This window comes from Pseudarthrobacter sp. NamB4 (genome assembly GCF_005796185.1).
Classification (GTDB): Bacteria; Actinomycetota; Actinomycetes; order Actinomycetales; family Micrococcaceae; genus Arthrobacter.
The window spans coordinates 113,944-200,647 of record NZ_VAHM01000007.1 but is presented as its reverse complement, the minus strand read 5'-3'; the positions used below and the strand labels follow the sequence as shown (position 1 = coordinate 200,647).

Sequence of the window (86,704 nt, the reverse complement as noted above, 5' to 3'; positions counted from 1 at the left end):
CCTAGGTCAGCGGCCGACGACGTCGAGCGCCACGAGGTGCGCGCCCTCACCCTCGGCGAAGATCGCCAGGGCCGTGCTCGCCTCTGCCGGAAACACGAGGTCCGTGATGGTGGTGAGCCCGCCCTGGGCGAGGACCTCGACGGAGCATCGGTCGAGGTAGATCTGCAGGCGCAGGCGTGCATCCGTCAGCGGCACTGCCACAGTTTCTAAGGAGGGGAAGCTTCCGTGGAAACCCGCGTGGCCCGATTCCCGACGGTCCAGCCGCAGGATTCCCTCTGAGACGTCGTAGCTAAGGAGCGTGCATTCGCCTTCCCCTGCCCGAAGCACCAGCCCAAGGCTTTTTGCCGCACCAGGCTCGAATTCAACGTCGATGCGTGCAACGGCTGCCGCCGTCGGGAGTTCCACAATCCCCGATGCCAATGGCTGCCGCCCGAGGCTGAAGATAGGCGAGCCAGCTGGCGAAAACGGGTCGATGGCCTGCTGCCGAAGCACCACCTTGCCGTCCACCCGGGTCAGCGAGACCCCCCGGGGCAGGGACATCGCGCTCCGCCAGTCTCCGGTCGGCGTCTCGCGGGCGTAGTCCCAGTTGTTCATCCAGCCGATCATGATCCGACGCCCATCCGGAATGTTGCTGAACGACACCGCCGCGTAGTAGTCCCGGCCCCAGTCCAGCCAGCCGTACTCGCGCATCCGGCTGCCGTCCTGTTGGTGGCCCTCGGTCACGGTCGAGTCGGGCCGGAACGTCACGCCGTCGAACGCTCCAAGGAAGTACTGCCCTGCTGAGCCGCCGGCGATGCCGCCCGGGTTGATGTTCACGATCAGGACCCACCGGGTGTCCTCAGGTTTGCCGTCCACCGGCAGCTCGAACAAGTCCGGGCATTCCCAGACCCCGCCTGTGGCGTTGGCTGGCCCGAAGGTGCTCAGGTACTCCCACGCTTTAAGGTCAGCGGACTTATAGAGCACCACCTGGCGTTCCACCGCCTCGACGGCGACCATCACCCAGTAACTGGCCGCGCCGCCGTTGTACCAAAAAACCTTGGGGTCCCGGAACTCCGCCGACGCGCGGTCCAGGACGGGGTTGCCGTGGTACTTCGCCCAGGTCCTGCCCTCATCAAGGCTGTAGGCGAGCGACTGCGCCTGCCGGCCCGCCAGCGGCGAAACCTCGGTGTAGGCACTGGTGTAGACGGCAACCAGCGGGGGATTCCCAGCGGTGCCGAGGCCGCTGGTGTTGTGCTCATCGAACACCGCCGAACCGGAGAAGATGGCCTCCTGCTCATCGCACGGGATGGCCACCGGCTGCTCCTCCCACTGGAGCAGGTCAGGCGAAGTGGCATGGCCCCAGGACATGTTGCCCCAGTCCGGGCCGAAGGGGTTGTGCTGGTAGAAGAGGTGGTAGGTGCCGTTCAGGTACACCAGCCCGTTGGGATCGTTGAGCCAGTTGCGTTCCGCGGTGTAGTGGAAGGCGGGCCGGAACTGTTCCGTGGCCGAAACGGCTGTGGCGCGCTCCGCCGTCGTCAGTGAATTCATGGTTAGCCCTTCACGCCGCTGGAGGCGATGCTGTTGACGAAGGAACGCTGGAAGGCGATGAAGAGCACCACCACCGGAACAGTGATCAGGGAAGCGTATGCCATCACCTCGCCCCAGGAAACGTTCAGCTGGAAGAAGTACTGGATGCCGATCATCACGGGGCGCAGTTCCTCGGACTGGACCACCATCAGCGGCCACAGGTAGGAGTTCCAGGCCGGCAGGAAGGTCAGGATCGCCACCGTGGCGGTGGCGGGGCCGGCCAGCGGCATCACCACCTGCCGGTAGATTTTGAACCAGCCGGCGCCGTCAATGCGTGCGGCCTCGTCCAGTTCCTTGGGGATGGACTCGAAGTACTGGTGGAACAGGTAGATGGAGAAGGCGTTGGCGATGAACGGGATGATCTGCACCTGGTAGGTGTCCAGCCAGCCCTTGGAGAACTCAAGGCTGAAGCCGTTCAGCTCGAAGTAGGGGAGCTGGTTCACCCACCAGACCAGCGGCAGGGCCAGGGTCTGGAAGGGCACAATCAGCGTGGCCAGGATGGCGGTGAACACAATCTTTTTGCCCCGGACCTGCATTCGGGACAGGGCGAAAGCGCAGAGGCTGTTGACGAATATTCCCAGGATGACGGTGACGGCGGAGACGCCCACCGAGTTGAGCAGGAAGCGTGCCGCCGGGACGCGGTCAAAGACGGCGCCGTAGTTGTCGAAGGAGATGTTCCCCACCGGCAGGAACGCAGCCAGTGAGGACATGTCGCCGAAGATCTGCTGGTCCGGCTTCAGCGAGGACACCAGCATGAAGACGATGGGGAACGCGGCGACGACGGCGAAGAGGACGCGCACCAGCATGGTGCCGGCGTTTTTCAGGAGCAGTTGGTTTTTCATGTCAGTCTTTCTCCCGGGTGAGGTAGCGCTGCACCGCGGAGACGATCAGGACGAGGACGAAGAACACCAGCGAGATTGCAGAGGCGTAGGAGGTTTCCTGCTGCCGGTACCCGGACTGGACTGCCTCGTAAATGATGGTGGTGGTGGAATCCATGGGTCCGCCCTGGGTCATCACGCTGATCTGGTCGAAGAGGCCCAACGCCTGGATGGTGATGGTGACGAGAACCAGGCTCCGGGTGTGGAAGAGGCCCGGCCAGGTGACGTAGCGGAACTGCTGCCAGCGGCTGGTGCCGTCCAGTTGCGCCGCCTCGTAGAGCTCCCCGGAGATGCCCTGCAGCCCTGCCAGCCAGATGATCATGTGGAAGCCGGCGGCCTGCCAGATGGACAGGATGATGATGGCCGGCATCGCGGTGTTGGGATCTCCCAGCCAGTCCGGCCCGTCGATCAGGCCGAAGCTGACGGCGGAGAGGATCTCGTTGACCAGGCCGTCCTTGCGGTACATGAACAGCCACAGCAGCGAGACCACCACCATGGACGTGACCACCGGCAGGAAGTACACGGTGCGGAAGAAGTTCACGCCGCGGAATTTCTTGTTGATCAGCAGCGCCATCACCAGGGCCAGGCCCGACTGCACCGGGACGATGACCACGGTGAAGTAGGCGACGTTGAGCAGGGCGCGGTAGAACGTGGGGTCCGTGAAGAGGCGGGCGAAGTTGTCCACGCCCACGAATTCCACGGGCCGCGGCGAGATGAGGCGTGCGTTGGTGAATGCCAGGCCAAAGCCCAGGATGGCCGGAATGAAGATGAAGGCCAGCAGCAGCACCGCTGCCGGGGCGATCATGCCCCAGCCGGTGAGCTGGTCGCGGCGGAAGCCTGGCCGTCGTCGGGCGTTGCCTCTAATGTTCGACGGCGGGATGGCGGCTTCCGCGGCGGCGGGAACACGCGGGCGGGTGGGAAGATGTGCAGTTGCCATGGGAGTCTCCGTAGGTCGGGCTGCAGCAGGCCGCCGCGCAGTGGGGCGCGGCAGCCCGCCGTCGGCTCCGGCTAGTTCTTGTAGCCGCCGTTGGACTTGATGTTGGCATCGATGGCCTTCACGGCGCTGTCCAGCGTGGACTTCGGGTCGGCCCCGTTCAGGATGTCCTGCACAGCCTTTCCGTATTCCGTGGCGATGAAGGGGTAGGCGGGCGTCTCCGGGCGCATCACCGCGTACTCCCGGGAGAAGTCCATGAAGATCCGGTTGGCGCCGCCCTCGGCGAAGGACGGGGTCTGGGCAGCAGCTTCTTCACTGGCGGGTATGGCGCCGGTGGCCTTGGCCACCGCGGCGATGTTCTCCGGTTTGAGGGAGTAGGAGAGGTAGTCCATCGCGGCCTCGGTGTTGCTGCAGCCGCTGGTCACACCCCACTGCCAGGAGGCGCCGCCGATCTTGGGACCCTCGCCCAGGTCAACCGGGGGCATGACCACCAGGTCATCCCCGAGCGCGGCCTGGGCTTTGTCGGCGGCCCATGAACCGGTGTAGACGATGGCGCTCTTGTTGTTCAGGAAGTCCTGGGTGGAGTCTTTGCCGCTCTTCCTGGCCATAAAGCCCTGGTCCGCCAGGTCCCGGAACCAGTTGGCCCACTCCACTGCCTCGTCACCATTCAAGGCACCCTCGGCGCTCTGGAAACCGTCCCGGTTAACCAGGTCGCCTCCGAAGGACTGCAGGAAGGGAGAGTAGGCGTAGGGAAGCCATTCGCCGGTGCCGGCGGTGCCCAGGTCCAGCGGGTGTTCCCACTTGCCCAGGGCCTTGAGCTTGGTGAGGGCATCCTGGAACTCTTCTTTGGTCCAGGGCTGCTCCATGGTGGCAACCCGTACGCCGGCAGCCTCAAGGTCGGAGGCGCGGGCCATCATGGCCAGGGCAACGTCGTAGTAACCGACGGCGTAGGGCTGACCATCCCATTCAGCCACGGTGCTGGGGAGGTGCTTGGAGAGGTCCGTGTCCAGTTCAAGGGGTGCCAGATACCCGGCCCAGGCCCAGTTGGGTACGTTCGGTCCGTCGATGTCCACAATGCAGGGGAGGTTCCCGGCTGCTGCGGCGGACACTACCGAATCGTTGTACGAGTCCTGCGGGAAGGCCTGGACCTTGATCTTCACCTTGTCCTGGCTGCCGTTGTAGGAGTCCACGATCTTCTGGACTGCGGCCAGTTCGTCCGGGTTGCCCGCGTTATGCGTCCAGAGCGCGATTTCGCCTGAACCTTCGTTGGAGGATGCGCTGCCCTTGCCGCAGGCGGCGAGGGTGGAAGTGAGGGCGACCGCGGCTATGCTGGTCGCCAGGACCTTGGTGAGCTTCTTGTTCATGGGTCGGTCTTTCTGCTTTAGACAGGGTGGGGGATTGACGGGGTCCTGCTGGGAACGTGGCCGCTGCAACGGCTGCGTTCCCGTTTTTTTGGGGGTTATCTCGAGTGGCGGCGCCTGGTCAGGGCGGTCCTGCCGGTCCGGGCGGGCCGGTCAGTTCTTTGGTGGAGCGACAGAGAACCGTTCAACGAGCGGGCAGGGGATCTTTTCGTGCAGCCGGGGTTCGTCGGGGTTCTCCAGTTCATTGAGGAGTTTCAGCACCGCCCAGCGGCCCATTTCGTAGTGGGGGAGTGCCATTGTGGAGAGTCCCGGCCACAGGGCGTCCGCGATGAGTTCGAGGTTGTCCACCCCCACGATTGATACATCGTCCGGGATTGCCAGGCCAAGGTGGCCGGCCGCCTGGTAGGCGCCCATGGCCATCTGGTCATTGAAGCAGAACAGCGCGGTGGGCAGGTCCGTTCCGGACAGCAGCTGCAGTGCCGCTTCACGCCCCCCCGCCGTGCTCGGATGTGCGGCCACCAGGCGGCCGGCCGGCAGTTGCAGGCCATGGCGGAGCAAGGTTTCGCGAAAACCTGCCAGGCGCCCGTGGGCCGCGGGAATATCGTCCTCGTTGTTGATCATGGCGATGCTGCGGTGCCCTGCAGCCACCAGCAGTTCGGCAGCAGCCTCGCCCGCGCCGAATTCGTCCGGCACCACGGAGGACAACGCGGGGTTGTCCGTGGTGGCATCCAACACGATGGCGGGCACTGCGCCGAGTTCGTCGGGTACGGACACCAGCTGGTTGAACATGCGGGCGTAGATGATGCCGTCCACCTGGTGCTGCTGCAGCGCCCGGATTTCCTGCCGCTCGAGTTCGTTGTCCAGGCCGGAGTTGACCACCATCAGCAGGTGCCCGTGCTCCGAGGCTGCATCCTGCGCACCTTGGATCATGGCACCGGCAAAAGGCGTTGTGGTGATTTCGTCACTGACCAGTCCGAGGATTTGGGAGCGCTGGTTCCGCAGTCCGCGGGCCAGCCTGTTGGGCGCGTAACCGAGTTCTCCGGCTATGGCTTTGATGTGCTGCACAGTTTGGGCGTTGACCCGGGAAGTGTGCGCTTCGCTCAGGGCATGCGACACCGTGGTCACAGAGACGCCGGCGGCTTTTGCCACGTCCCGAATGTTCACCTTGGTCGCCATCGACTCTTCCTTTGCAAAACGTTTTGTATGTTGCTTGCATCACTATATGCAAAACGTTTTGCGTTGGTCAAGGGGCAGTCCTGATCAGTCGCTTTTCCGGCCGCGGTCGCCCGCCGTCGCTACCGCCGTCGGACAACTGCTGCGTGGGAGCTGATCAGAAAACAGCGACCGGACACCCTCAGGGCCTGTCCTGGCCGAAAATACAGGGGCCAGGCAAAGGAACACCTGGCTCACCAGCAGGTATCCGACTGCCAGGCAAAGGGCCAGCAGGCTGAAGGTCTTCCGCATGTCAGCGGCATACTGGTGTATGACCGCGACCAATGCGACGAAGAGCGGCACCAGGACCATCGCTGGAAACAGCCAAGTGTAGTCAACCGGCCACTGGTCAGAATTCAGTTGTTCGGTGAACGGGTAAGGGACCCTTGTCCGGGAGGGCTGTCAGGGCAAGGAAAAAGGTGAGCACAGTTGTCAAGGCGATGGCAGCGGCCATCCGGAATCCCAACCGGCCAGCGGCTGAGGCCGCCTTCCGTCTTGTGCGCATACCGGGTACCTGCTCTTCCGTCCTGCACAGGTACCCGCCTTTGCGTCCCCGGGGAAAAGGGCCCAAGGTCCTGCAGGGGAATGCGCCCGTTTCAGGTGTTTGATTCCCGGCGTGAGTAGGAGGAGCCCGATGCCGTCCGTTCAAGCAGTCCGAAATCCACCAGGTAGCGGCGGAGCAGTACCACATCATCCGTATAGCTGATGAGCCGCTCGTTGACCTGCCTTTCTGTCAAGCGTTCGCCCGGCTCCACAGCCTCCTTTGCGATCCAGGCAAGGAGCTCCCGGCGTTCACTTTTGTTGGCCGGGTACCTTTCAATCCGGCCCAGCCGCAAGAAGCGCTCAACGCCAGTTTGTGCCTGCCGTGGTTGCTGGGAGAGCAGATCGCGAAAAATCGATGCGGAGGCCTGCAAGCCACCTGAGGCATTCCGTTCAACCAGCCCGGCATCAAGGAGTGCAGTAACGGCCCGCTGCCATCGTCGGTCTTTCAAGTCAGGCTGCGAAGGGAGGTCTGTGGTGCCCAGGACAATCTGTGCGTAAGCCTGCCGTGCGTCGTCGTTGGCGAGTGCTGCCATGACGCGCCGCCAATGGGGTCCGCTTTGCCCACTTCTTCCGGCCACAGTCTGCTCCTCAATCCGTTTCTGCCTCCCGGCGCCGGTCCCTGTGCTTGAGAATCCTAGTCTTGATCCGCGGCGGCGGAACCCAGCAAGAGGGGCAAACTGGGGTCTGGATCAGGACAGCCACGCGGTCTAGATTGGTTCTTGGCTTATGCAAAGGGCCCACTCATCACTCATCCAGGAGGGGACCATGGGCCCCAACCCGAAACAACCCATTACCGATGACAGCATCCAGGTCCGCCAAGTCAATCATTACCAGTTCAGCTGGGTGGCCGGAGAAGCCGGACAGCCTGGCACCTGGACGCTCCAGCTGGTCCTTGACCAGGGGGCGTGGGAAGAAGTGCTTACGCTGGACGCCGAGGATGCCGAGGTTCTCCAAAACCTCCTGAACCGTTCGGCAACCGTCTACTATGATGTGCGGCGGCGGACCCTGATGTTCGGGACAACACCAGCAGGGCAGTAAGCAGCTATCCGGGAGTTCCTGTCATGGCCCTTCCAGGATGCGCCGGGCGTTTTCCTGTGCCTCCAAGGCTTGCTCGGAAACCACCTCGCCCGGCAGGTGGCCTGCGGCGGAGATAATGGTCCGGAGTTCGGGGACGCTGCGCGGAGCAGCGACGCCCAGATGCACCATGGCGTGGCAATTGGGGCAGAGCGGAACCAAGTCCGTAACGGGGTCCAGTTCGTATCCGCTGCCAAGCATGGACGCCGGCACCGTGTGGTGGACCTGAATGAATCCCTCGCCGATTTCGCCGTAGGAAGCCTCAAAGGAGAAGCCGCAGGCCGCGCATGCCGTGCCGTGGAATGCCACACAGACCCGGCGCGCGTCAGGGTCCCGCTCGTACCTGTTGACCTCAATGCTGCTGACCGAATCCGGCGGATGGGTTCCGGGAACAAGTTCGGCGGGATCGATGGCAGGAGGGCCCTGCTCCCGCCACAGCCGGCGAAGCGCCCGCTCCGCCGACGGCGGGACGGACAGGACGGGAACGTGCAGTGCACTGTCCCAAGGGATGCCGGGTACTGCTGCAGATAAGGCGTCCGAAGGTATCTGCTCACCAAGCGGCAACAACGCGTCGAAGACGATGCCGACGTGCAGCCCCGAACCCTCATCACGTTGGAGCTGTCCCGCTGCAAGCGGCTCAGAGACCGTCACGCCGTGGCCGATCAGTCCGCTGGCTGCGCCGCTGCTGCCCTGGAACAGCAGCCAGGCCTCCGTTCCCGGCGGAACGCTGGTCCCGCCTTCGCTTACTTCCCAACGGTCAAGGAACCGGCCGGCCGTCAGGACCTGTTCGACGACGGCGCGGTAGTTCCAGCGGTTCCACCGCTCCGCATTCCATCCCAGCATCACTGCAGCCACTGCTTACCTCCTGCGTGTTCCGGGACGGGCGCGGAACAGTCAGTTGCGCACGTGTGGCTTTGCGGCGGGCGTCCAGTGCGCCACGCAGCCTAGATGGGTTCCTTGGCCAGTGCCTTGGTCTTGGCCGGCGTCTCGCGGCCGAGCCGCTCGTCAAGCGTGACGCGAAGCCTGGCGGCCGCCACCTGAACACGGTGCTCGGCAGGGGTAACCTTCTTTTTGGCCGGCTTGGCGGCGGTGGTCCGCGGAGTATGGACAAACCGGTGCTCAGGCGACGCTGCGCTCATTGTCCAACCTCCCTGGTGTTGTCTTCATCCGTCGTTCCATTCTCGCCTATGATGCCATCCGCGTCCACGAACGGAACCTCGTGGTCGGCGTCCACGTCCTGTCCGGCGTCGTCCCCGTTCTCGTCACCGGCCACGCTCTTCCATGCGATGTCGAACAACTCAAGCTCCTCATCGCGCGCGAGCTCGCTGCGGGCCAGCACCTCCAACGTGGCAAGTCCCAGGGCCTTCGTTCCTTCATCCGCGTCCAGCGCGCGGTCCAGCGCCCACTGCGTGCGCCGCCACCATTCGGCCCGGCTGTCCGCTTCGGTCTTCTGCCTCAGGGCCTGGGCGTCCGCTTCCCGCTTCTGGTCGAGTGCCGTCTTGTCCGCCGACGTACGCTGCTTGAGCGTACGCCAATTGATGTAAAAGGCCAGCAGGGCAGCGATCAATACCGCCAGGGGACCAAGCCCTGCAAGGATCACCCACCAGTCCGCCGGCCCCGAATGGACGACGACGTCAAGCGTGCTGGGGGGTGGGGCAGGGGCGGTCACCCGACCAGCATAGGTCCCGGGATGGCTGCCGGCAGGCCTGACACCCCGCTCGCCCGGGCCTCTACCGGCTGATCGCGAACTTCTCCGCCGGCAGTTTCTTCCACGTCGCCGGTGAGAGGTGCTGCCATACAGGGATCCGTGTAGCGCAGGCCAGTCAGGCGAAAGTCAGTGCCCTGCTACAGCCTGGTATCGTCAAACTGCTCCTCGGAATCCAGGCTGCTGTTGCCGTGGCGGGAAATGAGGACCGGGCCGCGCGCGTGGTGGAGGACCGCGTGCGCCGTCGAACCGATTGTCTCCCTGAAGAACCCATGGCCCTTGCTTCCCACCACCAGCATCCGTGCCTCCACTGAGGCCTTGAGGATGGCATGGGGGACTGAGGTGTCGGTAAGGACCCTGCCGTCCACAGGAACGCCCGGCGCGAGGGAACGGGCGCGGCGAACTGCGGCGCTGATGACTTCCTCGGCCGCGATCCGGGCGGCTACTGATTCCTGCCGATCGGGCTGACGGTAGCCGGGAGGTGTGTGGCGGACATGGATCACCCTGAGGTTGGCCTGCAAGGTTGCTGCCATTGCACAGGCATCGGCGAGCGCGTTACGGGAGCCGGAGACATCGATGGCGACGACGACAGGCCCGCCGGGGTGGACATCGGACCTGATGACGGCAACGGGACAGTCCGCTGTTGCTGCCAGCTCCAGGCTGACAGCCCCCACGAGCAGCCCCAGGAACCCGCCCAAGCCGCGGCTTCCGACCACCAGCATCTCCTCGCCGGAAGAAATTCGGGCAAGGTGCGGGGCCGGCAGCCCATGCAGGAGTGTCCCTTCAACGTCCACCTCCGGTGCGCACGTCCTCGCGCAGTTGACCCCCTCTTCGAGGATTGCCTCGGCCGAGCGCTCCAGTCCGCTGTCAGCAACACCCGGAACCGGCCCCAGCTTCCTGGTCAGCAGCGGCCAAATGGAAACGTGCACCACGTGGAGCCGCAGACTCCGGAGCCGCGCTTGTTGTGCCGCCCAGCGGATGGCGGCTGCGGCCTCTTCGGAACCGTCATAACCGGCCACGATCGATCGTGGTTCATGCATAGGTTCCAGCACTCCTTGGGGAGATTTTTGGCCTGTGGGTGCTTTTTCCTGCGCTCCATCCTGATTGGTGCTCTGCTTGCATCACTGCTGATACAAGCAGAGCACTACAAGCCCAGGGGAAGCAATAACTGCGCACAACGGCAGGACCGAGGCCACCTCAACGAGGAAATCCTGCGGTTCGCCCGGACGGGCAAAAACCAGGACGCGGCAAAGGACCTACTGCGGGACGCACAAACAGCTGCCTTGGGGGCAGCCGCCTGGTTCACGGTGCGGACTATGGGGGACCGGAAAAGCCCTAGGCGGCACCCCGGGCGCCTGTTGTGCGGGAAAGGAACGGCCTGACCTGGGAACCCCGCCACGGTGCCTTTGCCAGGACTAGGTTTGGAGCAGGAGCGGCGTCGCGGATCAAACCGGTGCCGGCACATTCGCGGACATCCTTAATGGCAGCAGCAGCGTGGTGCTTGTCCGGGTACTGTCCGGACACCGCCAGGACGCTTCCGTCCGGCGCCATCAGCCTGAACCTGATCCGCGAATCCTCGTCGACAAACAGTTCGAACGTTCCCGCCATAAGTCCTGCTCTCCCTTGAGTTCCTTGGCTCCACCCTTTTGTGGAGCACCTGGGGCACCGTCATCCGGTGCAGCAGCCCGGACGCAGTACCCAGCCGTCATGCATCCGCAAGCCTCAAACCACTTTTCCAGAGCACGTGGGTCCTTATTAGGGGCCAAAGTCCCGTTATAGGCATCCAATCGGTGCAGCCGGTTTAGGCCCGGGGCCCTTGGGCTATGGAACAGGCCCTGGCACTTGTCCTGATCGCCCAGGGAGGCGGCATCGCTGCTTCCGCCGCGGTGGGGCCGCTGGGATTCGGGCTGATGCAGTACCGCACGTCCGAAACGACGGTCAACCAGTTGCTCGGCAGCGATGCCGCGGCGCTCTTCGTCGTCTTCCCTGCCACGGTCCTCGCCGCTGCCTGACTTTCCGTGGCCATCCGGCGGGACCCCTTTTGGGCAGCGGCATCGGGGTTTATGCCATCTACATTGGCATCCATGGCAGTGGTGATGTACGTCAGGGCGGACCCAGATGCGTCGTTGGCACTGATGGCCGGGTTCCTGGCTTTCGCCCTGCTGTTTGCCGGGCTTGCCGTGCTGATCTACCGCCCGTACTTCCCTGGGCCGGCGGGGGGCAGCAGTGCAGTACAGGCTTCGGCAGGGCATGCGGAGCAATGACCTAGGTCTCTAGTGGCATCTTCATCCGCTTCTGGCATGACCGGCATGGACGAAACGCTTCAGATTGACCTCGAGGATGCTACCTCCAGGTCCTGGTGGGCCCGTATCCTCTACACCTTGGGTTTCAGTACGTGCGGCGGGTGCGGCATCTCCTGCAATTCGGTGTCCCCCTTCCAAGTCGTATCGGCTGAGTCCTCCGGACGGCGGCCGGGCAGACCGCCGTCGTCGTGGAAGCACGGTCTCGCCGGGAAGAAGCTTCCGGCGGGGAAGAGCCTGGGCTTGCCGGACCGGCCGCAGCACAGCCGCGGCAGCAGGGTCTGTCAGCACGGCCCAAGCGCCACTGATCAGCCCCTGGTGATCGGAATCTTCGATGACGTCTCGGCCTGCCCCTTGTCCGGAAGGGGAGCCCGGACTTCCAGGACGCCGTCCTTGTACGAAGCGGTGACGTCACCCTGCTGGACGCCGCTGGGCAGCGGAAGCCGGCGGATAAAGGAGCCGTAGCGGAATTCGGACCTGTAGCTGTCCTTGTCCTTTTGTTCCTTCTTTTCCTGCCGCTCACCCTTGATGGTCAGGACACCATCGGCAACGGTCACATCAACATCCTTTTCAGGGTCGATCCCGGGCAGCTCCGCCCGTACTACCAGCGTGTTGCCGTCGACCATCTCCTCCACCCGGATGGCGGAAGGCCCTGTTTCCCCCTCAAACAGTCTTTCGATCAGGTCCATGGGGGAGCGGCGGGTGTCAAACCATTTCATCAGGTCAGTCATTCTTGCCTCCTGCTCATACTGATCCGGGCCGTCGTGTTACCCGACACTTCCACGTTGCGCTTCACGGATGGAAGGTTCCAGAGTCCAAGGTCCCAGCCTGGTTTCGAATTCCCTACTCACGGACCTGCAGGACTGCGGAACCGGTGATCCGGTTCGCAGCAAGGTCAGCCAGGGCTGTGTCCGCCGCGTCGAAGGGGTATGAGATGGTGGCGGGGGACAGCGGAATCTCTGCCGCCAGGGCAAAGAATTCCTGCCCGTCAGCCCGGGTATTGGCTGTGACGCTGCATACCTGGCGCTCGAAGAACAGATGCGCCTGGTAGTTCAGGGAAGGGATGTCGGTGAGGTGGATGCCGGCGATCGCGAGTGTCCCGCCGCGGTCCAATGCGCGGAGTGCCACCGGCACCAGGTCACCCACGGGCGCAAAGAGAATGGCCGAATCGAGCGGCACCGGCGGGTGCTTGTACGCGTCTCCTACGTATTCCGCCCCCAGATCCTGGGCGAGCTCCCGGCCTGCCGCGGAACGGGTCATGACGAAGACGGACGCGCCCTGGTGCATGGCCAGCTGGGCTGTCAAGTGGGCTGAACTCCCAAAGCCGTAGATGCCCAGCCGCCCTCCCGCCGGGACGCTGGCCCGTTTCAGGGCGCGGTATCCGATAAGGCCCGAACATAGCAGCGGAGCCGCCTGTTCGTCGCTGAAAATGTCCGGAATTGGGTAGGCAAAGTCTTCCGGTACTGTGAGCTGCTGGGCGTAGCCGCCGTCCTTGTCCCATCCCGTGAAGACAGGTGAGGAGCACAGGTTCTCGTCTCCCCGGCGGCAGTAGGCGCACATGCCGCAGACGCCGCCCAGCCAGGCGACGCCGACCCTGTCGCCCTTGGTGAAGCGGGAGCTGCCCGGTCCGCTGCCAACTACAACCCCCACCGCCTCATGTCCGGGGATGACCGCAGAGTGACGCGGTTGGAGGTCCCCCTCGGCAAGATGAAGGTCCGTCCGGCAAATGCCACAGACGCTCACGTCCACCAGGACTTCTTTGGCCAGGGGCTTTGGGCTGTCACGAAAGCCTTTGACCAGCGGACGGGTAGACATGGGCCCGGGGTGGCCCACCCACCATGCGAGCAATGCTTCCTCCGTTTCCCAGCGTTCAACATCGTGTCGCTACCGGCCCTGCCCGTCACTTTTCATGCCGTAATTTCTTCAGCCGGGTGATCACTGTGGGGCACGGCGGCTGGGTCAGCACGCCGTGCGCCGTGGAACCCAAAAGCAGCCTGCTGAAACGCCCCCTGCCCCGGCTGCCCACCACGAGCATCCTGGCCCCGGCAGCTGCCCGGACCAGGGCATCGGCCGGTTCCATGACAGTTTCCAGAACCGCGTGCACCACCAGCCCGGGGTAATCCTGGCGGAGTCCGGCAACAGTTTCCGACAGGACGACCTGCTCCTCTTCCATCACGTGTTCTGCGAAGCGGCTGGATGGAAGCCCGGCCCTGATCCACCTGTTGGGGCCGGTGAAGGCGTAAAGGACGGTCAGCTCCTCGCCCAATGCATCAGCCTCGGAAGCAGCGAAGGCAACGGCCTGCGTCGATTCCTCCGACCCGTCGACGCCGACCACAATGCCGTGCCCGTCCTCCTGTGCCGGTCCAACCACTGCCACCGGCGATTCGGCCGTCGCAGCGGCCTGGAGGGCCCGGTCGGTCAGGGCGCCGCGGTTATGCCCACTGCTGCCCAGCACCAGCATGGAAGCGTTCCTGGAATACTCGCCGAGGGATGCCCCGACGCTGCCCTCCAGCAGTGCCGCTGTAACCTGCAAATCCGGTTCAGCGCCGCGGACGCGTTCTGCCGCTTCTTCCAGCATGTCCTGCCCGGATTTCCGAAGGACGTCAATATAGGGAAGTGCCTCCAACGCTTCGCCTGCCATCCAGCGGTCATCGAGGACATGCAGGATAACCAGCGGCAGCTTGAGCCGCCGGGCACGGGCGGCTGCCCACTGCAGGGCGGCCTGGGAAGGAGAGGAATCGGTAATGGCGACGGCGATAGGCTTGCTTGCGTCCATTGGGGGCCTTCTTTTGGTCTCTTGTTTTCAGGGCCGGCTGGCGGGCTGCTGAGGGGACCACCAGTGGCTTGGGGGAGCGATGACGAATCTTCGCCCGGTAACCTCCTCGGGTGCTACCCGGACGGGGGCATTCTTGGGCCTGCCTGCAAGGGGGACAAGCCTGCCTCGGCCGCGTCCTCGAAATCTTCCTCATCGCTGACAGCGGCAGCATGGCCCTTCACCACAATGCTCCACGCTATGGTGCCGTACTGGTTCAGCCCGTCCGCTTCCAGGGAAACTGCCTTACGCTCGGCCACGGCATCCAGCTTGGTCCTCGCGCCGGTACGAATCAGCAGGGTGCCGTTGCTTGGGACGTAGTTGACGGGAAAGATTTCCACCCATTCCCCGTGCATGAAAGCCAGCCGGCCGACGGACCTTGACCGCAGGTACCTCCAGCAGTCATGTACGCCCAGGCTTTCCGCTTCCGGTTCAGCTGCAGCTGTTTCCATGGCCGTAGCTTAGGCGTGGGAATTCCGGCCGGGTAGGGAAGAAGGTCCCGCGGCGCACTGCCCTGTGGCCGCGGTCCGTGCCCGTAACGGACGTTTCAGCCCTTGACTTGGTCTCTTACACTGGTCCCAAAACAACACTTCGTGCTCAGGCGAAGGTGACGTTGCCGGGGAAAGCAACCTCCCCAGACCAGCGCAGCGCTGCTGAGGGCCCGCAATGGCGGGGGCCGCATCAACAGGAAGCCGGACCTGAGCACTGAGCCCTGGCCCTCTCCCATGAAAGGAAGGGCGGAGGATTTCCTCAGGGACTTTGTTTCCCGTGCAGACGAGCTGCTGCAGACGCAGGAACGGATGAACGGACTGCTGTCAGCGGTCGTGGCCCTGGCGGGGGGGGGGATCTGAGCCTGGAAGCCTACTGGACCGCCTGGTGGGGTCAGCCTGTGAACTGGTCGGTGCGGAAGCATCAGGTCCATCGGCGACCTGCCCACCGGACATGGTGTCCTGGGACATCTGATCCGCGAGCCGCAGCCTCTGCGTCTCCGTGACCTCGGCCAGCATCCCGTGGCCGCAGGTTTTCCCCACAACCATCCGCCCATGAACAACTTCCTCGGGGTGCCGGTGCGCGTCCGGGACGAAGTGTTTGGCAACCTTTACCTGACGGAAATGACGGCGGACCTCGTTGCCGAAACGGCGCTGCCCGTCTCAGGTGTGCAGGGGTGCAGTGCTGCTGCTCGCCCGTCCGCAGGGCTTGGCGTCCTACAGTCAGGCCGAGGTGGAGTCCAGCTCACTCTTCGGAAACAGGATCGGGCTGGCCCTGGACTTGGCCCGCGTTAGCCCCGCGAGCAGAACCCCCTGTTCACCGACCGGGAACGCGTCGCGCGCGATTTGCACGATCTGGTCATCCAGCGGTTCTTCGCCTCCGGCCTGAGCATCCAGAGCCTGCGCCGGTACACCGTGGATCCTGTGGCGAACGAACGGATGGCTGCGGTGACCCTGGAACTGGACGACACCAGCAGGAAACTGCGTGACACCAGCTACTCGCTCCGCACAGGGGTAAGAACGCGAACCCCTGACCAGCCGCATCATGCAGGTGGTAGGGGACACCTCCCGGAACCACCAAACCGGCCCCAAAGTGGCCCTCAACGGTCCAGTAGATTCAGTGGGGGAGGACGTGGCCGTCCACGTGCTCTCCGTCCTTTCCAAAGGGTTGAGCAACGCGACCAGGCATTCAAGGGCTGACGAGATCCAGATCGAGGTCTCAGTCGGGCGGGAACAGGTCAGGCTGCACATCAGCGACAACGGTGATGGCTTCGATCGGCCAGCTAAAGTGAGCGGCCTGGTCAATCTGCGGCACCGGGCAGAGTTGCTGGGTGGCACCTGCACCATAGACAGTGCGCCGGGAAAGGGCACCCGGATCAATTGGTCCGTCTTCCACCAATAACCCGGGCCTCCAGTCAGGGAGTATCCTGGTTCCGGGTTACGTAAACGGCCGCCTGCGTACGCCGCTCAAATCCCAGTTTGGCCAGGATCGAGGATACGTAGTTCTTGACGGTCTTCTCGGCCAGGTAGAGTTCTTCGCCTATTTGGCGGTTCGTCAGTCCCTGCCCTATCAGGGTCAGGACTTTCTTCTCCTGGGCGCTGAGCCCTTCCAGCCGCGGGTCGGTGGGAGTCTTCGAAAGGCCCTCAATGATGCGTTCTTTCACCCCGGGCTCAAACAGCGATTGACCCGCTGCCGCCCTGCGGATCCCGGCCAGGAGGTCATCGCTCCTGATTTGCTTCAGGATGTAGCCGGACGCCCCGGCCAGGACTGCCCCGCGGATGGCCTGTTCGTCGTCGTAACTGGTCAGGATCAGGCACTTCAGGCGCGGATCGAACGAGCGCACATCCCGGCAGACCTCTATTCCGGTACCGTCCGGAAGCCGTCCATCCAGGATGGCGATATCCGGCTTGAGGGCGGGAATCCGCCGAGTGGCCTCCGCCGCCGACCCGCTTTCACCTACCACCGCAAACCCCTCGCCTTCCAGGAGGTCCTTCAGCCCCTGCCGGACAAGTTCGTGGTCGTCCAGGATGAACACACGAAGGGGCCCCTGCGAATCTGCGGCTCCTTCCGGGCCTGACTCATGCCTTTGCACCCTACGCTCCCAACGCTCTTCCAAAATGATTGTCAACCGGTATGTGGAACTGCCCGCACCGGAGGCGTGCCTTCATAGTTCCCTGCTTCCAATCCAGCTGGAAGGGACCTAAGTCCGGATTTCCTGATCCTACAACGCCTGCCATACACACCCTGTCCCGGCTCAGCCTGTGACCTTCGGCCCTATCCCCGGGGTCAAACGTTCTCCAGTCTTGGAGTTGTCCGCCCAAGAGAAACGGAGCCGCACGATGGATGCCAGCCAAGTGCGCCCGAAGATCATCGTCGGTGTGGACGGCTCTGATGCTTCCATTGCTGCACTCCGTACCGCCGCTTCCCTGGCGGGGCGGCTGGACGCATCCGTAGAGGCCTGGACATGCTGGGACGTTCCCCCCGGTTTCGGGCTCTACCTGGTTGTAGGAGTTGAGGGCTTTGAGCACGCCGCCAAGCAGTCGCTGGAGCAGGCCCTTGCTGCCGCGTTTGGCGACGAGCGGCCAGCTCCGGTCCGCGCAAGGCTCGTGCGCGGCAAAGCGGCAGATGCGTTGATAGAAGGGAGCCGGACCGCCTCGCTTCTCGTCGTGGGCAGGCGGGGCCGCGGCAGCCTGGTACTGGGTTCCGTGAGCTCCGCTTGCGTCAGCCACGCCCACTGTCCCGTCCTGGTGGTCCATGCTTCGGAGAAAGCCCCGCCAGGAAAAGCCGGACTAGAAAGTGGCGCACAGGAGAAGAACCCCGGCGGCGGCGCTCAATGAATGATGCAGTCAATTAGTGATGATGAGAGCCCGCGTCCTGCACTAACTGGGCAAGGGACATGCTGGGGGAGCTGACGATGAACGGCATCAGAAGCCTGTTTTCCTTGTCCAGGTGCAGGGCAAACATCCGCTGGATGGCAGCACCGGCAACTGCGGCAGAAAGTCCGTTGGACGTGCGCAGTTCCTCCACAGGATTTACGATCACGCTGCTTGTGCCTCGGAGGCAGCATCCTTGCCGTCATTCATGGCCTCTTCCTAAAAACTATCGAGCAGCCCGCACCCCTCCCAGCCCTTCTTCAGGATGCCTCGTTCGGTGTATGGACCACCAGTACTGGACAATGGGCATGGGCCACCAGCGCCGAACTGACCGAGCCCAGCAGCAGCCCGCCAAAGCCGCCGTTTCCCCGCCTTCCCACCACCACCATGTCTGCTTCGCGGCTGGCTTCGATCAGCGATTCCCGCGGATGCCCGCGGATCAGGCTGGAGATGACGTTCGACGGCGTGTCGCCGTCGAACGCGGTTCTGACCGCCTCGTCAAGGATCTCAGCGGCACGTTCCTCGAAGCCCTCGATACCCATCATTACGTAGCCCGTGTAGACCTGCGGGTAATCCCAATACGCATTGGCTAGGACCTTTGCCCCTAAGGGGGTTGCAAGGCGCTGAGCCTGCCGCAATGCCGCAATGGATGCCTCCGACCCATCGACTCCCACGACTATGCGGGCGAATGGTGCTCCAGCAGTACTCATATCAGCTCCTTCCGGTGGAATCCGGCAGGGGCAGGGCCGAAAGATGCGCCGGGGCTTCACCAGGTCCCTGGTCGAGCCGGAAGGGAGGGTACTCATCCCGCATCAGGGCCGTGTAGGTCATCACGCGGTAAATCCAGCGGTTGACGCCCAGTATCAGGTCGAACAGCGGGCGCAGGTACCGGCCGGTGAAGAGCAGGGCCACCACCGCTATCAGGACCAGCAGCCCCAGCAAAGACATGCCTGTTCCCTGTTCATACGTGGTTGTTCCCAAATCGTCGGTTCCTGCCGCCCAAGTCCAGGTGGTGCCGGCGAGGGCGGCAACGATGAGCAGGTGCGGAATGGACAGAAGCCACCACTTGACGAGCACCAGCCCGCGGGAAAGCCGCTCCGGGTAGTCCACCTCGAAGTCCGCGGGATAGTTGGTGCGACGCAGGGTGAAGGGCGGGTAGAGGTCGGTTCCTGCAGCCGCGTAGGCGTAGAACGCCACCCTCCAGTTCCAGCGTATGACCCCGACGTTGAAATCGAACAGCGCCCGCGGGTAACGCCCGGTGAACAGGATGGCGAACCCTGCAACGATCGTGGTCACCAGGAATGCAAACCACAGGAAGACCAGCAGGATGAAATGCGGAATGGCCAGGAACCACTTCACCAGCCACATTGCCCGTGACAGGCCGGGATCCAGCTCGCCGAAGAGCCTGGCAGGGTAGGGAGCACGGTCTGCCGGTTCACCGGCGCTCGGCTGGGCCTGTGACGGCATTCCTGGTGCTCCCGGCCTTCCAGGGGCGCCTGCCCCGGGTGTTCCCGGAACTGCCGTCCCCGGGACTCCTGTTCCCCCCGTTCCCGGGGTTCCCGTTCCCGCCCGGTAACCCTGGTGCGCGGGGTACGCCGGGTAGCCGGGCGCGGGTCCGCCCGGGCCGGCCGGCCCAACAGGTCCGCCCGAGGACGGGCCTGCATGCCGGCCGATTCCCACTGCCCCCAGGATCAGCAGGGGGAGCCCGATGGCGAGCGCTATGGTTCCGCCCACCAGCAGGCCGGTGGCGGCCGGCCTGATCAGGTCGGAACGGAACCCTGCCTGCACCCTCGTATCCATTCCGGAACTGGCGTCGGCATTCATGATGACTATCGCCCAGGTGCCGGCGGCAAAGTCCCAGGTGAGCTCCTGCTCACCCGGGTCGGAGACGGATGCGCTCCAGAATGTCTGCTCTGCCGGAGGCGCGGGCGTGTTGGTGCCGGGAATGTCGCGGTATTCCGCACGGAAGGGGCGGCTGTCCACTTCGAGCAGTTCCGAATGGTGCACGCCTGAAAGGTACTTTTCGACGTCGGCCTGCGGGGCAATCCCGATGAAGATTTCCTTGCCGCGATCCACGGAAGAGGCGTGCAGGCGGAGCGTACCGACGTCGAAAGGCAGGCGGGGTGGAATGCCTTCGCCCACGGATTCCAGCCGGGGGGAGCTGAGGGCGTGGGATCCGATCGAGAAGCGGCCGGTACCCGAGGAGAGGTATCCGTCCCCCTGCGCAGACCCTGCTACTGACGCCACTGCGCCCCCGGCCAGGGCGGCGGCTCCAACGATCGAGATCAGGATCCCAAGGATGAGCAGTACCACTGAGGCTGTCTTTTTCATGAGGCCCAACCCGGGGACGTAGGAACAGGGACAGTTGTGCAGCGAGGCAGGAGAGTGAGGCCCAGTGAACCAACCTGCAGCTTGATGTATAAGAATGGCGGCCAGCCCAGGGCAGTTGTAGGGCCTAAAGTCACGTGGCGCGGGCGTGTGATTCTCTCCTCTATGCCGTGTAGCTGCAGGACAGTTAGCGCCGCCACCACGTCGTCAGTATGCTTACCATTGTTTGGTCAAGCTGTTCGAGAGAAAGGCATCACCATGACGGAACAGAACCTTCCCGATGACGATCTTGAAGTTGTCCAGGATGACGACGTGCTCCTGGACGAGGCTCCGGGTGCGGCTTCCTCCCTTGAGCTTGACCCTGTCAAGGGCGAACCGGACAGCTACCCGGGCGCTGCCGAGAACAACCCGGACCGCTGGCAGGAGGATCCGCTGCTGCAGGATGAGGCAGTATCCGGAGAAGAAGAGGACTTTCTTAGCGATCAGGCCTTCCGCGACGCATCGCCGCAGGCGCGGCAGGAAGCCGGCGGCCCGCAGGACGCTCCCCTTACCCCTACTCTCGGGGAGGCTGTTGCCGATGTGGACTTCGGTGAAAACCCCACAGGTCCCGAGGCTGAGGGAAGTGACGACACCGAAAACTTTGGTGGCTCTCCATTAAGCGAGTTCGACCCCGACGACCTGGAGCGCTGAGGGGATCGTCGGGGAGGATGGAAGGTTCTTTCCCGCCTCCCGGCGGGGGAGTATTCTTGGATGACCGTTAGGAAGTATGCGGCCGCCGTTGCAGATTGGATGATATATCCCGGCATTCCGGAGGGATGCTTAGTGGCCGCCCGAAAAGGTCGTCCCAGCGACCGGACTTTCCGACCATAAACACCTCTTCTGCTGGCCTTCCTGCGACCAGGCTCATCCAGGCATGTCAGAGGAGTTGCAATGGATACCGGTGCCGTTCTGGCGCTGATCGGCGGTTACATCGCGGCCGCAGTCGGAGTGTTCCTCCTGTATTCACCGGTTTTGGTCCTTGTGGTCGCCCTGTTGATCGTTGCAGGCCTGCTGCAGCTGGCGGCCTGGCCTTTCCTCTTCCTCATTCGCAAGCTGCGCCGGAAACCCGAACCGCCGCACGACGGGTCCTGGCTCCTGCACTGATTCGGACGTTACCCTCGACGTTGCGCAAAACTAGGCTAAAATAATAAGCAGGCTGATGAATATCGGTTGGCAGGATCACTACTGAAGGAGTTTCGCATGAACTTGGGAAGCATGATCAGGAATGCCGCTGGACGATTTTCCGGCAAGACCGGGACCGGCGGAACAGTCCGCAGGCCAGGAATGAGCGCCACCGGCCGCACGCCCGGCACCACCGGTGCGGCCGGAGCCAGGTCCGGCGGGGTAGCCAACAGAATCATGGGAATGCTCCGGCGGCGCTGAGCCGCCACAGCATCCACGAAAGCAGGTCCCGGATTCGTCCGGAACCTGCTTTTTGGTGGAAGTATGCGGGAACTCGTCATCCTTGGCACTGCCTCCCAAGTGCCCACACGCACCCGGAACCATAACGGCTACCTGCTGCGCTGGGACGGTGACGGCATCCTCTTTGATCCGGGCGAGGGGACGCAGCGGCAGATGATCCACGCGGGGGTATCGGCCAGCCGGATCACCCGCATCTGCCTCACCCATGTGCACGGCGACCACTGCTTCGGATTGCCCGGCGTGCTGTCGCGCATGGCCCTCGATGGAGTGGCCCACCCGGTTCACCTTCACTATCCGGCATCGGGGGATGAAGTGGTGCGTGCCCTCGTGTCCGTCAGCTCGCCCGGCATAGACCTCAGGCTCCACCCGCACGGCGGCAGCGGCAGCGTAGCCGACGGACTTCAGGTCCGCCCGCTGAAACACAGGATAGAGACCTACGGCTACCGCCTGGAGGAACCGGACAGCCGGACCTTGCTGCCGGAACGCCTCACGGAGACGGGGATAGAAGGTCCGGACATTGGCCGGCTGCAGCGCGAAGGCGCCCTTGCCGGCGTCCGTCTTGATGATGTCAGTGTTCCGCGTCCCGGGCAGCGCTTTGCCTTCGTGATGGACACCGCACCCTGTCCAGGTGCCGATGAACTCGCTGACGGCGTCGACCTCCTCGTTGCGGAGTCCACGTTCAGCAACGACGACGGCGGGTTGGCGGGTCAGTACCGCCACCTCACCGCCGGCCAGGCAGGGCAACTGGCGGGGGGCGCGGATGCCCGCACCCTGGTGCTGACACACTTCTCGTCACGCTACGGCGACGACTCCGCACCACTTTCCCTGCAGGCGAGGGAAAAGGCGCCCGGAACTACGGTCATAGCCGCCCGTGACCTGCAGCGGATCGACTTTCCCCAGCGGCGGCGCTGGCCACAGGAACGCACCGCCGCAGCAGACCCTGTTGACACCGTGACGCCACAAAACTCTTCAAGCCGCGGAGGCTCCAGATGAGCACCACGTCCGAAGAAGTCTCCGACGTCACCCCCCACGGCACCGAGCCCACCCTGAAGCGTGTGCTCGGGCCCAAGCTCCTGCTGCTCTTCATCGTGGGAGACATCCTGGGTGCCGGAGTGTACGCCGTGACCGGAACCATGGCCGGCACCGTGGGCGGCCTGGTCTGGCTGCCATTCCTGCTGGCGTTCGTGGTGGCCACGCTGACGGCCTTCTCCTACCTGGAACTGGTCACGCAGTATCCCCAGGCTGCAGGGGCGGCGCTTTACACCCACAAAGCGTTCGGCATCCACTTCGTCACCTTCCTGGTCGCCTTCGCCGTCGTCTGCTCGGGCATCACCAGCGCCTCCACGTCCGCCAACGTGCTGGCCCAAAACCTCTTTGGGGGCCTGGAAGTCAACGGCTGGATGGGCATGCCCGGGCAGGGGGTCATTACCGCCGTCGCCCTTGCTTTCATGCTCCTCCTGGCCGCCATCAACCTGCGGGGCGTGGGGGAAAGCGTCAAGTTCAATGTCGTCCTCACGGCGGTTGAGATGGCCGCGCTCTGCATCGTCATCGGCGTCGGATTCTTCGTCATGGCCCGGGGAACCGGCAACCCCGGTGAGATCTTCGTGTTCAATGACTACCAGGACAAGGGACTGTTCCTGGCCGTCACGGCAGCCACCTCCATCGCCTTCTTCGCCATGGTGGGCTTCGAGGATTCGGTGAACATGGTGGAAGAGACCCGCAATCCGGAAAAAATCTTTCCCCGCACCATGCTAACCGGCCTGGGCATCGCGGTGCTGCTGTACATGCTCGTGGCGGTTTCAGTGGTAAGCGTCCTGTCGCCCATCGAACTCGAGGGCATCAGGGAAGCGGAAGGTGCTGCGCTGCTTGAAGTCGTCCATAAGGGATCGCCGGACTTCCCCATCGACAGGGTCTTTCCGTTCCTGGCGGTGTTCGCGGTCGCCAATACGGCACTCATCAACATGCTGATGGCCAGCAGGCTGATTTACGGGATGGCCCGCCAGCGCGTCCTGCCCCGCCCGCTGGGGAAAGTTCTGCGGGTTCGCCGCACCCCATGGGCCGGAATCGCCTTCTCCACCCTCCTGGCACTCGGCCTCATCCTGTATGTCACCAGCGATCCCGCGAGCAACATTGTGGCAAATCTTTCCGGCACTACAGCCTTCCTGCTGCTGTGCGTCTTCACGGTGGTCAACGTGGCCTGCGTGGTCCTGCGCCGCAAACGGGACCCGCACCGGAAGGTTTTCTTCACCTCCCCGGGACCCCTGCCGCTCGTGGCAGCGTTGCTCTGCGCGTTCCTCGCGGGCCCGTGGGTGGGCCGAAACGTGATCCAGTATCAAATCGCCGGCGGACTGATGGCAATCGGTGTGATCCTGTGGCTCATCACCTGGCTGGTCAACCGGCGGACAAACAACCACGGCGATAGGGTTAACCCATGACTGCTGCAGCAGAATCAACTTTCACTTTCGAAGGCCGTTTTGCCCGTGAGCTGGCGGAACTGGCCGTTCCCTGGCAGGCGGAGGAAGCGCCGGAGCCCCAACTGCTGGTTCTTAACGACGCACTGGCGGACGAGCTGGGACTGTCGCCGGAATACCTGCGCACCCCGGAAGGCGTCCGGCTCCTCCTGGGCAACCACGTGCCGACGGGGGCCACGCCTGTGGCCCAGGCTTACGCCGGCCACCAGTTTGGCGGCTACTCGCCCCTGCTGGGCGACGGGCGCGCACTCCTCCTTGGCGAGATCCTCGATACCGAGGGGCGCCTGCGGGACGTTCACCTCAAAGGTTCCGGCCGGACGCCCTTCGCCCGCGCAGGCGACGGCCGCGCCGTCGTCGGGCCAATGCTGCGGGAGTACCTCGTCAGCGAGGCGATGCACGCGCTGAACATACCCACTACCCGTGCCCTCGCCGTCGTTGCTACGGGCCGGCTTGTGCGACGCGACACTATGCTGCCGGGCGCGGTTTTGGCACGGGTGGCAAGCAGCCACCTCCGGGTGGGCAGCTTCCAGTACGCCCGCGCCACGGAGAACATGGAACTCCTGCGCCGGCTGGCGGACCACGCCATCAGCAGGCATTACCCGGAAAGCGCCCAGGCTGAGCACCCCTACCTCGCACTCTTCGAGGCAGTGGTGGCTGCACAGGCGAAGCTCGTGGCCCAGTGGATGCTCGTGGGTTTTGTGCACGGTGTCATGAATACGGACAACATGACCATCTCCGGGGAAACCATCGACTACGGCCCGTGCGCCTTCATGGACGCTTTCAACCCTGCTGCGGTCTACAGCTCCATCGACGTCGGAGGACGCTACGCCTACGCCAACCAGCCGGTACTCGCGGAGTGGAACCTTGCCCGGCTTGCCGAGGCCATGCTGCCGCTCTTCAACGAGGACCAGGAACAGGCAGTTGCCCCGGCTGTGGAGGCCCTGGGTAAATTCCGCGGCCAGTACAGCGATGCGTGGTTTGGCGGTATGAAGGCGAAGCTCGGCCTGGCGGCAGGCCCGGCAGAAGGCGCCGAAGGGGACGAGGCCTCCGAGCTGGTGGATGGCGTCATCGCACTCCTAAAGGACGGCCCTGTTGATTACACACAGTTTTTCCGGAACCTGGCGCACACCGCACGCGGGAATTCACGGCCTGCCCGTGGAATGGTCCTGGACCTTGCAGCCTTCGATGCCTGGGCCGGACGCTGGGCAGCCCTGAAGCCCGATCCGGTGCAGATGGACAGGGTGAACCCCGTGTACATCCCCCGCAACCACCTGGTGGAGGAAGCGCTGGCAGCGGCCACTGAGGGTGACCTTGACCCGTTCAACCGGTTCCTGGACGTTGTGCGGTCCCCGTACGAGGAGCGTGAGGGGCTGGAGCGCTACACCGAGGCGCCGCCGGAGGACTTCGGTAACTACCGGACTTTCTGCGGCACCTGAGCAAAGTGGCGGGACGCGGAAAGGGGCGGCAGGCGGGAGAACTCCCGCCTGCCGCCCCTTCCGTGAAGCGGCTCGGCCCTGGACGGGCCGGCTAGACCAAGTCCTGGGTGACTACGCTACCCGGACGAAGGAGGCCCCGCCGAGCCAGCTGATGGAGTGGACCTCGGTCTTGTAGCCGTCCACGCCGCCGCTGACAACCTGGCCGTCGCCGGCGTAGACGCCGACGTGGCCGGCGGTGATGACGAGGTCACCCGGGGCAGGGGTGCCGACGGTCGAGCCGTACTGGTAGAACTGCCCGGGGGCCAGGTCGCCAACGGACTTGCCGACGCTGCGCAGTGCCTGCTCCACCATGGCGGTGCAGTCCTGGGTAGCGCCGAGCTGGCCGTAGGCCGAAGCCAGGATGGCTGCGCCGGTGCCCGTGCCGGTTGCGGCAGGAGCAGGAGCAGGAGCCGGAGCAGGAGCCGGCGCCGCCGTGGTGGAGGCGTAGGACAGGCCCATGCCGGTGTTTGCCGGTGCGGTGGCGGCAGCAGTCTGGACGGGAGCCGGAGCGGCAGCCGGGGCCGCAGCAACGTAGCCGGCACCCGGAATGCTGATCTGGTCGCCCGGGTAGATGATCGTGGAGATCGAGAGGCCGTTGGCAGACAGGACATCGTTCAGGCTGACGCCGTAGGAGGCCGAGATGGCTCCGAGGGTGTCACCGGAGACCACGGTGTGAACGTTTGCAGCAGGTGCTGCGGGGGCAGCAACGGCGGCAGCGGGAGCCGCCGTGGCCTGGACGTTAGTGGTTTCGGTGGTGTCCGGGCCGGTCACGCCTGCGTGCGCCGGAGCTCCGACGCCAAACGCAATGCCGGATGCAGCTGCAACGGCGAGGGCCGGGCGGCTCAGTGTCCGGGCCTGCGACTTGGCCGAGACAGCCAAGCCCTGCAGCACGATTGAGCGGGCCGGAGTCGCGCGGTGACGGGCGGTGGTGGAATTTTTTGACACAGTTGATCGCCTCTCCCATGCCTGCGGGGTGAGCTGTCGGGTTCGGGTTGGAGATACCCGGCCGGCAGCGGCTCTGTGCGGGACAGAGGCGCTATCGACTTAACCCCAAGGCCTGTTACGGCCGTGGAAACTTGGTTCCCCCGTCCCTGCCAGCTGGAAAGCGATTGGTTCCCGGTTCAGTGGCAGGGCTCGGCATACTGACGGGAATGTCCCGTTTGAGAGGGACACCAGAAGACCATAACCTGCTTCGCACCCAAAAGTCACATTTGGGTAACATGCGAGGCGCTTCTCTCGGTTTAGCAAACGACTGGATTCCAGGGCGCCCCGCCCCTTCTGACCTCGCGTGATAAGGATTTACTGCTCCACGTTGCAGGTCTTCGTAACAAAGTCATAAAGTTGCGCACGCAAAACGTCTCCGGCGGCAATTTTCAGCTGGCCTTCCCGCCCGTTCACGGTGGCAATCGTAAAGGCCTGCGCCGGGCCGGCAGCTTTCGGCTTTGGTGCCACAGTCAGGCGGACGACGGCGCTACGGCCTTCGCCGCCGACCTCAAGATGGGAGCCGAGTGCGAAGCCAGCCACCGCGTCCGCCGCCCCGGCGAAACATAGTTCGGTGTTGTTCCTCACAAGGACTCCGAAGGGGTCGGCTGCGACGACAGTCATTTCCTGGCGCGCGGGCTGCCCGGGGCGGGTCAGCAATGCCGAAGCAGTGGCCTGCCTCCGGATACGTTCGTGAACTGCAGTTGAATGGCTTGCTTGCCGTACTGGTCGCGGGACTGGTTAATCTCCACTGTTACCGGGGGCTGTTCCGTTGCCGTCGGCGGCTCCGGGACGGAACAGGAGACCATGCCGGCTGCTGCTCCTGCAAGTGCCAGCAAGGCCGCACGCTGCCGCCGGCCCCTGGCCCGCGGCGGCGCCAGCCAGCTACCTGGTGCTCCTTGGGGGCGCATGAAAACAGTGTAGGCGTTGCCCGAGTAGGCTTTTCCCATGCCTGATTTCGAGAGGTTCCGGATACTCCTTGAGGAGGAACGGGAGCGGAAGGTGGCACTGCTCCCGGCACTGCGCGCTGACATCGCCTCGGCCAATTTTGCACGCCAGGACTCGAATGTGGACGACGAGCACGATCCCGAGGGCCCCACCATCGCGTTTGAGCTCTCACAGGCGTCGGCCCTGCTCAGGCAAAGCACTGCCGGCCTTGACCAGGTGGAGGCAGCGTTGGCGAGGATTGCGGACGGTACCTACGGCACGTGCGCCGTCTGCGGGGAAGACATCGCGGACGGCCGGCTCGAGGCCAGGCCCTGGACTGCGGTCTGTATCCTGCATGCGGCCGTGGGCCGGGCCCGATGAGCAGCTCCCCGGACTACATTGCCGGCGTCGCCGGCTTTGTTGACCGCACGCTGCAGAATGAGGGCGCCTGGTACCGGGCGGACGACGTCGAGTCCCGCCTGGGCGGGAGCCTCGCCTCCTACGGTTCCTCGGTGGGCGCCGTCCGCGGCACTGTCCGGGACGCGCTTCGGAAGTTCAAGGAGCTGGACCGCGACGGCGTCGTCCTGCTCGCATCAGCATTATGGGGCCGGCCGAAACCGGGTGCCAGGCCGGTCTTTGAGCGGCGGCTCGCCGCCGTCGTGCTACTGCAGTCAAGGTGGAAACTCCTGAGCCACTCAGACCTGACGCGGATTGAGGGCTTTTTGCGCTCGGCGGAAAGCCCTGAGCTGGCAACACCGCTGCTGGGTGATGTTGTGGCGCCCCTTGTCTCGGGGCTGGCGGGCCGCGACCGCCAGAAGGCGAACGTGGTTCTTGCCAGGTGGAGCCAGGATCCGGACCGGCAGCTGCGCGCGGCAGCAGCCTTCCTTGAGTGTTGCCGCGCCGAAGTCCCGTACAAAAGCGTTGAAGCCCCGCACAAAGGAGAAAACCATGAACGATCCCTATGACCTGGAACGCTTTGTGACCGCCCAGGACAGCGGCGGCACCGGGAAGGGCGGCACCTACGGGCAGGCGCTGGCCGAGCTGCAGCTCGGGAACAAGACAGGGCACTGGATGTGGTTCATCTTTCCGCAGCTGGCCGGCCTCGGCCAAAGCCCTACCTCCCGGAAATACGCCATCACCTCACTTGATGAAGCCCGGGCGTACCTGGACCATGAGGTCCTGGGCCCGCGGCTGCTGGAATGCTGCCAGGCGCTGACCAACCACGCCGGCCGCGCCGCCGCCCAGGAGATCCTGGGCGGCGTCGACGCCCGCAAACTGCATTCGTCCATGACGCTGTTCCTTCGCGCAGCGCCGGGTGAAACGGTATTCAAGACCGTCCTGGCCCAGTTCTTTGACGGCCAGCCTGACGAGGCCACGGACGCCCTGCTCACGCAGCAGGATGGGGACTGACTCTTAGGGGGTGGGGTTGCCGCCATTGACGTTCAGCGTCTCGCCCACCACGTAGCTGGATTCCGCCGAAGCGAGGAAGACGTACGCGGGAGCGAGCTCCGCCGGCTGGCCCGCCCGGCCCAGGGGAGTGGACTGCCCGAACTCGGGCAATTCCTCCTTGGGCTGGCCGCTGCTGACCTGGAGCGGAGTCCAGATGGGTCCGGGGGCCACCGCGTTGACGCGGATGCCCTTGGGTGCCAGCTGCTGGGCCAGGCCCTTGGTGAAGTTGTTGATGCTGGCTTTGGTGGTGGCATAGTCCAGCAGCGTGGGTGACGGGTTGTAGGCCTGGATGGACGTGGTGTTGATGATGGTGGAGCCGGCCGGCATGTGGGGCAGTGCTGCCTTGGTGAGCCAGAACATCGCATACACATTGGTCTTCAGCGTGTGGTCGAACTGCTCGTCCGTGATGTCGGTGAGGTCCTCCTGGGTAACCTGTTTTCCGGCGTTGTTAACCAAAATGTCTATTCCACCCAGCACGGCAACGGCTGTGTCCACCACGTCGCGGCAGACGGAGGCGTCCTTGAGGTCGCCCGGAACCTTTACTGCTTTGCGGCCGGCGGCCTCGATGATGCCGGCGATGCGGGCGGCATCCTCCTCCTCTTCCGGCAGGTAGGACAGTACGACGTCGGCGCCCTCCCGGGCGAAGGCGATGGCCGTTGCCGCGCCGATCCCGGAGTCCGCGCCCGTCACGATCGCTTTCCGCCCGTCCAGGCGGCCGGTACCGCGGTAGGTCTCCTCGCCGAGGTCGGCCTTGGGGGTCAGTTCGGCGTCCAGGCCGGGCTCGGGCTGGTGCTGCTCCGGCGGCGAAATCTTCTCATAGGCGGTAACCGGATTTCGGAAGGTGTACTGGTCTGTCATGGCGGTCCTCCTGTTTGTTCGGTTGGAACAAGTTGCGTGGATGGAACACAAAAGCTAAGCATGCTTACCGTTCCAAGCCTAGGCAATCAGGAGGGCCCCTGCCAACCCTGGGTCAGTCCCGGCTGACCTGCACCAGCCGGACCTCAGCCAGCCTGCCCGCATCCACCACCGCCGTCATGTAGGTACAGGCCGGCTGGCGGCGGCGGTCGGTGGGGGATCCCGGGTTCAGCAGCCGCAGGCCCCGCGGCGATTCGGTGTCCCACGGGATATGGCTGTGGGCGAACACCAGGACGTCCGCCTCCGGGTAAAGCGCCTCACACCGCGCCTCCCGCCCCTTGGCCTGGCCCGTTTCATGCACCATCGCAAAACGGACGCCTTCGAGCGTGACGGTGGCGGTTTCCGGAAGCCGCCGGCGCAATTCCGGCCCGTCGTTGTTCCCGTAGACGCCCACCACCGAGCGGCTCCGCTGCTCGAACTCATCCAGGACAGGCGCCGCCACCCAGTCACCGGCGTGAAAGACCACGTCGGCACTTTCGACGGCGGCCCACACTTGGGCAGGCAGGCTGCGGGCGCGCTTGGGGACATGGGTATCGGCGACCAGTACGAGGTTCAGCGGCATGCAGGAAATCCTGCCACGTCCTGCCTCCTCCGCGGCCTTTTCCAGTGGCCGTTTCCCTGGCCCCGGCGCTGCCCCCTATTCCCTTCCCCCTTTTTCCGTTGCCCCTTTTTCAGTGCAGGAGGCCAGTCGTAATCTGGGCTTGGAGGTGATTGCCATGGAGGCAGCGCAGGGCGACCGCATCATTGTGCATGGCAGGACTGTGGGGGCCACGGACAGGCATGGAGTGATCCTCGAGGTGCGGGGCCAGGGCGGCACGCCGCCATACCTCGTCTGCTTCGACGACGGCCACGAGACCATCATGTATCCCGGCGGCGATTTCGCCGTCGAGCGCGGGCAGCAGAAGCGGGCCTGAGGGCCGGGGCGGGCGGCGGGTGCGCCGCACCCGCTGCACCTGTCAGACTGGAGCGATGGATCACAACCCGTCGTTCACGGCGTCTTCCGCTCCACCCGTCCGTACCGGTCCCCGCGATCCCGGAGATGCCTGGGTCGAGGGGAACCGGGGGCGCTTCTGGGGGCGGTTCGGCGCGGCCGGGGTGCTGGCATACGATCCCGGCAAGGGCGTTTTGTTGCAGCACCGTGCCGTCTGGAGCCACAACGGGGGAACCTGGGGCCTGCCCGGCGGCGCCTTGCATGAGGGCGAGGAGCCGGTCACAGGCGCGCTCCGGGAGGCTTATGAGGAAGCCGCAGTCCCTGCGGACAATGTCGATGTCCTCTTCACGGCCCTGCTGGACCTGGGCTACTGGTCCTACACCACCGTGGTGGTATTCGTGCGGGAGCCGTTCGAGCCCATGATCAGCGATCCGGAAAGCCTGGAGCTGCGGTGGGTTCCGCTGCCCGAGGTGGCCGGCCTTGAACTGCACCCGGGCTTTGCCGCCTCCTGGCCGGAACTCCGCGGCCGGCTGGAGCTGGAATCCTAGTAGTCGGGGCCGTATTCGGCGGTGACCAGGATGGGCAGGTGGTCCGAGTTTCCGCGCGGCAGGGTTTCCACGCTTTCGATGTCCAGGCCCAGTGACGTGGCAAAGTCGAAGTGGCCTTTGAAAACCTTGTAACGCGTGTAGGTGCGGCGGTTGCTGAGGGACAGCGCATAGCCGGAGTTCTTCATGTGCATGTGCAGGTTCTTCGTGAAGAACGGGTAGTTGAAGTCGCCGACCATCAAAGTCATCAGCCCCCTGCCCATGCTCAGGAGCTCGGCGTGGGCAGCATGGATCTGCTTGCGCCGCAGCGAATTGGATGCCGTGAGCGGTGCCGCGTGGAACGAACCGATCACCAGCTCATGCTGCGTCGCGTTGTCCATGACCCGGGTCCCGATCAGCCGCTCATGGGCGGGAGCCAGTACACGGTCGTGCATCGACTTTTTCAGCGCGAAGGACTGGGTGTCCAGCGCCGTGAAACGGCTGGTGCGGTAATAGATGGCCAACCCCAGCCGGTTGCCTTTCGTGACATCTGCCAAATGCAGCGGGCCCAGGGTTTCGGGGAGGTCGGCGGCATCGACTTCCTGGAGGCAGAGCGCATCAATGTCATGATTCTTCGCCAGGGCGAGGAGTTCACCGCTCGCTGCGTGTTTGCGGAGGTTGTAGCTGATGACGCGCATGGAACACCTCTTCCGAGGGTTGCTGACAGGACCAGTTCCTGAGTCTAGTCGGAGGAATCCCTGCGGGCCCCAACATTTCGCCGCGTCCCTTGAGTTGCCGTGTTGCGCCCTGCGGGCCGGGCCGCCCGAGGCGGCCGGCAGCCGGCGGGATACAGTTAAGGCCGATTCACTGGAACTCCGGAAGGGCCACCCGTTGACCGCAGACCTGCCTGAACTGGCGGAAGGAAACTTCTACTACCTGGACCTCAGCGGGGGACGTTTCCGGTCCACCATCCACGCCCAGGGTGCCTGGAACGCACACGAGCAGCACATGGCACCGGCCTCCGGCCTGATGGCTGACAGCCTGGAACGGCACCAGCCCCGTGCCGATATGCGCATGGCGCGGATCAGTTACGAGATCCTGGGCCTCATTCCGGCCGGGGAGTTCCGCATTGAAACCACCACCCTCAGGCCCGGCAAGACCATCGAACTCCTCCAGGCGGAACTGGTCGCCGGCGGCCGGACCGCCATTCGTGCTACGGCCTGGCGGATGGTTACCAGCGACACGGCGCCGGTGGCTGCCATTGAAGACAGCCCCATCCCGGGGCCGGAGGACTGCAAGCCATATGACGGTGCCGCCGTATGGCCGGGCGGCTTTATCCGCTCACTGGAAATGCGGGTGGCCGAAGGGCACCGGCCGGGAGCCGGAAAAGTCTGGCTGCGGACCGGGCACCCCCTGACAGACAAGGCCGACAGCGGCGACCTGGCCCGGCTGGCGGGACTGGTGGATACCGCCAACGGCATCGCTGCCAGGGTGCCTCCCGGCAGGGACAGCTATGCCTTTCCCAACCTTGACCTGCAGATCCACATGTACCGCCGCCCGGAGGGGGAGTGGCTGGGCCTGGACAACGCCGTCACCTTCGGGCGGGACGGAATCGGCCTGACGTCCACCGTCCTGCACGACCTCCAGGGGCCGTTCGGCCGCGCCGAGCAGATCCTGACGCTGCGCAGGACCTGACCGGCCAGGCACCGCCGGCGGGGTACCCTAGGCTTTGTCTGTCCGCGGCCGCTTACGCAGGCCGCCCGGAAGGGTGGGCCGCTGTGCCGGCAGCTGCTGCGACAGCGATGCCGTGACAACGAGGATCTGCACAAAGACCATAGGGAGCTTGGCAACATGAACGACGGCGGTCCCGGAGCCCGCACGCTGACAGTCGTACGGCAGGACAGGTCGCTGGGGGCCGGACGTGACCTCGAGTTCGGCCTGGAGCTGCTTTCCAGGGCCAGGAACGGGGAGAGTGGTCCCCTCCTGCGGCTTTACCGGCCCGCACCCACCGTCGCCTTCGGGCAGCGGGACACCCGGCTGCCGGGATTCGAGGCGGCGGCGCAGGCCTGCCGCGCCAATGGCTTCGAACCCCTGGTGCGCAGGGCCGGCGGGCGTGCCGCCGCCTACCATCAGGGAACCCTGGTGGTGGACCACATAGAGCCGGACGCGGATGCCATCGCCGGCTCCAAAACAAGGTTCGGCTACTTCGGGGACCTGTTCGCGCAGGCCCTGCGCCGTGTCGGGGTACAGGCGGCAGTTGGCGAGATTCCCGGTGAATACTGCCCCGGGGAGTTCAGCGTGCACGGCACGGACCCGGCCGACAGTAAGCACCGGATCAAGCTGGTGGGCACGGCCCAGCGGGTGGTGGCAGGCGGCTGGCTTTTCAGCTCTGTCATCGTGGTGGAAAACTCCGCGCCCATCCGCAAAGTCCTGACGGACAGCTATGCTGCCCTGGGACTGGACTGGGTGCCTGCCACCGCAGGGGCCGTGGACGATCTTGTGCCCGGGGTGGACGTTGCTGTGGTGGAGCAGGCACTTCTGGACACCTACGCCGGCCACGCCACCCTCCAGGCCGCCCCCTTCAGCAGCCTGGCGGCGTGACCCCGGCTCGACAGGGCCCCGGCATACTGAGCAAACAGAACGGGACCAGCATCAATCGATGCTGGTCCCGTTCTAAATGTTCGAGCTGCTGACGCCGGGCCGCGGGGGAAGGGGGTCCTGGTCAGCCTGGGGCAGGGAACTCTGCTGCGAGGACTACGCTGCGAGCCTGGTCTTGACTTCGGCAGCGGAAGGGTTGGTGGCAGCGGTTCCGTCCGGGAAGAGGACGGTGGGGACCGTGCGGTTGCCGCCGTTCAGCTGCTCCACGAGTTCGGCGGTGCCTTCCACTTCCTCGATGTTGATCTCGGTGTAGCCGATGCCCTGGGCATCAAGCTGCTTCTTCAGCCGGTTGCAGTAGCCGCACCAGGTGGTGGAAAACATGGTGATGCTGCCGGATTCGGGAGTGAAGTCCACGAAAGCTCTCCTCTGTGTCGATAACGGTTTTCGTTCCCGTCAACGGTAACGCGGGGCCGACTATTCCCGGGCACCGCCGGCAGCAGGCGCTTCACATGCCTCCCGGATGACACTGATTCCCGCCGATGGCATGCTGGAGCCATGTGTGGACGCTATGTGATGGCACGTGCCGTAGGGGACCTCCTGGCCGAGTTCGACGCCGAGCTTGAGGAGGAGGTGAGCATTCCGCCGTCGTGGAATGTAGCGCCAACGGATGATGTCCCGATCGTCCTGGAGCGCCTGGTGGAGGACGGGCCGGCGCCCAAGCAGGTCCGCCAGCTCCACGCGGCCCGGTGGGGCCTGGTCCCGTCGTGGGCCAAGGACCCGGGGATCGGCTCCCGGATGATCAACGCCCGCAGTGAATCGGTGCTTGAAAAGCCGGCCTTCCGCAAAGCCATCCAGTCACGCCGCTGCGCCGTACCGGCCGACGGCTATTACGAATGGAAGCAGGGCCCGGGAAAATCCAAGCAGCCCTACTACGTGCATCCGGGTGAGGGCAAGGGCCTGGTTTTCGCCGGACTCTACGAGTGGTGGAAGGACCCGTCGTGGCCCGCCGGGGAGCCCGGCGGCTGGATCCTCTCCACGTCCATCCTCACCACGGACACCCCGCCTCCCGGCAGCGAATCAACAGTATTCGGAAAGCTGACTGCCCTCCATGACCGGGTACCACTGCCAATGGACAAAGCCACGATGCAGGCCTGGCTCGACCCCCAGGCCGACGACGCGGCCGGCCTGGTGGACCTCGTTCGGGCGGGGGTCAAAGACGTTGCGGCCGGCTGGCACGTGGACTCAGTGGGCAAGGAAGTGGGGAACGTGCGGAACAACGGACCCCAGCTGATCCAGCCCGTGGAAGCACTCTTCTAGCAGCGCGGCTCCAGCAGCCCCGGCGAAAGGGACGGACGGGCGCTATACGGTGACCGCGCCGTCGTCGTCCACTGCCCAGGTGGGGTTGTACGCCACTTCCCAGCGATAGCCGTCCGGGTCCGCGAAGTAGCCGCTGTACCCACCCCAGGGCTGGGTGATGGGCTCGGAGATGATTGCTGCCCCCGCTGCGGCAACTTCTTCCATGACACGGTCCACGTCCGCCGTGCTGGGAAGGTTGTGGCTGAGCGTTATGCAGGGGACGGGCCCGGGCGGGCTGACCCCGGCGTCTGCCTGCATCTGGCGCACGTCCCACAGGGAGAGCACCAGTCCGTGGTTTACCTGGATGAACACCACGTCGCCGGGAAGCTCACGGTGGACCGGCCAGCCAAGGCCTGCAACATAAAACGCGCGGGATGCGGCAACGCTGCGGACACCTAACGAGATGAAGTCGACTCTGGGCTGCATGGTTCGATACTGTCAGACGATGGCAACTATTCAAGGGAACGAACGGGATGCTTTGGCCGACAAAGAGCAGCTCGCTGCCGTCCGCATTGCTGTGGATGAAGTGGATGACCAGATTGTCACCCTTATCGCCCGCCGCGAGCGGCTGATCCGGATAGCCGGAACGCTGAAGGGCGACGACGCGGAGGTCCGGGCTCCGGGCCGCGTGGAGCGGATCATCGAACACGTCCGCTCAGCCGCCGAAAAGAAGGACATCGATCCGGACATCGTGGAGTCCACGTACCGGGCGATGATCTCCGGCTTCATTGAACTCGAACTGCGGGTCCACAAAGAGAACAGCTGACCCGCTGTTCAGGGGGCCCTAAAGGGCTTCCTCTACCGGGACACCCGACTGGTATTCCCGTCCGTCTGCCTCGCTGAAGGCAGACATGACATGGCCTTGGCCCAGGCCATCAATGGCCGTGAGCGGAAAGTGCCCGGTAATCCTGTTCTCCGAGTGGGTAACCCCGGAAAGATCATAGTTTTCTTCCGTGCCCTGTTCACGGTTGAACGAGTAGAAGGCAATGGCCTCCCCGTTCATGAACTCAATGCACAGGCGCCGCTGCGTTGAATAGTCCGGCGTGGCGCCAACCAGGCCCACCACGTAGGCGCCCGTTCCCGGAATGGTGCCGTCAATATCGAACGTTGCCACCAAGGTGGAGTCCTGGGCCTTGATTTGTGCCTGCTTGAGGAGTGCGTCTTGGATATCCATGGCACAATCCTGCTCCCTGCCTTACTGTCCGTCCACCCCTTTGATCCTTGTCTGGGCTTTACGCGTTCAGGCGCGTTAGACTGGAACCATTCGAACAAGTATTCGAATACTTTGAGGACCAAATCCGGGAGGCGCCATGGGAATGTTCACTGAATCCGTGGATGTCGTCTGCAATTCTGAGGGGCAGCCCCAAAGCCTGGCATGGGCAGGAAGGTCCTATTCAGTCTGCGCTGAACCTGCCCGATGGTATGAACGCCGGCAGTGGTGGGCAGAAGAAAGCAGGGCACCGCTGGGCAGCGGTCCCGGACTTGTTGACCACGAAATTTGGCGCGTCCAGGTTGTCCCGTTCCAGACCGGGCGGGATGATGGCGTGGCTGATGAGCCCCTGACCCTTGACCTCACCCGGCATATCCGCAGCGGCCGCTGGCGGCTCCTGCGGATCCATGACGCACTACGGCCAAGAACAGCATGAGCTTCACCCATCTTCACGTTTCCACTGCCTTCAGCGCCCACTATGGAGTCTCCTGGCCCGAAGAACTGGCCCAGGCCGCAGCCGCCGACGGTGCAACTGCGCTCGCCTGCACTGACAGGGACGGCCTGTATGGAACCATCAAGCACCTGAAGGCCTGCATGGAGGTGGGTATCGACCCCATTGTGGGGGTAGACCTCGCGGTATTTGACGACGACGGCCACCACCGCACCCAGCTGGCAGGCAGGGTGGTGGTGCTGGCGCGGGGCAACAACAACGGGGCAGGTTACCGTGCCCTCTGCCGCCTGGTCTCCGATGCCCATGCCCGCACCACAGGCAAGTCCGGGGGAGCGGTTCCGGTGGCTGTCACCCGGGCCGAACTTGCGTCCCGTACCCTTGACCCGCAAACCCTGAAGCCCGTTTTGACAGTCCTGATCGGGCCCGATTCCGACGTCGGCAGGGCCATGGGAGGGCGTCGCTACCTTCGTCCCCGGACCCTTTTCAAGCGATGGCTGGAGGCCATGCCGGCAGGAACGCTGGTAGCCGAGACTGTTTCCCAGCTCAGCGCACCAGGGAAGCCTTTAAGCACAGCCCACGCTGTCCGCATGCTGAAGCTGGCCGAAGAGCACCATATTCCGGCCATCCTGACCAACGCCGTCAGGTACTGCGCTGCAGACGGGGCACCCACCGCCGATGTGCTCGACTCAGCCCGCACCCTGAAATCCCTCCCTGAACTTGCCGGTGAACCCCTGCTCCAGCCCACTGGCCAGGGTTGGCTGAAATCCCCGGATGAGATGCTCCGGCTCGGTAAGGAAATTATTGCTGCGGCAGGTTATGGCGCCGCTGACCTCAAACAGCTAATGGCACAGACCGAGGCGCTCGCGGACCTTTGCCGTATTGATCCGGTCTCCGATATGGGATGGAAGCAGCCGGTGGTGCCTGAAGCTTCTGTCGTCGGGATCAGCCAGGATCCGCACGTTGAACTGGTCCAGCGCTGCCAGGCTGGAGTCGACAGGAGGTTCCCGGGTATCAGGGGTGCTGAGGCCACAACCATGCTTGCCCGGCTGGACCACGAACTAGGCATCATCAGGAATCTTGGCTTTTCCTCCTACTTCCTGACCGTTGCAGAAGTATCACGCATGATCCAGGAGATGGGCGTGCGGGCAGCAGCCAGGGGATCCGGTGCCTCAAGCCTGGTCAACTATCTGATGGATGTCAGCCATGTGAACCCCCTGCAGCATGACCTGATCTTCGAACGCTTCCTGTCGCAGGACCGTGCAACCCTTCCGGACATCGACATCGACGTTGAAAGCGCTGAGCGGCACAACGTCTACCACCGCATCTTTGAACGCTTCGGTGCCGAACGGGTCACGTTGATGAGCATGCAGAATGGCTACCGTGCCAGGGGAGCCGTCCGGGATGCCGGGATGGCGCTGGGCATGGACAACGGCGAGGTCGGGGAGATTGCCAAGCAGCTGTGGCGGTTTTCGGCGCGGAAGTTCCGCGAGGCACTCCAGGAGAAACCCGAACTCCGGGAATTTGCCGGCCGGGTGGAACAGCGGGACGTGCACGGAAACCAGCAACTCGACCTGCTGGTTGACCTGACGGAACGCCTGGACAGGCTGCCCCGCCACATCTCGATGCATCCCTGCGGGGTAATCCTGGGCGATGCAACCCTCCTGGACCGCACTCCTGTGCAGCCCAGCGGACTGGGCCTGCCCATGAGCCAGTTCGACAAGCACGACATGGACCCCATGGGCATGCTCAAGCTCGACGTCCTGGGTGTCAGGATGCAAAGCGCCATGGCCTTTGCCGTCCGGGAAATCATCCGCATCCATCCCTCAAAAAAGGAAGTGGTGGCTGCCGGCAGGCATTCGCCCGGCCCGGACGGGGCCGGACCGGACTACATTGCTGACAACGGACACATCGACCTCAATGCCGTCCCCCTGGATGACGAAGCCACCTTTGAACTCATCAGGAGCACCCATACGCTGGGCTGCTTCCAGATCGAATCCCCCGGCCAGCGTGAACTGATCGGCAAGATGGCCCCCAGGGAGTTCAACGACCTCATTATCGATATTTCGCTGTTCCGACCAGGGCCCATGAAGTCGGACATGGTCCGGCCCTTTTTGGAACACCGGCACGGTTTTTCCCCCGAGGTCTACCCGCATCCCCTGCTGAAGCCGGTGCTGAAGGAAACCCACGGGGTGACTGTTTTCCATGAACAGATCCTGAGGACCCTCGACGTCATGACCGGGTGTGGGCTGGCAAAAGCGGATGAGTTCCGCAGGGCTTTGAGCAATGAAGTGGGGGAGTCCCAGGTTGAGGAGTTTTTCCGTCGGGGGGCCAAAGCGAAGGGTTTTTTGCCTGACGTCGTGGACAAGGTCTGGGACACTTTGAAGTCCTTTGCCAGCTTCGGGTTCTGCAAAGCGCATGGTGCCGCTTTTGCCGTGCCCACCTACCAGTCCGCCTGGCTGAAGGCGCACCACCCTGAGGCTTTCCTTGCCGGGCTGTGGGAGCACGATCCGGGCATGTACCCCAAACGGCTGCTGGTGGCGGAAGCCCGGCGCCTCGGCATTCCGATCCTGCCCTTGGACATCAACCGCAGCAAGGCTGAATACCGGGTGGAGCGGATTGAGGAAGGCCGGGACGCTGGAAAGCTTGGTATCAGGCTGAGCCTGAAAGGCATTTACGGATTGTCGGCAACGGAGCTGAAGCGGATTGTTGCCGGCCAGCCCTACGACTCTCTGGCTGACCTCAGGGCAAGATCAAGAATCAGCAAGCCCAGTATCAGGCGGCTTGCCCAACTGGGGGCTTTTGACTCACTGCACCGGGAAGCAGGAGGGACTGCCAACCGGGCCGATCTGGTCCATCATCTGCAGAAGCTCCAGGTTTCCGGCAATGGGCGGAAGGGAGTGGAGGTCATTGAGGGTCAGCTGTCCCTGCCGCTGGGTGATGTTGAGCTGCGCAACGTCAAACCCGGGTTGCCGGCACCTTCGCTGGTGGACAATGTCCGTGCCGAGCTTGACCTGATGGCGGTTGACGTCAGCAGTCATCTGATGGACAGCCACCGGCCCATGCTCAACAGGCTTGGAGTCACCACGGCGGACAAACTCCTGAACCTGCGCAACGGAACCGAGGTGTTGGTGGCCGGGGTGCGCGTGGCAACCCAGACGCCACCCATGCGCGGCGGCAGGAGGGTGGTTTTCATCAGCATCGACGACGGCACAGGCTGCATCGATTCCGTCTTCTTCCACGAGGCGCAGGAAAAGGCCGGAATGCTCCTGTTTGGCACCCGGCTGCTGCTGATCTGTGGCACTACCCGGCGGACAGGACCGCGGGGGATCAGCCTCAGCGCGAGCATGGCCTGGGACCTGAGCCAAACGGATACCCTGCCTTTCAAGGATTCCCAGCCGCAGGAACCCGTGGGCGCTCACCCCCTCGACGGAATCACCAGGAGCCTTGCCATTACCGGATTCAGCGGCTGATCCACCCGTGTGCCGCGTTGGTCGGGCCCGAACGGAACCGATAGCATTGACGATGGCTGGCTGTGGTCCCCGTACGCCACAAGCTATGAAGCCTTAACTTTGAATAGGAGACACCCGTGTCAGATGCCCAGCAGATCACCCTTCTCGTCGATGGCGAAGAGACCAAGGTGACTACCGGGACAACCGGTGCGGAACTCTTCTTTGAGCGCCGTGATGTTGTTGTGGCCCGCGTCAACGGCGAGCTGAAGGACCTGGACCAGGAGCTGCCGGAAGGCGCAGAGGTTGAGGGCGTTACCATCGATTCCCCTGATGGACTGAACGTGCTCCGGCACTCAACCGCCCATGTCATGGCCCAGGCTGTGCAGCAGCTGCGGCCGGACGCCAAGCTGGGCATCGGCCCGTACATCACCGACGGTTTCTACTTCGATTTCGACGTTGCTGAGCCGTTCACTCCCGAGGACCTCAAAACCCTCGAGAAGATGATGCAGAAGATCATTAACCAGAACCAGAAGTTCGTCCGCCGCGTGGTGAATGAGGATGAAGCCCGCGAAGCCATGAAGAACGAGCCCTACAAGCTCGAACTCCTGGGCAAGAAGAACGACGTCGCTGAGGCCGGTGAAGGCGTCAATGTCGAGGTCGGTGCCGGCGACATCACCATCTACGACAACGTGGAGCGCAAGGACGGAACCGCAGTATGGTGCGACCTCTGCCGCGGGCCCCACCTGCCCAATACCAAGCTCATCTCCAACGCCTTCGCCCTGACCCGCTCATCCTCCGCCTACTGGCTGGGCAACCAGAAAAACCAGCAGCTGCAGCGGATTTACGGCACTGCCTGGCCCACCAAGGAGGCCCTCAAGGCCTACCAGGAGCGGATCGCCGAGGCAGAACGGCGTGACCACCGCAAGCTTGGCTCCGAGCTGGACCTGTTCTCCTTCCCGGACGAGCTCGGCTCAGGCCTGCCGGTGTTCCACCCCAAGGGCGGCATCATCCGCAAGGAGATGGAGGACTACTCCCGGCAGCGCCACGTCGAAGCCGGCTACGAGTTCGTCTACACCCCCCACATCACCAAGGGCCACCTCTACGAGGTTTCAGGCCACCTTGACTGGTACCGGGACGGCATGTTCCCGGCGATGCACGTTGATGCCGAACTCAACGAGGACGGCACTGTGCGTAAGCCCGGCCAGGACTACTACCTGAAGCCGATGAACTGCCCGATGCACAACCTGATCTTCCGTTCCCGCGGACGCTCCTACCGCGAACTGCCCCTGCGCCTCTTCGAGTTCGGCTCTGTTTACCGGTACGAGAAGTCGGGCGTGGTGCACGGGCTCACCCGCGTGCGCGGCATGACACAGGACGACGCCCACATCTACTGCACCCGCGAGCAGATGAAGGACGAGCTCACCAAGACACTCACTTTCGTCCTGGACCTGCTTAAGGATTACGGACTTAACGACTTCTACCTGGAACTGTCCACCAAGGACCCTGAGAAGTACGTGGGCGACGACGCCACCTGGGAGGAAGCCACCAGGACCCTCGCCGAGGTGGCGCAGGAGTCAGGGCTGGAGCTCGTGCCGGATCCGGGCGGAGCAGCCTTCTACGGCCCCAAGATCTCCGTGCAGGCCAAGGACGCACTGGGACGCACCTGGCAGATGTCCACTATCCAGCTGGACTTCAACCTGCCCGAACGCTTCGAGCTCGAATTCCAGGCCGCTGACGGGAGCCGCCAGCGTCCCGTGATGATCCACCGGGCGCTTTTCGGGTCCGTGGAGCGGTTCATGGGCGTGCTCACGGAGCACTACGCCGGCGCCTTCCCTGCCTGGCTCGCTCCCGTCCAGGTGGTGGGCATCCCGGTGGCGGAGACCTTCAACGAGTACATGTTCGACGTTGTGGACCGGCTGAAGGCCGCCGGTATCCGTGCCGAGGTGGACATTTCTTCCGACAGGTTCCCGAAGAAGATCCGTACTGCCAGCAAGGACAAGATCCCGTTCGTATTGATCGCCGGTGGCGACGACGCCGAGGCAGGCGCTGTCTCCTTCCGCTTCCGTGATGGAAGCCAGGACAACGGGGTGCCGGTGGCAGAGGCGGTCAAGCGGATCACGGAAGCCGTCCGTAACCGGACCAGCTAGCGGAAACGGAAAAGCACGGTGCAGGAGAACACAGGCGCAGGGTATCCAGGGGATGCCGGCGTTACCGACGACTTTGACCTCGCCGGTGTCCCGGACGCCTTCCAGCGCCTGTGGACTCCGCACCGCCTGGCGTACATCAAGGGCGGGCAGCACCAGTTCAAGAATGAGGACGATTGCCCGTTCTGCGTCGGCCCGGCAAGGACGGACGAGGAAGCCCTCATCGTTCACCGCGGAAAGACCTGCTACGTGGTGCTTAACCTGTTTCCCTACAATCCCGGCCACCTCCTGGTGTGCCCGTACCGGCACGTTCCGGACTACACCGACCTGACGGCCGATGAAACCCTGGAGTTCGCCGACCTCACGCAGACGGCAATGCGGGTCCTGCGGAAAGTGGCCAATCCGGGCGGCTTCAACCTGGGAATGAACCAGGGCGTGGTGGGCGGCGCAGGCATCGCCGCGCACCTGCACCAGCACGTCGTTCCGCGCTGGGGCGGCGACGGGAACTTCTTCCCCATCATCGCCCAGACCAAGGCCATCACGCAGACGCTGGACGAGGTCCGACAGCAGGTGGCCGACGCCTGGCCTGGGGAGACGGATGCTGAATAGGCACGCCCGCGGTTTCTTCACCGCACTGTTTACCCCGTTGGCCCGCTGGCTTCTCCGGATCGGTGTTTCCCCTGACGCTGTGACGGTCATCGGCACCGCCGGAGTGGTGGTGGGTGCCCTGGTTTTCTATCCACTGGGGCAGCTGCTGTGGGGAACGCTGTTCATCACCGCCTTCATCTTCTCCGACGTGCTCGACGGCATCATGGCCAGGATGCAGGACGTGAAAAGCCGTTGGGGGAACTTCCTCGACTCAACCCTGGACCGAATCGCCGACGGCGCCCTGTTCGCCGGGCTCGCCGTCTGGTTCTTCACCGGCGGCGCCAACGTTCCCATCGCCGTCGCAGCCATGGTCTGCCTGGTGCTGGGAATGGTGGTTTCCTATGCCAGGGCCAAAGCCGAATCGCTGGGCTTCACCGCCAACATCGGCATTGCCGAACGGGCGGAGCGGCTTGTCTCCGTCCTGGTGGTCACAGGACTCATCGGCATGGGACTCCCGCCGGTGGTGCTCCTGGTGACCCTGGTCCTGCTTGCCCTGGCCAGCTTGGTCACGGTCATCCAGCGCGTCGTGTCCGTGCGGCGGCAGGCCTTGGCGGAGCCGTCACCGGCCGATTAAGCGAGATTAAGCCGGCCGGGCGCGAGGGGACTAGTATTAGGACTGCCCGGTCAATGGATCCGGCAATCCGTGTGTGCACAGTCCGGCATCTGCATGCCGCCTGCACGCCCGGCGAAGGTCATCTATCTACCCATAGGGGTTTTTGTGTCTACACCTGATGTAAGCAGCGAGGCCGGTTCGTCCGCGAACAGCGTCACGGGCAGCAGCCGCGTGAAGCGGGGCATGGCTGAGATGCTCAAGGGCGGCGTCATCATGGACGTCGTCAACGTCGAACAGGCCCGCATCGCCGAGGATGCCGGTGCCGTTGCTGTAATGGCGCTGGAACGCGTTCCGGCCGATATCCGGGCCCAGGGCGGCGTGTCCCGCATGTCCGATCCCGACATGATCGACCAGATCATCGACGCCGTGTCCATCCCGGTCATGGCCAAGGCCCGGATCGGCCACTTCGTCGAGGCCCAGGTCCTGCAGTCCCTGGGCGTGGACTACATTGACGAGTCCGAGGTCCTCACCCCGGCCGACTACGTGAACCACATCGACAAGTGGAACTTCACCGTTCCGTTCGTGTGCGGTGCCACCAACCTTGGTGAGGCCCTGCGCCGCATCAACGAGGGCGCGGCAATGATCCGCTCCAAGGGCGAGGCCGGTACCGGTGATGTCTCCAACGCCACCGGGCACATGCGCCAGATCCGCTCCGAGATCGCCAAGCTCGCAGCCCTGCCCGAGGACGAGCTGTACGTGGCGGCCAAGGAACTGCAGGCCCCGTACGAACTGGTCAAGGAAGTCGCCGCTGCCGGCAAGCTTCCCGTGGTACTGTTCACCGCCGGCGGCATCGCCACCCCGGCTGACGCTGCCATGATGATGCAGCTCGGTGCCGACGGCGTGTTCGTCGGCTCCGGCATCTTCAAGTCCGGCAACCCGGCCCAGCGCGCGGCCGCCGTCGTGAAGGCCACCACCTTCTTCGACGACCCGGACGTCATCGCCAAGGCCTCCCGCGGCCTGGGCGAAGCCATGGTGGGCATCAACGTCGACGAGATCCCCCAGCCGCACCGCCTGGCCGAACGCGGCTGGTAGCGCTGGGGCACTTCTCCATAAACTCGGCGCCAGGGCGCCTCGTTGATGGAGCCTCTGCAGTCTCTCTTATTAAGCCAAGAGAGTTAGGCGCGATTGTCTCCAAGCAGTATGTACGACGCCGGTTTCTCGCCCTTTTTGGGTGGGGGACTGGCGTCGTACTTCTTTAAGTGGGGTGGGGTAAGGGGTACCGCGCTTTACTCAAGGCCGCGGCGCTTCAGGAGGGGCCCTAGTTGTGCTTCCCGGCCGCGGAGCTTGCGGAAGGACTCCAAGGGGTCACGGCTGTTGCCTCGGCTGAGGAGCTCCTGACGGAAGCGTTCACCGTTGGCACGGGCGAGGCCGCCGTTTTCAGTGAACCAGTCGACGGTCTCGGCGTCCAGGACCTCGCTCCAGATATAGGAGTAGTAGCCGGCGGCGTACCCCGCGCCGGCGAAGACGTGCTGGAAGTAGCCGGTCCTGTACCTGGGCGGGATCAGGGGATGGGCGATTCCTGCCGCGGCGAGGGCCTTTGCCTCGAACTCCAGGGCGTCCTCCGGAACTTCGCTGGGCTCAAGCACATGCCACGCAAGATCCAGCAGGGCAGCGCCGAGGTACTCCGTGGTGGCAAAACCCTCGCCCCACAGCCGCGACGCGTTCAGTTTCCGGACAACCTCCTCCGGCAGCGGCTCACCCGTGGCATGGTGGCGGGCATAATTGGCCAGCACCTCGGGCCACATAATCCACATCTCGTTGACCTGGGACGGGTACTCAACGAAATCCCTGGGGACCGACGTGCCCGAAAACCGCGGGTAGGTTACGTTCGAAAACAGGCCGTGCAGGGCGTGGCCGAACTCATGGAAGGTGGTGCGCAGTTCGTCCAGCGTCAGGAGGGTAGGTTCGCCTGCAGGCGGCTTCGAGATATTCAGGTTATTGATGACCACCGGTTTGGTGCCCAGCAGCGCAGACTGCTCCACCAGGGAGTTCATCCAGGCGCCGCCCCGCTTTGACTCCCGGGTGTAATAGTCGCCCAAAAACAGGCCCAGTCCCATGCCGTCCTCATCCCGGACCTCCCAGACGCGCACGTCCGGGTGGTACCCAACCAGGTCCTGCCGCTCGTGAAAGGTAATGCCGTAGAGGGACTTGGCCGCAAAGAAAACGCCGTCCTCCAACACCCGGTCCAGCTCGAAGTAGGGGCGAAGGGCCTGCTCGTCCACGTCGTACTTCTCGCGCCGGACCTTCGCAGAGTAGAAGGCCCAGTCCCAGGCCTCCAGCGGATGCCCTGCGACCTCTGCCAGGGCTGCGGCCTCGGCCTCAGCGTTGCGGACCGCTGCCGGTGCCATCCTGTTGAGCATTGATTGCACGGACTCGAAGTCCGGAGCGGTCTGCCGGTCCACCACCAGCTCGGCGTAGTTGGCGAAGCCGAGCAGAACTGCCTTTTCCGCGCGGAGCCGGCCCATCGACGTGGCCAGGTCCAGCACATCAAGGCTTCCGCCGCCGCTGCCTCTGGCCACCGACGCTTTGAACAGCCGACGGCGGACTCCGCGGTCTTCCAGGACAGACAGGGCCGGCTGGTTGCTGGGCTGGATGAGGGTCAGCAGGAACTTTCCGTCATGCCCGGCCGCGCGGGCAGCCTCGGCAGCACCGGCAATGTCATCCGGCGCCAGGCCCGCCAGCTCCGCAGCGTCATCCAGCAGCAGTGCCGCCGACTTCATCCCTTCCTTGACCCGCTGGCCAAATTCAGTACCCAGCCGGGCCAGCTCGGCGTTGATCGCCCTGAGCCTTTCCTGGCCCGCTGCGTCGAGCTGGATACCGGACTGCCGGAACTCCTTGAGGTATTCCTCCACCAGGCGCGCGGACTCGGCGTCGCATCCTGCGGTATCAATTGAGGCGAAGCGCTCGAAAAGCCCCCGGTTGAGGAACACCTCGTCCTGGTGGGCAGAGAACAGCGGGGAGAGTTTCGTTTCAAGGTCCCTGATGGGGTCGGAAGCATCAGCGGAGACCAGCGTGAAGAACGGGGCCGCTGCCCTCTCCAGCAGCCGTCCGGACCGCTCCATCGCCAGCGCGGTGTTTTCAAAGGTGGCAGGGGATGGATCATCTACGATGGCCTGGATCTCTTCAAGGTGCGCCGCCAAGCCCGCCTCGATGGCTTCTTCGAAGTGTGCGGTCTCAATCTCAGCGAAGGGCGGCAGTCCGTACGGCAGGGGACTGGGCACCAAAAGAGGGTTGGTCATGACTTACAACCTTTCACAGCATGCCACGCTTCTCAATGTGTGCCACGCCACGCTGCCCTCTCTACAATTGCCCCTATGGGGAACAGATCCGGTGGGGGTCCGGCGCATTGTCCCGCCGCCGTCTCCGCGTTGCTGCTGGCAGCTGCGCTGGGCGGCTGTGGCCTGGCCGCTGAGCAGGATGATGCAGCGCGGCGCCCGACGGCGTCAGTCTCCGCCAGTGCCGCACCCACCGGCAGTGCGGCTCAGCCTTCCGCCTCCACCCCGGCTCCCACGCCCACCCCCACCCCCGGGAAAGGCCCCGCCTGCCCTGTGTTGCGTTGTACCTCTGTACTGGTCACGGGCGACATGCTCGTTCATGCCCAGCTGTGGCAGCAGGCGGAGCAGGACGCGGCAGCCGCGGGCAAGCCGGGATGGGACTTCGTACCGCTCCTGGAAGGCCAGCGGAGGTACATCGACAACAGCGACCTGGCCATTTGCCACCAGGAGACGCCGGTGGCGGGACCGGAGGGACCGTTCTCGGCCTATCCGTCCTTCAACGTTCCGCCGCAGATCATCACCGCAATAAAGGCGGTGGGGTACCAGGCCTGTACAACGGCCAGCAACCACACCATCGACCGCGGGACGGACGGGCTGCTGCGCACCCTCGACCAGTTGGACGCCGCCGGCCTTAAGCACACCGGTTCCTACCGCACTGAAACCGAGTCGCAGGGGGTGCTGATCCTGCAGACGCCCGCGGCGAAGGTCGCCCTCATCCAAGCAACCTACGGACTCAACGGTCTGGTGCCGGACCACCCCTGGCAGGTGGACATGCTGGACGCCCCGGCAATGATCGCCAAGGCGGAGAAGGCCCGATCGCTGGGGGCAGACATCGTGCTGGCGGCCATGCACGCGGGCGACGAATATGCCAGTGCGCCCAACGCCCAGCAGCAGGAGGTGGCGCACGCCCTGGTGGACAGCGGACAGTTCAACCTGGTTTACGGCCACCACACCCATTCCGTGCTGCCCATCGAAAACTACAAAGGCACGTGGATTGTCTACGGGCTGGGCAACGGCGTTACGGAGCTCTCGCCCCGGCACGTCGTAAACAATGAAGGCCTGCTGGTCCGGGTACAGTTCGGCCAGGACTCTGCGGGCAGATGGTCCACGACGGACCTCGCCTGGGCGCCGTCAGTGATGGTCCGGGATCCCTACCGCTGGTGTTCGGTCGCCTCTGACGTGCCGCAGGGAACCTGCACCGGCCCGGAGGCGGACGCCGCCACCAGGCAGCGGACCATAGGCGTGCTGGAATCGATGGGCGCAGCTGCCGCCGGCGCCCATGAGCTCCTGGTGACGCGCGAACGCTGACGCGCAGTCCAGCTCCGGACCTTCATCGGGGACGGCGTGCGGCGTGTTCCCGGGCGAGTTCAGCGTAGCGGTCGTCCGGGTTGCCTGGCACGAAGGTGCCGTACTTGCGTTCCGCTGCCGTCCGGATCAGGAAATCCGCGATGGCAGGGTTCTTTGGAAGCAGCGATCCGTGCAGGTAGCTCGCCACGATATTCCGGTACCGTGCTCCTTCGTGGCCGTCACTGCTGTTGTTGCCGGTGCCCTTCGGTACGGTGCCCAGGGGCCGGACGCCACTGCCCAAAGTGGTCTGCCCGCTGTGGTTTTCGTAACCCAGGACTTCACCGAACTCAGGGGTGGAGACTTTGACGTTTCCGATCAGGCGCTCGTCCGTTCCATGCGTCTCCACGTCCAGGACGCCGATGCCGGGGATGACGGCTCCAGTCCGGGTTTCGAAGAAACGTCCGAAAAGCTGGTACAGGCCGCAAATCAGCAACATCGGGGCGCCGTCCTCGGCCAGGTCCTTCAGCACCCCTGCCCGCGCCTGCAGGTCGTCCTGGATGACCAGTTGGCCGCTGTCCTGGCCGCCACCGCCCACGATGATGTCCACGTCCTCAGGAAACTCATCCCCCACGTTGTACTCAACCAGCTCAGGGGTATACCCATGCCAGCCGATCCGGCGCTGGAGCACCAGGGCGTTTCCCCAGTCGCCGTAAATGTTCATGTCGCGCGGATACAGCTGGGCCACCTTGATGGTGCCCTTGCTCTCCTCTGCGAACCCCGCACCTGCTTGGCTCAAGAGACAACCTCCACCCTTGTGATTTTGGACAGCTCGCGCCGGATGGCCAGCATGGCTGTGTACGTGCAGAAAATGCGTTTCGGCTTTCCCTGCGCTTCCCTGATGAAGGCAGCCAATGCCGGGGCAATCTCGGTGTCCACCGCACCGATCCGGACGTCGTCGTACTGCAGGCGAAGGGCCATGTCGTAAGCGCGCGAACCGGTGAGCTGGTCCACCCCGCCCTCGCGCAGGGAGTCGAATTCGACGTCCCACAGCCAGGACATGTCGCGGCCGTCAGCATAGTTATCGTTGATGGCGATCATCGTGGCGTAGCCGCCGGCGGGGAAAGACTTCAGCCCCAGGCGGAAACCGCTCGGATTCTTGACCAGCACCAGGTCCAGCGGCTGACCGTCCACGGTGAGGCTTTCGCCGCGGCCGAAGGCGGGCGCCACCTGGGAGAGGGCCTGCAGCAGCGTTTCGTGGTCCGCGTCAGCGGCCCCTCCGCCGCAGATGCTGCGGGCAAGCGTCAGCGCCGCGGCTGCGTTAAAGATGTTGTAGACGCCGCGCAGCTTCATCGCCGTGGTGACCCTGGCGCCGTCGTACTCAAACTCCGCTGAATCCGCGCCCACCGCGCGGAGTACGACGTCGGCTGCCGGCTTTTCCGGAAGGTCCGCCGGAGCGGGGCTGCCCGGAGCCGCGCGCATGTCGTCGTCGTTCGGGAAGGTGCTCAGCAGCGAATCGTCCAGGCCGAAGTATTTGACCTCCTGGCCGGTGAGGGTCTCAGCGATCCGGGCAACCCTGGGATCTTCCCGGTTCAGCACCACGGTGCCGGTGGTCTTGGCTGCGATGTGCTGGAGCAGCTGCGCGGTCTTGTCGATCTCGCCAAAGCGGTCCAGTTGGTCCCGCAGGACGTTCAGCAGGAGGCAGTAGCGCGGCGGGACGCTGTTGACGAAGTGCACAGCGTGGGCTTCGTCGAGTTCAAGCACCGCGACGTCGGCATCCAGCCGGCCGCGCCAGTCCACCTCGCCCAGCAAGGCGGCGGCAACACCGCGGGTGAAGTTGCTGCCGGTGCGGTTGGTGAAGACCTTCAAGCCCTGGCTTTCCAGCAGTTCCACCACCATTTTGGTGGTGGTGGTCTTGCCGTTGGTGCCGCTGACCACGGCGACGCCATGGGGGAGGGTGGTGAGCGTCCGCCGCATGAAACCAGGGTCGATTTTCTCGACCACCAGCCCGGGCAGCGCGGACCCGCCGCCCCGGAGCCGGGACACCCGGCGGACCAGCTTGCCGAGCGGAACACTGAAGAAGACCATGCTTTGAATATATCCCAGCAAGGGCATGCAACCCCCGACCGGGACGTCCCGGCGGGACGGCCGCGACCCCTCCGGCCCTTATGCTGGATGGATGGCACAATCCCTTTCAGCTGATTCTGCGCGCCCCGGCGCTGGCCTCCGGATCGGCGTTCTGGCGCTTCAGGGCGACTTCCGTGAACACCTCCGCGCTATCGAAGCGACCGGTGCCGAGGCAGTGGGCATCCGCCGGTCCAAGGAGCTGGACGGGCTGGACGGGCTTGTCATTCCCGGCGGCGAGTCCACGGCCATCGACAAGCTGGCACGGGCCTTCGAACTGGCGGAGCCGCTGCGTGAACGGATCCGCGAAGGGCTGCCTGTTTATGGCTCCTGCGCCGGGATGATCCTTTTGGCCGAGGACATTGCGGATCCCGCCACTGACCTGTCGGGAGCGCCCCAGCAGACATTCGGCGGGCTGGACATCACCGTCCGGCGCAACGCCTTCGGCCGCCAGCGCGAGTCCTTCGAGACGGACCTAAAGTTCAAGGGCCTTGGGTTCAGCGCCACCGAAGACGGCGTCCCGCCCGTCCATGCAGTGTTCATCCGCGGGCCCTGGGTGGAGCGCGTGGGGTCCGGCGTCGAAGTCCTGGCCCAGGTGGAACCGGCGGACCCGGAGCATGCGTCCAACGCGGCTGCGCTGCCCGGGACGGCTAGAATTGTTGCAGTGCGTTCCGGCCGCCTGCTGGCCACCTCCTTCCATCCGGAAGTGACCGGGGAAAAACGCGTACATGAACTTTTTATCCGCATGATCAGAGGGGAAGCGTAAAGCATGTCAGGCCACTCCAAATGGGCGACGACCAAGCACAAGAAGGCGATCATTGACAGCCGCCGCGCCAAGTCTTTCGCCAAACTGATCAAGAACATCGAAGTCGCCGCCCGCATGGGCGGACCGGACCTGGCCGGCAACCCGGGCCTGGAACTGGCAGTCACCAAGGCGAAGAAGACCTCGGTTCCCAATGACAACATCGACCGCGCCATCAAGCGCGGCGCCGGCCTCACCGGCGAAGTGGTCGACTACACCGAGATCATGTACGAAGCCCGCGGTCCCCAGGGTTCCGCACTGCTGATCGAATGCCTCACGGACAACAAGAACCGCGCCGCTTCCGAGGTCCGCCTGGCCATCTCCCGCAACGGCGGTACCATCGCCGATCCCGGCTCCGTCAGCTACCTCTTCACCCGCAAGGGCGTTGTCAACCTGCCCAAGAACGGCCTCAGCGAGGACGACGTCCTGATGGCCGTGCTGGAAGCGGGAGCCGAGGAAGTGAAGGACAACGGCGACACGTTCGAAATCCACTCGGAGCCGGGCGATCTTCCCGCCATTCGGGAGGCGCTCAAGGAAGCCGGCATCGAATACGACACCGACGAGGTGGAGTTCGTTCCGTCCATGCAGGTTGAACTCGACGTCGACGGCGCCCGCAAGTTCCTGAAGCTCGCTGACGCCCTCGAAGACCTCGACGACGTCCAGAACGTCTACAGCAACGCCGACCTCAGCGACGACGTCCAGGCTGCCCTGGAAGCTGAGTGACGCTCCGCCTGCCCGTCCAACGCGCACAGCTGTGACGCTGCGAGTCCTCGGGGTGGACCCGGGCCTGACCCGGTGCGGGATCGGCGTGGTCGATGTTGAACGGAACAGGCGGGCCACCATGGTGGCCGTGGGTGTGGTGGGAACGTCGCCCGATGAAACCCTGGACCAGCGGTTGCTGGTCATCGCGTCCTCGATCGATGAGTGGCTGGACAGGTACGAACCGCAGGTCCTCGCCGTCGAGCGCGTCTTTTCCCAGCTGAACGTGAGTACCGTCATGGGTGTGGCGCAGGCCTCGGGCGTGGTGATCGCAGCGGCCGCCCGCCGGGGGATCCCGGTGGCGCTCCACACGCCGTCGGAGGTCAAGGCTGCCGTTACGGGCAGTGGATCCTCCAACAAGGATGCGGTGACCAAGCTCGTCACCAAGATCCTTCGCCTGGATGCGCCGCCGCGTCCCGCTGACGCCGCCGATGCCCTCGCCCTCGCCATCACCCACGCCTGGCGGGCCGGCAGCGGTGCCGCCGTCGCGACCACCGGTCCAGGGAGTTCATCCCTGACACCTGCTCAACGGGCATGGGCTGAGGCGGAAGCAAAGGCGCGCCGCGCACGCTGAACGTCCTGGCCCCTTGCTAGGGTGTTCGTAGATATGTTCGGATAGCCGGTCCTGCCCAGGGAGCCGGCGGTACACCAGGAGCCCGGCCTTGATCAGTTTCCTCCGCGGGACGGTAGCCCACGTGGGCCTGTCCACCGCCGTGATTGACCTCAACGGAGCGGGCATGAGCGTCAACGCCACCCCGCAGACTTTGAGCCGACTGCGCACGGGGGAGGAAGGGCGGCTTTTCACGTCCCTGATTGTCCGCGAGGATTCGCTCACGCTTTTTGGTTTCGCATCCGACGACGAGCGCGAGGTTTTTGACGTCCTGCTGAGTGTCAGCGGGGTTGGCCCGCGGCTGGCGCTGGCGGTCCTTGCAGTCCACGACCCCGAGGCCATCCGGGTGGCAGCGCACACCGGCGACAGCAAGACCTTCACCAAGGTTCCCGGGATCGGCCCCAAAGTGGCAGGGCGCATTGTGCTCGAACTCGCAGGCAAACTCGTGCCGCAGGGCACAGCAGGGGCCACAGGAGCGCCTACTGCCGCGGAAGCAGCCTGGAAACCGCAGGTTGTCGCGGCCATGACCAGCCTTGGCTGGTCGGAAAAGGACGCTTCCTCGAGCATCGACAAAGCGCTGGCCGAGGAACCCGAAGTCTCGTTCCGCGGCAACGTGCCCGAGATCCTGCGGACCACGCTCCGGTGGCTGGGGCAGGACGGCGCCCGCGCCGGCAACCGCGTAGGCAGCCGTGGCTGAACCGTCACTGGTGGCTGCGGGGGAGGAACCCGAAGAACGGGCCATCGAGGCAGCGCTGCGGCCCAAGAACCTGGATGATTTCGTGGGCCAGCACCGGGTGCGGAAACAGCTGTCACTGGTGCTGAAGGCCTCCCGGATGCGCGGGCGCAGCGCGGACCACGTACTCTTCTCCGGCCCGCCGGGCCTGGGCAAAACCACCCTCGCCATGATCGTTGCCGCCGAGATGAACGCGCCGCTGCGGATCAGCAGCGGCCCGGCCATCCAGCACGCCGGTGACCTCGCCGCCATCCTGTCCTCCCTTTCCGAGGGCGAGGTCCTCTTTTTGGACGAAATCCACAGGATGTCGCGGCCGGCTGAAGAAATGCTCTACATGGCCATGGAGGACTTCCGGGTGGACATCGTGGTGGGCAAGGGAGCCGGTGCCACCGCAATTCCGCTGGAACTGCCGCCTTTCACCCTGGTGGGCGCCACCACCCGGGCCGGCCTGCTTCCCGGGCCCCTGCGCGACCGGTTTGGGTTCACCGGGCACCTGGAGTTCTATTCTGTACAGGAACTCGAACTCGTGCTGCGGCGCTCTGCCGGCCTGCTGGACCTCAAGGTCAACTCGGCCGGCTTCACCGAAATCGCCGGACGGTCGCGCGGCACCCCGCGCATCGCCAACCGGCTGCTGCGCCGGGTGCGGGACTGGGCGCTGGTCCACGGGATTGACCAGATCGACGCACGGGCGGCGTCAGCGGCCCTGGACATGTACGAGGTGGACAAGAAGGGCCTGGACCGGCTGGACCGCGCGGTTCTGGACGCCCTCATCACCAAGTTCGGCGGCGGTCCGGTTGGTCTTTCAACGCTGGCCATCGCGGTGGGGGAGGAAACCGAGACAGTGGAAACGGTGGCCGAACCCTTCCTGGTCCGGGAGGGTCTGCTGGGCCGCACGCCCCGCGGCAGGATAGCCATGGCCCCGGCATGGACCCACCTTGGCTATGCCATCCCTTCGGGTGTCTTTGCGCAGGAGCAGCTGGACCTGTTCGAACCGGCAGGCGGGGATGCCGGACCGGCAGGGGAATGGGCGCCGGAGGGCCAATAACAGCCTCCCTTCAGTTTTTCCCTTTAGACTGGTATGACGCTCGGCACGTCCGGGTCTTTGTTCCCGCAGGCGGCATTAACGGCAGCCCGTGGATGGATGGCAAGCACCTTCGCCAGCCCACAAGTTCAAAGCGGACGGCGCTGTCAATCGGCTTCACGCAAGTACAGAATGGAACTTCCCCGTGTTCGGACATATCACTGCCCAGACCACCACTACCCAGCCCGGCGGCGGCATCGACATCATGTCAATCCTGCTGTTCGCGATGCTCGGCGTCTTCATCTTCATGATGTTCCGCCGCAACAAGAAGACCCAGCAGCAGCAGGCACAGCTGCAGTCGCAGTTTGCCCCCGGCGTTGAGGTCATGACGAGTTTCGGCCTGTTTGGCCGCATCGTTGCCATCGACGAGGAGGAGAACAAGGTCACCCTCGAACTTTCCCCGGGAAACCTTGCCACCATCCACCGCCAGGCCGTCACCAAGATCGTGGAACCTGCCGCCGAGCCGTCCTCCGCAGCCGCAGGGTCCGCCGTGCCGGACGATGCTTCTTCCCTCACGGCAACGGAAGGCGGCAGCACCGCCACCGCACCCGAGACTACGGACGAAACCCTGAAGCGCCTCAACGATGAGGGCAAGAAGGACAGCTAGTCCCCGCTTCCCCTTTCCAACCTCTACCGCTGCGGACCACCGCCGGTGCACCCATGGGCACGCACCGGCGGTTCCTCCGTGAATAAGAGAAAGATCGACAATGGCACGAACTGGCCCCAAGAAACCAGGCCTCAGGGTCCTGGTCTGGCTCGGTGTACTCCTCGCCGCGCTCACCGCGGTCCTGGCCGGCGGCACCCTTGCCGGACAGGCCAGCTGGGCTCCAAAACTGGCCCTGGACCTTGAAGGCGGTACCCAGATGATCCTGGCGCCCAAGGTCGAGGGCGGTTCGGACATCAACGAGGAACAGCTCAACCAGGCCGTGGCGATCATCCGCCAGCGTGTGGACGGCTCGGGCGTGGCCGAAGCCGAAATCAGCACCCAGTCCGGGCGCAACGTGGTGGTGAGCCTTCCCGGCACGCCCTCCAGCCAGACGCGCGACCTGATCCAGGCCTCCGCCGACATGAACTTCCGGCCCGTCCTGCTCTCCGCCGCCGGCGCACCGGTACCGGAAGAGCAGCGGGCGCCCGAGGACCAGCTGCCCAAGCCGACGGCCGAACCCGCCAACAGCAGCGACACCAACTGGATCACTCCCGAGCTCTACCGCCAGTTTGAAGCACTTGACTGCGACAACCCTGCACAGGACGAGCAGGAACGCTCGGATCCCGCCAAGCCGCTGGTGACCTGCGAGCCTGCCTCGGATACGAACCCTGCCATCAAGTACATCCTCGGTCCCGTTGAGGTTAAGGGCAGCAACATTGTCACCTCCTCCTTCCAGCTCCAGCAGGGCGCCCAGGGCGCCGTCACCAACGACTGGGCGGTGAACATCCAGTTCGACGACGAGGGCACGGCAAAGTTCAAAGAGGTCACCGAGCGCCTGAACCAGTTCTACGTGGCAGGCGGCGGTGACTCCGGCAGCGACCCCAAGGCCCAGTTCGCGATTGTGCTCGATGACCAGGTCATTTCGGCGCCGCGGTCACTTGCCGTGATCACTGACGGCCGCCCCCAGATCACCGGCGGCTTTACCGAGCAGACCGCGAAAACCCTGTCTGACCAGCTCCGCTTCGGTGCCCTGCCCATCAGCTTCGAGATCCAGAGCGAGCAGCAGATCTCCGCCACCCTCGGCGGCGAGCAGCTCCGGATGGGTCTCCTCGCCGGCATCATCGGCCTCCTGCTGGTGGTGGTCTACTCCCTGTTCCAGTACCGGGCCCTGGGCTTCGTCACCATCGCATCGCTCGTGGTTGCCGGTGTCCTCACGTACCTCGCCATCGCCATCCTGGGCTGGACCGAGAACTACCGGCTGTCCCTGGCAGGTGTGGCCGGCATCATCGTGGCGATCGGCCAGACCGCGGACTCCTTTATCGTCTACTTCGAGCGGATCCGCGACGAACTCCGCGAGGGCCGCGGCCTGGTCTCCGCCGTCGAAAACGGCTGGAAGCGTGCCAAGCGCACCGTCCTTGCCTCCAAGGCCGTCAACCTGCTGGCCGCACTGGTGCTGTATTTCGTGGCCGTGGGCAACGTCCGCGGTTTCGCCTTCACCCTCGGTTTGACGGCCATCGCGGACCTCATCGTGGTGTTCATGTTCACCCACCCGACACTGCAGCTGCTGGCACGCACCAGGTTCTTCGGGGAGGGTCACCCGCTTTCCGGCCTTGATCCCAAGCGCCTGGGCGCAGTGCCGCTCTACCGCGGCGCCGGCCGCATCCGTACCCCGGAAGCCAAGCCCGCCGCCGGCCGCGCCAAGAACGCCGGTGCCGCCGCCGAAGCGGAGCGCAGGATGACCATCGCCGAACGCCGCATGGCGGAGAAGCAGGAGCAGCTCGCGGGCTCCTCGAAGTCCTCAGCGAAGGAGAACAAGTAATGTCAGGCTTCGCCAACTTCGGCAACGAGCTCTACACCGGAAAGCGCTCCTATAACTTTGTAGGCGCCAAGAAGCTCTGGTTTATCGTCGCGGCGGTGGCGGTTGCCCTGTCGATCATCATCCCCTTGGCCAAGGGCGGCTTCAACCTTGGCATCGAGTTCCGCGGCGGATCCGAATTTACGGTCTCCAACGTCCAGACCACTGACGCCGCCCTGGGCGAGAAAGCCGTCACGGACGTCGTGCCCGGCAGTGTGCCCCGGGTGGCGAACGTGGCCGGAACCACCATGCGGATCCAGACGGACAAACTCACGGATGATGAGACGCTCCGCATCAAGGAGGGCCTCACCAGTGCGTACGGCGTTACCGACAACGAGGTGACCTCAACCTTCGTGGGTCCGACGTGGGGCGCGGACGTCACCAAGCAGGCCCTGATCGGCCTGGTGATCTTCGTGCTCCTCGCAGCCGTGCTGATGGCCCTGTATTTCCGCACCTGGAAAATGTCCCTCTCGGCCATCGCCGGTATGGCGGTGACCATGTTCATCACCGCAGGCGTCTATGCCCTCAGCGACTTCGAGGTCACCCCCTCGGCCATCATCGGGTTCCTGACCGTTCTCAGCTACTCCCTGTATGACACCGTGGTGGTCTTCGACAAAATCCGCGAGAACACGGCGGACCTGGACGCATCGACCCGCCGCACTTTCGCGGAGGAAGTGAACCTGGCCGTCAACCAGACCCTGGTGCGCTCGATCAACACCATGATGGTGGCCATCCTCCCCGTCGGTGCCATCCTGTTCATCGGCGCCGGGCTGCTCGGTGCCGGTACCCTGCGTGACCTGTCGCTGGCCTTGTTCGTCGGAATCCTCATCGGCACGGCGGCCACCATCTTCGTGGCAGCTCCGATGTATGCCTGGCTGCGCCAGAACGAGCCTGACCTCGTGAAGCAGGCAAAGCGCGTCGAGCACAGGCGTGCCGCCGCCGGCCGGAGTGCCCCCGCGGAGCCTGCCCAGGCCTGAGCAATGGTGCGGGCCGGACAACGCCAATAACTTTGGCGTTGTCCGGCCCGTCCGCGTTTAAGGACCCGGTTATAAAAGTCACCGCCGCGGGGAATAGACTGAAGTAATTGAAACTGTGGTGAGGGGTACTTCATTGGAAGAACGTTCGGCGTCAGCGCCAACGGCACAGGGAGACACGAGTCCTGCCCACGGTAGTCAGACCGGGGTGGCGGCTTCCGCGCGCCCTGGTCCGCTGGTTCCCGTCGACAACTCCGGATCGCGTCCCACCTTCCCAGGGCGCAGGGAGCGTACCCGGTCCCGGCTTGCCCGGCTCACGGGGCGCAGCGCAGCCACGTACTCCCCAATTCTTGAACCGCTGCTCAGGACCGTCCGGGCCAACAATCCCAAAGAGGACTTTGACCTTATCCAGCGGGCTTTCGACGTCGCTGAGCAGAGTCACCGCGGGCAAAAGCGCAAGAGCGGTGATCCCTACATCACCCATCCCGTGGCAGTGGCAACCATCCTTGCCGAGCTGGGCCTGAGCGGTACCACACTGGCGGCAGCACTCCTGCATGACACAGTGGAGGATACCCCCTACACCCTGGCCGACCTGAAACGGGACTTCGGCCCGGAAGTGGCCATGCTGGTTGACGGCGTGACCAAGCTGGACAAGGTCAGCTTCGGCGAGGCAGCGCAGTCCGAGACGGTCCGCAAGATGGTGGTTGCCATGGCCAAGGACATCCGGGTGCTGATGATCAAGCTGGCTGACCGGCTCCACAACGCACGCACCTGGCGGTTCGTCTCGGCTGAATCCTCTGCCCGCAAGGCGCGGGAGACCCTCGAAATCTTCGCGCCGCTGGCGCACCGGCTGGGCATGAACACCATCAAGTGGGAACTTGAGGACCTTTCCTTCGCGGCGCTCTACCCCAAGGTGTACGAGGAAATCGTGCGCATGGTGGGGGACAGGACGCCCGAGCGGGAAAAGAGCCTGAGCGTCATCCGCGACCAGATCACTGAAGACCTGCGCGCCGCCCGGATCAAGGCCACCATCACGGGACGCCCCAAGCACTACTACTCGATCTACCAAAAGATGATCGTCCGCGACAAAGACTTTGACGACATCAACGACCTGATGGGTGTGCGAGTCCTCGTGGACTCCGTCCGGGACTGTTACGCCGCCCTTGGCACCATGCATTCACGCTGGAACCCGCTGCCCGGCAGGTTCAAGGACTACATCGCAATGCCGAAATTCAACATGTACCAGTCGCTGCACACCACTGTGATCGGTCCTGGCGGCAAGCCGGTGGAAATCCAGATCCGTACCCATGAAATGCACCGCCGGGCCGAATACGGCGTGGCTGCGCACTGGAAATACAAGGACCAGCCAAACCGCACCGCCGTCGGCCCGGGAAGCCCCCGCGACGGCGACATGGGCTGGCTGCGCTCCTTGGTGGACTGGCAGCAGGAGACTTCGGATCCAGGGGAGTTCCTGGACTCGCTGCGCTTCGAGATCAACGCCCGTGAAGTATTCGTCTTCACGCCGAAGGGCGAAGTCATGGCGCTGCCAGCAGGTTCCACGCCGGTGGACTTCGCCTACGCGGTCCACACGGAAGTTGGACACCGGACCATCGGCGCCCGCGTCAACGGCAAACTGGTGCCGCTCAACAGCGAACTGAACCACGGCGACTGGGTGGAAATCTTCACCTCCAAGGCAGAGGGCGCCGGTCCCAGCCAGGACTGGCAACACTTTGTCAAGAGTGCCAGGGCACGCAACAAGATCCGCCAGTGGTTCAGCAAGGAACGCCGCGAAGAAGCGATCGACCGCGGCAAGGAACTGCTGACCCGCGCCATGCGTAAGCAGAACCTTCCTCTGCAGCGCCTGATGACCCACGAAGCCCTCGCAGCAGTTGCCGAGGAATTCAAGTATGTCGACATCTCCGGCCTGTACGCCGGCGTGGGGGACGGGCATACGTCCGCCCAGGCGGTCATGGAAAAGCTGGTCGAAAGCCTCGGCGGCAATGAAAGCACCGAAGACGACATTGCCGAAGTCAGCATTCCCACCCAGGTCACCAAGGCCCGCTTCTCGGACTCCGGCGTGGTGGTCCGCGGCGTAGGAGACGTCTGGGTCAAGCTGGCCCGGTGCTGCACCCCGGTTCCGCCCGACCCCATCCTTGGTTTCGTGACGAGGGGTTCGGGAGTTTCGGTCCACCGGACGGACTGCACCAACATTTCGGACCTGAAGGACCAGCCGGACCGGATCGTCGATGTGGACTGGGCCCCCACACAGTCCAGCGTGTTCCTGGTGGAAATCCAGGTGGAGGCGCTGGACCGCAAGTCCCTGCTCTCCGACGTTACGCGGGTGCTGTCAGATAACCACGTGAACATCCTGGCTGCCAGCGTCCACACCTCCACGGACCGGGTGGCCATCTCAAAGTTCGCTTTTGAGATGGGTGACCCCAAGTACCTCAGCCACGTCCTGAGTGCCGTCCGCAGGATCGACGGAGTGTTCGACGTCTACCGGACCACCGGTAACAAGCGCCGGAGCTAGCGCGGCGAGCTTCTCCAGCGCAGCTTTTTTGTGGGGCACGCGCGGGGTTGCCTCGACGGCAAGGACCAGCAGGCGCAGGCGCACGTCCTTCTCCGGCCGGGCCAACAGGTTCTCCAAAGCGGGAATGGCCCGTTCGGCGTCCACATGCAGGGCAATATCCAGGGCGGTGCGCAGCGGGCTGGAAACCATCATGCCCCCGATGCTGACGACGTCGAACGGGCCGAGCCGTACTTCGTGCAGGGTACAGCCCCTGGTGTTCCGGAGGCTCGAAACCCTTCTTTTTGCATCCACGAGCAGAGCCAGCCTGTCCGGTTCTCCGGCGCAGCCGTAGATCCAGGCCGCTGTCAGGCGGCCGGCCACCACCCGTTGCCGGACTGAGGCCGGAATGGTCCCCGCTGCTGCCCGCGCACGCAGCTGCGGAGAAGCAGGGCTGCCGGGCAGTGTATAGCCGCGGTGGTGGAACCTTTGGAGCAGCCCATCTGCCGCGAGGGACTGCAGCTCGGGTGATGCGAAGGGCATCCCCGGGGCGTAGAGCTCGGGAAAACGGGGTGACGCCTCCGCCGGAGCTGGATGGTCGGACCCGGCAGGAACGGATGGAATCGCCATGCGTCCATCCTGCCCCCGAAGCCTTTAACGGACACAGGCCCGGTTCCGGCTATGTGCATAACCGGAACCGGACCTGCAGAAAGCAGAACCGCAACTACATCGCGCAGCTTGGCTCAGTCGGCGAAGCTCAGGCAAGCTCGCTTGCCGAACGCTGGATCTGGTCCAGCCATGCCTGGCGCGCTTCAAGGGCCTCCCGGGCAGCCTTGATCTTGCGCTGGTCGCCGGTCTTCTCAGCCGCGGCAAGATCTTCCTGAAGGCCGGCAATCGCCGACTCCAGCTGCGAGAGGGCACTGTTGGTGCGGGCTTTACGTTCCGGATTGGACCGCTGCCACTGCTCTTCCTCGGCCTGGCGCACGGCATCTTCAACCTTGCGCAGCCCAGCCTCAATCCGGCCCATGTCAGCGCGCGGCACTTTGCCTGCCTCTTCCCACCGGTCACGGACGGACTGCAGTGCCTTCTTCGCTGCTGCCAGGTCCCTGACGGGGAGGATCGTGTTTGCTTCTGCCAGGAGCGTTTCCTTGACCTTGAGGTTGGCGGCGTACTCCTGGTCAATTTCGTCGTTGGCTGCCTGCCGGTTGGTGAAGAAGACGTCCTGGGCCGCACGGAAGCGGGCCCAGAGGGCGTCGTCGTCCTTGCGGCTGGCGCGCGGTGATGCCTTCCACTGGTCCATCAGCCTGCGGTACTCACCCGCGGCGTAGCCCCAGTCGGTGGACGAGGACAGCGCCTCCGCCTCAGCAATCAATTTTTCCTTGGCCGACTTCGCGGCGGAGTTGTTGCTGTCCAGCTGAGAGAAGTAGGCGCGGCGGTGGCGGTCGAAGACAGTACGGGCGGCGCGGAATCTCTTCCAGAGTGCGTCTTCGTTGCTGCGCCCAAGGCGGACGCCGCTCTTCTGGGCCGCTTTCCAGTTCTCGAAGAGCTCATTCATCCTGGCGCTGGACGTTTTCCACTGCGTCTGGGCGGGATCCTGGGCGGAAATCTGCTCTGCTTCGGCAACAATGGCCTCGCGGGCCGCAAGCTCAGAGGCACGAACGGCGTCGTGTTCGGCTTTCTCGGCTTTCTCGAGTGCATCAATCTGCCCTGAGAGCTTATCCAGCCGGGCCTCAGCCGATCGCAGGTCGCCCACCATGTTCCGCTCAGCCAGTTGCTCCCGGAGGTGGGTCACTGTCTTTTGCATGTCCGTGCTGGGGGCCTTTGAACTGACCCGCTGCTCAAGCAGTACGATCTGGGCTACAACATCGTCATACTTCCGGGCAAAGTAGGTTAGCGCCTCGTCATCACTGACACCGGGATACTGTCCCACGGGGTGCTCGGCGCCGTCGATGGTGAGGAAGACGTGACCGTCGCCTTCAACCCGGCCCCACTTTGAGGCCTCCGCGAGGGAAGTCGCGGGAGCGGCCGGAGCAGCAGCTGCGGCCGGGGCGGCGGCAGCGGGCTTGGACCGGGAAGCGAAAGCGGCCGGCGACGGCGCGGCTGGCCGGGGTGAAGGTGCCGGCGCGGGGGCAGCAGCGGAAGCTTCTTCGGTGGAAGTGCCGCCCGCAGGGGCCCCGCCTGCAGCTTCCTCCTGGGCAGCAGGAGCGGTTCCAGGCGCTTCTGCAGCGGAGGTGCCGGTTGCCGCAGTACCTGCGCCGTCAGCCGCGGAGGCCGCCGCGTCGGTCAGGTCTGTTGCTGTTTCGTCGGATTTCTGACTGTCTGTCACCGCTAAAAGTCTTTCGCTTGGAGGGAAATACGCACGTACTGCACCACAGCGCGCCGGCCGGGTCTCCTACTTCAGAGAAAACGAGTCTATCGTGACTGGTTCCACAGGTGCGCCGTCCGTATCGCTGCTGCCCGGTGTGATCCCGGCAGCAGCTATATTCGACACCACGTCCAGCCCTGATGTCACCTTTCCCACCACCGAATAACCACCGGCGCTGTCGGCTGGAATGACGGTGTCTTTGTAGACGATGAAGAACTGGGTGCCGTTTCCGTAGGCGTTGTTGCCCGTGCGGGCAACGGCGATGGTGCCGGCGGGGTAGGTGTTGTCAGCGGGAGTGTTTTCCAGTGGCCCCCAGGTGTAGTTCGGGTCTCCCTGGCCGTCACCCGTGGGGGAGCCGCACTGGAGAACTCCGAAGGACTCCCCGGTGGTCAGGCGGTGGCAGGTTTTTCCGTTGAAGTAGCCTTCGTCGGTGAGGGACTTGAAGACAGCGGCGGCCTGCGGGGCGTTTGTCCCGTTGAGTTCTACGCCGAGGGCGCTGCCGTTGAGCACGAGCTCGCCGGTGAAGGTTTTCCCCGCGGCCGTGTCGGCTGCCGGGATGTTGGGACCGTTGGTGGGCTGCACGGAGGAGGTTGCCGAGGGACTGGCAGTCGCTGTCGGGCTGTTCAACCCCGCCTCTGCAGCGGCGAATTCTTCCTCCGTGGGGTTTCCGGAGAAGGCCGTGAGCTGAAGGACGACGGCGAGCACCACTGCAGCTGTTCCGGCACCGGCCGCTACCAGGTTGTCGCGCTTGCGCCGCGCCTCCTGGTCGCGCCGCATGGCGCGCTTGGCTTCCATCTGCTGAATGCGCCGTCTGGTTTCGCGGGCACTGCGTGAATTGGCCGCCAAGGGCTCCTCCTTATAGTCGGGCTGCTGCACCCGGGGCCTTCGGGCTCCGGGCACAGTGTTTGACGGCCGAGCCTGCCGGTCCGCTGCATTAGAGAATGCCGGCGGAAGACGCATAAACTGACTGCCGCACATAGTTTATGCATGACCGGCTGGACTGCCGCCGCCGCAACCCCGCTGGGGGCCATTGTCACGCAGGTCCGGCAGCCTTCACCAAGAGGAGATACTCCACCATGGCACGCACCGCCTCCCTGTCCGGATTCCCCGAGTGGCTTCCCGAGGAACGGCTGGTGGAGCTCCATGTGCTGGATACGCTGCGCAGGGTCTTCGAGCTACATGGATTCTCCTCGATTGAAACGCGTGCCGTTGAAACGGTCGGCCAGCTGCTGCGCAAGGGTGAGATCGACAAGGAAGTGTACGGTCTCAGCCGGCTCCAGGAGGACGAGAGCGAGAAGCTCATCAGCGGCGGCAAAGCGGATCCGCATGCGCTTGCCCTGCACTTTGACCTCACCGTCCCGTTCGCCCGTTACGTGGTGGAAAACGCCGGCTACCTGGCGTTCCCCTTCCGGCGGTACCAGGTCCAGAAGGTGTGGCGCGGTGAGCGTCCGCAGGAGGGCCGGGCCCGCGAGTTCACCCAGGCGGACATCGACGTGGTGGGCGACGGCGAGCTGCCGTTCCGCTACGACGTCGAGATTGCCCTGGTCATCGCCGAGGCACTCACCGCCCTTCCCATTCCGGACTTCCGCCTGCGCATCAACAACAGGAAGCTCGCCGAGGGCTTCTACCGCGGCATAGGGCTGGACGATACCGCCGGTGTACTCAGGAGCATCGACAAACTCGAAAAGATTGGCCCCGCGAAGGTGGCGGAACTGTTGAAGTCGGAACTCGGGGCCACGGACGAGCAGGCACAGAAAGCTTTGCAGCTGGCGGGAATCCGCACCGAGGATACCTCGTTCGTGGCGCAGGTCCGGGCCCTGGGGGTCAGCAATGATCTCCTTGACGAAGGCCTGGCCGAGCTGGAACAGGTCATCGAGGCGGCAGTACAGCGCGCGCCCGGCAAGGTACTGGCGGACCTCAGCATCGCCCGCGGCCTGGACTACTACACGGGAACTGTCGTGGAGACCGTCCTGGTTGGCCACGAGCAGCTTGGCTCCATTTGCTCCGGCGGCCGGTATGACGCGCTGGCGTCCAAGGGGAACCGCAAGTTTCCTGGCGTAGGTTTGTCCATCGGGGTGACGCGCCTGGTGTCCCGCATCCTGAGCCAGGACCTGGCACGGGCGTCCCGGTCCGTCCCCACCGCCGTGCTGGTCGCCCTCACGCACGATGAAAGCTGGGATGCGGCCCAGGATGTGGCCGCCCAGCTGCGCAGCCGCGGCATCCCCACCGAGGTCGCAGCCAAAGCTGAGAAGTTCGGCAAGCAGATCAAGTTTGCCGACCGGCGCGGCATCCCGTTCGTGTGGTTCACGGACGACGACGGCACGCACCAGGTCAAGGACATCCGTACCGGCGAACAGGTGGTGGCTGCTCCTGAAACCTGGACACCGCCTGCAGAAGACCTGACGGTACAGGTCTCCACCGCGGAAGAGCCCGCGGCCGCCGTCCTTTAGCCGCGGCCTGCCTGCCGGCGGCGGAAGCGCAGCGCAACCCACCGGCCGGCCGTGCCGGCTCCGAGCACGGCCACCATGGTCAGTACGGAAGCGGACGGCAGGGTGAACGCGAGCAGCAGGCAGGCAACGAAACCGACCGCGTTCAACCAGCGTGGTGCGTATCCGGGGTGGCTGTCCAAGGTATACGCCGACGCGTTCGCTACGGCGTAGTAAATCAGTACGCCGAAGCTCGAAAAACCGACCACCGTCATGACATCAGTGGTGACCAGAAGCAGAATGACGACGGCGGCCACGGCCAGTTCGGCAACAAAAGGTACCGTGTGCTTCCCGCCCACCCTGGCCAGCGGGCCCGGCAGGTCACGTTCCCTTGCCATGGCGAGGCTGGTGCGGCCCACCCCCGTGATCAGGGCCAGGAGCGCGCCCAGGCAGGCGGCTGCAGCGCCCACCTGGACCAGCGGGGCACCTGCCTGCAGACGGGACTGCATTACCGCATCGAGCAGCGGCGTCGCGGTGGCTGCCAGGTGACCCCCCGGAAGGTGGTTCAGCAGGAGCAGGGCCAACGTGAGGTAGATGGCGAACGTGCCGGCCAGTGCCGCCAGGACGGCACGGGGAATGGCGCGGGCCGGATCCTTGACCTCCTCGCCAAGGGTGGCTATCCGGGCATAGCCGGCGAAAGCGAAGAACATCAGCCCCGCCGCGGGGAGTACGCCCGCCGCTCCGCCTAAGGCTTCGGAGGCGCCCACCGTGCGGTGCGGCCCCACGGCTGCAGCCACGGCCACAAAGACCAGGGTGGCCAGGACCACGCACAGCAGGATCCGGGTGAGCAGTGCCGTGCGCGTGATGCCCAGCAGGTTCACGCCGGTCAAGGCAACAACTGCCGCTACGGCAACCGGTACCGGGTAGTCCGGTGCAATATAGCTGCCGAAAGTGAGCGCCACGGCTGAGCACGATGCCGTTTTTCCCGTGACGAAACCCCAGCCGGCAAGGAACCCCGGCCACTCGCCGAGCTGTTCCCGCCCGTAGACGTACGTCCCGCCGCTCGTCGGATACTTGGCGGCAAGGGCCGCCGAGGCTACCGCGTTGCAATATGCGACTGCCCCCGCAATCACCACCGACAGGGCCAGCATTTGGCCCGCCAGCGCCGCCGCCGGCGCGAAGACCACGAACACCCCGGCACCCAGCATGGAACCGAGGCCGATGGCCGTGGCATCAAACGTCCCAAGCCGGCGTTGCAGTTGCTGGTGTGCGCTCATGCGGTAACAGTCCCTTTGCAGCGGGTAAACTCGAACGGAATCGTTCCGCAACGATCCTACGAAACTTCTCCATCGACTTCCCGCTGTTACCCCGCAGAAAGGCGTGCTGTGCTGCGCACACATGACCTCGGATCCCTTCGTTCCGAGCACATTGGACAAACCGTAACCCTGGCTGGCTGGGTTGGCCGCCGTCGTGATCACGGTGGTGTGGCCTTCGTTGACCTGCGTGATGCTTCCGGCGTGGCACAGGTTGTGGTGCGCGAGGAAGAAGTCTTCCACGGCCTGCGCAACGAATATGTCCTGCAGATCATCGGCACCGTCTCCAAGCGGCCGGAGGGCAACGAGAACCCCGCCCTCGCCACCGGCGAGATCGAGGTGATGGCGGAAAAGGTCACCATCCTCAACACCTCGGATCCGCTCCCGTTCCAGATCGACGAGCACGTTGAAGTGGGCGAGGAAGCACGCCTGAAGCACCGCTACCTGGACCTGCGCCGGCCCGGCCCCGCCCGCAACCTCCGCCTTCGTTCGGAAGCCAACCGGGTAGCCCGCGAGCTGCTCCACCAGGACGGCTTCGTGGAGGTCGAGACCCCCACCCTCACCCGTTCAACGCCGGAAGGTGCCCGCGACTTCGTCGTGCCCGCACGTCTGGCGCCGGGCTCCTGGTACGCCCTCCCGCAGTCACCGCAGCTCTTCAAGCAGCTCCTGCAGGTTGGCGGGTTCGAAAAGTATTACCAGATCGCCCGCTGCTACCGTGACGAGGACTTCCGCGCCGATCGCCAGCCGGAGTTCACCCAGCTGGACATCGAGGCCAGCTTCGTGGAGCAGGACGACATCATTGCCCTCGGCGAGAACATCGTCAAGGCACTGTGGAAGCTCATCGGCGTCGAGATTCCCACTCCCATCCAACGCATCACCTACAACGACGCCATGGCCCGCTTCGGCTCGGACAAGCCGGACCTGCGCTTCGGCGTGGAGCTCACCGAGCTCACGGAGTTCTTCAAGGACACCAACTTCGGCGTCTTTAAGGCGCCGTATGTAGGCGCCGTCGTTATGCCGGGCGGTGCTTCACAGCCGCGCCGGACCCTGGATGGCTGGCAGGAGTTCGCCAAGCAGCGCGGCCACAAGGGGCTCGCTTACGTCCTGTACAAGGAAGACGGCGAGCTCGCCGGCCCCGTTGCCAAGAACCTGACGGAGACCGAACGCGCGGGCCTGGCGGATGCCGCGGGTGCCAAGCCCGGCGACTGTATCTTCTTCGCTGCCGGCGAGAAGTCCGCCGCCCGCGCCCTGCTCGGTGCTGCGCGCGTTGAGATCGGCCACCGCACGGGCCTGATCAACCCCAGCGACTGGGCCTTCTGCTGGGTTGTGGATGCACCCATGTTCGAGCCGGCAGCAACGGCTGTGGCTTCGGGGGACGTGGCAGTCGGCGCAGGAAAGTGGACTGCCGTCCACCACGCCTTCACCTCGCCCAAGCCCGAATTCATGGACAGCTTCGACACCGATCCGGAGTCTGCCCTGGCCTACGCCTACGACATCGTCTGCAACGGCAACGAAATCGGCGGCGGCTCCATCCGTATCCACCAGAGCGACATCCAGGAACGCGTGTTCGAGGTGATGGGCCTTTCGCACGAGGATGCCCAGGAGAAGTTCGGCTTCCTGCTCGAGGGCTTCAAGTACGGCGCACCCCCGCACGGCGGCATTGCCTTCGGCTGGGACCGCGTGGTTGCTCTCCTGGCCGGCGTGGACTCGATCCGCGACGTTATCGCGTTTCCCAAGACCGGCAACGGCTACGACCCCCTGACCGCAGCACCAGCCCCCATTACACCGCAGCAGCGCAAGGAAGCCGGGGTGGACTTCAAGCCGGAGGTAAAACCGGCTGAAGGCAAATAAGTTCCCGCCTAAATCCCTGAAGGCCCTCCCGGACGGGAGGGCCTTCAGGGATTTCTGGCCCCGAGGCATTGCCCTCGAACCCCTGGCCGCGCTGCGCCAGTCGGCCCAGTGGTATCGGGACCGGCGCCTGCCGCTGATCTTCCAGGTGACGGACACCGCCGCAAATGCTGGGCCTAACGATGTCCTGGATGCCCAGGGCTTCACCCGGCAGTCGGAGACCCTCATCATGGCGCGTCGTGCAGACACCGTTCCTCCCGGTCCGGCAGCTGTCAAGGCGGAAATCCGGGACCAGCCGGATGAGGCATGGCTGGACCTGTGGTGGAGCGTCGACGGCCGGGGCGGCCAGGCGGAGCTGGCGATGGTTGCTGGTCACAGCAGCCAACTTCGCTGCCCGGGAGCTGTACCTGCAGGCCGGATTCGGGGAAGTGGGCCGCTATCTCTACCGCCAGCAGCGGCCGCAGCGGGCATTGACGGGCTGTCGACCTTTCACCCCGGTGCGCGCCGGGATGAATTAGGGACGAGGATCCGTCACCTGGATTCGAACCGAACACGCGTCCGCTGCTGCCTTCTTCAGCACGGCGGCTTTGGGATCCGGAACGTCAAGATACGCGAGGCGGGGAAGCCCGGCATAGCCGTTCAGGGCCGGGTGCTCGAGGACAAGTCCCGCTAACGCCCTGTCACCGCCGGGAACCACATACTCAAAGACCTCTGCGCTGAATACCCGCTGCGCCTGCTTTGCGACAGCCTCCACCAGCGCGTCCGCCTGGTTTGACCGGCGGCGCGCAAACCGCTGCTGGGACTGGCCTCCCGCGGCGGTCCGCGACTGGACGTACGTGGAACCCAGCTTGGACGCCAGGACCAGTCCTTCGCTGACCACCGCGACGCCATAGCCTCCGCGGCGTACCAGCAGCAGGCCCAGCCTGCGCGGCTGCGACGCGAGGGAAACCAGCCTTTCGAGTGCATCCGTGCCGCGGCCGGGACGGCCGTCAACCGGCCAGGGCGGCTGGAGCAGCGCCTCAGCGCCGTCGTCGGCGATCAGCCGCAGGCCGTCGTCGTCATCGATCGGCTGATATCCGCCGTGTGCGGCGGCGAACCGCTCCGCCCAGCCGCCCACCCGCCCACCGGGGACGAAAGCGGTCCGGACGGAGGGCCCGTGCTGTCCTGCGGCAGTACGTGCAGACATGCGGCATCCTTTGAGCGGCGGCGGCTTCCGCGGGCGAAAATGCGGAGGTGAACTGGAAGTAGCCTATCTATGTGGATGATCTCTTCGGGCACGGGCCCGGCAATGATGACGACGGCGGCGGCAACGGTGCGCCGGCTGCCGGCCGGCCTGCCGGGGGAGGCGGGAACGCTTCCCCGCGCGGTCCGCTTGCCGTCCGGATGCGTCCCCGCACCCTTGATGAGGTGGTGGGCCAACAGCACCTCCTCGGCCATGGGTCACCCTTGCGCCAGCTGGCGGCCGGGGCGGGAGCTGACACATCAGGCCCCGCGGGACCCACTTCTCTCATCCTCTGGGGTCCGCCCGGAACGGGAAAAACCACCCTTGCCCACGTGATCGCCCGCGGTCCAGGGCGAAAGTTCGTGGAGCTTTCCGCGGTCACCGCCGGGGTGAAGGACGTGCGGCGGGTCATGGATGACGCACTGACGGCCAGGGACCTGTACAAAACCACCACCGTCCTGTTCCTGGACGAGATCCACCGGTTCAACAAGGCGCAGCAGGATGCGCTGCTGCCAGGGGTCGAGAACCGGTGGGTGGTCCTGGTGGCGGCCACTACCGAAAACCCGTCGTTCTCCGTGGTGTCGCCCCTGCTGTCCCGGTCCCTGCTGCTGACGCTTCGTCCGCTGACTGACGGTGATATCGAGGGTCTGCTGCAGCGCGCCATAGTTGATCCGCGGGGACTCGGCGGGAAGGTAGCCGTCAGTGAGGAAGCGCTGGACCATCTGGTCAGGCTTTCCGGCGGTGACGCGCGGCGCGCCCTGACCGCCCTGGAAGCGGCCGCCGGTGTTGCCTTCGGTGATGCAGACGACGCCGGCGAAGGGCCTGTCGCCGTCGAACTTAAACACACCGAGCGCGCCCTGGACGTCGCCGCCGTCCGCTATGACCGCGCGGGTGACCAGCACTATGACGTGATCAGTGCCTTCATCAAGTCAATCCGCGGCTCGGACGTCGATGCCGCACTGCACTACTTGGCGCGGATGCTGGAGGCGGGGGAGGACCCGCGCTTCGTGGCCCGCCGGATCATGATCTCGGCTGCCGAGGATGTGGGCATGGCGGATCCCACCGCCTTGCAGACAGCCGTGGCCGCGGCCCAGGCCGTCCAGCTGATCGGCATGCCCGAAGGCCGGATCATCCTCGCCGAAGCCGTAGTGCACCTGGCTACCGCGCCCAAATCCAACGCGGCGTACATGGGCATCAACAAGGCCGTCGCCGACGTCCGGGCCGGGCTCGGCAACGGCATCCCTGCCCACCTCAGGGACGCGCACTACCCGGGATCCAAGCAGCTGGGCCACGGGGTGGGATACAGATACGCCCATGATGCTCCGCACGCGGTGGCCACCCAGCAGTATCCGCCGGATGACCTGGTGGGGAAGGACTACTACCAGCCCACCGCGAATGGTGCCGAGCGCGACATTGCCGTGCGGCTGGAGCGGCTCCGGAAGATCGTACGGGGCAAGTGATTGTCCGGTGGAACGCGGGCGCCGTGTAGAATGGATGTTTGTCTGGCAAGGCGCGGACGCACAATCTCCCCAATTCTATGTTGAGAAGGTTATGCCTGCGCCCAGTAGCAAAAGGCAGCGGTTGGCCGATGCTCTCCATCGTGGAGGCCAGTAACACTGACACACCGCAGATATTGGAAGGACACAAGTGGCTAACAACACTCGTGCTCGCCGTCAGGCCCGCCTCTCGCGGTCCCTCGGCATTGCTCTGACCCCCAAGGCCGCCAAGTACATGGAGCGCCGCCCGTACGGCCCCGGTGAGCATGGCCGTGCCCGCAAGAAGCAGGACTCCGACTACGCCGTACGTCTGCGCGAAAAGCAGCGCCTGCGCGCCCAGTACGGCATCCGCGAAGCACAGATGACCCGTGCCTTCGAAGAAGCCCGCCGCACCAAGGGCCTGACCGGTGAGAACCTCATCGAACTGCTCGAAATGCGTCTCGACGCCCTGGTCCTGCGTGCCGGCTTCGCCCGCACCATCGCCCAGGCCCGCCAGCTGGTTGTGCACCGCCACATCATGGTTGACGGAATCCGCGTTGACCGTCCGTCGTTCCGCGTCGGCGAGGGCCAGCTGGTCCACGTCCACAGCCGAAGCGAAACCATGGTTCCGCTCCAGGTTGCCGCCGCCGGCGCCCACCGCGACGTCCTGCCTGCCGTTCCGGCCTACCTGGACGTCAAGCTGGAAGCCCTGCAGGCACGCCTGGTCCGCCGCCCCAAGCGCTCCGAGATTCCCGTGACCTGCGAAGAGCAGCTCGTCGTCGAATTCTACGCACGCTAAATTCCGGCAGCGTATCCAAAAAAGCCCGTGGCAAGCGCCACGGGCTTTTTTGTATGTAAGGTACTTGGGGGACATCTGCGGAATGCGCTTAAGTGCGCTCCTACCGGATGCAACCGAACCACAGAATTTCGAGGAGATGAACGTCTATGTCTGGTGGCGATATTGCCGGCCTGATCGCTGCCGGAGTGTTTGCGCTCCTGGTGCTGCTGCTCGCAGTGCCCATCCTGAAACTTGGCAAGGTGCTTGACGAGGTGCGCACCACCATCCGTTCCCTGAGCGACGGCGCCACGCCCCTCATGGACGAGGTAACGGCCACCGTGTCCACCACCAACCAGCAGCTGAAGAAGGTGGACGGCATCTCGTCCAACGTCTCCGACGCCTCGGCCAACCTGTCGGCACTGTCTTCCCTGGTGGCTGCCACGGTCGGATCGCCGCTCATCAAGGTGGCAGCTTTCAGCTACGGTGTCCGCACCGCACTGACCAACCGCAAGAAACCCGCTGCCGGCCGCCGCAGCCGCTGATATCCGGAGGACCACACACATGAAACGAATCGTCTGGATGGGAATTGGCGTGGCAATCGGAGTGATTGCCTTCCGCAAGGTCACCGAAGCGCAGGCCAGCATGCAGTCCACTCTCGGCCCCGAGGGCCTGAACCGGGCGGTGGGGCGCCTCGCTGACGGCGTCTACGACTTCGCCGATGCGCTCCGGGCCGGCATGCGGGAACGCGAAACGGACCTCCGGACGGCCCTCGGGCTGGAGTCGGGAGACCTGGCACGCCGCTGACCCGGGCAACGGCAGCAACAACGTTTGAACCACACCGGGCCGAAACCGTCCACGCGGTACCGGCCACACGAAAGAACCTCCGTGCCGCAGACGAGGCATGGAGCAAGAAGGGTAAGTACACAGCTCATGAAGTCGCAGGAGATCACAAAGCGCTGGGTGGACTTTTTTGTCAGCAAGGGCCACACCGCGGTTCCCTCCGCGTCGCTGGTCTCCAGCGACCCCTCGCTGCTGTTCACGGTTGCCGGCATGGTGCCGTTCATTCCCTACCTCACCGCCCGCGAAGAGGCTCCCTACTCCCGTGCCACCAGCGTGCAGAAGTGCATCCGCACCGGCGATATCGAGGAAGTGGGCAAGACTGCCCGTCACGGCACCTTCTTCCAGATGTGCGGCAACTTCTCCTTCGGCGACTACTTCAAGGAAGACGCCATCAAGTTCGCCTGGGAGCTGCTCACCAGGAGCGTTGACGACGGCGGCTACGGGCTTGCGCCGGAACGGCTCTGGGTCACCGTCTACGAAGAGGACGACGAAGCCAAGGAACTGTGGCTCAAGAACACCGGCGTGCCTGCAGAGCGCATCCAGAAGATGGGCAAGTCGGACAACTACTGGCACACCGGACAGCCCGGCCCCGCCGGCCCCTGCTCGGAGATCTACTACGACCGCGGCCCCGCCTACGGCGTGGAGGGCGGTCCGCTGGCAGACGAGACCCGCTACATCGAGATCTGGAACCTCGTGTTCATGCAGTACCAGATCGAAAATGTCCGCTCGAAGGAAGACTTCGACGTTGTGGGCGAACTTCCCAAGCGCAACATCGACACCGGCCTGGGCATGGAACGCCTGGCCATGATCCTGCAGGGCGTCGAGAACATGTACGAGACGGACCAGGTCCGCCCCGTCATCGACAAGGCTGCCGAACTCTCCGGTAAGGAATACACTTCCGCGGAGTCCGACGACGACCCCCACCACACAGATGACGTGCGGATGCGCGTGGTCGCCGACCACATCCGCTCGGCTTTGATGCTGATTTCCGACGGCGTGACCCCCTCGAACGAAGGCCGTGGCTACGTCCTGCGCCGCCTGATCCGCCGCGCCGTCCGCTCAATGCGGCTTCTGGGCGTCGAGCAGGCGTGCCTGCCCGAGTTGCTGCCGGCCTCCCGGGACGCCATGAAGGGCGTCTACCCCGTGGTGGACACCGACTTCGCCCGCATCAGCCGGATCGCCTACGCCGAAGAAAAGGCCTTCCTGCGAACCATCGCTTCGGGTACGGCCCGCCTGGAGGACGCCGTCAAGGAGTCTAAGGCCGCGAACAAGCCGCTGTCCGGCGAAGACGCTTTCACCCTGCACGACACTTACGGCTTCCCAATCGACCTCACGCTTGAGATGGCCGAGGAAGCCGGACTCAAGGTTGACGAGGCCGCTTTCCGCAGCCTGATGCAGGAGCAGCGCCAGCGCGCCCAGGCGGACGCCAAGGGAAAGAAGGGCGGCCACGCCGACCTCAGCGCCTTCCAGGAAATCCTTACCCAGGGTGAGACCGTCTTTACCGGCTACACTGAGCTCGACGCCGAATCGCGCGTCCGCGGCCTCCTGGCCGGAGGCCGGCCGGTGCAGCAGGCCGCCACCGGCGATGAAATCGAGCTTGTCCTGGCCGAAACCCCGTTCTATGCCGAAGCCGGCGGGCAGGCGGCAGACACCGGCCTGATCACCGGGGACGGGTTCGTCGTGGAGGTCCTTGACGTGCAGCGCCCGCTGAAGGGCCTGAGCGTGCACAAGGCCATCGTGCGCGAGGGCGAAATCGGGGCGGACTCCCTGGTGCGCGCCGCCGTCGACCGTGAACGCCGGCACGCTGCCGAGCAGGCGCACACGGGCACGCACATCGTGCACGCCGCGCTGCACCAGATTCTCGGGCCGGAGGCCACCCAGCGCGGCTCCTTCAACAAAGCCGGCTACCTGCGCTTCGACTTCGCCTGGGGCGAGGGCCTGAGCACGGCAACCCGCTCGGAAATCGAGGAAGTCTCCAACCTGGCCATCCGCAACAACTACGCGGTGGAGACCAAGGTGATGGCGCTGGCGGAGGCCAAGGCCCTGGGCGCCATGGCGCTCTTTGGCGAGAACTACGGCAACGAAGTGCGCGTGGTGGAGATCGACGGCGCATGGTCACGTGAGCTGTGCGGTGGAACCCACGTGTCCAACACCTCGCTGATCGGCAGCCTGTCGCTCCTGGGCGAACAGTCAGTCGGTTCCGGAAACCGCCGTGTGGAGGCCTTCGTAGGCATGGATGCATTCCGGCACCTGGCGGCCGAACGGGCCCTGGTCACCGAGCTGACCGAGATGCTGAAGGTCCCGTCCGGCCAGCTGGCCGACCGGATTGCCGCCACCCTTGCCAAGCTGAAGGCCACGGAGAAGGAACTCGACAGGCTGCGCAAGGAGCAGCTGGCCGCCTCGGCCGCCCAGCTGGTCAATACTGCCAAGGATGCCGGCGGTGTCAGCGTCATCGCCCATGACGCAGGCCAGGTCAATGGTGCGGACGATATTCGCGGACTCGCCCTGGACCTGAGGAACCGGCTGGGAGCGGCGCCGGCAACGGTGGCAGTGGCCGGCGTCGCCAATGACCGCCCCATCATCCTGGTGGCCACCAATGAGGCTGCGCGGGAAGCCGGAGTCAAAGCCGGAGCACTGGTCCGCCTTGCTGCCGGTATCCTCGGCGGGGGCGGCGGAGGCAAGGACGACGTCGCCCAGGGCGGCGGAACCGACCCCGGCAAGACCGCCCAGGCGCTGGCCGCCGTCGTCGATGCCATCTCGCGTCGCTAATCCTCCCATGACCGATCCTGCAGCTGCCGGCGCCTACCCCCAGGGCATCAAACTGGGGGTGGACGTCGGCACCGTCCGGGTGGGGGTTGCCGTCTGCGACCGCGACTCCATCCTGGCCACCCCGTACAAAACCCTGGACCGCAACGCGAAGAAGAACTCGGACATCCGGGTAATCGTAAACCTGGTCGAGGAACTTGGGGCGGTGCAGGTCATCGTCGGGCTGCCCCGGACCATGAAGGGTGAAGAACGGTCGTCTGCGGAAATGGCGAGGGACTACGCCCTGCTGTTGGCCGCAGAGCTGGCAGCGCGTGCCCTTGAGGTGCCGGTGAACCTCGTGGACGAGCGCCTCAGCAGCGTCACGGCGCACCGGAACCTGCATGAAGCTGGCATGAGCAGCAGGAACCACCGTAAAGTGGTTGATCAGGTCGCGGCGGCAGGCATCCTTCAGCACGCCATCGACATGCAGAAAGCCAGGGGAGCGGACGTCGGCTCACGCGTGACGCCGCCGGCCCCTTCCGTGGACCTGGGAGGCAGCGGACAGGATAGCTCTGTTCGTGCCGCCACAGGTGACACGGCCCGATCTTCAGATAATGGAAGGCAACAGTGAGCCCTGCCAACATTGACGACGCTTCCGGTCCGCTGGAGGCCGGGGCAGCCAGACCGCTGACCCGCAAGGAACTCCGTGCGCGGGAAAAGACCCACACCGGGGACCATGACGCCGTTCCCGAGCAGGCCTACGAAACGGGCCATGATGTTCCTCCGCCGCCGGCCGGGGCTCCTTCCATTGCCGGTCCGGAAAACGCTGCCGCAGCCGAAAACCTGGCCGTAACCGGGAAAGCTGCCGTAAGCGGGAACATTGCCCCGGAGGAGCAGCCGGTTCCGGCGGCACCTGCTGCCCCACCCTCGATCCAGCAGTCCCGGCAGGACTACGCGGGCCGCGGGGACACAATGCATCACCAGGAGCCGCACCACGGGGACGTGGACGCCGCCTACGCGGCGCCTATGCTGGCCCACCACGGCCGTGCGGGTGAGACGCCCTACACGGAGGACGTTCACTATGCCGACGGCGGCTATCCGGAGCGTGGGCAGCACGGCGATGCCTATGAGGAAGTCCAGTACCACGAAAGCGGTCATCACGGGGATGTCCATCACGGAAATCCGCACCACAGTGAAGCGCATCATGGCGACCATCATGCCGGCGGGCACCACGATTTCCGTCCCGGCGCCTCGGCCGCAACCGTAGTGGCCAAGCCGTCCAAGAAAGTGCGCCGCCGCCGTCGGCTGCTGGCGCTTTTCCTGACCCTCGCCGTCTTCGTTACGGCCGTTGCCGTCGGAGCGCAGTTCCTGAAGCCGCTGCTTGGCAGCAGTAAACCTGAAGACTTCCCGGGACCCGGCACGGGCGAGGTCGTTGTGACCGTCGAAAACGGTGAAGGCACCCGGTCCGTGGCGTCCAAGCTTGAGAACGAACGTGTTGTGGCGAATGCCGACACCTTCCTGCAGAGCTTCAGCGCCTCCGGCGGGACCTTGGCCCCGGGGGATTACACGTTCAAGAACGAGATGAAGAATTCGGACGCCGTGAACGTCCTGCTCGGCAAGGACCAGGAGAAGGTCATCTACTTCGCCCTGAGCGCCGGACTGCGGATCGGCGAATCGCTGCAGGCGATCTCGCAGGGGTCCGGCATCTCCTTCCAGGACCTAAAGGCGCTCAGCGACAAGCCGGCCCAGTTCGGGCTGCCCGCCAGTGCCAGGAACCTGGAGGGGTACCTGGCTCCGGGCGAGCACCGTTTCCCCTTGGGCACGCCTGCAAAGGACATCCTCCAGGCACTGGTCAAGACCACCACCGATGAACTCGTGGCCCAGGGGATCACGGATCCCGCCAAGCAGTACGAGGCCGTGATCGTGGCCAGCATCGTGCAGGCCGAAGGCGGCCAGGCCGAGTACGGGGATGTGGCCGGGGCTATCTACAACAGGCTGAAGCCCAACGACCAGACCGGCGGCTTCCTGCAGGTGGACTCTGCGGTCACCTACGGCCTGGGCACCAAGAGCTACAACTTCACGGATGAACAGCGGCAGGACAAGTCCAACCCGTACAACACCTATGCGAACCCCGGACTGCCGCCAGGACCCATCGGTTCTCCGGGGAAGACGGCCATCGATGCTGCCGCCAGGCCGAAGTCCAACGACTACCTGTACTGGGTGACCATCAACCTGGACACCAAGGAGACCAAGTTCTCCAAGACACTCGCTGAGCACAACGGCTACGTCGAGCAGTACAACGAGTGGTGCAGGGCCAACGCCGGACGTTGCACGTGAGCCTTCGGGCTGCCGTCCTCGGCCACCCGATCAGCCATTCCAAGTCCCCGGCACTGCACCTTGCTGCCTATGGCCGGCTGGGAATCGGTATGAGCTACACGGCCATTGACGTGACAGAAGAGCTGCTGCCGGCCCTGATGGGGCAGATCCGCGACCAGCCCGGCTGGCGTGGACTGTCCGTCACGATGCCGCTCAAAACCGCGATGCTCGGGCAGGTGGACGAGGTCCGCGGCGTGGCGGGTACCCTGGGCGTGGTTAACACCGTCACGTTCGAAGACCAGCCAACCGGTACCCGCACTGTTGGTTCCAACACAGACGTTGCCGGGATCGTCAACGCGCTCCGCCACGCCGGCGTTGCCGCAGCCCCCTCTGCCGTGGTCCTGGGCGGCGGCGGAACCGCGGCTTCAGCAGTGGCCGCGCTCCAGCAACTGGGTACCGGCCATGTAAGCGTCTTCGTCCGGGATACGGCCCGCACGGGGGAAGTCTGCGCGGCTGCCGAAAGCCTGGGCGTTGAACTGGAAGTCCGCAACCTGGCTGACGCTGCCCGCCCCGCCGCGGCTGCCGACGTCGTCGTATCCACCCTCCCGCCAAGAGCGGCCGATGGACTGGCAGCCGGGATGGCAGCCCTGAAGACCACCATGCCGGGTGTGCTGCTGGACGTGGCCTACGATCCGTGGCCAAGCCTTATCGCGTCAGTCTGGCAGGCAGGCGGCGGAACCGTGGTGCCCGGACTCGAAATGCTGCTGTACCAGGCGGTGGAACAGGTACGCCTGTTCACCCGGTTGGATGAGGAAGTTAATGCATCTGTCATAGATGTGATGTGTGACGCAGTCGGGCTTCCCCGACGGGTGTTGTGACCGCCATACGTGGCAGGATGGAAAATATGTTGCGTTGGTTGACTGCCGGTGAATCCCATGGTCCGGCTCTGACGGGAATTATCGAAGGCATCCCCGCCGGTGTTGAAATCACAAGCGGGCACATCGCAGACTCTTTGGCCCGGCGCCGCCTCGGATACGGGCGCGGTGCACGGATGAAGTTCGAGCAGGACGTCGTCACCATCCTGGGAGGCGTCCGGCACGGCCTGACCCAGGGCGGCCCGGTGGCCATCCAGGTGGGCAACACCGAGTGGCCCAAGTGGGAGCAGATCATGTCCGCGGACCCGGTGGATCCGGAACTGCTTGCAGACCAGGCCCGCAACGCACCGCTGACCCGGCCCCGCCCGGGTCACGCAGACTTCACCGGAATGCAGAAGTACGGCTTCAGTGAGGCCCGGCCCGTCCTGGAGCGGGCCAGCGCCCGCGAGACTGCCACCCGTGTCGCCATGGGCACCGTGGCAGCACAGTTCCTGAAGCACCTTGGCATCGAGCTGGTCAGCCACACCGTCAGCATCGCCAGCGTCACCGTACCCGAGGGCCGTCCGCTGCCTGCACCCGGCGACGTCCTGGCCCTGGACGCAGATCCCTTGCGCTGCTTTGACCGCGAGACCTCCGACGCCATGGTTGCGGAGGTGGACGCCGCCCACAAGGAAGGCGAAACACTGGGCGGGGTGGTTGAGGTACTCGCCTACGGCCTCCCGCCGGGACTGGGCAGCTACGTCCACTGGGACCGCCGGCTCGACTCCCGTCTGGCCGCCGCCCTGATGGGCATCCAGGCCATCAAGGGCGTGGAGGTGGGTGACGGTTTCCTGACCGCCGCGCGCCGCGGCTCCGCCGCCCACGACGAAATTGTCCGGGATGCGGACGGCCGCATCGTGCGCGCCAGCAACCGCGCCGGCGGCATTGAAGGCGGCATGAGCATCGGGGACGTCCTGCGGGTCCGCGCGGCCATGAAGCCCATCGCCACCGTGCCCCGCGCACTGAAGACCATCGACGTCAGCACCGGAGAAGCTGCCAAGGCACACCACCAGCGCTCCGATGTCTGCGCCGTTCCCGCTGCCGGGGTAGTGGCCGAAGCAATGGTGGCGCTGGTACTGGCCGAGGCTGTCACCGAAAAGTTCGGCGGCGACTCCGTCGCGGAAACAGCGCGGAACATCAAGGGTTACCTGGACAGCATTCCGGCATCCCTGGACTCGATTGGCCAGTAAGTGCCCGCCAGCAGTAAGACCACACCTGCCGGCAGGCCGATTGTCCTGATCGGGCCCATGGCGGTCGGAAAATCCGCCATCGGGCAGCAGTTGGCCCATCAGCTCGGAGTTCCGTTCGTTGACACCGACGCCGTGATTGTCGCAGGCCACGGCCCCATCTCCGACATCTTCGCCGGCCGCGGTGAACACGCGTTCCGCGAGATCGAGGCACGGACTGTAGCAGACGCCGTCGAGGCAGCGGACAACACTGCCACCGTTATCTCCCTGGGCGGGGGAGCGGTGCTGGACTCCGGCACGCAGCAGCTCATCAGCCGCTGTACCGTGGTGTACCTCGAATGCGATGCCCAAACCGTCGCTGGCCGCATCGCCCGGAACTCCGGGCGCCCGCTGCTGGCCGGGGACGCCGTGGGACGCTGGACCGCCATGTTCGCCGCCCGAAGGCCGGTCTATGAACGGCTGGCAGACATCACCCTGGACGTGCGCCACGGCTCGGTTACCGAACTGGGCGCGCGGCTCGAAGCAGCACTGCGTGAGTACGCAGCTGCCCAACAGGAAGTTGAAAAGTGAGCACCGAATCAACAGTCATCAGCGTCACCGGCGGTTCCACCGCGGAAAACTACGACGTCGTCGTCGGCCGGGGACTGCTGGGCGACCTTCCCGGCCTGCTGGGGGAGCGCGTGCGCCGGGTGCTGGTCATCCATCCGCGCGCCCTGCGCATGACCGGGGACACGGTCCGCGACGAGCTGGCCGCGGCAGGGTTCACCTCGCTGACGGCTGAAATCCCCGATGCCGAAGAAGGCAAGCACATCCAGGTGGCCGCCTTCTGCTGGCAGGTCCTGGGACAGAACGACTTCACCCGCTCTGACGCCATCGTGGCGGTCGGCGGCGGCGCCGTGACCGACCTTGCCGGTTTTGTGGCCGCCACCTGGCTGCGCGGGGTGAAGGTCATCCACATGCCCACCAGCCTCCTGGCAATGGTGGACGCCGCAGTGGGCGGCAAGACGGGGATCAACACCGCCGAAGGCAAGAACCTCGTGGGCGCCTTCCACCCGCCCGCAGGCGTGCTTGCGGACCTGGACACGCTCAATACACTGCCCAGGAATGAGCTCATTTCGGGCATGGCGGAAGTCATCAAGTGCGGCTTCATCTCCGACCCCGCCATCCTTGACCTCGTGGAGAAGGACACCGCGGCAGTGCTCGATCCGCAGTCGGCGGTGGTCCGCGAACTGATTGAGCGGGCTATCTCCGTGAAGGCGAAGGTAGTCTCCGAGGACCTGAAGGAATCCGGGCTGCGCGAAATCCTGAACTACGGGCACACCCTGGGTCACGCCATCGAACTGGTGGAGCGCTATTCCTGGCGGCATGGGGCTGCTGTCTCCGTGGGCATGATGTTCGCCGCCGAACTCGCCCGCAGCGTGGGGCGGCTCAGCGACGCCGACGCCGACCGGCACCGCAGCATCCTCGAGGGCCTCGGGCTTCCGGTCACCTACCGGCGGGACCGCTGGCAGGGGCTGCTTGACGGGATGCGCCGGGACAAGAAGTCCCGTGGTGACCTGCTCCGCTTTGTTGTTCTGGACGGAGTGGGCAAGCCGGGGATGCTGGACGTTCCGGACACCTCGCTGCTGTTCGCCGCCTACCAGGAAATTGCCTCCTGATGCACGGCGACATGGAAGGAACAGCCGATTGGCCCGAGGCCGGCTTCCCGGGCATCCGCATCAACCCCGAGTCGTTGCTGCCGGAGATCGTGAACGGTGAAGCCTGCCGGGAGGCGCTGGCGGCGTCCACCGATCCCGCAGACCACATCTTCGTGCTGCTGGTGGAAGGGCACGCGTCCGAGGCCGCCGAATTGCTCGCCGATGCCCGCTTCAAGGACCCGGAATCCTTCCGGTTGCGCACGTTCGAGGCCGAAGTGCTCCGCGTATCGAACCGCCTGGACCGCGCCGTGGAACTGTTCCGGCAGCTTTTGGCCGAAGTGCAGGGCACACCCCGGGAGGCACTGGTGTGGCAGTTCCTCGGCAAGACCCAGTACAGCGCCGGCCAGATGAGCGCGGCGGTGGAATCCTTCGCCCGTGCACTGGACCTGCGGGTGGCCCAGTCCGCCGACGCCGCACAGATCTACTCGTCCACCGTGGCGCTCCAGCGTGCCCGGGACGTCCTGGAACTGGCCTGCTGAGCCTGCCAACAGACGTGCCTGCAACCTGCCCGAGGGCACCGCAGGATGGTGCTGCCGATTTACCGGTAGAATGGTCTTTGGATTTTTACCTACCCGATTTTTGACAAACACGCGCTGGCAGTCCGTTTTGGCCTGTCCGCCGGCATAGCGCCTGACGCGCGACCAGACAGAGAAACCAGAGGAAACTGTGGCAACCACTAATGACATCAAGAACGGAACGGTCCTGAAGCTTGAGGGCCAGCTCTGGAACGTCATCGAATTCCAGCACGTCAAGCCGGGCAAGGGCGGTGCCTTCGTGCGCACCAAGATGCGCAACGTCATGTCCGGCAAAGTCGTGGACAAGACCTTCAACGCCGGCCTCAAGATTGAAACCGCCACTGTTGACCGCCGCGACTACCAGTACCTGTACCAGGACGGCGCGGACTTCGTGTTCATGGACACCTCCGACTACGACCAGATCACTGTTTCCGGCGCCACCGTCGGCGACGCCACCAACTTCATGCTCGAGAACCAGATGGTCAACATCGCCATCCACGAGGGCACCCCGCTGTACATCGAACTGCCGCCGAGCGTGGTCCTCGAGATCACCTACACGGAGCCGGGCCTGCAGGGCGACCGTTCGTCTGCCGGCACGAAGCCCGCGACCCTAGAGACCGGTTACGAGATCCAGGTCCCGCTGTTCATCGAGAACAACACCAAGGTCAAGGTGGACACCCGTGACGGCAGCTACCTGGGCCGGGTCACCGAGTAGTGAGCGCACGCGGCAAAGCCCGTAACAGGGCACTGGATATTCTTTTCGAAGCCGAGCAGCGCTCGGTTTCGGCCTTTGACGTGCTCCGGGCGCGCCGGGAGAAGACTGACCAGATTATTAATCCCTACACCCTGGAAATCATCGAGGGTGTGCTCTCGCAGCAGGCTGCCATCGATGAGTTCCTGGAGACTTACTCGCAGGGCTGGAGCCTCGAGCGGATGCCGTCCGTGGACCGCAGCATCCTGCGCATCGGCACCTGGGAGCTCCTGTACAACGATGACGTCCCGGACGGCGTAGCGGTCAGTGAGGCCGTGGCCTTGGCCAAGACGCTCTCCACTGACGAGTCACCGCAGTTCATCAACGGCCTCCTGGGCCGCCTGCAGCAGCTGAAGCCTTCGCTGCTCGCGTAGCTTCCCAATCAGCATGAGGGGCTGGCTTCCACCACGGTGGAAGCCAGCCCCTCATGCTTTCAACTGCACGCCCGGCGAGGAGATCAGCCGGCGACGGCGGCGCGCAGGGCGAGGATACGCTGCAGCTGCTGCCGCTCCTCAGCCTGGTGCAGTTGAACGTCGCGGCCGCTGAGGATCCGCTGCCGGGTGTTGGCAAGATGGGTTGCCGCCTTGAGGAACTCCTTCATCTGCTTCTTCCGGCCGTAGCTTCCGGCCCAGTTCAGCGCGGTCCGGCGGCCGCCCACTGTGGCCAGGAGTTCCACCTCAGCCGGCGTGAACCAGCCAGCTGCGGAGTACTCCAGGAGTCGCTGCCGGGTAAGCCTTTTTTCTGCTACCCGGAGCAGGATGATGCCGGCTATGGAAAGGAAGAAGATCGGCACCTGGACCATGATGTAGTCCGCCAGGAAGCCCTGGCCCATGCTGTTCCAGCGGTTATGCAGGAACATCGCGGGCAGCAGTCCCACCAGGAAGGCGGCCACGGAGGCTCCCGTATGCCAGCGGCGGGCTGCGTAGCCCATGATGAGTCCGGTGGTGCCGGTGAAGATGGCGTGGGCAAAAGGTGACATGACGCCGCGGAGGAAGAAGACCTGGGCGAAGCTGCTGGCGGGGTCTGCCGATTCGGCTATAGCCCGGCCGAAGTAGAGGATGTTCTCCGTGAATGCGAAACCCCCGGCGATGGTGAATGCGAAAACCACGCCGTCCACCGGTCCGTCAAAGTGTTTTCTGGCGAGCAGGAGAAGGATCAGCAGGCCTAAGGACTTGGCGAATTCCTCAACGATGGGCGCCTGCACCGTTGCCATGTAGGCTTGCAGGTCCGCCTCATCTGAAAACTGGAACGCCAGGACAAAGAAGGGCTGGATGAGCAGGGTCACCGCAATGGACACTGCCGCTCCCCACGTAAAGGCGAAGTAGAGGAGCCTTTTCGGCTCGGGCTCCCACTTGTCAATGATGTACACGGCCAGGAGCACCACCGAAAGGGGAACCAGGGAGGCCAGGAAGCCCACCAGGAAACCCGCAGTCCCAGTAGCGGACAGCAGGAACGGCACTACCAGGAAAAGGCTGAGGAAGGCAAGGGCGCTGCCGCCCAGCGTCAAAGCCAGCAGCCCGCTGCGGGACCTCCCGGCCTTAAGCACTGCTCCCTGGACCTGCGGCGGCACCACCGCGTCCACCGGCCTGCCCTGGTGCCCGGGCGCGGGCCGGTAGTTTCCCGGCTGCACGTGCCCCATCCAACTGGGGTTCGCTTCCCTGGGCAGAGGCGCGGCTGCCCGCTCCCAGGGGTCCTCGGATGGGCCGGACGCGGGCTGGCGCGGATGCATCGACATAACGAAAGCCTAGATGCGGCATGCCAGGACTCCTAGGATTCCGTCCACGAGCCGCCCCGGTGTGACCAGCACCGCGTCCTTCCGGCTGAAGTGCAGCGACCCTGTGTGGTAATTTTGTACCGCACATGATCCTTTTTTAATTCCGTCCTGTGAGGCGGGGAAAGGGGAGACGAGCGTTGACTTCTGTCACCAGCGCACCGGTTCCAGCCAGGGTTGTCCTAAGCCAGGCGGACATTGACCGGGCCCTCACTCGTATCGCCCATGAGATCCTTGAGGCCAACAAAGGTTCCCAGGACCTCGTCCTTCTGGGCATCCCGCGCCGCGGCTATCCACTTGCACGCAGGCTTGCGGAGAAAATCGCCGCCGCAGACAGCACGGTGGACGCTGCCGCCATCGTAGGCCAGCTCGATGTCACCATGTTCCGGGATGACCTTTCCCACCAGGGGACCCGGCCGCCCTACCCCACGAGGCTGCCGAGGACGGGCATCGACAACAAAGTGGTTGTCCTGATTGACGACGTCCTTTACTCCGGCCGCACCATCCGGGCAGCCTTGGACGCCCTCGTGGACCTGGGCCGGCCCCGCATCGTCCGGCTGGCCGTCCTGATCGACCGCGGCCACCGTGAGCTTCCCATCCGGGCGGACCACGTAGGCAAGAACCTGCCCACCTCCTCCGCTGAGAAGGTCCGCGTCCGGCTTGAGGAAACCGACACTGCCCCCGGTGGCGTTCCCGTCAACGAAGTAGTGATCGAGGGCCGCTCGTGAAGCACCTGCTCTCCACCGAGGACCTCAGCCTGGCCAACGCCATCCGCATCCTCGACACGGCGGAGGAAATGGCTGCTGTTGGCGACCGCGAGGTCAAGAAGCTGCCGGCACTCCGCGGGCGAACCGTGGTCAATCTCTTCTTCGAAGACTCCACCCGCACCCGGATCTCTTTTGAAGCCGCCGCGAAGCGACTCTCGGCAGACGTCATCAACTTCGCTGCCAAGGGATCATCGGTTTCCAAGGGCGAGTCCCTCAAGGACACCGCCCAGACGCTCTCCGCCATGGGTGCTGACGCCGTCGTGATCCGGCATTGGGCGTCTGGCGCACCGCACCGGCTGGCCGCAACCGACTGGATCGACGCCGCCGTGATCAACGCCGGCGACGGTACGCACGAACACCCCACGCAGGCCCTTTTGGACGCCTTCACCATGCGCCGGCATTGGTCCCGGCTCGCCGGCACCGGCTCGGAGGGCACGGACCTCAAAGGCATGCGGGTGGCCATCGCCGGTGACGTCCTGCACTCCCGCGTGGCCCGCTCCAACGTCTGGCTCCTGCGCACCCTGGGCGCCGACGTCACCCTGGTGGCGCCGCCCACGCTGCTGCCGATCGGCGTCGAAAAGTGGCCCTGCAAGGTCAGCTATAACATGGACGAAACCCTTGCGCAGGGCGTCGATGCGGTCATGATGCTCCGGGTCCAGGGCGAACGCATGAACGCCTCCTTCTTCCCCAGCACCCGCGAATACTCCCGCCGCTGGGGCTTTGACGACAACCGGCTGCGGGCACTGGACACCCTGGGCATGAAGGACACGATCATCATGCACCCGGGGCCCATGAACCGCGGCCTGGAAATCTCCGCGGCTGCCGCCGATTCCCCCCGCTCCACCGTGCTGGCCCAGGTCCGCAACGGCGTGTCGGTCCGGATGGCCGCACTCTACCTGCTGCTCTCAGGGGACACCCGGGAACCAGCCGCCACCCCAGCCCTGGCCTACGCCGGCGCCCATTCCACCAAGGAGAGCAATTGATGGCAGCCACCACCGGAACCTACCTGATCCGCGGCGCGTCCATCCTGGGCGGCGAACCGGCGGACCTGCTGGTCCGTGGCGGCGTGATCGCCGAAACCGGAACCGGGCTTCAGGCTGAGGGTGCCACGGTCATCGACGCCGCGGGCCTGGTGGCGCTACCGGGCATGGTGGACGTGCACACCCACCTCCGCGAACCCGGCCGCGAGGACGCCGAAACAGTGGAGACCGGAACGCGGGCAGCGGCATTGGGCGGCTACACTGCCGTCCACGCGATGGCCAACAGCACCCCGGTGGCGGATACGGCCGGCGTCGTCGAGCAGGTCTTCTCCCTGGGCCGGGCGGCAGGATGGGTGGACGTCCGCCCGGTCGGGGCCGTCACCGTAGGCCTGGCCGGAGAGCAGCTCGCCGAACTCGGTGCCATGGCCGATTCCCGTGCCCGCGTACGCATGTTCTCCGACGACGGC

General features: G+C 64.9%; 92 protein-coding genes, 1 pseudogene and 1 riboswitch (1 of these 94 cut by a window edge). Of the genes and pseudogenes, 57 read left to right on the top strand and 36 right to left on the bottom strand.

Translation table 11 applies throughout. The annotated features are described in order from the left end of the window. Positions 1–6: 6 nt before the first annotated feature. The 6 genes from FDW81_RS09185 to FDW81_RS09160 form a co-directional block, all read right to left on the bottom strand. Positions 7–1,527: a glycoside hydrolase family 32 protein gene (locus FDW81_RS09185; RefSeq protein WP_138133874.1), complete on the bottom strand. Its 1,521-nt coding sequence runs from the start codon at positions 1,525–1,527 to the stop codon at positions 7–9. 2 nt (positions 1,528–1,529) lie between these two features. Beyond that, entirely contained in the window at positions 1,530–2,408 is an 879-nt protein-coding gene (locus tag FDW81_RS09180; RefSeq protein ID WP_138133873.1) for a carbohydrate ABC transporter permease, read from the bottom strand. A 1-nt stretch (position 2,409) separates the two neighbouring features. Further along, on the bottom strand, positions 2,410–3,381 hold the full coding sequence (locus tag FDW81_RS09175; protein ID WP_171027153.1) for a carbohydrate ABC transporter permease: 972 nt from the start codon (positions 3,379–3,381) through the stop codon (positions 2,410–2,412). A 71-nt stretch (positions 3,382–3,452) separates the two neighbouring features. Then, positions 3,453–4,742: a sugar ABC transporter substrate-binding protein gene (locus FDW81_RS09170; protein WP_138133872.1), complete on the bottom strand. Its 1,290-nt coding sequence runs from the start codon at positions 4,740–4,742 to the stop codon at positions 3,453–3,455. A gap of 150 nt (positions 4,743–4,892) precedes the next feature. Then, on the bottom strand, positions 4,893–5,915 hold the full coding sequence (locus FDW81_RS09165; protein WP_138133871.1) for a LacI family DNA-binding transcriptional regulator: 1,023 nt from the start codon (positions 5,913–5,915) through the stop codon (positions 4,893–4,895). Positions 5,916–6,547: 632 nt separating this feature from the next. After that, positions 6,548–7,027 carry a DUF2087 domain-containing protein gene (locus tag FDW81_RS09160; protein WP_138133870.1) on the bottom strand — a complete coding sequence of 160 codons (480 nt, stop codon included), beginning with the start codon at positions 7,025–7,027 and terminating at the stop codon, positions 6,548–6,550. 232 nt (positions 7,028–7,259) lie between these two features. Here FDW81_RS09160 and FDW81_RS09155 point away from each other — a divergent pair, with 232 nt between their 5' ends. Next, positions 7,260–7,532 (top strand): hypothetical protein, encoded by a 273-nt coding sequence (locus FDW81_RS09155; protein WP_138133869.1) that lies wholly within the window; start codon positions 7,260–7,262, stop codon positions 7,530–7,532. 21 nt (positions 7,533–7,553) lie between these two features. On the opposite strand, the gene FDW81_RS09150 is transcribed toward FDW81_RS09155, so the two are convergent. From FDW81_RS09150 to FDW81_RS09130, 5 genes are all read right to left on the bottom strand, one after another. Further along, on the bottom strand, positions 7,554–8,423 hold the full coding sequence (locus FDW81_RS09150) for an HNH endonuclease (RefSeq protein ID WP_240720102.1): 870 nt from the start codon (positions 8,421–8,423) through the stop codon (positions 7,554–7,556). Between the two features lie 89 nt (positions 8,424–8,512). Beyond that, the gene (locus FDW81_RS09145) at positions 8,513–8,707 is read right to left on the bottom strand and encodes a hypothetical protein (RefSeq protein ID WP_138133868.1); all 195 of its coding nucleotides are present in this window, start codon (positions 8,705–8,707) and stop codon (positions 8,513–8,515) included. Further along, entirely contained in the window at positions 8,704–9,237 is a 534-nt protein-coding gene (locus FDW81_RS09140; protein ID WP_138133867.1) for a hypothetical protein, read from the bottom strand. The genes FDW81_RS09145 and FDW81_RS09140 overlap by 4 nt, the downstream gene beginning before the upstream one ends. 176 nt (positions 9,238–9,413) lie before the next feature. Next, positions 9,414–10,313, bottom strand: coding sequence for a universal stress protein (locus tag FDW81_RS09135; RefSeq protein ID WP_138133866.1), 900 nt, complete (start codon positions 10,311–10,313; stop codon positions 9,414–9,416). 295 nt (positions 10,314–10,608) lie between these two features. Next, positions 10,609–10,881, bottom strand: coding sequence for a DUF1508 domain-containing protein (locus FDW81_RS09130; protein ID WP_138133865.1), 273 nt, complete (start codon positions 10,879–10,881; stop codon positions 10,609–10,611). Between the two features lie 215 nt (positions 10,882–11,096). On the opposite strand from FDW81_RS09130, the gene FDW81_RS09125 reads away from it, so the two are divergent. Together FDW81_RS09125 and FDW81_RS09120 are read left to right on the top strand one after the other, a co-directional pair. Next, entirely contained in the window at positions 11,097–11,285 is a 189-nt protein-coding gene (locus FDW81_RS09125) for a hypothetical protein (RefSeq protein ID WP_138133864.1), read from the top strand. A gap of 72 nt (positions 11,286–11,357) precedes the next feature. Further along, a complete protein-coding gene (locus FDW81_RS09120; protein WP_138133863.1) occupies positions 11,358–11,537 on the top strand; it encodes a hypothetical protein in 180 nt (59 codons plus the stop codon). A gap of 344 nt (positions 11,538–11,881) precedes the next feature. Here the strand turns inward: FDW81_RS09120 and FDW81_RS09115 are convergent, their stop codons facing one another. From FDW81_RS09115 to FDW81_RS09100, 4 genes are all read right to left on the bottom strand, one after another. Further along, positions 11,882–12,304 carry an Hsp20/alpha crystallin family protein gene (locus FDW81_RS09115; RefSeq protein WP_138133862.1) on the bottom strand — a complete coding sequence of 141 codons (423 nt, stop codon included), beginning with the start codon at positions 12,302–12,304 and terminating at the stop codon, positions 11,882–11,884. Positions 12,305–12,416: 112 nt separating this feature from the next. Next, positions 12,417–13,406, bottom strand: a complete 990-nt coding sequence (locus FDW81_RS09110; RefSeq protein WP_370278887.1) for a zinc-dependent alcohol dehydrogenase family protein — start codon at positions 13,404–13,406, stop codon at positions 12,417–12,419. A 67-nt stretch (positions 13,407–13,473) separates the two neighbouring features. Beyond that, entirely contained in the window at positions 13,474–14,349 is an 876-nt protein-coding gene (locus FDW81_RS09105; protein ID WP_138133860.1) for a universal stress protein, read from the bottom strand. 113 nt (positions 14,350–14,462) lie between these two features. Beyond that, positions 14,463–14,837 (bottom strand): pyridoxamine 5'-phosphate oxidase family protein, encoded by a 375-nt coding sequence (locus FDW81_RS09100; protein ID WP_370278881.1) that lies wholly within the window; start codon positions 14,835–14,837, stop codon positions 14,463–14,465. A 459-nt stretch (positions 14,838–15,296) separates the two neighbouring features. On the opposite strand from FDW81_RS09100, the gene FDW81_RS18650 reads away from it, so the two are divergent. The 3 genes and pseudogenes from FDW81_RS18650 to FDW81_RS18430 all read left to right on the top strand — a co-directional run bounded on the left by FDW81_RS18650 (position 15,297) and on the right by FDW81_RS18430 (position 16,275). Then, positions 15,297–15,668 (top strand): GAF domain-containing protein, encoded by a 372-nt coding sequence (locus FDW81_RS18650; RefSeq protein ID WP_171027154.1) that lies wholly within the window; start codon positions 15,297–15,299, stop codon positions 15,666–15,668. A 51-nt stretch (positions 15,669–15,719) separates the two neighbouring features. Beyond that, a pseudogene (locus tag FDW81_RS18435) lies at positions 15,720–15,827 on the top strand (hypothetical protein); the annotation flags it as partial. Between the two features lie 91 nt (positions 15,828–15,918). Continuing rightward, positions 15,919–16,275, top strand: coding sequence for an ATP-binding protein (locus tag FDW81_RS18430; protein ID WP_240720114.1), 357 nt, complete (start codon positions 15,919–15,921; stop codon positions 16,273–16,275). Between the two features lie 13 nt (positions 16,276–16,288). Here the strand turns inward: FDW81_RS18430 and FDW81_RS09090 are convergent, their stop codons facing one another. Further along, positions 16,289–16,909, bottom strand: coding sequence for a response regulator transcription factor (locus FDW81_RS09090; protein WP_138133859.1), 621 nt, complete (start codon positions 16,907–16,909; stop codon positions 16,289–16,291). Positions 16,910–17,213: 304 nt separating this feature from the next. On the opposite strand from FDW81_RS09090, the gene FDW81_RS09085 reads away from it, so the two are divergent. Further along, positions 17,214–17,711 (top strand): universal stress protein, encoded by a 498-nt coding sequence (locus FDW81_RS09085; protein ID WP_138133858.1) that lies wholly within the window; start codon positions 17,214–17,216, stop codon positions 17,709–17,711. A gap of 13 nt (positions 17,712–17,724) precedes the next feature. Here FDW81_RS09085 and FDW81_RS09080 read toward each other — a convergent pair whose 3' ends face one another. The 3 genes from FDW81_RS09080 to FDW81_RS09070 all read right to left on the bottom strand — a co-directional run bounded on the left by FDW81_RS09080 (position 17,725) and on the right by FDW81_RS09070 (position 20,078). Continuing rightward, positions 17,725–17,916 carry a hypothetical protein gene (locus tag FDW81_RS09080; protein WP_240720100.1) on the bottom strand — a complete coding sequence of 64 codons (192 nt, stop codon included), beginning with the start codon at positions 17,914–17,916 and terminating at the stop codon, positions 17,725–17,727. A 91-nt stretch (positions 17,917–18,007) separates the two neighbouring features. After that, positions 18,008–18,457: a universal stress protein gene (locus FDW81_RS09075; RefSeq protein WP_138133857.1), complete on the bottom strand. Its 450-nt coding sequence runs from the start codon at positions 18,455–18,457 to the stop codon at positions 18,008–18,010. Between the two features lies 1 nt (position 18,458). Then, complete coding sequence (locus tag FDW81_RS09070) at positions 18,459–20,078, bottom strand: DUF4389 domain-containing protein (RefSeq protein ID WP_138133856.1); 1,620 nt, start codon at positions 20,076–20,078, stop codon at positions 18,459–18,461. A 255-nt stretch (positions 20,079–20,333) separates the two neighbouring features. On the opposite strand from FDW81_RS09070, the gene FDW81_RS09065 reads away from it, so the two are divergent. The 6 genes from FDW81_RS09065 to FDW81_RS09040 all read left to right on the top strand — a co-directional run bounded on the left by FDW81_RS09065 (position 20,334) and on the right by FDW81_RS09040 (position 25,443). Beyond that, on the top strand, positions 20,334–20,765 hold the full coding sequence (locus FDW81_RS09065; protein WP_138133855.1) for a hypothetical protein: 432 nt from the start codon (positions 20,334–20,336) through the stop codon (positions 20,763–20,765). A gap of 240 nt (positions 20,766–21,005) precedes the next feature. After that, a complete protein-coding gene (locus tag FDW81_RS09060) occupies positions 21,006–21,218 on the top strand; it encodes a hypothetical protein (protein WP_138133854.1) in 213 nt (70 codons plus the stop codon). Between the two features lie 96 nt (positions 21,219–21,314). Further along, positions 21,315–21,497 (top strand): hypothetical protein, encoded by a 183-nt coding sequence (locus tag FDW81_RS09055; RefSeq protein WP_138133853.1) that lies wholly within the window; start codon positions 21,315–21,317, stop codon positions 21,495–21,497. 63 nt (positions 21,498–21,560) lie between these two features. Continuing rightward, the gene (locus tag FDW81_RS09050) at positions 21,561–22,529 is read left to right on the top strand and encodes a ribonuclease Z (protein ID WP_138133852.1); all 969 of its coding nucleotides are present in this window, start codon (positions 21,561–21,563) and stop codon (positions 22,527–22,529) included. Continuing rightward, positions 22,526–23,971, top strand: coding sequence for an APC family permease (locus FDW81_RS09045; protein ID WP_138133851.1), 1,446 nt, complete (start codon positions 22,526–22,528; stop codon positions 23,969–23,971). The genes FDW81_RS09050 and FDW81_RS09045 overlap by 4 nt, the downstream gene beginning before the upstream one ends. Beyond that, entirely contained in the window at positions 23,968–25,443 is a 1,476-nt protein-coding gene (locus tag FDW81_RS09040) for a YdiU family protein (RefSeq protein ID WP_138133850.1), read from the top strand. The genes FDW81_RS09045 and FDW81_RS09040 overlap by 4 nt, the downstream gene beginning before the upstream one ends. A 111-nt stretch (positions 25,444–25,554) precedes the next feature. Here FDW81_RS09040 and FDW81_RS09035 read toward each other — a convergent pair whose 3' ends face one another. Together FDW81_RS09035 and FDW81_RS09030 are read right to left on the bottom strand one after the other, a co-directional pair. Further along, on the bottom strand, positions 25,555–26,427 hold the full coding sequence (locus tag FDW81_RS09035) for a LysM peptidoglycan-binding domain-containing protein (RefSeq protein ID WP_138133849.1): 873 nt from the start codon (positions 26,425–26,427) through the stop codon (positions 25,555–25,557). A 3-nt stretch (positions 26,428–26,430) separates the two neighbouring features. Next, positions 26,431–26,632, bottom strand: a riboswitch (cyclic di-AMP (ydaO/yuaA leader). Positions 26,633–26,781: 149 nt separating this feature from the next. Continuing rightward, positions 26,782–27,087, bottom strand: a complete 306-nt coding sequence (locus FDW81_RS09030; protein WP_138133848.1) for a hypothetical protein — start codon at positions 27,085–27,087, stop codon at positions 26,782–26,784. A 324-nt stretch (positions 27,088–27,411) separates the two neighbouring features. On the opposite strand from FDW81_RS09030, the gene FDW81_RS09025 reads away from it, so the two are divergent. The 3 genes from FDW81_RS09025 to FDW81_RS09015 are packed head-to-tail and all read left to right on the top strand — an operon-like array spanning position 27,412 to position 28,800. Beyond that, a complete protein-coding gene (locus FDW81_RS09025; protein ID WP_138133847.1) occupies positions 27,412–27,771 on the top strand; it encodes a TraR/DksA C4-type zinc finger protein in 360 nt (119 codons plus the stop codon). Next, a complete protein-coding gene (locus FDW81_RS09020) occupies positions 27,768–28,355 on the top strand; it encodes a DNA alkylation repair protein (RefSeq protein WP_138133846.1) in 588 nt (195 codons plus the stop codon). The genes FDW81_RS09025 and FDW81_RS09020 overlap by 4 nt, the downstream gene beginning before the upstream one ends. Beyond that, positions 28,339–28,800 carry a DUF1810 domain-containing protein gene (locus FDW81_RS09015; RefSeq protein WP_138133845.1) on the top strand — a complete coding sequence of 154 codons (462 nt, stop codon included), beginning with the start codon at positions 28,339–28,341 and terminating at the stop codon, positions 28,798–28,800. The genes FDW81_RS09020 and FDW81_RS09015 overlap by 17 nt, the downstream gene beginning before the upstream one ends. Positions 28,801–28,803: 3 nt before the next feature. On the opposite strand, the gene FDW81_RS09010 is transcribed toward FDW81_RS09015, so the two are convergent. After that, the gene (locus tag FDW81_RS09010) at positions 28,804–29,697 is read right to left on the bottom strand and encodes a glucose 1-dehydrogenase (RefSeq protein ID WP_138133844.1); all 894 of its coding nucleotides are present in this window, start codon (positions 29,695–29,697) and stop codon (positions 28,804–28,806) included. 112 nt (positions 29,698–29,809) lie between these two features. Next, complete coding sequence (locus FDW81_RS09005) at positions 29,810–30,316, bottom strand: metallophosphoesterase (protein WP_138133843.1); 507 nt, start codon at positions 30,314–30,316, stop codon at positions 29,810–29,812. Positions 30,317–30,470: 154 nt separating this feature from the next. Between FDW81_RS09005 and FDW81_RS09000 the strand changes: the two genes are divergently transcribed. Next, positions 30,471–30,668, top strand: a complete 198-nt coding sequence (locus FDW81_RS09000) for a DUF1918 domain-containing protein (RefSeq protein WP_138133842.1) — start codon at positions 30,471–30,473, stop codon at positions 30,666–30,668. Between the two features lie 55 nt (positions 30,669–30,723). Next, positions 30,724–31,233, top strand: a complete 510-nt coding sequence (locus FDW81_RS08995) for an NUDIX domain-containing protein (protein ID WP_138133841.1) — start codon at positions 30,724–30,726, stop codon at positions 31,231–31,233. On the opposite strand, the gene FDW81_RS08990 is transcribed toward FDW81_RS08995, so the two are convergent. Next, on the bottom strand, positions 31,230–31,907 hold the full coding sequence (locus tag FDW81_RS08990; RefSeq protein ID WP_138133840.1) for an endonuclease/exonuclease/phosphatase family protein: 678 nt from the start codon (positions 31,905–31,907) through the stop codon (positions 31,230–31,232). The genes FDW81_RS08995 and FDW81_RS08990 overlap by 4 nt on opposite strands. A 193-nt stretch (positions 31,908–32,100) precedes the next feature. Here FDW81_RS08990 and FDW81_RS08985 point away from each other — a divergent pair, with 193 nt between their 5' ends. Beyond that, positions 32,101–32,904, top strand: a complete 804-nt coding sequence (locus tag FDW81_RS08985; RefSeq protein ID WP_138133839.1) for a thioesterase family protein — start codon at positions 32,101–32,103, stop codon at positions 32,902–32,904. A 156-nt stretch (positions 32,905–33,060) separates the two neighbouring features. Next, positions 33,061–33,810 carry a lipoate--protein ligase family protein gene (locus FDW81_RS08980; protein ID WP_138133838.1) on the top strand — a complete coding sequence of 250 codons (750 nt, stop codon included), beginning with the start codon at positions 33,061–33,063 and terminating at the stop codon, positions 33,808–33,810. A 153-nt stretch (positions 33,811–33,963) separates the two neighbouring features. On the opposite strand, the gene FDW81_RS08975 is transcribed toward FDW81_RS08980, so the two are convergent. Then, the gene (locus FDW81_RS08975; protein ID WP_013601136.1) at positions 33,964–34,221 is read right to left on the bottom strand and encodes a mycoredoxin; all 258 of its coding nucleotides are present in this window, start codon (positions 34,219–34,221) and stop codon (positions 33,964–33,966) included. Between the two features lie 141 nt (positions 34,222–34,362). On the opposite strand from FDW81_RS08975, the gene FDW81_RS08970 reads away from it, so the two are divergent. Further along, a complete protein-coding gene (locus FDW81_RS08970) occupies positions 34,363–35,124 on the top strand; it encodes an SOS response-associated peptidase (protein ID WP_138133837.1) in 762 nt (253 codons plus the stop codon). A gap of 42 nt (positions 35,125–35,166) precedes the next feature. On the opposite strand, the gene FDW81_RS08965 is transcribed toward FDW81_RS08970, so the two are convergent. Further along, positions 35,167–35,589 carry a VOC family protein gene (locus FDW81_RS08965; protein WP_138133836.1) on the bottom strand — a complete coding sequence of 141 codons (423 nt, stop codon included), beginning with the start codon at positions 35,587–35,589 and terminating at the stop codon, positions 35,167–35,169. Between the two features lie 19 nt (positions 35,590–35,608). Here FDW81_RS08965 and FDW81_RS08960 point away from each other — a divergent pair, with 19 nt between their 5' ends. After that, entirely contained in the window at positions 35,609–35,929 is a 321-nt protein-coding gene (locus FDW81_RS08960; RefSeq protein WP_138133835.1) for a chorismate mutase, read from the top strand. 18 nt (positions 35,930–35,947) lie between these two features. Here the strand turns inward: FDW81_RS08960 and FDW81_RS08955 are convergent, their stop codons facing one another. Beyond that, the gene (locus FDW81_RS08955) at positions 35,948–36,337 is read right to left on the bottom strand and encodes a hypothetical protein (protein ID WP_138133834.1); all 390 of its coding nucleotides are present in this window, start codon (positions 36,335–36,337) and stop codon (positions 35,948–35,950) included. Positions 36,338–36,473: 136 nt separating this feature from the next. Here FDW81_RS08955 and FDW81_RS08950 point away from each other — a divergent pair, with 136 nt between their 5' ends. The 6 genes from FDW81_RS08950 (at position 36,474) to pdxS (ending at position 44,710) form a co-directional block, all read left to right on the top strand. Then, positions 36,474–36,809: a DUF6504 family protein gene (locus FDW81_RS08950; protein ID WP_138133833.1), complete on the top strand. Its 336-nt coding sequence runs from the start codon at positions 36,474–36,476 to the stop codon at positions 36,807–36,809. Beyond that, positions 36,806–40,294 (top strand): DNA polymerase III subunit alpha, encoded by a 3,489-nt coding sequence (locus tag FDW81_RS08945; RefSeq protein ID WP_138133832.1) that lies wholly within the window; start codon positions 36,806–36,808, stop codon positions 40,292–40,294. Before FDW81_RS08950 ends, FDW81_RS08945 begins: the two co-directional genes overlap by 4 nt. A gap of 116 nt (positions 40,295–40,410) precedes the next feature. Continuing rightward, entirely contained in the window at positions 40,411–42,420 is a 2,010-nt protein-coding gene (gene thrS, locus FDW81_RS08940; RefSeq protein ID WP_138133831.1) for a threonine--tRNA ligase, read from the top strand. A gap of 18 nt (positions 42,421–42,438) precedes the next feature. Next, positions 42,439–43,026: an HIT domain-containing protein gene (locus tag FDW81_RS08935; protein WP_138133830.1), complete on the top strand. Its 588-nt coding sequence runs from the start codon at positions 42,439–42,441 to the stop codon at positions 43,024–43,026. After that, positions 43,016–43,639 carry a phosphatidylinositol phosphate synthase gene (gene pgsA / locus FDW81_RS08930; RefSeq protein WP_138133829.1) on the top strand — a complete coding sequence of 208 codons (624 nt, stop codon included), beginning with the start codon at positions 43,016–43,018 and terminating at the stop codon, positions 43,637–43,639. Before FDW81_RS08935 ends, pgsA begins: the two co-directional genes overlap by 11 nt. Positions 43,640–43,783: 144 nt before the next feature. After that, on the top strand, positions 43,784–44,710 hold the full coding sequence (gene pdxS / locus FDW81_RS08925) for a pyridoxal 5'-phosphate synthase lyase subunit PdxS (RefSeq protein WP_138133828.1): 927 nt from the start codon (positions 43,784–43,786) through the stop codon (positions 44,708–44,710). A 194-nt stretch (positions 44,711–44,904) separates the two neighbouring features. Here pdxS and FDW81_RS08920 read toward each other — a convergent pair whose 3' ends face one another. Beyond that, the gene (locus tag FDW81_RS08920) at positions 44,905–46,917 is read right to left on the bottom strand and encodes a M3 family metallopeptidase (RefSeq protein WP_138133827.1); all 2,013 of its coding nucleotides are present in this window, start codon (positions 46,915–46,917) and stop codon (positions 44,905–44,907) included. A gap of 75 nt (positions 46,918–46,992) precedes the next feature. On the opposite strand from FDW81_RS08920, the gene FDW81_RS08915 reads away from it, so the two are divergent. Continuing rightward, positions 46,993–48,261: a CapA family protein gene (locus tag FDW81_RS08915; RefSeq protein WP_171027149.1), complete on the top strand. Its 1,269-nt coding sequence runs from the start codon at positions 46,993–46,995 to the stop codon at positions 48,259–48,261. Positions 48,262–48,283: 22 nt separating this feature from the next. On the opposite strand, the gene FDW81_RS08910 is transcribed toward FDW81_RS08915, so the two are convergent. Together FDW81_RS08910 and FDW81_RS08905 are read right to left on the bottom strand one after the other, a co-directional pair. Further along, the gene (locus tag FDW81_RS08910) at positions 48,284–49,036 is read right to left on the bottom strand and encodes a type 1 glutamine amidotransferase (RefSeq protein WP_138133826.1); all 753 of its coding nucleotides are present in this window, start codon (positions 49,034–49,036) and stop codon (positions 48,284–48,286) included. Continuing rightward, a complete protein-coding gene (locus FDW81_RS08905; RefSeq protein ID WP_171027148.1) occupies positions 49,033–50,325 on the bottom strand; it encodes a Mur ligase family protein in 1,293 nt (430 codons plus the stop codon). Before FDW81_RS08905 ends, FDW81_RS08910 begins: the two co-directional genes overlap by 4 nt. Positions 50,326–50,416: 91 nt before the next feature. Here FDW81_RS08905 and pdxT point away from each other — a divergent pair, with 91 nt between their 5' ends. The 9 genes from pdxT to FDW81_RS08860 all read left to right on the top strand — a co-directional run bounded on the left by pdxT (position 50,417) and on the right by FDW81_RS08860 (position 60,351). Continuing rightward, a complete protein-coding gene (gene pdxT, locus FDW81_RS08900) occupies positions 50,417–51,127 on the top strand; it encodes a pyridoxal 5'-phosphate synthase glutaminase subunit PdxT (protein WP_138133824.1) in 711 nt (236 codons plus the stop codon). A 3-nt stretch (positions 51,128–51,130) separates the two neighbouring features. Continuing rightward, complete coding sequence (locus FDW81_RS08895) at positions 51,131–51,886, top strand: YebC/PmpR family DNA-binding transcriptional regulator (RefSeq protein ID WP_138133823.1); 756 nt, start codon at positions 51,131–51,133, stop codon at positions 51,884–51,886. A gap of 31 nt (positions 51,887–51,917) precedes the next feature. Beyond that, entirely contained in the window at positions 51,918–52,496 is a 579-nt protein-coding gene (gene ruvC, locus FDW81_RS08890; protein WP_104998081.1) for a crossover junction endodeoxyribonuclease RuvC, read from the top strand. 88 nt (positions 52,497–52,584) lie between these two features. Continuing rightward, positions 52,585–53,229: a Holliday junction branch migration protein RuvA gene (gene ruvA / locus FDW81_RS08885; protein WP_138133822.1), complete on the top strand. Its 645-nt coding sequence runs from the start codon at positions 52,585–52,587 to the stop codon at positions 53,227–53,229. Then, a complete protein-coding gene (gene ruvB / locus FDW81_RS08880; RefSeq protein ID WP_138133821.1) occupies positions 53,222–54,310 on the top strand; it encodes a Holliday junction branch migration DNA helicase RuvB in 1,089 nt (362 codons plus the stop codon). The genes ruvA and ruvB overlap by 8 nt, the downstream gene beginning before the upstream one ends. A 241-nt stretch (positions 54,311–54,551) precedes the next feature. Next, positions 54,552–54,953, top strand: coding sequence for a preprotein translocase subunit YajC (gene yajC / locus FDW81_RS08875; protein ID WP_138133885.1), 402 nt, complete (start codon positions 54,552–54,554; stop codon positions 54,951–54,953). Positions 54,954–55,053: 100 nt separating this feature from the next. After that, positions 55,054–56,811, top strand: a complete 1,758-nt coding sequence (gene secD, locus FDW81_RS08870; RefSeq protein WP_138133820.1) for a protein translocase subunit SecD — start codon at positions 55,054–55,056, stop codon at positions 56,809–56,811. Next, on the top strand, positions 56,811–57,824 hold the full coding sequence (gene secF, locus FDW81_RS08865; RefSeq protein ID WP_138133819.1) for a protein translocase subunit SecF: 1,014 nt from the start codon (positions 56,811–56,813) through the stop codon (positions 57,822–57,824). Before secD ends, secF begins: the two co-directional genes overlap by 1 nt. Before the next feature lie 133 nt (positions 57,825–57,957). Then, positions 57,958–60,351: a bifunctional (p)ppGpp synthetase/guanosine-3',5'-bis(diphosphate) 3'-pyrophosphohydrolase gene (locus tag FDW81_RS08860; protein ID WP_138133818.1), complete on the top strand. Its 2,394-nt coding sequence runs from the start codon at positions 57,958–57,960 to the stop codon at positions 60,349–60,351. On the opposite strand, the gene FDW81_RS08855 is transcribed toward FDW81_RS08860, so the two are convergent. From FDW81_RS08855 to FDW81_RS08845, 3 genes are all read right to left on the bottom strand, one after another. After that, positions 60,232–60,957, bottom strand: a complete 726-nt coding sequence (locus FDW81_RS08855; RefSeq protein ID WP_138133817.1) for a type IV toxin-antitoxin system AbiEi family antitoxin — start codon at positions 60,955–60,957, stop codon at positions 60,232–60,234. The genes FDW81_RS08860 and FDW81_RS08855 overlap by 120 nt on opposite strands. A 127-nt stretch (positions 60,958–61,084) precedes the next feature. Then, a complete protein-coding gene (locus tag FDW81_RS08850; RefSeq protein WP_171027147.1) occupies positions 61,085–62,653 on the bottom strand; it encodes a DUF349 domain-containing protein in 1,569 nt (522 codons plus the stop codon). A gap of 66 nt (positions 62,654–62,719) precedes the next feature. Continuing rightward, entirely contained in the window at positions 62,720–63,538 is an 819-nt protein-coding gene (locus tag FDW81_RS08845; RefSeq protein ID WP_138133816.1) for a peptidylprolyl isomerase, read from the bottom strand. A 230-nt stretch (positions 63,539–63,768) separates the two neighbouring features. Here FDW81_RS08845 and hisS point away from each other — a divergent pair, with 230 nt between their 5' ends. Next, on the top strand, positions 63,769–65,142 hold the full coding sequence (gene hisS, locus FDW81_RS08840; protein WP_138133815.1) for a histidine--tRNA ligase: 1,374 nt from the start codon (positions 63,769–63,771) through the stop codon (positions 65,140–65,142). On the opposite strand, the gene FDW81_RS08835 is transcribed toward hisS, so the two are convergent. Beyond that, on the bottom strand, positions 65,139–66,395 hold the full coding sequence (locus FDW81_RS08835; protein WP_138133814.1) for an APC family permease: 1,257 nt from the start codon (positions 66,393–66,395) through the stop codon (positions 65,139–65,141). The genes hisS and FDW81_RS08835 overlap by 4 nt on opposite strands. 108 nt (positions 66,396–66,503) lie before the next feature. Here FDW81_RS08835 and aspS point away from each other — a divergent pair, with 108 nt between their 5' ends. Continuing rightward, positions 66,504–68,282, top strand: coding sequence for an aspartate--tRNA ligase (gene aspS, locus FDW81_RS08830; RefSeq protein ID WP_171027146.1), 1,779 nt, complete (start codon positions 66,504–66,506; stop codon positions 68,280–68,282). Positions 68,283–68,793: 511 nt separating this feature from the next. Here the strand turns inward: aspS and FDW81_RS08825 are convergent. Then, on the bottom strand, positions 68,794–69,465 hold the full coding sequence (locus FDW81_RS08825) for an acVLRF1 family peptidyl-tRNA hydrolase (RefSeq protein WP_138133813.1): 672 nt from the start codon (positions 69,463–69,465) through the stop codon (positions 68,794–68,796). A 71-nt stretch (positions 69,466–69,536) separates the two neighbouring features. Between FDW81_RS08825 and FDW81_RS08820 the strand changes: the two genes are divergently transcribed. The 14 genes from FDW81_RS08820 to nusB all read left to right on the top strand — a co-directional run bounded on the left by FDW81_RS08820 (position 69,537) and on the right by nusB (position 83,093). Next, on the top strand, positions 69,537–70,961 hold the full coding sequence (locus FDW81_RS08820) for a replication-associated recombination protein A (protein ID WP_138133812.1): 1,425 nt from the start codon (positions 69,537–69,539) through the stop codon (positions 70,959–70,961). A gap of 187 nt (positions 70,962–71,148) precedes the next feature. After that, a complete protein-coding gene (gene rpsD, locus FDW81_RS08815) occupies positions 71,149–71,775 on the top strand; it encodes a 30S ribosomal protein S4 (protein WP_043454433.1) in 627 nt (208 codons plus the stop codon). Between the two features lie 146 nt (positions 71,776–71,921). Next, a complete protein-coding gene (locus tag FDW81_RS08810) occupies positions 71,922–72,296 on the top strand; it encodes a DUF948 domain-containing protein (RefSeq protein ID WP_138133811.1) in 375 nt (124 codons plus the stop codon). A 19-nt stretch (positions 72,297–72,315) separates the two neighbouring features. Next, positions 72,316–72,558: a hypothetical protein gene (locus FDW81_RS08805; protein ID WP_240720095.1), complete on the top strand. Its 243-nt coding sequence runs from the start codon at positions 72,316–72,318 to the stop codon at positions 72,556–72,558. A 126-nt stretch (positions 72,559–72,684) separates the two neighbouring features. Then, positions 72,685–75,363 carry an alanine--tRNA ligase gene (gene alaS, locus FDW81_RS08800; protein WP_138133810.1) on the top strand — a complete coding sequence of 893 codons (2,679 nt, stop codon included), beginning with the start codon at positions 72,685–72,687 and terminating at the stop codon, positions 75,361–75,363. 7 nt (positions 75,364–75,370) lie between these two features. Beyond that, positions 75,371–75,970: a Holliday junction resolvase RuvX gene (ruvX, locus tag FDW81_RS08795; protein ID WP_138133809.1), complete on the top strand. Its 600-nt coding sequence runs from the start codon at positions 75,371–75,373 to the stop codon at positions 75,968–75,970. Next, a complete protein-coding gene (gene mltG, locus FDW81_RS08790; RefSeq protein WP_138133808.1) occupies positions 75,967–77,676 on the top strand; it encodes an endolytic transglycosylase MltG in 1,710 nt (569 codons plus the stop codon). Before ruvX ends, mltG begins: the two co-directional genes overlap by 4 nt. Next, positions 77,673–78,533: a shikimate dehydrogenase gene (locus FDW81_RS08785; protein WP_138133807.1), complete on the top strand. Its 861-nt coding sequence runs from the start codon at positions 77,673–77,675 to the stop codon at positions 78,531–78,533. Before mltG ends, FDW81_RS08785 begins: the two co-directional genes overlap by 4 nt. 26 nt (positions 78,534–78,559) lie before the next feature. Then, positions 78,560–79,759: a chorismate synthase gene (gene aroC / locus FDW81_RS08780; RefSeq protein ID WP_138133806.1), complete on the top strand. Its 1,200-nt coding sequence runs from the start codon at positions 78,560–78,562 to the stop codon at positions 79,757–79,759. Further along, positions 79,760–80,326 carry a shikimate kinase gene (locus tag FDW81_RS08775; RefSeq protein WP_240720093.1) on the top strand — a complete coding sequence of 189 codons (567 nt, stop codon included), beginning with the start codon at positions 79,760–79,762 and terminating at the stop codon, positions 80,324–80,326. After that, a complete protein-coding gene (aroB, locus tag FDW81_RS08770; protein WP_138133805.1) occupies positions 80,323–81,414 on the top strand; it encodes a 3-dehydroquinate synthase in 1,092 nt (363 codons plus the stop codon). Before FDW81_RS08775 ends, aroB begins: the two co-directional genes overlap by 4 nt. Next, positions 81,414–81,932: a tetratricopeptide repeat protein gene (locus FDW81_RS08765; protein WP_138133804.1), complete on the top strand. Its 519-nt coding sequence runs from the start codon at positions 81,414–81,416 to the stop codon at positions 81,930–81,932. The genes aroB and FDW81_RS08765 overlap by 1 nt, the downstream gene beginning before the upstream one ends. Before the next feature lie 187 nt (positions 81,933–82,119). Continuing rightward, a complete protein-coding gene (gene efp, locus FDW81_RS08760; RefSeq protein ID WP_138133803.1) occupies positions 82,120–82,683 on the top strand; it encodes an elongation factor P in 564 nt (187 codons plus the stop codon). After that, a complete protein-coding gene (gene nusB / locus FDW81_RS08755) occupies positions 82,683–83,093 on the top strand; it encodes a transcription antitermination factor NusB (RefSeq protein ID WP_138133802.1) in 411 nt (136 codons plus the stop codon). The genes efp and nusB overlap by 1 nt, the downstream gene beginning before the upstream one ends. An 83-nt stretch (positions 83,094–83,176) precedes the next feature. On the opposite strand, the gene FDW81_RS08750 is transcribed toward nusB, so the two are convergent. Then, complete coding sequence (locus FDW81_RS08750) at positions 83,177–84,448, bottom strand: PrsW family intramembrane metalloprotease (RefSeq protein ID WP_370278885.1); 1,272 nt, start codon at positions 84,446–84,448, stop codon at positions 83,177–83,179. 182 nt (positions 84,449–84,630) lie between these two features. Between FDW81_RS08750 and pyrR the strand changes: the two genes are divergently transcribed. The 3 genes in view from pyrR to FDW81_RS08735 are tightly spaced (each overlapping or abutting the next) and all read left to right on the top strand, a layout consistent with a single transcriptional unit that may run on beyond the window. Then, on the top strand, positions 84,631–85,218 hold the full coding sequence (gene pyrR, locus FDW81_RS08745) for a bifunctional pyr operon transcriptional regulator/uracil phosphoribosyltransferase PyrR (RefSeq protein ID WP_138133800.1): 588 nt from the start codon (positions 84,631–84,633) through the stop codon (positions 85,216–85,218). Continuing rightward, complete coding sequence (locus FDW81_RS08740; RefSeq protein WP_138133799.1) at positions 85,215–86,240, top strand: aspartate carbamoyltransferase catalytic subunit; 1,026 nt, start codon at positions 85,215–85,217, stop codon at positions 86,238–86,240. The genes pyrR and FDW81_RS08740 overlap by 4 nt, the downstream gene beginning before the upstream one ends. Next, positions 86,240–86,704: the beginning of a dihydroorotase gene (locus FDW81_RS08735; protein WP_138133798.1), read on the top strand. 876 nt of this gene lie beyond the right edge of the window; the window shows 465 of its 1,341 coding nt (coding positions 1–465); its start codon is at positions 86,240–86,242; its stop codon lies beyond the right edge, outside the window. The genes FDW81_RS08740 and FDW81_RS08735 overlap by 1 nt, the downstream gene beginning before the upstream one ends.

What these genes read in the sequence shown, in the direction of transcription:
- FDW81_RS09185 (WP_138133874.1), bottom strand. Translation starts at nt 1,527, where the DNA reads ATGAATTCACTGACGACGGCGGAGCGCGCCACAGCCGTTTCGGCCACG.
- FDW81_RS09180 (WP_138133873.1), bottom strand. Translation starts at nt 2,408, where the DNA reads ATGAAAAACCAACTGCTCCTGAAAAACGCCGGCACCATGCTGGTGCGC.
- FDW81_RS09175 (WP_171027153.1), bottom strand. Translation starts at nt 3,381, where the DNA reads ATGGCAACTGCACATCTTCCCACCCGCCCGCGTGTTCCCGCCGCCGCG.
- FDW81_RS09170 (WP_138133872.1), bottom strand. Translation starts at nt 4,742, where the DNA reads ATGAACAAGAAGCTCACCAAGGTCCTGGCGACCAGCATAGCCGCGGTC.
- FDW81_RS09165 (WP_138133871.1), bottom strand. Translation starts at nt 5,915, where the DNA reads ATGGCGACCAAGGTGAACATTCGGGACGTGGCAAAAGCCGCCGGCGTC.
- FDW81_RS09160 (WP_138133870.1), bottom strand. Translation starts at nt 7,027, where the DNA reads ATGGCAGCACTCGCCAACGACGACGCACGGCAGGCTTACGCACAGATT.
- FDW81_RS09155 (WP_138133869.1), top strand. Translation starts at nt 7,260, where the DNA reads ATGGGCCCCAACCCGAAACAACCCATTACCGATGACAGCATCCAGGTC.
- FDW81_RS09145 (WP_138133868.1), bottom strand. Translation starts at nt 8,707, where the DNA reads ATGAGCGCAGCGTCGCCTGAGCACCGGTTTGTCCATACTCCGCGGACC.
- FDW81_RS09135 (WP_138133866.1), bottom strand. Translation starts at nt 10,313, where the DNA reads ATGCATGAACCACGATCGATCGTGGCCGGTTATGACGGTTCCGAAGAG.
- FDW81_RS09130 (WP_138133865.1), bottom strand. Translation starts at nt 10,881, where the DNA reads ATGGCGGGAACGTTCGAACTGTTTGTCGACGAGGATTCGCGGATCAGG.
- FDW81_RS09125 (WP_138133864.1), top strand. Translation starts at nt 11,097, where the DNA reads ATGGAACAGGCCCTGGCACTTGTCCTGATCGCCCAGGGAGGCGGCATC.
- FDW81_RS09120 (WP_138133863.1), top strand. Translation starts at nt 11,358, where the DNA reads ATGGCAGTGGTGATGTACGTCAGGGCGGACCCAGATGCGTCGTTGGCA.
- FDW81_RS09115 (WP_138133862.1), bottom strand. Translation starts at nt 12,304, where the DNA reads ATGACTGACCTGATGAAATGGTTTGACACCCGCCGCTCCCCCATGGAC.
- FDW81_RS09105 (WP_138133860.1), bottom strand. Translation starts at nt 14,349, where the DNA reads ATGGACGCAAGCAAGCCTATCGCCGTCGCCATTACCGATTCCTCTCCT.
- FDW81_RS09100 (WP_370278881.1), bottom strand. Translation starts at nt 14,837, where the DNA reads ATGGAAACAGCTGCAGCTGAACCGGAAGCGGAAAGCCTGGGCGTACAT.
- FDW81_RS18430 (WP_240720114.1), top strand. Translation starts at nt 15,919, where the DNA reads ATGCAGGTGGTAGGGGACACCTCCCGGAACCACCAAACCGGCCCCAAA.
- FDW81_RS09085 (WP_138133858.1), top strand. Translation starts at nt 17,214, where the DNA reads ATGGATGCCAGCCAAGTGCGCCCGAAGATCATCGTCGGTGTGGACGGC.
- FDW81_RS09075 (WP_138133857.1), bottom strand. Translation starts at nt 18,457, where the DNA reads ATGAGTACTGCTGGAGCACCATTCGCCCGCATAGTCGTGGGAGTCGAT.
- FDW81_RS09070 (WP_138133856.1), bottom strand. Translation starts at nt 20,078, where the DNA reads ATGAAAAAGACAGCCTCAGTGGTACTGCTCATCCTTGGGATCCTGATC.
- FDW81_RS09065 (WP_138133855.1), top strand. Translation starts at nt 20,334, where the DNA reads ATGACGGAACAGAACCTTCCCGATGACGATCTTGAAGTTGTCCAGGAT.
- FDW81_RS09060 (WP_138133854.1), top strand. Translation starts at nt 21,006, where the DNA reads ATGGATACCGGTGCCGTTCTGGCGCTGATCGGCGGTTACATCGCGGCC.
- FDW81_RS09055 (WP_138133853.1), top strand. Translation starts at nt 21,315, where the DNA reads ATGAACTTGGGAAGCATGATCAGGAATGCCGCTGGACGATTTTCCGGC.
- FDW81_RS09050 (WP_138133852.1), top strand. Translation starts at nt 21,561, where the DNA reads ATGCGGGAACTCGTCATCCTTGGCACTGCCTCCCAAGTGCCCACACGC.
- FDW81_RS09045 (WP_138133851.1), top strand. Translation starts at nt 22,526, where the DNA reads ATGAGCACCACGTCCGAAGAAGTCTCCGACGTCACCCCCCACGGCACC.
- FDW81_RS09040 (WP_138133850.1), top strand. Translation starts at nt 23,968, where the DNA reads ATGACTGCTGCAGCAGAATCAACTTTCACTTTCGAAGGCCGTTTTGCC.
- FDW81_RS09030 (WP_138133848.1), bottom strand. Translation starts at nt 27,087, where the DNA reads ATGACTGTCGTCGCAGCCGACCCCTTCGGAGTCCTTGTGAGGAACAAC.
- FDW81_RS09025 (WP_138133847.1), top strand. Translation starts at nt 27,412, where the DNA reads ATGCCTGATTTCGAGAGGTTCCGGATACTCCTTGAGGAGGAACGGGAG.
- FDW81_RS09020 (WP_138133846.1), top strand. Translation starts at nt 27,768, where the DNA reads ATGAGCAGCTCCCCGGACTACATTGCCGGCGTCGCCGGCTTTGTTGAC.
- FDW81_RS09015 (WP_138133845.1), top strand. Translation starts at nt 28,339, where the DNA reads ATGAACGATCCCTATGACCTGGAACGCTTTGTGACCGCCCAGGACAGC.
- FDW81_RS09010 (WP_138133844.1), bottom strand. Translation starts at nt 29,697, where the DNA reads ATGACAGACCAGTACACCTTCCGAAATCCGGTTACCGCCTATGAGAAG.
- FDW81_RS09005 (WP_138133843.1), bottom strand. Translation starts at nt 30,316, where the DNA reads ATGCCGCTGAACCTCGTACTGGTCGCCGATACCCATGTCCCCAAGCGC.
- FDW81_RS09000 (WP_138133842.1), top strand. Translation starts at nt 30,471, where the DNA reads ATGGAGGCAGCGCAGGGCGACCGCATCATTGTGCATGGCAGGACTGTG.
- FDW81_RS08995 (WP_138133841.1), top strand. Translation starts at nt 30,724, where the DNA reads ATGGATCACAACCCGTCGTTCACGGCGTCTTCCGCTCCACCCGTCCGT.
- FDW81_RS08990 (WP_138133840.1), bottom strand. Translation starts at nt 31,907, where the DNA reads ATGCGCGTCATCAGCTACAACCTCCGCAAACACGCAGCGAGCGGTGAA.
- FDW81_RS08980 (WP_138133838.1), top strand. Translation starts at nt 33,061, where the DNA reads ATGAACGACGGCGGTCCCGGAGCCCGCACGCTGACAGTCGTACGGCAG.
- FDW81_RS08970 (WP_138133837.1), top strand. Translation starts at nt 34,363, where the DNA reads ATGTGTGGACGCTATGTGATGGCACGTGCCGTAGGGGACCTCCTGGCC.
- FDW81_RS08965 (WP_138133836.1), bottom strand. Translation starts at nt 35,589, where the DNA reads ATGCAGCCCAGAGTCGACTTCATCTCGTTAGGTGTCCGCAGCGTTGCC.
- FDW81_RS08960 (WP_138133835.1), top strand. Translation starts at nt 35,609, where the DNA reads ATGGCAACTATTCAAGGGAACGAACGGGATGCTTTGGCCGACAAAGAG.
- FDW81_RS08955 (WP_138133834.1), bottom strand. Translation starts at nt 36,337, where the DNA reads ATGGATATCCAAGACGCACTCCTCAAGCAGGCACAAATCAAGGCCCAG.
- FDW81_RS08950 (WP_138133833.1), top strand. Translation starts at nt 36,474, where the DNA reads ATGGGAATGTTCACTGAATCCGTGGATGTCGTCTGCAATTCTGAGGGG.
- FDW81_RS08945 (WP_138133832.1), top strand. Translation starts at nt 36,806, where the DNA reads ATGAGCTTCACCCATCTTCACGTTTCCACTGCCTTCAGCGCCCACTAT.
- pgsA (WP_138133829.1), top strand. Translation starts at nt 43,016, where the DNA reads ATGCTGAATAGGCACGCCCGCGGTTTCTTCACCGCACTGTTTACCCCG.
- FDW81_RS08920 (WP_138133827.1), bottom strand. Translation starts at nt 46,917, where the DNA reads ATGACCAACCCTCTTTTGGTGCCCAGTCCCCTGCCGTACGGACTGCCG.
- FDW81_RS08915 (WP_171027149.1), top strand. Translation starts at nt 46,993, where the DNA reads ATGGGGAACAGATCCGGTGGGGGTCCGGCGCATTGTCCCGCCGCCGTC.
- FDW81_RS08905 (WP_171027148.1), bottom strand. Translation starts at nt 50,325, where the DNA reads ATGGTCTTCTTCAGTGTTCCGCTCGGCAAGCTGGTCCGCCGGGTGTCC.
- pdxT (WP_138133824.1), top strand. Translation starts at nt 50,417, where the DNA reads ATGGCACAATCCCTTTCAGCTGATTCTGCGCGCCCCGGCGCTGGCCTC.
- FDW81_RS08895 (WP_138133823.1), top strand. Translation starts at nt 51,131, where the DNA reads ATGTCAGGCCACTCCAAATGGGCGACGACCAAGCACAAGAAGGCGATC.
- yajC (WP_138133885.1), top strand. Translation starts at nt 54,552, where the DNA reads ATGTCAATCCTGCTGTTCGCGATGCTCGGCGTCTTCATCTTCATGATG.
- secD (WP_138133820.1), top strand. Translation starts at nt 55,054, where the DNA reads ATGGCACGAACTGGCCCCAAGAAACCAGGCCTCAGGGTCCTGGTCTGG.
- secF (WP_138133819.1), top strand. Translation starts at nt 56,811, where the DNA reads ATGTCAGGCTTCGCCAACTTCGGCAACGAGCTCTACACCGGAAAGCGC.
- FDW81_RS08855 (WP_138133817.1), bottom strand. Translation starts at nt 60,957, where the DNA reads ATGGCGATTCCATCCGTTCCTGCCGGGTCCGACCATCCAGCTCCGGCG.
- hisS (WP_138133815.1), top strand. Translation starts at nt 63,769, where the DNA reads ATGGCACGCACCGCCTCCCTGTCCGGATTCCCCGAGTGGCTTCCCGAG.
- FDW81_RS08835 (WP_138133814.1), bottom strand. Translation starts at nt 66,395, where the DNA reads ATGAGCGCACACCAGCAACTGCAACGCCGGCTTGGGACGTTTGATGCC.
- FDW81_RS08825 (WP_138133813.1), bottom strand. Translation starts at nt 69,465, where the DNA reads ATGTCTGCACGTACTGCCGCAGGACAGCACGGGCCCTCCGTCCGGACC.
- FDW81_RS08810 (WP_138133811.1), top strand. Translation starts at nt 71,922, where the DNA reads ATGTCTGGTGGCGATATTGCCGGCCTGATCGCTGCCGGAGTGTTTGCG.
- FDW81_RS08805 (WP_240720095.1), top strand. Translation starts at nt 72,316, where the DNA reads ATGAAACGAATCGTCTGGATGGGAATTGGCGTGGCAATCGGAGTGATT.
- alaS (WP_138133810.1), top strand. Translation starts at nt 72,685, where the DNA reads ATGAAGTCGCAGGAGATCACAAAGCGCTGGGTGGACTTTTTTGTCAGC.
- ruvX (WP_138133809.1), top strand. Translation starts at nt 75,371, where the DNA reads ATGACCGATCCTGCAGCTGCCGGCGCCTACCCCCAGGGCATCAAACTG.
- aroC (WP_138133806.1), top strand. Translation starts at nt 78,560, where the DNA reads ATGTTGCGTTGGTTGACTGCCGGTGAATCCCATGGTCCGGCTCTGACG.
- FDW81_RS08765 (WP_138133804.1), top strand. Translation starts at nt 81,414, where the DNA reads ATGCACGGCGACATGGAAGGAACAGCCGATTGGCCCGAGGCCGGCTTC.
- FDW81_RS08750 (WP_370278885.1), bottom strand. Translation starts at nt 84,448, where the DNA reads ATGCATCCGCGCCAGCCCGCGTCCGGCCCATCCGAGGACCCCTGGGAG.